The following is a 113,519-nucleotide window of genomic DNA, read 5'->3' as shown; positions in this document are numbered from 1 at the left end:
ACCTCGACATGCTCGACGACCGTCTCGAGAAGCTGCGCACGGCGCTCGCGGCGGACGACCCGGCCGCCACGCTCACCTCGGCGGTGAGCCTCCACACCGCCAGCTGGATGGTCGGTGCCGACGGCATGGCCGAGGCGGTCCGCGGGCTGGCCGATCTCGCCCGCCGCCAGGACCTGGCCGGTGCGCGTCACACGCTGCCTGCTCTGGAGGAGCTGGTGCCGGCGGTGGCGCTCGCCCTGCGACAGGCGATCAGCGATCTGACGTGAGCCGGTACCCCACACCGCGCACGGTCTCGATCAGGCGCGGTGCTGCGGCGTCGTCCCCGAGCTTGCGTCGCAGGTTGGCCAGGTGGACCTCGACGGTGCGGCGGTCGGCGTCGGTGACGGCAGCACCGGCGGTGTAGTCGTCGCCCCACAGCCGACGGACGAGCTCGGCCTTCGCCAGCACCCGGTGCGGCGCGGACAGCAGGGCGGCGAGCAGGTCGAACTCGCTCCGGGTCAGGTGCACGGGCGTGCCGTCGCGGTCCACGAGACGGGCGTCGACGTCCATCCGCAGCCCGCGGTGGGTCAGCACCCGCGCGGCCGTCGGCGGACTCGCCGCGGTCCCGCCGGTTCCCGGTGGGGCCGGCGCGGCACCCGCGGTGACGCGGTGGCGCGGCCGGCGCAGCATCGCCTCGATCCGGGCACGCAGCTCGCGCGGGCGGAACGGCTTCGTCACGTAGTCGTCGGCGCCCGCCTCCAGACCCAGGAGCGTGTCGATCTCCTCGGCGCGGCCGGTGAGCATGACGAGATACGTGCTGGAGAAGGTCCGCAGCCGCCGCGCCACCTCGAACCCGTCGATGTCCGGCAGGGATATGTCCAGCGTCGTCACCAACGGCTCGTGCGCACGAACCAGCTCCACCCCCTCGGCGCCGGTGGTGGCGGAGTGCACGGCGAAACCCGCCTGCCCGAGCGTCGCCTCGAGCAGGAAGCGGATGTCGGCGTCGTCCTCGACGACCACTGCCGCCCGCTCCCCGTCCGTCTCGCTCACGTGGTGAATCTAACAACTGCCGACGCCGGTCGCCGCCGTGGCGGCGTCGGACCGCGGCATCCGCGCGCGCAGGGGAGATGATGGTGCCCATCATGCCCGCGCCACCCGGTTCGCCCGACCCGTACGACGCCCCGATGTTCCCGGTCCGTACCGTGGTGCTCGGCGCCTTCGTGCCGTCGCTGGTCTTCGAGATCGGTGTCGGGGCGATGCTGCCGATCATCGCGCCGACGGCGGTGGGCCTGGGCGCGTCGCTGGCGGTCGCCGCCGTGGTGGCGGCGATGCTGCCGATCGGTCAGATCATCGCCGACCTGCCGGCCGGGGCGCTCGCGGCCAAGGTGGGCGACCGGCGCGCCATGGTCCTCGCCGGGCTCGTCGCCGTCCTCGCCTTCCTCGGTGCGGCGCTCGCCCCCGGGCTGGTCACCCTGAGCGTCGCGGTCCTGGCCACCGGGGCCGCCTCGGCGGTGTTCAACCTCGCCCGGCACTCCTACCTCACCGAGATCACCCCGCCGCTGCGGCGGGCACGGGTGCTCTCGACCCTGGCCGGGGTGCACCGCATCGGGCAGTTCCTCGGCCCCTTCGTCGGCGCCCTCGTCATCCACGGCGGGGACGTGCGCAACGCCTACCTCCTCGGGGTGGCGACCGCCGCGGCCGCGACGCTGACGGTGCTCCTGGTGCGCGAGACGGCGCCCGCCGAGCGGGTGCCGGCCGGCTCCCTGCGCGCCCGGGCCGCGGCCAGGCGCGCCGCGCGCGCCGCACGCCGCGAGGCACCTCTGGGCCCGCGGATGGGCAAGGTGCTGCGCGAGCACCGCAAGGTCTTCACCTCGCTCGGGGTCGCGGTCCTCCTCGTGGGTGCTGTGCGGGGCGCCCGGCAGACCGTCATCCCGCTGTGGGGCGAGCACGTCGGCCTCGACCCGGCGACCATCTCGCTGATCTTCGGCCTCGCCGGCGGGGTGGACATGCTGCTCTTCTACCCGGCGGGCAAGGTCATGGACCGGCTGGGCCGGCTGTGGATCGGTGTGCCGTCCATGCTCGTCCTGGGCGCGTCGATGGTGCTGCTGCCCCTCACGGACACGGTGGCCGCCGTCTCCGTCGTCGCCGCGCTGATGGGGCTGGGCAACGGGATGAGCTCAGGCATCCTGATGACGCTGGGGTCCGACGTCGCCCCCGCGTCCGGCCGTGCCCAGTTCCTCGGCATGTGGCGGGTGCTGCAGGACAGCGGCGGGGCGCTCGGCCCGCTCGTCGTCTCCGCGGGGGCCGCGCTCGGGTCCCTCGCCGCCGGGATCTGGGTGACCGGGGCCCTCGGCGCGGCAGCGGCCGGCGCGCTGGCGCGGTGGGTGCCGCGATGGTCGGTGCACGCGAACCGCAGCACCCGTCGCGAGGCCGGCCTGCTGCCCTGACGGTCCGTCGGCCGACCTGCAGGCACACGGCCGGTAACGTCCCGCCTCGCCCTCCGGGGGTGAGGCGGCGGGTGGGTGACATCACATCGACGGGCCGCAGCCGTCACCCTCGCCACCCCGCGCCGCGATCGAGGCCGGGGGCCTGATTCATCCGGGGTTCATCACTGAGCCCGCCTCGCTGAACTTTCCCGACTGGTGACCTTGCACCCTGACGGCTACTGCGAGGTTCTCAGATGCTCAAGCGCTCGACGGCTCGACGCCCCGGACACCCCCGGGCAGCGTCGTCGAGCGCGCGAGCGACGATGGACCGGATCCTCGAGGCGGCGGCGCTGACCGAGGACGGCGGTCGGCTCGCGACCGCCGGTACCGTCGGTGCGGCCGTCGCTGCAGGGGGGCGGCGGCAGCTCGCGTCCTCCGCCGACCCGGCGACGCGCACGAGCCGGCGCACGCCGCCACGGTTCTGGCCGGCGCTCGCGCCGGCGATCTCGAAGCCGTGGGACCGCAGCATCCGGGCCGGGATGGCACTCACCGACCTCGCCCTCATCGTGATCGCCCTCGTCGTCGCGCGGGTGGTCCGGTTCGGGGATCTCGGCGCGACCCAGCTGACGGTGGGGCCGCGGTCCGTGGACTACCAGGTCGTCGGTGTCGTGATCACGATCCTCTGGTTCCTCACGCTGACCGCAAACGACTCGCGCAAGCGACGGGTGCTCGGCGCCGGGCTGGAGGAGTACCGCCGCATCCTCACCGGCACCGTCGCCGCCTTCGGTGCGCTGGCGATGCTGTCCTATCTCGGTGAGGTCACCCTCTCCCGCCTCTACTTCGTCGTCGCCCTCCCGGTCGGCCTGGGGCTGCTGCTGGTGGGCCGGCTCGCCTGGCGCCTGCGTCTGCGCCAGGTCCGCAGCCGCGGGCACGCCCTGACCGGCACCGTCGTGGTGGGGGACGCCGACGACGTGGTCGCGACCGTGGCGGAGATGCGCCGGCACCGCGAGGCGGGGTACGTCCCGGTCGCCATCGCGCTCTCGAGGTCCGGGGAGGCCGATCCGCGTGACGAGGTGCTGCCCGAGCTCCCGCGCATCTCGCTGCCCGAGCTGAGCGCGGCGGCCGAGGACCCGCGCCTGGGGGCGGTGATGATCGCGGGCGGGATCTCGCGCGCCGAGGTGCGCCAGCTCGCCTGGGACCTCGAGGTCGGCAGCGCCGAGCTGCTGCTGGTCTCCCAGCTCACCGACGTCGCCGGCCCCCGGATCCACCAGGTCCCCGTCGACGGGCTGCCCATGGTGCAGGTGGACCTGCCCCGGTTCTCCGGGTGGGCGCACGTGCTCAAGCGGTCCATGGACGTCGTCTTCGCGGCGACGGCGCTGCTGCTGCTCGCCCCGGTCTACGGCGCGATCGCGCTCGCGATCAAGGCCGACGACGGTGGACCGGTCTTCTTCCGGCAGGAGCGGGTGGGCCAGAACGGCACGTCCTTCATGATGCACAAGTTCCGCACCATGGCCGTCGACGCCGAGGCCCGGCTGGCGGCACTGCAGGGACAGGGAGACGGCAACGGCGTCCTCTTCAAGCTCAAGGACGACCCGCGCGTGACCCGGGTGGGCAAGTTCCTGCGCCGGTACTCCCTGGACGAGTTCCCGCAGTTCTTCGACGTCCTGACGGGGCAGATGAGCGTCGTCGGGCCCCGACCCCCGCTGGCCAGCGAGGTCGAGTGCTACGAGCGGCACGTGCACCGCCGGCTGCTGACGAAGCCCGGCGTGACCGGCCTGTGGCAGGTCTCCGGCCGCTCGGACCTGAGCTGGGAGGAGAGCGTCCGGCTGGACCTCAGCTACGTGGAGAACTGGTCGGTCAGCGGGGACCTCATGCTCATCCTGCGCACAGTCCGGGCAGTGATTCGCCCGCGCGGGGCCTACTGACTCCGCACGCGTGAGCTCCCACCGGGATCGCCGAAGCAGGTCCGGCGCGGTTGTGGGAAGCAGGACCGGCGCGGGTTTGGGCGGCAGGACCGGCGCGGTTGTGGGCGGCAGGACCGGCGCGGTTGTGGGCGCCAGGACCGGCGCGGTTGTGGGCGGCAGGACCAGCGCGGTTGTGGGCGGCAGGACCGGCGCGGTTACGGAATGTCCGTCTGGATAGTCCGTACGGAAGTTCCGCGCGCCAGTGGGGCGGTCGCCGAACCTGGCTCGGACGTTCCTGCCGAAGCGCCCCCCGGCACCCGCGTCGCGCCCGCCGGGAACGACTCGGGGTCGCGGCCCGACGCGCTCGCCGTTGGGGCCTGCGACCCGTGCCGATCAATTCCTCCGTGACCGGATCGTTATCAGCGACATCTCCCACCGCCCTGCGTCTGTGTGCCATGCTCTGAGCAATCGCTCACGCGATGATCAGATGCTCACACAGTTGTGAAGGGTCGAGCCCGTGTTGCAGAACAGCACCAGCCACCATCGGCGCGAGCCGGTCGCCGTGGTGGACGGACTCTGGAAGTCCTACGGCGGTGTCCCCGTGCTCAAGGGCGTGGACATCGATGTCCAGCCCGGGGAGATCCACGCCCTCGTCGGCGGGAACGGGGCCGGCAAGTCGACACTGATGAAGGCCATCACCGGTGTGGTCGCACCGGACTCCGGTCGGATCGTGATCGGTGGTCGCGAGGTCAAGAAGCTGTCGCCGCGGGCCGCCCACGCCAACGCGGTGTACATGGTGCCGCAGGAGCCCCAGCTGTTCCCGAACCTCTCGGTGCTCGAGAACGTCACGCTCTCCCTCGGCGGACAGCGCGTCGGCCGGCGACGCGTCCAGGAGGTCATCGACTCCCTCGCCCACCCCATCGACCTCGACGCGAGGGCGGGCGAGCTCTCGATCTCCGACCAGCAGCTCATCGAGCTCGTCCGCGGCATCCTGCGCGAGGCGCGGCTGCTCATCGTGGACGAGCCGACGGCCGCGCTCACGGCCCGCGAGGTCGACCAGCTCTTCACCCAGCTGCGGTCGCTCGCCGCCACCGGCGTCGGGATCTTCTACGTCTCGCACCGCATGTCCGAGATCTTCGCCCTGTGCGACCGCGTCACAGTGCTGCGCGACGGCGCGATGGTGCTCCAGTCGCGGACCGACGAGGTGTCGGTCGACGACCTGGTCCGGGCCATGGTCCCGGACACCGTGCGGCACGAGGCGGCTCCGCGCGCGCGGGCGACGGCCCACGCGGGGGCGCGTCCGGCGCTCGAGGTCCGCGGACTGACCGGCCAGGGCTTCCTGGACGTCGACCTCGAGGTCTTCCCGGGCGAGGTCCTCGGCATCGCCGGTGTCGTCGGGACCGGACGCACCGAGCTCGCCGAGACCGTCTACGGGCTCCGGCCGGGAACGGGCACGGTGATCCTCGACGGCGAGGAGTACGCGGACCGGACGCCACGGCACTCCCTGGACCGTGGGCTGTCCTACGTGCCCGAGGACCGGCACGCCCACGGTGTCTTCCTGCTCGGCACGATCGTCGACAACTGCAGCTCGACGGTCATGGACCGGATCACCCGCGCCGGCCTGATCCGTGCGGAGCTCGACCACCAGGTCACGGACCGGTTCGCGCAGGGCCTCGCTCTCCAGGCAGGCAGCCGCAGCCGCAAGGTCGGCAACCTCTCGGGCGGGAACCAGCAGAAGGTCTCCCTCGCCAAGGCGCTCGCACCGGAGCCGAAGGTGATCATCCTCGACGAGCCGTCGCGTGGCGTCGACGTGGCCGCGCGGGCCGACCTCTACCGGCTCGTCGGGGACCTGGCCGAGCAGGGGCTCGCCGTCGTGCTCATCTCCTCGGACTTCGAGGAGATCGTCGAGCTCAGCACGCGGGTCCTCGTGATGCGCGACGGCCGGGTGACCGGTCACCTTCCCGCGGAGCAGATCACCCTTGCCGCCGTCCGGGACGGCGCCTTCGGGACCATCGAGGAGGTCGCCTGACATGAGGCAGCTGCTCAAGCACCGTGAGGCCGTCACCGTGCTCGGTGTCGTCCTTCTCGTCGCGGTCGTCGCGATCGTCCACCCGAGCTTTGTCACCGGCGGGAACCCGGCGCGTATCGCCAACTCCGCGGTGATCCTCGCCCTCCTCGCGGCCGGCAGCGCGATCGTCATCATGACCCGGAACATCGACGTCTCGGTCGGCTCGACGCTCGCCCTGTCGGGGATCGTGGGGGCGCTGATGCTGCGGGACGGTGTGCCGATCCCGCTCGCGGTCCTCACGGTGCTCGTCCTCGGCGCCGTGCTCGGTGCGGTCAACGGGCTGGGCGTCACGTACGGGCACGTGCCGTCGATCGTCATGACGCTCGGCACGCTGGCCGCGTACCGCGGCATCTCGTTCCTCATCACCGGCGGGTACTCGGTGGAGAACATCCCCTCCGCCTACCGCGGGATCGGCACGCTGGAGCTGCTCGGGCTGCCGGTGCTCGTGTGGGGTGCACTCCTCGTGCTCGTCGCCGTCGCCGTCCTGATGTCCCGCACCCGCGTCGGTCGGCACGTGTACGCGGTGGGGGACAACCTGGGGGGCGCCCACCTCATCGGGGTGCGCACCAACGCGGTGGTCATCTTCGCCTTCGCCGCGTCCGGCCTGCTCGCGGCGGCCGCCGCCCTGGTGTTCCTCGCCCAGATCGGATCGATCAGCAACCAGGCCGGCCAGGGCATCGAGATGCGCGCGATCGCAGCGGCCGTCATCGGGGGCGTCGCGCTCACCGGTGGGGTCGGGACGATCGCCGGTGCCGTCGTCGGTGCCGTCTTCATCACCACGGCGACGAGCTCGTTGAGCTTCCTCGGGATACCCGGGTTCTGGGCGGACACCGTGATCGGCGCGATCCTGCTGGTTGCCCTCTTCGCCGACGCGCGGGTGCGGGCGGCGCTCGACCGCCGGCGCCTCGTCGACCGCTACCGAGCACGGCACACAGCGCCTGCCCCGAGTCTCGAGAGCGAGGTCCGATGAACGCCGTCCTGAGCCGCGTGCGCGCGTTGCCGCGGTGGGAGTCCGCACTCGTCCTCGTCCTCGTCGCGGAGCTCGCCTTCTTCGGTGCCATGAACCCCCGGTTCATCGACCCCGACCGGCTGCTCTTCGCCATGTCCGACTTCGTCTACCTCGGCATCGTCGCCCTGCCCCTGGCGGTGGTGATGATGACGGGCGGGATCGACATCAGCTTCGGCTCGGTCGCCTCGCTCGCCGCGATCGTGACCGGCGTGACGTTCCAGACGGGGCTGAACATCTGGCTCGCCGTGCTGGTGGGGCTGCTCGCCGCCGCCCTCGCCGGCGTCGTCAACGGCTCCGCGATCCTCATCACCGGTGCGCAGCCCATGGTGATCACGCTCGGCTCCCAGTTCCTCTTCGCCGGGCTGGCGCTCGGCGCATCGGGGCTCGGCGGCGTGTCGTCCTTCGAGGGCATCTCCGGCCTTCCGGAGAGCTTCCTCGAGCTGGCCGGCGGGGAGACCCTGGGCCTGCCCAACATGCTGGTGATCTTCGCCGTCCTCGCGGTCGCGGCAGCCGTCCTGCTCGGGCGTACCGCCTTCGGCCGGCAGGCACGCCTGATCGGTGCGAACCCTCAGGCTGCCCGGTACGCGGGGTTCCGCTCGCAGCAGGTCCTGGTGAGCACGTACCTGCTCACCGCCCTTGCTGCCGGCCTCGTCGGGGTGCTCCTGACGTCCTACGTGGGGTCGGCCCGTGCGGACATCGGCGCAGGTCTGCTGATGCCGACGCTCACGCTGGTCGTCATCGGCGGCGTGTCGATGTACGGCGGCGAGGGCAGCATCGGCGGCGTCGTCATCGCGACGTTCGTCATCGGGTTCCTGCAGCAGGGCCTGCGGTTCATGGGGTTGTCCGAGAACCAGGTGGCGGTCGCCACCGGGGCGGCGCTGGTGCTGGTGGCCAGCCTCCGCTGGTGGACCGGCCACCTGTCGGAGTCGTGGAAGAACAGGCGCGCACGTCGGATCGGCGACGGCGCGGCCCGGCCGGCCACAGAAGGAGTCCCCGCCTCGGCCCCCTGAGGCCGGCGGGGAGAGAGACACGCACCGCGTAGGCGGTGCGTGCAGGCAGCAGCGGCCCGCCACAGCGGCGCCGCGCGACGATTGGAAGGTTCGATGAAGAATCGCTTGCAGTTCGCAGTGGCAGGAATCGCCGTCGCGGCGCTCGCCCTCTCGGCGTGCTCCTCGGCCGACGGCGAAGGAGACGAGGGCGCGACCGGCTCCGGCGACGGGGCCAAGGTGGCGTTCATCCCCAAGCTGACCGGTGTCGGCTTCTTCGAGGGGGGCGGCGCGGGTGCCGAGGCTGCCGGGCCGGACTACGGCCTGGACGTCCAGTACCTCGGATCGCCCGAGGCCTCGGTCGCGAAGCAGGTGGAGCTGATCAACTCCTACACCCAGCAGGGGTACGAGGCGCTGATCGTCTCGTCCGTCTCCCCGGACGGCCTGTGCCAGTCGCTCGAGACGGCGATGGAGCAGGACGCCGTGGTCCTGACCTGGGACTCGGACACCAACCCCGAGTGCCGGCAGTTCTACATCAGCCAGGGCACCCCTGACCAGCTGGGTTCCCTGCTGGTGGAGATGGTCACCGAGAACCTCCCGGCCGACGAGGAGGCCCAGGTCGCCTTCCACTACTCCAGCCCCACCGTCACCGACCAGAACCAGTGGGCCGAGGTCGCGAAGGGCATCATCGCCGACGACACGAGCTGGGAGATCGTCGACACCATCTTCTCGGAGAACCAGACCGAGCTCGCGGTGCAGCAGGCCGAGGCGCTCATCAACGCCAACCCTGACCTCAAGGCCATCATCGCGCCCGACGCGAACGCGCTGCCGGGCACCGCGCAGGCGCTCGAGAACCTCGGCCGCGAGGACATCATCCTCGTCGGCTTCTCAACGCCGAACGTGATGAAGGGGTACATCGAGAACGGCACCCTCGACCGCTTCGCGCTCTGGGACGTCGAGCAGCAGGGCGCCCTGTCCGTCGCCGTGGCCGCGCACCTGCTCGAGGGCAACGAGCTCAACGTCGGCGACACCTTCGAGGCGGAGGGCTTCGGCACGCTCGAGGTGCAGCCGAACTCGGTCCAGGGCTACGACTACGAGGCGGACGGCAACGGCATCATCGTCATGCCCGAGCGGACCGTCTTCACCGCGGAGAACATCGACGACTTCGACTTCTGACCGGCCCCGGGTGGGGCGCGCCGAGCGCGCCCCACCCCCGGCAGAACCGTGACCACCACGAGATACAGAACCTGTGGCCACCACGGGATGCAGAACCCGTGGCCACCACGGGATACGACAGGAAGGCTGGGGGCCGTGCTCAAGAGAGCGGGCGAGGACTGGGAGGCGGAGGAGCAGCTCCTCCGGGTCGCGTGGTACTACTACGTCGACCAGCTCACCCAGGACGAGATCGCACGGCGGCTCGCCGTGTCGCGGCCCTCCGCCGGGCGACTGCTCGAGCGGTGCCGGCAGAGCGGGATCGTCTCGTTCACGATCGGGTCGGACCACTTCGACGCGTTCAAGGTGGGACGCAAGCTCAAGGAGACGTTCGGCCTGCGCGAGGCGCTCGTCCCGCCCGCGCTCAACGGCACGAACCTCGACCAGAGTGCGATCAACCGGAGGCTCGCGCGCGGCGGTGCCCAGTACCTCCAGAACCACCTCAAGCCGGGCGAGATGCTCGCGATGGGCTGGGGCGAGACCGTCCAGGCGACGGTGGACCTCGTTGCCGTCGACCTCATGACGCGGGTCAGCACGGTGACCCTCACCGGCGGTGTCAACGCCTACGTCAGCACGCTCCGCCGGGTGCGTGGCGAAGCCGCCGAAGGGTGCACCGACGCTGTCATCCCGGCCCCCATCGTGGTGTCCTCGTCGACGCTCGCCGAGGCACTGCGGCGCGAGAACGGCGTGCGTGAGGTCATGGAGCTCTCGCACCGCAGCGACCACGCGCTCGTCGGGATCGGTGCGGTCACCGGCCAGGCCACCCTCGCGCAGCTCGGGTACGTCACCGACGAGGAGCTGGCGGTCATCGCAGGTGCCGGTGCCGTCGGCGACATCCTCGGCATCTTCTACGACGAGAACGGCGAGGTGGTCGACCTGCCGATCCACGACCGCCGCATCGGCATCGGGATCGACGAGCTCCGCGGCATCCGCAACGTCATCGGCGTGGCGGGCGGGTCGAACAAGATCGCCGCGGTGCGGGGAGCGCTCCGCGGCGGGTACCTCGACGTGCTCGTCACCAACGAGGAGGTCGCGCGGGAGCTGCTCGCCGCCGAGGGAGTCACCGTCGACTGACCGTGGAGAGGTCCGTCGGCACAACGGGAAGAGGAACGAGAGCATGAGTCATGTCGTAGCGATCGACGCCGGCACCGGATCGGTGCGCGCGGTGGTCTTCGACGCCGCGGGCGCCGTGGCCGCGACGGCCAGCCGGTCGTGGGAGCACGACCCGGAGCCGGGTGTGCCGGCGTCGATGGGATTCGCCGTCGAGCGCAACTGGTCGCTCGTCGTCGAGGTCGTGCGCGAGGCGCTCGGCTCCGCCGGCCTCGGGCCCACGGACGTCCGGGCCGTCAGCGCCACGTCGATGCGCGAGGGGCTCGTGGTCCTCGACGCCGCCGGCGACGAGATCTGGGCCTGCGCGAACGTCGACGCCCGGGCGGGTGCCGAGGTCGCCGAGCTCGCCGGGGACGCCACCGTGGAGGAGCTGGTCTACCACCGGTCCGGCCAGACCTTCGCCCTTGCCGCCCAGCCCCGGCTGCTGTGGCTGGCACGCCACCGGCCCGAGCTCTACGAACGCGCCAGCACGGTACTCATGCTCAGCGAGTGGGTCCTGTACCGGCTCTCCGGCGTCCGGGCGATGGAACCCTCGAACGGCTCCACGTCCGGCCTGCTGTCCCTCGCCACCCGGGACGCCGACGCCGAGCTCGCCGCCGTCTGCGGCCTGCGCAGCGACCTGCTGCCCCAGGTCGTCGAACCGGGGACCGTCCTCGGCCCCGTGACCTCCCGGGCGGCCGAGGAGACCGGCCTGTCGACGCGGACCCTCGTCGTTGTCGGTGGTGGGGACGCACAGCTCGCCGCCCTCGGGGTCGGCCTGGTCGAGCCCGGGCAGGCACTCGTCGTCGCCGGCACCTTCTGGCAGCAGATGGTCAACCTGGCCGAGCCGGTCACGGATCCGCAGATGCGGGTGCGGGTCAACGCCGCGGCGGTGCCCGGACTGTGGCAGGCCGAGGCCATCGCGTTCCACGCGGGCACCGCGGTGCGGTGGTTCCGCGACACCTTCGCCGGCCCCGAGGTCGCCGCCGCGACCGAGCAGAACCGCAACCCCCTCGACCTGCTCGCCGAGGCCGCCGCCGAGATCCCGATCGGGTCCGACGGCGTCATCCCGATCTTCTCCGACGTCATGAACTACCGGCGCTGGAAGCACGCGGCCCCGTCGTTCCTCAACCTGCCGCTCGACGGCGGCGCCCGGCTCCGTGCCGCGATGTTCCGCTCGCTGCTCGAGAACGCGGCGATCGTGGCCCGCGCCAACCTCGCCCTCGTCGAGGACTTCAGCGGCGCGCACCCCGAGCAGGTGGTCCTCGCGGGAGGATCCGCGAGGAGCGAGGTGTGGACCCAGATCGTCGCCGACGTCCTCGGTCGACCGCTGCGGATCCCGGTGGTGACGGAGGCGACCGCCCAGGGTGCCGCCGCCTGCGCCGCCAGCGCCGGTGGCGAGTACGCGGGCCCGGCGGAGGCCGCCGCGAGCTGGATCCGCTGGGACCGCGACGTCGAGCCGGTGGCGGACAACCACGAGGCGTACGCGCCGGTGATCGAGCGGTGGGCGCAGGCGTACACCGCCCAGCGCGAACTGATGACAGCGGGAGTCACCACCCCCATGTGGCAAGCCCCCGGAACCTGAGAGAAGAGGATCGAGAACATGGAGACCAGCAAGGTCGACGACGCGCCGTACCGGTTCGGCGAGTACGGCCCCGGGTACCTGCTGCGCGGCCCGCGCACCGACTTCGGGGTGGTGCGCCTGCGCCCCGGGGACGACGCGTCGAACCACTACCACGCCGCGATCGAGGAGACGTTCGTCGTCCTCGAGGGGGAGGCGACCATGTGGATCGACTGCACGGACAGCTACACGGTCCGCGCCGGCGACGTCTACCGGTGCGAACCCGGCGAGATGCACTACTTCGTCAACGAGTCGGACGCCGACTTCCGTGCGCTGTTCGTCAAGGCGCCGTACGACCCGGACGACGGCGTGCAGGTGCCGTGGACCCCGGGTGAGCCGGTCCCGGACGTCGTGAAGAGCGCGCGCTAGCGCCCCGCCCTACCCCCCGTACCGCACTGAGAGAAACGGAAACCTGACAGATGGCTGACCTCGAAGGCAACCTCGCCGCGAAGCACTACCACGTCGACACCCCGCAGGAGTCAGGAGGGTTCCACGTCAAGGGCGCGGCCAGCCTCGACTTCGGCATGAAGCACCGGCTCGGGCGCATCTTCGACGCCGACTCGGCCAAGACGGTCATGCTGGCCTTCGACCACGGGTACTTCCAGGGCCCGACCAGCGGCCTCGAGCGGGTGGACCTGAACATCGTGCCGCTCGCCCCGGAGGCAGACGCCCTCATGGCCACCCGCGGGATCATCCGCACCGTCATCCCGCCGAGCAGCACCAACGCCCTGGTCGTGCGCGCGTCCGGCGGCCCCTCGATCCTCAAGGAGCTCTCAGACGAGCGCATCGCGATGGACATCTCCGACGCGGTCCGGATCGACGCCAGCGCCGTGGCGGTCCAGGTCTTCGTCGGTGGCGAGAACGAGACGCAGTCCGTGCACAACATGACCCGGCTCGTGGACGCGGGGCTGCAGCACGGCATCCCGGTGCTCGGCGTGACCGCGGTGGGCAAGGAGCTCGTCCGCGACGCCCGGTACCTCGGTCTCGCCACCCGCATCATCGCCGAGCTCGGTGCGCAGATGGTCAAGACCTACTACTGCGACGAGGGCTTCGACCAGGTCACCTCGGCCTGCCCGGTGCCGGTGATCATGGCCGGGGGCAAGAAGCTGCCCGTGCGTGACGCGCTGACCATGGCCCGGCGCGCCATCGACCAGGGCGCGGCGGGGGTGGACATGGGGAGGAACATCTTCCAGCGGCAGAACCCGAAGGCGATGATCCAGGCCGTTCGCGCCGTCGTCCACACGGGGATGAGCGCCGACGACGCGTCAGCCATGTACGCCAACCTCTCCGGCGGCGCGCAGGACTGACCGACCGGTGTGCCCGTCCGCGCGGCGGGCACACCGCCGCGTCCTCGACGGGGACGACGGTTGCCTATGGTGGACGCAGTGTGCCGTCCCGTGGAAGGAGAACAGGTGCGCCGGCTGATGCGGTGGGGGACGCCGACCGGGATCGATCTGACCGCACAGGCGGAACAGTCGGCCGGACGGGGCCGGGCCGAGACGCTGCACGCCTCCCGGCTGCTCGGACGCGACCCCTTCCTCGTGCTGCACGGGGGCGGCAACACCTCGGTCAAGACCGCGGACGACCTCTGGGCGAAGGCCTCGGGCTTCGACCTCGGCAGCCTGGACGCGGAGGGGCTGGTCCAGCTCGACCGGGCACGGCTGGCGGCGATGCTCGCAGGCCCCCGGCTCGGCGATCTGGAGATGATGGCCGGGTACGAGGACGCGAGCCGGGAGGGTTCACCGGCGCCGACGATCGAGAGTCTCCTGCACCACGCACTGCCGTTCCGCTCCGTGCTCCACACCCACGCGGACGCGATCGTGGCGCTCACGGACACGGTGCACGGGCTCGACCTCGTGACGGACGTGCTCGGCGACGACGTCATCGTCGTGCCGTACGTGATGCCCGGTTTCGACCTGGCGGTGCAGGCGTCCGCCGCCTGGCACGAGCGCCGGGACGAGCGCCCCACGGCCATCGTCCTCGCGCACCACGGGCTCTTTACGATGGGTGAGAACGTCTCCGACGCGTACGACCGCCACGTCGAGCTGGTCGAGCGGGCCGAGGACTTCCTCGCCCGAGAGGCGGCACCCCTGACGCGTCCGTTCGCGGAGCTCGACGCCCCGGCGCTGGTCCCGGCGGACCTGCGCGAGGAGCTGGACCGCCACGCCGGGCGAGGGCTGTCGGTGGCGGTGTGCACCGACGCCGCGGTCCGCCACTTCGTCGCCCGCGAGGACCTCCCGGTGGTGTCGCAGCAGGGGCCCACCACGCTCGAGCACGTCATCCGCACGAAGCGGGTACCGATGCTCGGCCGGGACGTGGCCCGCTACGTCAGCGACTACGTCGACTACTTCGAGCGCCACGCACAGCGCTCACCGGGGGTCGTCATGCTCGACCCGACCCCGCGCGTCATCCTCGATCCCGAGCTCGGTCTGGTCACGACCGGCCCTGACGCGAAGACCGCGCACGCCGTGATGGACATCTACCGGCACACGATCCGCATCATCGCCGCCGCCGAGCGGCTCGGCGGGTACCGGACGGTGACCGAGGGGCAGGCCTTCGACATCGAGTACTGGGAGCTCGAGCAGCGCCGGCTGCGGGGCGCGACGGCGCCAGGAGCCTCGTAGCCCAGCCGGGTGCGCCGAGCTCTCCTGCCACGTCAGACCGCTGTCGGTGGCGGTCTGCCCGCCCTCGTTCACGAGATGAGTGACGACGGCGCGCAGCTAGGGTCGTTCGGTGATGGACGATCGGCGCGACCGGCTGCGGCGCAAGTACCTCAGCCTGGGCGCCGGCGAGCTCGTGGCTGCCGCCCTGTTCGCCGGTGGCGCCGCGTGGGCCGTCGCGCCACGGCTCGGCATCGACGGCACGACCGCCCTGTGGTGCGCGCTCGTCCCGCTGCTCGTCGTGCTCGTGCAGGCCGGCGCCTACTGGCTGCTCGCGCGCACCTGGGTGGGGCGGCGGCCGATGCCTGCCCGGCTCGCGCGGCTCTACCGCGGGTTCAGAGTCATCGACCCCCTGATTCTGGCGGCCGGTCTGGTCGGCATCCTCGTGCGGCTGCCCGACCGAGCCGACGTGACCGTGCTCGTCCTCGCGGTCTGGGCGTTCGGGGTCGTGGAGTACCTCAACTACTTCGTGGTGCGGCTCTCGTACCCCGCTTCCGAGTGGTTCCGCCTGGTCGGGGAGCGGCGCACGCCCCGACTGGTCCAGGACGTCGACACCGCCGGCAGCACGTAGATCGGGCTCCCGCGACAGCTCGCACAGTGACATCGCACGATGCGGCACAGTACCCGCCGGTGCGTCGAGGACGAGGTGCAGAGGGGGCACGATCGGCGGCGCTGGGTTGCTCAGCTGTGGTGGGCGGCTGGGCTGGGGGCGGGCGCTGAGCTCGGGGCCATGCGTCAGCTCGCGACGGCCCGCCGGGTCCGCGCGCGCGGGCTGTCGTCGCGCAGGTCCTCCACGAGCGCCGTGGGATGGGCTGAGAAGGCCTGGTCGAGCACGAGGCTGGCGGCACCGACGGCACCGAAGTGCTCCCCGAAGCTCGTCCCGACGACCTCGACGTCGTGGATCTGGTGCGCGGCCGCGCCGGACCGGAAGCCGGCCACCGCCCCGGCGTAGTAGGGCTCCAGCCGGCTCCAGAAGGGCCCGCCCAGCACGAGGCGGTCCAGGTCGAGCAAGTTCGTGACGACGAGCGCGAGACGCGCCATGCCCGCCGCGGCGTCCTCGACGATCCCGCGTGCGACGACGTCGCCGGCGTCGGCCCGGTCGAACAGGGCGACGACGGCTCCCGCCGTGTCCGACGGCGTCCGGGCGTCGAGCACGCCGGCTCGCCGGCCCTGCTCGACCAGCGCCACCGGTGCCACCGTGACCGCGACGCACCCCCGCTGGCCGCAGGCGCAGTACGGTCCGTCCGGGTCGACGACGACGTGCCCGATCTCGCCGGCGTTCCCGGAGGAGCCGCGCACGACCTTGCCGTCCACGACGAGGCCGACGCCGATGCCGGTACCGATGTAGAGCACCGCCATGGTGCCGCCGCGGCCGGGGCTGCCCCACCAGGTCTCCGCCACGGCGGCGGCTGTCACGTCCTTGTCCAGCAGCACTGGCAGACCGGTGGTGGCAGCCAGGTCCTTGCGCAGCGGCACGTGGTGCCACTGCGGCAGGTTGGGCGGGTTCGCGACGACGCCGCGCCTGAGGTCGACCGGCCCGGGCGCGGCGACACCGACACCGAGGATCCGGCCGCGGTCGGCCTGTCCGGCAGCGATGGCGGCGTCGACCGCGTCGGTGATGGTGGCGATGGCGCGGGGCGGGTCGAGCGCCGACGGGGTCGCGACCCGTTCCTCGGCCAGCAGGGCACCCTCGAGGTTCAGCAGCCCCACCGAGACGACCGCCGGGTCCACGTGCACCCCGACGGCGAGACGGGCGTCGGCGTCCAGCCGCAGCAGGGTGCGCGGCTTGCCGCGCCCGACGTTCGTGGTGCCCGCCTCCTGCACGAAGCCGGCGGCGAGGAGGCGGCGGCAGATGTTCGTGACCGCCTGCGCGGACAGGCCCGTGGCCGCTGCGAGCTCGACGCGGCTCAGGCCGCCGGACCGGCGGATCGCGTCGAGCACCACCGTCTGGTTGTACGAGCCGATCCGTACCGGGTTGGTTCCTCTGCGCACCACGGCGTGCACCTCCTCTCGGGCCGACGCCTCTCGGTCGACGAGTTCCGGTCGCGTGTGTGGTCGTTCCTGGCCGTCGACGTCGGGACAACCAGAGATCGTGACCGATCGGTGACCACCAGGGCATTGTGACGCAGCTCGCACCCGTGATTAAATCAACACGATGTAGTAAACCACGCACCGCGGACCGGTGAACCGGGGGGTCGTGCCGCGGCCGGAGCGAAGGAGCACCATGCGTCACGTCATCAGGAACACCTCCGTGCTCGCTCTGGCGAGCACGCTCGCACTCGCCGGCTGCAGCTCGAGCGGCGACGACGAGGGCGACGGCGGTGAGACGGGCGGCAGCGAGGCCGAGACCATCACCGTCATGTACCAGCGCACCGAGGGCATCACCGCGCTGGACGAGCTGTTCAACCAGATCAAGCCCGAGTTCGAGGCCGCGCACGAGGGTGTGACCGTCGAGCTGACACCCATCGAGGCGGCCGAGGACGACTACGCCACGCAGCTGGCGCTCTCGCACCAGTCGGCGGACACCGCCCCGGACGTGTTCTACGAGGACACCTTCCGCGTGCGCTCCGACGTCGAGGCGGGCTACCTGCTCAACCTCGACGACTACGTCGCCGAGTGGGAGGACTGGGAGCAGTTCAACGAGGGCGCCCGCGGCGCCGGCCGGGGCGACGACGGCAGCATCTACGCCATCCCGCTCGGCACCGACACCCGCGGCATCTTCTACTCCGAGCCGCTGCTGGAGGCCGTCGGCGTCGAGCTGCCCTGGCAGCCCGAGTCGTGGCAGGACATCCTCGACACCGCCGAGCAGATCAAGACCCACGACCCCGACGTCGTGCCCTTCCACATGTACGCCGGCAAGCCGGCCGGCGAGGGCACCCTCATGCAGAGCTTCCTGCCGCTGATGTACGGCACCGAGGACCGCCTCTACGACGAGGAGAGCCAGACCTGGAACACCGGGACGCAGGGCTTCGAGGACGCACTGACCTTCCTCGACACCCTCTACGACGACGGCTACGCCGTGCCGGTCGAGGAGGCGCTCGACGCCAACCTCTGGCAGACGATCTTCGACACCCGCCTGCCGGACGCCCAGCTCGGCGGCGTGGTCGAGGGCAGCTACGGCTCGTCGTTCTGGGAGGAGAGCGGCCCGTTCCCGTGGCCCGAGTACGCCGACGACATCGGCGTCGCGGCCTTCCCGACGCAGAACGGCCAGGCACCGGGGAAGGTCAGCATGTCCGGCGGCTGGACCCTCGCCGTCGGTGCCCAGAGCGAGGCACCTGACCTGGCGTTCGAGTTCCTGGCCATGGCGATGAACTTCGAGAACTCCCTCGCCTACACGATCCAGAACTCCCAGATCGCGGTGCGCGACGACGTCGCCGCCGACGCGTCCTACCTCGAGGCCAACCCGTACGTCGAGTTCTTCACGGATCTGGTCGAGGTGACCCACTTCCGTCCGGCCACCGCCGACTACCCGCGCATCTCCGCCGCGATCCAGGAGGCCACCGAGCAGGTCGTCACGGGCGCCGCCGAGCCGGCCGAGGCGGCGGCCGCCTACGACGACGCCCTCGTCGGCATCGTCGGCGACGACGGCGTCAGCGGGTCCTAGGCGCGATGTCGACCACGAGCACGAGCGTCGCGCCGGGGCGGGAGTCCGTCTCCCGCCCCGGCGGGACCGCCCAGCGGCGGCCCCGCAAGGTGGCGCGCACGGTGGTGCGGATCCTGCCGCTGGCTCCCGCCGTCGTGCTGCTCCTGCTCTTCATGGCGGGGCCGGTGCTGTGGTCGCTGTACGGCTCGTTCACCAACGCGGCGCTGACCGGTCCGAACGCGAAGGACCCGCAGTGGATCGGCGCCGACAACTACGTCCGCCTCCTGCAGGACCCGGACTTCCCGCGGTCGGTCGTGCTCACCGTCGTGTTCGTCCTGTTCTCCGCCGTCATCGGGCAGAACGTCCTCGGGATGGCGCTCGCGCTGCTCATGACCCGGGCGAGCGGCGGGGTCTCGGCGCTCATCGGCGGCGTCGTCGTCGCGGCGTGGGTGCTGCCGGAGATCGTGGCGGCGTTCGTGATGTACGCGTTCTTCACCGGTGAGGGCACGCTCAACCAGCTGCTGGGCCTCGTCGGCGTCGACGGGCCGAACTGGCTGTTCGTCGCGCCGATGTTCGCCGTCATCCTCGCCAACATCTGGCGCGGGACGGCCTTCTCGATGATGGTCTACCGGGCCGCGCTCGACGACGTCCCGCCGGAGATCGTCGAGGCGGCCCAGATCGACGGGGCCGGGCCGGCGCAGCGGCTGTTCCGGATCACCCTGCCGGTCATCAAGGGCACCATCGCGACGAACCTCATGCTCATCACGCTGCAGACCCTGTCGGTCTTCACGCTCATCTTCGTCATGACCGCCGGCGGGCCGTCGAACCGGTCCATGACGCTCCCGCTGCTCGCCTACGAGGAGGCCTTCAACTTCCTCGACGTCGGGTACGGCACGGCCATCGCCACGGTGATGCTCCTCGTCGGTGTCCTGTTCTCCGTGGTCTACATCCGCATGCTGCGCCCGGGGAGGGACTGAGCCATGGCCGTCACCACCACGCCGGACCTCCCGGGCTCGTCCGCGACGCCGGCCGCCCCGGGAAGGGCCGCGCTGGCGTCCCCCGGCCGCCGCCCGAGCCGGACCGCGGCCAACGCCGTCCTGCTGCTGGTCGGCGTCGCGTTCGTCGTGCCCCTCGCCTGGCTGTTCCTCTCCGCGGTCGACCCGGCAGCCACGGCCCGCACCGGCCTGCCCGAGACGGTCTCGACCGAGAACTTCAGCGCAGTCCTCACCGCGGACATCGCGCTGCGGCCGCTGCTCGTCAGCTTCGTGCTGTCCTTCGGCGCGGCGGCGGTCACCGTGCTCGCCTCGGTCCTGGCGTCCTACCCGCTCTCGCGCTACCAGATGCGCTTCTCCAAGCCGTTCATGTACACGGTGCTGTTCGGCACCTGTCTGCCCGTGACGGCGATCATGGTCCCGGTGTTCTCGCTCGCGGTGCGCACCAACCTGCTCGACTCCCTCTGGGCGACGGCGCTCTTCATGGCGGCGACGTCGCTGCCGATGGCGATCTGGATGACCAAGAACTTCATGGACTCGGTGCCGGTCTCCCTCGAGGAGGCCGCGTGGATGGACGGCGCGTCGGCCATGTCCGCGCTGCGCCGCATCGTCGTCCCGCTCATGCGTCCCGGCCTGGCCGTGGTCTTCATCTACGTGTTCATGCAGGCGTGGGGCAACTTCTTCGTGCCGTTCCTCCTGCTGCGCAGTCCCGAGAAGCAGCCGGCGGCGGTGACGATCTACCAGTTCTTCGGCCAGTTCGGGGCCATCCACTACGGCCAGCTCGCCGCGTTCTCGCTGCTCTACTCGTTACCCGTCATCGTCCTGTACGTCATCGTCTCGCGCGGCATCGGCGGATCGTTCGCCATGTCCGGAGCCGTCAAGGGCTGAGCCGCAGCCCCCGAGGAGCTCATCCATGCACGACAACTCCGTCCTCGTCACCACCCGTATCGAGCGGTTCCTGCGCGAGCGGCTCGTCCCGGCGCAGTACCGCGAGCTGGCGCCCGTCGAGGTCACCGCCTGGACGGTGCCCGACGAGCACGACGGCGCACCCGGGGCGGGTGACGGCGGCGCTCGTGTCGTGGGTGGCTCGGTGGGCGGCGGCGCGCCCCCTGTCGGCAGGGGCGACGGCGCACCGGTGGGTCGGCACGACGGTGCACCGCTGGCCGGGGAGCCGGTGCCTTTCGCCGAGGCGGTCCGGGCCGAGTACGCGCCGTTCGCCGTCGGGTCGGCGTGGGGTCGGCCGTGGTCCACCACCTGGTTCCACGTCACCGGCACCGTCCCGGCCGACTGGTCCGAGCCGGGCACCCGGCCCGAGCTCGTCGTCGACCTCGGTTTCACCGACGCCCAGTCCGGGTTCCAGGCCGAGGGCACCGCCTACACGCCCGACGGCGTCATCATCAAGGCGGTCGAGCCGCGCAACCGGTACGTGCCGCTGCCAGACGGGCCGGGCTCCGCCGTCGACCTCTACCTCGAGGCGGCCGCGAACCCCGACCTCTCCGGGGGCTGGCGGTTCGCACCCACCCCGCTCGGCGACAGGGCGACGGCGGGCGCGGAGCCGGTCTACCGCCTCGAGCAGCTCGCGATCGGCCTCCTCGACGAGACGGTCTGGCAGCTGGTCCAGGACGTCGTCGCCCTCCACGGGCTCATGGAGGTGCTGCCCGCGGACTCCACCCGTCGCGCGGTGATCCTCCGGGCCCTCGAGCGCGCGGTCGACGCCGTCGACCCGGACGACGTCGCCGGCACGGCGGCCGCGGGCCGGGCGGCCCTCGAGCCGGCCCTGGCGAGCCCCGCGCACGCCAGCGCGCACCAGGTGGTCGCCGTCGGCCACGCGCACATCGACTCCGCCTGGCTGTGGCCCACCCGCGAGACCCGCCGGAAGGTCGCCCGGACCTTCTCCAACGTCCTCGCACTCATGGAGGACTCCGACGACCTCGTCTTCGCCGCCTCCTCCGCCCAGCAGTACGCCTGGCTCAAGGAGGACCAGCCGGAGCTGTTCGCCCGGCTGAAGGAGCAGGTAGCCCGGGGCCGGTTCGTGCCGGTCGGCGGGATGTGGGTCGAGTCCGACACCAACCTGCCCGGCGGCGAGGCCATGGCCCGCCAGCTCGTGGCCGGCACCCGCTTCTTCCGCGACGAGCTCGGCGTCGACCAGCCCGAGGTGTGGCTGCCCGACTCCTTCGGATACTCCGCCGCGCTCCCGCAGATCATGCGGGCTGCCGGCGCCCGCTGGTTCCTCACCCAGAAGATCTCCTGGAACGAGACCAACAAGCACCCCCACCACACGTTCTGGTGGGAGGGCATCGACGGCACGCGGATCTTCACGCACTTCCCGCCGGTGGACACCTACGGTGCCGAGCTCTCCGCCGTCGAGCTTGCCCGCGCCGAGCGCCAGTACGCCGAGAAGGGCGCGGGCACCACCTCCCTCGTGCCCTTCGGGTGGGGCGACGGCGGCGGCGGGCCCACGCGCGAGATGCTCGCCGCCGCGGCCCGGACCAAGGACCTCGAGGGCTCCCCGGCGGTGACCCTGGGCAGCCCGCGCGAGTTCTTCGAGCGCGCCCAGGCCGAGTACCAGAACCCGCCGGTGTGGTCCGGCGAGCTCTACCTGGAGTTCCACCGCGGCACCTACACCTCCCAGGCGCGCACCAAGGCCGGCAACCGCCGCAGCGAGCACCTGCTGCGCGAGGCCGAGCTGTGGGCGAGCGCCGCGGCGGTCCGTACGGGCGCCGCCTACCCGTACGAGCAGCTGGAGCGGGCCTGGCACACGGTGCTGCTCAACCAGTTTCACGACATCCTCCCCGGCAGCTCGATCGCCTGGGTGCACCAGGAGGCCGAGCGACGCTACGCCGAGGTCGCCGCCGACCTCGAGACCGTCATCGCCGAGTCTCTGACGGCGTTGGTCGGCGACGGTGAGACACCCCTGCTCCTCAACGCCGGCCCGCGCCCGGTCGCGGGCGTCCCAGCGCTCGCCGGTGCGACAGCCGCCCGGACCGCCGGCGGAGCCGAGCCGGGCGGCGTGACCCCGGACGGCGGGGTGGCACCGGACGGCGGCCATGTCCTCGCCAACGCGCACGTCCGCGTCACGGTCGACGCCCGCGGCCTGATCACCTCGATCCACGACCTCGCCGCCGACCGCGAGGTGGTCCCCCCGGGACAGGCCGCGAACCTGCTCCAGATCTTCCGAGACACCCCCAACCAGTGGGACGCCTGGGACATCGACGAGCACTACCGCCGCCACGGCCGCGACCTCGACTCCGCGGACACCGTCGAGGTCGTGGAGTCGGACCACGGCCCGACGATCCGGGTGGTGCGCACCGTCGGCGCCTCGACGATCACCCAGCAGATCGGGCTCCGCCCGGACCAGCCCACCGTGGACCTCCGGACGACCGTGGACTGGCACGAGCGACAGAAGCTGCTGAAGCTCGCCTTCCCTCTCGACGTCCACGCCGAACGGGCCGCCTCGGAGATCCAGTTCGGCCACGTCCACCGGCCCACCCACGCCAACACGTCCTGGGACGCCGCCCGGTTCGAGACCGTCGCGCACCGCTGGGTGCACGTGGGCGAGCCCGGCTACGGCGTCGCCGTCGCCAACGACTCGGTCTACGGCCACGACATCACCCGCGCCACCCGCGACGGCGGCGGCACCACCACCCTGGTGCGCCTCTCGCTGCTGCGGGCACCGTTGTTCCCGGACCCGTCCGCGGACCAGGGCGAGCACACCTTCAGCGTCTCGCTGCGGGTGGGGGCGGGCATCGAGGACGCGATCAGCGAGGGGTACCGGCTCAACGTGCCGCTTCGCGCGACCACCGGTGCCCACGCCGTCGAGCCGCTGCTGTCCGTGGACAACCCCGCCGTGGTGGTCGAGGCGGTGAAGCTGGCCGAGGACCGCAGCGGCGACGTCGTCGTCCGGCTCTACGAGGCGCACGGTGGCCGCGCCACCGCGACGCTGACGGCCGGCTTCCCGGTGGGCGCGGTGATCGAGACGGACCTGCACGAGCAGCCGGTCGAAGCCACGTCGCTGGCGACGACCGCCGACGGCGGGATCCGGCTGCGCCTGCGCCCCTTCCAGCTCATCACTCTGCGCCTGACCCCGCAGCACGGCTAGAAGTCACGCCCGCGGACCGCACCGAGACGGACGGATAACCTCAGCAGGTGCGCCTTCTTCGAGCCTGGGCACCCGCTCTCCTCGCCGCCGCGCTCTGGCTGGGCAGCGCCGGCCTGGAGTACGCCGGCCGGCGGACCCTGTCCGGACCGGTCCGTCACATGCTGTCCCTCGTGGCCCCGGAGACGATCCCGGTCGGGGAGCTGACCGCCCCGGCGCCTTGGGGCGTGGTCATGGCCGGACTGTCCTGCGTCGCGGTCGCTGCCGCGTACGCCGTGATCCTGAGTCTGGTCCGTCGCCGCAGCCCGCAGCCGGGCACCGGGCCGACGGCGCTCGCGGCCTACTGGTTCTGCGCCGTGGCTGCCGGCAGCGTCGTGGCAGCGATCCCAGTGCTCGCCGAGCTGGTCGTCGCCCTTCGGGAGCGATCAGTCCCGTTCGGCCTGGCGAGCGAGCACCTGGTCGGTGTCGCGCACTGGGGCCTGGTCTGGGGCTGGGCACCGGCGTTGCTGGCTCTCGCCCTGGACATGCGTCAAGACGGCTCCCGACCCGCACACAGACGCAGAGCATCTGCGGTGCCCGCCGCCGCCGTCCTCGTGGTCGCCGCGGTCGGCCTGCTCATCGCCGCCCCGCAGGCCGACGCCGCCCGCCAGGCCGCGATCCCGACCGGGACAGCGGAGCCCGAACCGGCTCCGACCGGCACCCCGGTCCCACCGGTCGCGCTGGGTGAGTGGCAGATCGACCCGCTGTGGTGCACCACGGGCCAGCTGGAGTTCGCGGCCTCGCCGGTGGAGCCGGCCCTGGGCAGCCGGGCCATGACGGTCACCGCCACCAACGTCTCCGACGCCGCCTGCGTCCTCGAGAGCTACCCGGACATCGCCTTCAGCGACCCGGTGACGAGCGCCCTCGACGTCCGCATCGACCACGGCGGCACCATGCTCAATGATGACGCCGGTCCCGTCAGGATCGAGATCGCGCCCGGCAGCCACGCGCGGACCACTCTCGGTTGGGGCGCAATGTCGACCGCCGGTCGGGAGGGTGCCGGCTGGCTGCACATCGCCGCCTACCACGGCGCCGAGCGGCAGATGGTCCAGGTCGACACCGACATCACCGGCGGCGCCGTCACGGTCACTGCCTGGCAGCTGCGGGCCGGCTGACCCGGATCGATACGCTGACCCGGGTGGCCGGGGCAGGCGCCCACCACGATCGACGGCCGATCAACGACAAGGACGGGTCCCGATGACGACGGCGACATGGCTGGGCAATCCCGCGCACTCCCGCTGGCTCGAGCAGGAGACCGACGCGCTCCTCGAGTTCGCGCGTGGCTCCCGCACCGATCAGGGCTTCGGCTACCTCGACGCCGACGGCCGGGTCGACCCTGCCCGTGGCTCGGAGCTCTGGCTCACCTGCCGGATGACCCACGTCTTCGCCCTGGGCGCACTGCTCGGCCGTCCCGGCTGCGCCCCGCTCGTCGACCACGGGCTGCAGGCCCTGACCGAGGTCTTCGCCGACCCCGAGCACGGCGGCTGGTTCGCCGCCGTCGGGCCCCACGGCGCGACGGCGGAACGCAAGGAGGCCTACCCGCACGCCTTCGTCCTGCTGGCCACCTCCTCGGCGACGGCGGCCGGCCGTCCCGGCGCGGACCGGCTCCTCGCCCGCGCCCAGGCGGTCTCGCTCGAGCACTTCTGGCGCGAGGACGAGGGCATGGTCGTCGAGGGCTGGGACCGGACCTTCACCGAGTGCGAGGACTACCGCGGCGTCAACGCCAACATGCACACCGTCGAGGCGTACCTGGCCACCGCCGACGTGACCGGTGACGACGCCTGGCTCGACATGGCGGTACGGATCGTCGAGCGGGTCGTCGACGGTTTCGCCCGTGGCTCGTCCTGGCGCATCCCCGAGCACTTCACCCCGGACTGGGCGCCGCTGCCGGAGTACAACAAGGACGAGCCGGCGCACCCCTTCCGGCCCTTCGGCGCCACGGTGGGCCACTGGTTCGAGTGGGCGCGGCTGACCCTGCAGGCCCGGGACGCTCTCACCAGGCGGGGCCGCGCGGCGGGGGAGTGGATGCTCGACGGCGCGCGGCAGCTCTTCGCCGCGGGCGCGGCCGAGGGCTGGGCCGTCGACGGCGCCGACGGGTTCGTCTACACCGTCGACTTCGACGGCATCCCGGTGGTGCGCGAGCGCATGCACTGGGTGGTCACCGAGGCCGTCGCCGCTGCCGCCGCCCTGCACCGCGCCACCGGCGAGACCGAGTACGACGACTGGTACCGCACCTGGTGGGACCACGCCGCCGTCCACCACATCGAGCGTCCCGGTGCGTGGATCCACGAGCTCAGTCCCACCAACGGTCCCAGTGCCAAGACCTGGTCCGGCAAGCCGGACGTCTACCACGCCCTCCAGGCGACGCTCATCCCGCGACTGCCGCTCAGCCCGGCACTGTCGGCCGCGCTGGTCCGAGGACTGGTTGATCTGTGACGTGCTGGTCGTGACTCCGACAAAGTAGCCGCAGCAAGCTGCCCATTCAGACGCCCCGTCAGGGGCGTCCTTACCCGTGCGTGCCGATGGAGGCAACCGATGAAGCTCACCACCATTCGCCTGACCGGCGGAAAGACCGTTGCCGCCCGAGTTGACGGTGACACCGCCGTCGAGCTGGAGGGTTTCGCCGACGTCGGTGATCTCCTGCGCCGTGGCGACCTGACTGCGGTCGCCGGTGCGACCGGTGCGGCGCACGACCTGGACTCGGCCGACCTCGCCCCGGTGGTCGTCGCCCCGGGAAAGATCGTGTGCGTCGGCCTGAACTACCGCAACCACATCCTGGAGATGGGTCGTGAGCTGCCCGAGCATCCGACGCTCTTCGCGAAGTACCCGGAGGCGCTGATCGGACCGCGCGACGAGATCCAGCTCCCGCCGGAGTCGGACAAGATCGACTGGGAGGGAGAGCTCGCGGTGATCATCGGCCAGACCGTCCGCCGGGCGGATGCCGAGCAGGCGGCCGCGGCCATCGCCGGGTACTCGGTGCTCAACGACGTCACTGCGCGCGACTACCAGTACCGCAGCACGCAGTGGTTCCAGGGCAAGACCTGGGAGAACAGCACGCCGCTCGGCCCGGTGATGGTCACCGGTGACGAGATTCCCGACGGCGCCCAGCTCGTCACCCGCCTGGACGGCGAGGAGGTGCAGCGCACCGGGATCGACGACCTCGTCTTCGGCACCGTCGCGCTGGTGCAGTACATCTCCACGATCGTCACCCTCAAGCCGGGCGACGTGATCGCGACCGGAACCCCGGGCGGGGTCGGGCACGCGCGCGAGCCCGGCCGTTATCTCCAGGCCGGTCAGACACTCACGACGGCGATCGACGGGATCGGCGAGCTCGTCAACGTCGCCGTCACCGAGCAGGTCACCGCCCCCGCAGCGCGCGACGCCTGACAGACGAGGTGCGGGGCATCTGACGACGTGCCGCGCCGCGGCCGTCACCAGGCAGTGTTCGCGCGAAGCCTACGGAAACGACAAGCGCGACGAACATGGAGTCGCGAACGGGGCTGTCCGAACGCTCGCCGATACGTCGTGGCTGACCCGCACCGCGGGACAACTTCTCGGGGCGTATGGCCGTCGTACCGGGCAGCGGGACGTGGACCGCGCGCCCATTGGCGTCGGCACGGGCATGCCGCATCCTCCTGGGAGATCCCGGACAGCTGTCGGGATCTCGGGACAGCACCTGGCGACGGGGGCGGAGTCAACACAGGAGGACGCATGATCAAGACCGAGCTCAAGCAGCTGAAGGTCAACCGCAAGGACGCACTCGAGGCGGCACCCGGCCAGACGCTCAACGCGCTGCGTCTCTCGGGTGTGGCCAAGGAGAACTCCGAGGTGGAAGGCCTGTGGTACGGACGGGTCGTCACGAAGGTGGGCGAGGTGTCCGACGCCCACCACCACGGTGAGGCCGAGACGGGCGGATACGTCCTGCAGGGCCGCGGTTTCATCCGCTACGGGGAGCGGTACGAGACGGTCGAGTACCTGGAAGAGGGCGACTTCGTCTACGTGCCGCCCTTCGTGCCGCACATCGAGGGCAACGCGAGCGCGACGGAGGACCTGATCTGGCTGACGACCCGTACGCCGGACAACATCGTCGTCAATCTCGAGGACCAGGACATCGCCGACATCGAGCTCGACATCCGCTGACCCAGAGCGCGTGCCGGCACAGCCGCACGCCGATCGCCCGAAGCCCCTCCGGTGTTTCCGGAGGGGCTTCGCCATGCTCGCTCTCACTCCGCCGCCGACGTGTGCCTAGCACGCGGCCGGCGCCGGCGCGCGGGACCAACGGCCTACCCAGGTAGCGGAACTGTCCCGCACAGCGGGACACACTCCTGGTGTGCGTGGCTCTTCGTACCGCCGTGCAGGACGGGCAAGGAGAGATTCTTGGCACCCCGCACAGGGGTGGTCATTCTCTTCGGAGTCGTCTTGAACTCGGCAAGGGAGCTGACGGATGAAGTTCTGGAACGCAGAAGAGCAGGACACCTACGACGTCGTCGTCGTGGGGTCCGGGGCGGCCGGTCTGCTCGCCGCCATCGCGGCCGCGAAGAACGGTAGCGATGTCGTCGTCCTCGAGCGCTCTGCGCTGCTCGGCGGCACGTCGGCCATCTCCGGTGGCACCCTCTGGGTCCCTGCGAACCACTACATGCTCGAGCGTGGACTGGGCGACGACCGCGAAGACGCGCTCCGCTACCTGCGGACCATCACCAAGGGGCACACCAGCGAAGAGGTGCTGGCGTCGTTCGTCGACCACGGCCCCGAGATGATCCACTTCCTCCAGGACGAGTGCGAGCTCGAGTTCAGCTCCGTCGACGACTACCCGGACTACCGGCCGGACCTCGCCGGCTCGGTGCCCGGCGGGCGATCGCTCGACCCGAAGTTCTTCGACCTGAACGAGCTCGGCCCGCTGCGCGAAGCCGTCCGCCCCGACACCAGACTGCCCTTCTCGATGCAGGAGTACGAGCAGTGGGTTGCTTTCACCCGTTTCCCGTGGGACGAGCTTGAGCGCCGGCAGGAGGCCGGCCTCGCCTCCCGCGGTCAGGCCGTGGTGGCACCCCTGGTGAAGACGGCCGCGGACCTCGGTGTCACGCTCGTGACCGAGGCCCGCGCCACACGACTCGAGGTCCACGACGGCCGCATCGCCGGCGTCTCCACCGCCGACGGTGCGAGGATCTCCGCCAGGCAGGGCGTCGTGCTCGCGTGCGGCGGCTTCGAGTGGGACGAGAACCTCGTCAAGCAGACCCTGGCCGGGCCCATCCACGCCCGGTGCAGCCCGCCCAACAACACCGGCGACGGACTGCGCATGGGACAGCGGGTCGGAGCGAAGCTCGGCAACCTGCGTGAGGCGTTCTGGTCGCCGATGGCAGTAGTTCCGGGGGACCAGCACGACGGGCGTCAGGCGGGAACGCTCCTTCGCTTCGAGCGCCAGGGGCCGGGCAGCATCATCGTCGACAAGAACGGCCGCCGGTTCGTCAACGAGTCGCAGAACTACAACGACCTCACCCGCGCCTTCTTCGGCCACGACCCGGTCACCCATGAGCCCGAGCACCTGCCCGCCTACATCGTCTTCGACGAGGACTACCTGGAGCGGTACGGCTTCCTCAGTCACCGGTCCGGCCAGGACCTCCCCGGGTGGATCCAGTCGGCCGGGACGCTCACCGGGCTGGCCGACCGGCTGGGCATCCCGTCAGCGGAGCTCCAGGCGACGGTCGAACGGTTCAACGGTTACGCGCGAAGCGGGGAGGACCTCGAGCGGCGTCGCGGCGACAACGCCTACGACCGCTACTGGGGCGACGACGAGCGCGGGCTGCCGAACCCGTGCCTGGCACCGCTGGAACGTGGCCCGTACTACGCCGTCGAGATCGTTCCCGGGGCCTTCGGGACCTGCGGTGGCATCGTCACCGACGGCCGGGCCCGCGCCCTCGACGTCGACGACAACGTCATCCCCGGTCTGTACGCCGCCGGCAACACGACCGCCCACCCGATGGGCGGCGGGTATGCCGGAGCCGGGGCGACGCTCGGGCCCGGGATGACCATGGGCTACCTCGCCGGCCGGACAGTCACCGAGGACGCGCAGCAGCCCCTCCCCGCCGCCGTCATGGGCGCCTGACCCCGGTCCAGGGGTGCCCGCGTGCCCGCTGAATACAGACGAGCAATCCCACTTGCCACCAGCCGGCGCGCGTGAACCTCGGTTCCGCGCCAAACCAACCACGCGTTGCAACTACGAAGCAGAGGAGCCTTTCGATGGCGTATGACGACGTCCCCGTCGTGACCCGACGAGGAGAGGAGCACGACCGCACGGGGCAGTCCGGCGGTGCTGTGCGTGTCTCCGGGGTCAGCATCCAGCACACCCCGGCCACCAAGATCTGGTTCGGCAGGGTCTCGAACGAGCCCGGGTTCCGGTCGCTGCCCCACCACCATGGCGAGGCCGAGACGGGAGGCTACGTGCTGAGCGGCCACGGCCGGATCTACTTCGGTGAGGCCTACGCGGAGTACATCGACCTCTACGAGGGTGACTGGGTCTTCGTCCCGCCGCACATGCCCCACGTCGAGGCGAACATGAGCGTCACTGAAGACCTTCACTGGCTCACCACCCGGACTCCCGACAACCTCGTCGTCAACCTGCCGGACGTGGACGACGCGACGCTGGCCGGCTTCCGACGAGCAGAATCCGAGCCTTCAGGCGAGCTCACCGACGCCACTGCCCACCACTGAACCGACAACCCCCTACGGGCCACGTGCCACCAGCACATCCCGACCCGCCATACCAGCACCACCCCCGACAGGCGCACCCTCCGCGCCGCGACAAAGGAGTCAGCATGCGAAAGTTCACGAACAGCCGCCGCAACCTCGCTATCGGTGCCGTCACGCTCACGGGCGCGCTCGCGCTCGGGGCGTGCTCGGGCGTCGAGGGGGCACAGGGTGGCTCCGGTGCCGGTGGGACGGCGGACCTGCAGTTCGCCTCCTTCCTCGGGCCGACGACGCCGCAGGGCGCGGCCATGAAGTCCATGTTCGAGGAGATCAGCGAGGACGAGGAGAGCGGCCTCAGCGTCGAGACGTTCTGGGAGGGCGCACTGCTGGGTGCCGACGAGATGCTGTCGGGCGTCGCCCAGGGCAGGTCCGACATCGGCTACATGACTGTCCAGTACACGCCGGGCGAGCTCCCGCTCAGCCAGGCCGCCACAGTGCCGTTCCAGACCGAGGACTGGGAGGCCGTCGAGACGGCCCTCAACACGATGTACGAGGACGACGAGGCCTTCAACGGGGAGTGGCAGGGCAACGGCGTCCACGTCCTGACGTTCACAGGTACGCCGGCATCGATCTATGCCACGGCCGAGCCGCTGCCGGACTTCGAGTCGCTCGCCGGCCAGCAGGTCCGAGCGACCGGGTACACCGCCAACGCGGTCGACGCGGCCGGCGGGAACGCCGTGGCGCTCCAGATCGGCGAGGTCTACGAGGCCATCCAGCGAGGCCTCGTCGAGGGATACACCACCATGCTCCTCGACACGGCTCCCTCGCTCAGCCTCCACGAGGTCGCACCACACATCACCGACACCGGCATCGGCGTCTACACGATGAACGTCATCTTCATGAACCAGGACGCGTGGGAGTCCCTGTCCGACGAGCAGCGCCAGGTCCTCGAGGACGGGATCGAGGCCTACCACGCCGAGTACCGCGAGCGACTCACCGAGGTCGAGGACGAGTCGTGCCAGGCGCACATCGACGCCGGCGGCGGAGTCACGATCTGGTCCGACGAGGACAAGCAGCAGTGGCGCGACGTCGTGGGCGAGAGCCTCATCGACATGTGGAAGTCCGACGTCGAGCAGGCGGGCGGCGATGCTGAGGCGTTCTACTCCACCTACTCAAAGCTCGTCGAGGAGAACCCGGGTGAGCTCGAGACCGGCATGAAGCGGTGCGCGAACCGATGACCCGCGAGTCGCACGTTCGTCCGCTTTCCATCCTGAGAGGTGTGTCGTGAAGATCGTCGACCGAATCACGCACGGGCTCGGAGCTCTCGGTGGCGTCGGTGTCATCGCACTGATGCTCATGACCGTCATCGACGTGACCCTGCGCAAGCTCACCGGCCGAGGGCTCGGCGGCACGATCGAGTACAGCGAGGTCGTACTGGTCGCCTGTGTCTTCCTCGGGATCGCCGGGGCACAGGTCGCCGGCGCCCACGTCAGCACGTCGGTGCTGACGTCGCACCTCCACGGCCGGGTCAACCGGACCGTGCGCGTCGCGGCCGGATCTGTCGCCGTCCTCATCGTCGTCGCCATGGTCTACGCCTCGGCGATCATGGCCATCGACTCCGTCCAGGCCAACGAGTTCCGTTTCGGCCTGGTCCGAGTGCCGGTCTGGCCGGCTCGCATCCTCGTGCCCATCGGGCTGTTCCTCTTCCTCCTGCAGTTCATCCGCGGACTCGTTGCTGTCGCGCGCGACGAGGAAGAGCAGGACTCCGAGCGGACGGAGGACATCGATGTCCACCTGTGACCAGAACTTCTCCCTGAAGGGGGCGCGCTCATGAGCGTTGCAGTCATCGCCGTCGTGATCATCGCGGTCGTCATCCTGCTGGCGTTCGTCCTGTTCGAGCAGCCCATCTGGCTGGCGCTCGGGGCATCCGGGGGCATCGGCCTGATCATGCTGAGCGGCACCGGGATCGCGACCGACACGCTAGGGTCCGTCCCGTTCACGACGGTGGCGTCCTACAGCTTGGTCATCATCCCGATGTTCATCCTCATGGGCATCGTCGCCGCCAAGGCGGGAGTGGCCGAAGACGTCTTCGCAGTGGCCGAGAAGCTCGTCGGCCGGCTGCCCGGCGGCCTCGGGATCGCCACCATCCTTGCTTGCGGCGGTTTCGCAGCCGTCACCGGATCCTCCGTCGCGACGGTCGCCACCGTGGGGCGCATCGCCATCAAGCAGATGACCCGGCACGGCTACCGTGCGAACGCCGCAGGCGCGCTGGTCGCCGCCGGCGGCACGCTCGGAGTGCTGATCCCGCCGAGCGTCATCCTCGTGGTGTACGCCGCGCTCACCGGCGAGTCCATCGGACGGCTCCTCATGGGCGGCTTCATCCCCGGTGCCGTGACGATGCTGGCCTACTCGACCGCAACGGTCATCCTGTACAAGCGCGGGTTCTTCGCCGAGCCGGCCCTTGCCCGTACGAACGAGAAGGCCCTCGTGGGTGCGGGAGCGCCGACGACGGGGACGGCCGGTGGCACCGCCACCGGAGGCTCGGACGACGGCGGCCCCCGCATCCCGGCACGCCAGCCGGTGACCAAGCGAAACATGATCGGCGCGGTCTACACCGCCGGCCTCATGATCATCGTGATGGGCGGCATGTACTCCGGTCTCTTCACGGCGACGGAGTCCGGTGCGGTGGCTGCCTTCATCGCGGTCGTGATGCTGTTCATCCGGTACCGCGACCGCTGGCGCGAGCTGCCGGGTGCGTTCAAGGAGTCGCTGTTCGACACCACGTCGCTCAACTCGATGATCTTCGCGTTGCTCATCGGCGGAGGCGTCTTCGCGTACTTCCTCGTACGGACCGGTCTGCCCTCGGAGATGGCACGTGCCATCGTCGACGCCAACCTCTCACCCACGCTGATCATCTGCGTGACGTTGGCAGTGATGGTCGTCCTCGGGTGCTTCCTGGACTCCTTCTCGATCCTGGTCATCACGATCCCGCTCGTCTATCCCGTCATCGACGCGATGGGAGTGGACGGAGTCTGGTTCGGCATCCTCGTCGTGAAGGCCATCGAGATCGGTCTGATCACCCCGCCCGTCGGCCTGAACGTCTTCGTGGTGGCGGGCAGCATGAAGGGGATGACGCCGGAAGGAGTCTTCCGGGCGGTGGTGCCGTTCATCGTCGCCGAGTTCGCCACGATCATCGTGCTGATGGCAGTGCCCGACCTTGTCACCTGGCTACCGGATCTGGCTTTCGGACCGGAGTAGTCACCCCCGGGCCGGCTCTTCGGCAGGGAAGAGCCGGCCCTGAGATCGCACGAGTGAGGGAACGACATGGGACGAGTAGCAGGAAAGGTCGCCGTCGTCACCGGCGCGACCGGCGGCATCGGCCGATCGGTGTGCGAGCTGCTGGCCGAGGAAGGAGCGACGGTCTACGCGCTCGACCTCGCGGACCAGCTACCGGACGACCTGGCGGACTGGCCCGATCGGGGCATCACCTATCTACCCGTGGATGTCACCGAGGAGGCACAGGTCGAGCAGGCCGTCGACTCGATCGTCCGCGAGGCCGGACGCCTCGACGTCGTGGTGAACAACGCCGGTATCACCGGTCCGCGCGGGCCCGCCCACCAGGCGACGCAGGACGAGTTCGACAGGGTCTTCGCGGTGAACGTGCGCGGGACCTGGCTCTGCACCAAGCACGCCGTGACGGCCATGCTCGCCCGGGGCGAGGGCGGCAGCGTCGTCAACGTCTCCTCGATCAACGGCATCGTCGGAGGAGCGGGCGTCCCGCTCTACCACGCGACCAAGGGTGCCGTCCGACTCATGGCCAAGGCAGACGCCGTCACCTATGCCAAGGACGGCATCCGGGTCAACTCGCTCCACCCGGGGTCGATTGCCACCCCGCTCAGCGACGAGGTGGCCGCGGGCCAGCCCGGTGGCGCGGAGCAGTACCTCGAGAACCTCATCGCCGCGCACCCGCTGGGCCGACGCGGAGACCCCGAGGACATCGCCTACGGCGTGCTCTACCTCGCCTCGGACGAGTCGAAGTTCGTCACCGGTACGGAACTTGTGATCGACGGCGGGTACACCGCCCGATGACCGCCATGAAAGGACAAGCGATGACACAACCCACCGCCGACGATCTCGAGACGATCAAGCGGCTGAAGGCCCGCTACTTCCGGTTCATCGACACCAAGCAGTGGGACGCCCTCCGTGGCCTGTTCACCGACGACGCCACGTTCGACGGTCTCTGGGCCGCCGCGCCGACGCCCGAGGACTTCATCGACAACATCTCGCGCAACCTCGGCGGCTCCGACATCACCTCGGTCCACTACGGGTTCATGCCCGAGCTCGAGCCCATCGACGGTGACCGGGTGCGTGGGGTCTGGGCCATGTACGACTACCTCACGTGGCCACCCGGCGAGCGCGCCTATCTCGGCGTCAGCCTCCCGGGCCAGTGGGGGATCCGCGGCTACGGGCACTACGAGGAGGAGTACCGGCGGGTCGGTGACACCTGGCTGATCAGTCACCTGAGGCTCACCCGACTGAGGATCGACCCGCTCGTCGGCGAGCCGCTGCCCGGCCCCGACTACCCGTTCGTGCGCGCCACGACCGACTGGCTCCCCTCGTCCTCGGCACAGCCCACCGCCGCTCGCGGAGGTGTCCGATGACTGTCCGCGCACTCACCCTGCTCACTCGCAAGACCGGGACGACGGTCGAGGAGTTCACCGACTACTGGCGCAACGTGCACGCACCGATCGCCGTGCGCTTCCCGAACCTCGTCTCCTACGAGCAGCACCTGACCGTCGGCACCGTGACGCGTGGTGACGTACCTGCCCCGGAGGCTGACGTGGACGGCATCTCAGAGCTCACCTTCGACAGCCGCGAGGACCTTGAGGCCGCGCTCGCCAGCGACGTCGCACGCGAGGCGGCCGATGATGCAGGCAACTTCATGGACCGGATGCGTATGTACATCGTCGACACCTCGGTCGTCGTGGTCGACGGTCAGGTCCACCTCCCGGCTGGGTCACGCCGTGGCTGAGGCAGTCGCGACGGACACCGCCCTGCGCTACCTGCACGGACAGGGAGCGACCGCCGGTGTCGCGGTGTTCGCGGCCGGTGAGACGTTCCGGGCGCACTATCACCGTGAGGTCACGGAGGTGTTCGTGTGCACTCTCGGCACGATCACCATCTCGATCGGCGGCACGGTGCACGAGCTCCGGCCCGGTGAGGTCGCGGTCGCACCGCCGGGGGTGGTTCATCAGACGTCGAACCGGTCCGGGAGCCCGGCCGAGTTCTTCTACATCAAGACCCCGGGAGACATGGACGACTTCGTGTGGGTCGACCACGAAACACAGACGAAGGGAACAGACGGCATGAGCGATGGAGCAGTGGTGAGCGAGGCACTCGTGACGGACCAGGACGTGCCGGGGCGCTTCTTCCCGGAGCAGCAGGACGGGCGCCGTGTCGTGGTCCTCGACTCCGCCACCCACTCGCACCGCCACGCCGCCGCCGGTGGCGGCGTGCCCGGGCAGGACGTGGTCGTCAACGCCTCCTACGCCGGGGTCTACTGCGCGCGCCTGCTCCAGGAGACGAACCCGCTCGGGACGATCGGCATCGACTGCGGCATCGGCAAGGACGGGGCCGGCATCGCGGGACTCTGGTACTTCGAGGCCCTCGGCGTCCCCGCCGCGGCGGCCGACATCATGACCGTCGAGCTCGGCAACGGCCGCGAGCTCTGGGAGGAGGGCGTCATCTCCCGCGTCAACGGGGCCGCATCGGTGCTCGGGATCGAGCCGGGCCAGAGCGTTCAGGAGGCAGCGGCGAGGATGCTCGCCGTGGACGGCGAGCTGCCGCCCCCTGACCCATACAACCGTCAGGTCGTCGAGGAGGGGCCGGGCGGGCACAACGTCGTGGTCACCAACTCCATCGCAGACGCCCTGCCCGAGGACAAGGACACCAACGTGCTCTGCACTGCCGGGCACACCGGTCGCAGCGTCGTCGAGTACATCGTCGGGTTCCGCCCGTACGGCTTCATCTGCTCCGACGGCGGGGTCGGCAAGAACGACTCCGGGCTGACCGCGCTGGAGCCCGCGAACGACGCCGGAATCGCCGGCGCCGCGGTCTCGGCGCAGACGGCGCGCATGGGTGACGGCAAGAGCACGTGGGCGGACGGCGTGATCAGCGCGATGAACGACCTTGCTCGCGACGCCGGCGTCACAGTCGGGATGAGCGCCCGGGAGGCTGCGCACCTCCTGGTCGCGAGAGAGACCGGTGGTGCTTGATGGAGCACGAGCTGCGAACCTACGTCGCCGCACCGGGCAGGATGGACGACCTGCTCGCCCGGTTCCGGGAGCACACCATCGGGCTGTTCGAACGCCACGGCATCCGCAGCGTCGCATACTGGACCGATCGCGACCGACCCGACCGGCTGGTCTACCTCGTCGCTCACGAGGGCGACCCCGAGCAGAGCTGGGCCGCCTTCCGGGCGGACCCCGAGTGGCAGGAGGTACGGGAGCGCTCGCTCGCCGAGGGACCACTCACCCTCAGCATCGAGTCGGTGTACCTGGCGCCCGCAGGAATCGGACCGGTGCCGTGAGGTTCGTGACCTTCGAGCACCGTGGCGGCCGTTCGTGGGGCACCCTCTCCCGTGAGGGGGAGATCGTGGACCACGGGGCCGCGAGCACCTTCGACAGCCTCCGAAGTGCGATCGCCGGGGCCCGGCCCGACGAGCTCGCAGAGCTCGAGCGTGGAGCGCCCCGGATCGATGCCGGTGGAGTGAGGCTGCTGCCGCCGGTACCCGACCCGAGCAAGGTCCTGTGCGTCGGGTACAACTACCCCGACAACCGCAGTCTCCGGTACGACGCGCCGGCCGGTGACGCGCACGTCCTGCCGGACCACCCCGTCGTCTTCTCACGGTTCAACGACACCCTTGTCGGCGACGGCGAAGGACTGCGCGTCCCGCGACGCAGCTCGAACTTCGACTTCGAGGGTGAGCTGGCGATCGTCGTCGGGGCGGGAGGCAGCGACATCCCGGTGGACGACGCCCTCGACCACGTCTTCGGCTACTCGGTCTTCAACGACGCCACGGTGCGCGACTACGGGAGCTCCGCCAACCACTTCACCGCCGGCAAGACCTTCCCCAGCAGCGCTGCTTTCGGCCCCGCCGTGGTCACACCGGACGAGGTCGGCGATATCAGTGACCTCGTCCTCCGCACCAGGCTGAACGGGGCTGTGGTCCAGGAGGCGCGCCTCGGAGATCTGATCTTCGGCGTGGCCGAGGTGATCGCCTACTGCTCGCAATGGGCACGGTTGCAGCCCGGCGACGTCATCGCCACCGGCACGCCCGGCGGCGTAGGAGCATCGCGCCGGCCACCGGTCTGGATGCTGCCCGGTGACGTGTGCGAGGTCGAGATCGACCAGATCGGTCTCCTGACGAACCCGGTCACCGACGAGATGGCTCACGAGCACGAGTTCCTGGTCGGCTGACAGCGGTGCTGGGGGCAGTCGAGGGATTCCTGATCGTCGGGGTGGTCATCGGCATCGGGTACGCGCTCGGCGGATCGAGGATCGTCGGCGAGCACGGGTCGGAGGTGCTCGCCAAGATCACGTTCAACGTGTCGACCCCAGCACTGTTCTTCGTGCTCGTCGCCGGCTCCGAACCCGCCGACATCTTCTCGACCGTCGGGTACGTCACCGTGCTCTACGTGGTCGGCGGGGGCCTTCTCTTCCTGCTCGTGCACCGACTGTTCGTCAGGGTCCGATCGGCGGAGCTCCCCCTCGTCGTGCAGGGCGCCGTGTTCGCGAACGCGGGCAACATCGGCATACCGCTCTCGCTGGCGACCGTCGGCGACCTCTCCTACACGACCGTGCTGCTCCTGGTGCAGGCCTTCATCCTCACGCCGGTCGGGCTCATCTCGCTCGATCTCACCGCTGCGCGCCTTGTCCGCCGGCCTTCCGACGCACTCAAGCTCGCGATCAACCCGGTCCTCCTCGGCGCTTTCGCCGGCATGTTGGTCCTCGTCACCGGCGTGGAGCTGCCCCATCTGGTGCTCGAGCCCATCGATCTTGTGGCGGCGACCTCCGTCCCGCTCACCTTGCTTCTCTTCGGAATGTCGTTTCGGGGAAAGGGCCGCAGCAAGAGTCAGGACTCGAGAGCAGCCGGGCTGGTGGTCGTCTGGAAGTGCTTCGTCATGCCGGCGCTCGCCGTTGCCCTGGGCCTGGCCTTCGGGCTCCGCGGGGCCGACCTCTTCGGGGTGGTCGTCCTGGCGGCGCTGCCCTCGGCGCAGAACCTGTTCGTCCTGGCGATGCAGTACCGGACGGCGATCACGCTGACCCACTCGTTCATCCTCGTCTCGACCCTCGTGTCGGTCCCGGTCGTCCTCGTTCTGGCCGCCCTCGTTCCCCACTGATGCCCGTCCCCACCGAAGCACTCGTTCCCCGGATGAAACGGAGACAGCCATGAGCACCCCGAGCCGGCACGATCGCCGTGCCCTGATCGTCGGCACGAGCGGTATCGCGGGCGCAGCGCTCGCGGAGCACCTCGATGACCAGGGATGGGAGGTGTGGGGCCTCTCCCGCGGACCGAAGCGGTTCGGCGCACCGGTCCAGCACGTGCGCGCCGACCTCGAGGATCCGACAGAGCTCGCCGCGCGGCTGTCGGGAGTCAGGCCCACCCACGTCTTCTACGCCGCCTGGAAGCGGCACAGCACCGAGGCCGAGAACATCGCCGTCAACGGGACGATGGTCGACAACGTCCTGACGGCACTGGGCGTGCAGGACAGCGTCCAGCACGTCGCCCTGGTCACCGGTCTGAAGCACTACATCGGATCGCCGGACGTCCAGGGCCGGATCGAGGTCCCGGAGACCCCCTTCCGCGAGGACGTGCCCCGCCGGTCGGTCCCGAACTTCTACTACGCACAGGAGGACGCGCTCTTCGCGGCGGCGCAGCGATTCGGCTTCACCTGGAGCGTCCACCGTGCCCACACGATCGTCGGCCACGCCGTCGGCAACGCGATGAACATGGGCCTCACGCTCGCCGTGCAGGCCGCCCTCTGCCGGCAGCGGGGGGAGCCGTTCGTGTTCCCCGGTTCCGGGATCCGGTGGAACGGCCTGGGTGACATGACGGATGCGGGACTCCTGGCCAGACACATGACCTGGGCGGCCACGACGCCGACAGCGGCCGACGAGGCGTACAACGTCGTCAACGGCGACGTCTTCCGCTGGCGTGCCATGTGGCCGCGCCTCGCCGAGATGCTGGACGTCGAGCCAGAAGGGTTCGACGGCGGACCGCGCCCGCTCGCCGTCCAGATGGCTGGTGCCGAGGACGCCTGGCGGCAGATCGCGCTCGAGCACGGTCTCGTCGAGCCCGACCTGCACAAGGTTGCCTCGTGGTGGCACACGGACGGCGACCTCGGCCGCGGGATCGAGATGCTGGCCGACATGAGCAAGAGCAGGCTTGCCGGCTTCACGGACTACGTCCGGACCGAGGACTCGTTCCGCCGGCTCTTCGGACGCTACGTCGCCGACCGTGTCCTGCCTGCCCCCGGCGAACCCCGCCGTGCGCCGGCAGTCCAGACTGAGCCCGTCAGTGTGGACGCCGAATAAGCAGCCGGCGCGACTCCAGCAGCTGGTCCTTCGTCCCCTTCAGCGACCCGCGATCACTGCGGTCTGAGGGGACGGAGGCCACCAGCGCGATGCGGTCACGCCATGTCCGCCCTTCGAGGATCACCGAGACGCCGTTCACGCCGGGCTCGATCTCCTGCAGGTTGACGGCGTGGTCTTGCTCCTTGAGGTCGGCCAGCTCCTGCAGAAGCTGCGTGCGGGTGGCAGTGGTCGTCGGGGTGAACCGCAAGAGCTGCTCCTCCGGGTAGAGCGTGAGGATCTGCTCGGGGATCAGCCGCGACAGCAGGAGCTTTCCCGCCGAGACGCTGTGGGCAGGACGCAGGTATCCGACGCGCAGGCTCGCGCGCAGCGGGTTGTCGGACTCCCTCCCGTCGAACAGCAGGACCTGGGAGCCGAGCAGCGCGGCGACGTGGACCGTCTCACCGGTGCGGTACATCGCGTCGTCGAGGACCGGCCTCAGCCGTGCCCGGGCCTCGATGTCCATCCCGAGGGGCCGGGCCATGTCGACCAGCGCTGGTCCGGTGTAGTACCCGCGCCCCTTCGGCCCGAGAGCCACCATGCCGCAGTTCTTGAGCGTGTTGAGGATCCGGTAGGCGGTCGATCGAGACAGGCCGAGCTCACGTGCGACCGCAGTCACCGTGACGATCTCCCGCGAGGAGAAGAGCAGCAGAGCGCGGACGCCGGCGTCCAAAGACTCGAGGTGCGGCCCGGTCGAGGTATCGGTCGGTGACATCACAGTCTCCATCTTGATTCGGCAAGCGAAACAATATCGTACACATTGCGCGGGTGGGCCAGAAAATGTGCCGACAGACGGAACAACATGACGGATGTGGTTGTCTCCCGCAAGGACGGGTGACGTACTGGAAGCACGAACCGGAGCAGAGGAGCTTCCCGTGACCACTACCAGCGAGCGCGCCGCAGTCGTCGCCGCCGAGAGCCGCTTCACCGAGCAGAACATCGTCGTCGTCGGCGGTGCGTCCGGGATCGGGGGGGAGGTCGCCTCCGCCCTCGCGCAGGCCGGCGCGACCGTCGACGTCCTCGACCGCGTCGAGCGGCCGCAGGAGGAGAAGATCACCACCTCCGTCGTCGACGTGCGTGACCGCGACGCCGTCGCCGCCGCGCTCGCCGCCGTCGTCGAACGGCGCACGTCAGTCGACGGCGTCGTGTACGCGGCCGGAGTCCTCGACGGCTACGCCACCCTGGAGGAGATCTCTCCCGAGCTCATGGACGTCGTCCTCGACGTCAACTGCGTGGGAGCCGTGAACGTGCTCCAGCAGGTCGTCCCGACGATGAAGACGGCGGGCTACGGACGCATCGTGCTCTTCGGGTCGATCGCCGGCATCGTGGCAGGAGCCGGCGGTATCGCCTACACGATGTCAAAGCACGCGGTCGCGGGCCTGGTCAAGCATCTCGCGGTCGAGCTGGGGCCGTACGGCATCACGACCAACAGCGTGGCCCCCGGCTCGATCCAGGGCACCAAGATCCGGACCAGCATCACGGCCATCACCTCGCCGGGTTCCGTGGCGACCGACCGTGGGCTCGGTGTGATGAGCGCTGAGGACGCGGCGAAGACCTACCCGGTCGGACGGCTCGGCACGATCGACGCTGTCGTTCCCACCGTCCTGCACCTGCTGGACCGGTCGTCCTGGTTCATCAACGGGGCCGAGGTCGCCATCGACGGCGGCTTCACGAGCAAGTGAGCAGAGAGGCGACAACGATGAGCACCCTGACCACCGCGGTCCCCTACACCGACGAGCTGGCATGGCCGGAGGGGATGAGGCCGTTCCAGACGGTCGACCTCGAGACCCAGAAGGACCCCTTCGCGCACTACGCCTGGATGCGTGAGCACGCCCCCGTGCTCCGGACGCGCGCCAACGGCAAGGACGTCTGGTTCATCTCGCGGTACGACGACGTCCGCGCCGCGCTGCGTGCGCCAAAGGTCTTCTCCTCGACCGTCGTGGACCCGATCCCGCTGGTGTTCCTGACGCTGTTCGACCCGCCCGAGCACAACAGGCTCCGGCAGGTCGTGGCGTCCTCGTTCACCCCCAAGGCCGTCGCGGTCTTCGAGGACTCGGTCCGCGCGTACGCGGCGGAGTACCTCGACGAGCTGCTCGCCGCGGGCGGGGGCGACGTCGTCGACGGCTTCGCCCTGCGCATCACGATGGCGACGATCAGCAGCCTGCTCGGTGTGCCGGCTACCGACTTCGACCAGATGAAGTACTGGTCGGACGACGTCTCGAGCTACTTCGGGCAGGTGGCGCGCCAGGCCCCTCCGACCGAGGGTGCCGAGGAAGGGGCAGAGGAGTTCTTCGCCTACCTGCTCGGCAACATCGAGCGAGCCCGGCGGGACGACAACGGCTCCGTCGGCGCCCACATCGGCCGGCTCCTCCAGGACGGTGTGCTGACCGAGCGAGAGGCGAAGCACTTCTGCGCGTTCCTGTTCGTCGCCGGCCACGAGACGACGACCGTGCTGCTCGCCAACGCCTTCCGCGAGTTCTCCGAGAACCCCGGCCTCCTCGAGCGGATCCGGAACACCCCGACCGACGCCAAGGCGTTCGTGGAAGAGATGGCCCGCTACCGCGGCACCGTCCAGCGACTCTCCCGGAAGACCGTCCAGGACGCCGAGGTCGCGGGCGTGACCATCCCCGCGGGCGACGTGGTCATCCTTCTGCCCGGGTCGGCGAACCGCGACCACAACAAGTTCGACAACGGTGACGTCTTCGACATCGACCGGGACACCTCCGGCCACCTGGGATTCGGGCACGGCATCCACAGCTGCCTCGGCCAGCACCTGGCGCGCCTGGAAGGTGCCGTCGGCGTTGAGCTCATCGCCAAGAAGGTCGCCGCCGTCACCGCCCGGCCGGACAACCCGATCCAGTTCGTCACCGGAGGCAACCTGGCCAACACCGGCCCGAGCTACTTTCCGGTGGACCTGGTGCCCGTCGGTGATGCGTCGTGAGCACCGATCACGCAGGCGGGGTGGTCGTCGTCGGCGCCGGGCACGCGGGCGTGCAGGTCGCGTTCGGGCTGCGCGCCGGCGGCTGGGACGGCGCAGTCACCCTGCTCGACACCGATCGGCGGGTTCCGTACGAGCGGCCGCCGCTGTCCAAGGAGCTCCTTGCCGACGGAGGCCCCGAGCTCGCACCGCCGCTCCGCAAGGCGGAGCTGTACCCCGCCAAGCAGATCGTCCGCGTGCCTGGCGTCGAAGTTGCACGGCTCGATCGCGACAGGCGCGTGGCGGTCGACGCCGAGGGAGCCGAGTACGGCTACCAGCACCTGGTCCTGTGCAACGGGTCCAGGGTCCGCCGCCTAGACGTGCCCGGCGGAAACCTCCCGGGCGTGCACTACCTGAAGTCCCACGTGGACGCGACGAGACTGCGGACAGCGCTCCAGCCAGGCCGGCGCGTCGTCGTCGTCGGTGCGGGCTACATCGGCCTCGAGGTGGCGGCGGCCGCGGCCAAGCGTGGCTGCGAGGTGACCGTCCTCGAGTTCAACGACCGGGTCATGGCCCGCGTCACCGGCGAGACCGTCTCGCGCTACTTCGAGCACCTGCACCAGCTGCACGGTGCCGACGTCAGGCTCGGCGTGTCCGTCACCGGTGTCGAGGGTGACGACATCGCCACCGGTGTCGTCCTGTCCACCGGCGAGACAGTCCCGGCCGACGTGGTGGTCGTCGGTGTGGGTGTCGTCCCCAACGACGAGCTCGCCAGGGCATCCGGTATCGACTGCCACGACGGCGTCCTGGTCGACGAACGCGCGCTGACGAGCGACCCCGCCGTCTCCGCTGCCGGTGATGTGGCGCGATGGTGGTCGCACGGTGAGCTGCCCAGCCGTCGGCTGGAATGCATCCAGAACGCCACCCACGGCGCGAAGCGCGTCGTCGCACACCTGCTGGGCAGGCCGGCCGGAGAGCCGGAGGTCCCGTGGTTCTGGACCGTCCAGCACGGCGTCCGGCTCCAGACCGCCGGCCTGTGGGACCCGGCCGACGAGGTCGTCTTGCGCGGGAGCGCAGCGACGGGCTCCTTCAGCGTCCTCTACCTGCGACACGGCGTGCTCGCCGCCATCGACACCATCAACGCGGTCCAGGACTTCCTGCCGGGCAAGAAGCTCATCGCCGCAGGCCTACCCATCGATCCCGCCCGTGCGGCGGACCCGACCATCAAGCTCAGCGCGAGCGTGCGCGAGCTGGCACACGCCTGAGAAGGAGAACGACATGATCAAGGTGACAGACCGCGACGGCGAGACGCACGAGCTCGACTGGGAGCCCGACCAGTCCCTCATGGAGGCGCTGCGCGACAACGACATGCCGGTCCTCGCCTCGTGCGGTGGCTGCTGCTCCTGCGCGACGTGCCACGTCTTCGTCGAGTCCGACCACATCGAGCAGCTGGGGCGGAGCGAGGGCGAAGAGCGTGAGCTGCTCGAGGAGACGGAGGCATTCCGGCCGGACCGATCCCGCCTCGCCTGCCAGATCGCGCACTCCGGCTCCCTCGCCGGGATCGCCGTGACTCTCGCACCGGAGGAGTAGCCCGCAGGCCGGGCCGGTGGACCTCCCGTGCTCGACATGTGGACGCCGCGTCTCGGGCAACGCGGATGGAGAATGGTGTCTCGGAGGGGAGATCGGCGTCACTGGAGGTGAGGGAGCGTGTCCGGCAACGCGGTGACGACGCCCATCTCTGCGCGGGAGCGAGGCGGATCATGAGTCAGACTCCGAGTGACGACAAGTACATCATCGGCTCTCTCGACACCGGGCTGCAGATGCTCGAGCTGATGCTCAACTACGACACGGTGACGATCACGGAGATCGCCAAGGGGCTCGGGGTCGGCAGGTCGACTGCGCACCGGGCCCTGAAGACCCTTGAGAACAGAGGGTTCGTCGCTCTCTCCTCCGCCGGGCGTGGCTACGTGGCGGGACCCAAGCTGGTGGAGATCGGCAGCCCGCGATGCCTGGACCCGCAGTCGCGCATCCGCAACCGTCCCATCCTCAACCGAGTGCTCGACGAGACCGGTGAGTCGGTCCACAGCTCGCTCCTGCTGGGTGCGCAGCTGCTCGTCGTCGACGGCCGCAAGTCGCGACACGAGGTGGACATCGGACGCCGCGTAGGAATGGTGGCGCCCGCGCACGCCATGGCGGGTGGGAAGATGCTGCTCTCCCTCCTCAGCGACGACCAGATCATGGCGCTGTTCCCGAACGAGGAGCTGCTGCGGCTGGGGCCGCGGACGCTGTCGACCCGGTCGGCGCTGATGGAGGATCTTCGTGACATCAGGAAGCGTGGCTACTCCGTCGCTGTCCAGGAGTCCGAGCGTGGGGTCAACTCTGTGGGTGTCCTGCTGTCCGGCGACTCGTGGCGGGACAGGATGGCGATCGTGATCTCCGTGCCGGTGGAGCGCGGAAGCTGGGAGGAGCTCATGTCCCTTCGGGAGCAGCTCCAGGCGATCGTCGACGAGGAGAACCGGCGACTCGAGGCGGCGCCCGCGTAGCCCAGGGCCTCGACGTGGCGCGTCCACGGCGCACGGTTGGAGCTGCCGGGGTGGAGAGGTGGCTGGCGGCCCCGGGCGCGGCGACCCGCCTTGACGGAGTTACTTCGTTCGCTATATAAAACAACATGTGAGTCAGGTCACCGAGACGCCTTCGAGCCCCGTGGGGCGTGAGCGGTCGCGCGAGGTCAAGCGCGCCGCGGTGCTCTCGGCCGCCCGCTCGGCGCGGACCCTGTCGCGCGTGGAGCTCTCCGAGATGACGGGGCTGAGCCCCGCCACTCTCACCCCGCTCGTGCGCGACCTCATCGCCGAGGGGTATCTGGTCGAGAGGGGGGTCGCCGCCACCCGGACCGGACGGCCGCGCACCCTCCTGGAGTTCGACCCGCGTGTCGAGCTGGTCGCCGCCGTCTCGCTCGCGCCCGACGGCGTGAGCTGCCAGATCGCGGACGGGCACGGCGAGCTCGTCGCCAGCGGCCACCGCAACCTCGACGGCGACGCCGTCGACATCATCGCCGACGTGGTCGAGGACGTCGCGGCCGAGCACCTCACCCACCTGCGCGGTGTCGCGGTCGCCGTACCGGGCATCTCCTACAAGGGCAAGGTGCGCCTCGCTCCGTACGTCGGCGTCGTCGAGAAGCGCTCGGTCGGCAAGCAGCTGGGCAAGCGTCTCGGCGTGCCCGTCGTCGTCGACAACGACGTGAACCTCATGGTCGTCGGCGAGCACACCGCCGGCGCCGCGAGGGGGTCCGACGACGTCATGCTCTTCCACTTCGCCGAGGGCGTCGGTGCCGGCCTGGTCCTGGACGGGCACGTCCGACGCGGCTCCTCCGGGGGAGCCGGCGAGGTCGGCTTCTTCCCGACCGACGGCGCCATGGGCGACGCCGGTGTCGGCAGCTTCGAGGCCCGCTGGTCGGCTCGGGCCATCGCCGACGTCCTCGCCGCCGCCGGCCACGAGCCCGCGGCGCAGTCCCCGGTGGCCACCCTGGTCGCCGCAGCCAGGAAGGACGAAGAGCTCGCCCGCTACCGCGACGAGGTCCTGGCCGCCTGGGGCCGGCTCGTCGTCTCGTGCATCTGCGTGGTGGACCCGGGGCTGGTGCTGCTGAGCGGGTCGGTCGCCGACCTGGACGAGCACTCCTTCGCCACGCTCGAGGCCATCGTCACCCAGGGGGCGCCGTCGCCCACGAAGATCAGGCGGGCCGAGCTTGGGGGAGAGGCGGTCCTGCACGGGGCCGTCAGCTCGGCCCTGTCCGCCGCCGGGCTCCTTGCCCGGACCGCCGGCTGAACGTCACACCCACAACAACGGAGGATCCATGCGTAGGAAGAGTGCACTGATCGGGGCGTCCGCAGCGATGATGCTGGTGCTGGCCGCGTGCGGCGGCGGGGCCGAGGAGACGCCGGAGACCGGGAACACCGGCGCGGCCGGCGGCGAGACCGGCGGCGCAGGCGTGGAGGACACCAGCCTCACCATCTACACCGCTCGCGACACCAACATCACCGACTTCGTCATCGCCGAGTTCGAAGCCGCCTACCCCGAGTTCGAGGGCAACGTCGAGGTGCTCAACATGGGCGCCCAGGAGGTCCTGGAGCGTGTCCGCGCCGAGAGCGCCAACCCGCAGGCGGACGTGTGGTGGGGCGGCACCCAGCAGGGCCTGGCCACCGGCGCCGAGGAGGACCTCCTCGCCGCCTGGGAGCCGGAGTTCGCCGCCGACATGGACGAGGCGTACAAGGACTCCGAGGGCCGCTGGTTCGGCGAGATCCTCCTGCCCGAGGTCATCATGTACAACGATGCCGCGCTCAGCGAGGACGAGGCCCCACAGGACTGGGACGACCTCCTCGACCCCAAGTGGGAGGGCGAGATCATCATCCGGGACGTCGCCGCCTCGGGCACCATGCGCTCGATCTACTCCGCGATGATCCAGCAGCAGTCGCCGGACGGCTCCGACCCCGAGCCGGGCTACGAGTGGCTGCGCCAGCTCGACGCCAACACGGGTGAGTACGCCGCCAACCCGGCCGACCTCTACCTCAAGCTCTCACGCGAGCAGGGAACCGTCAGCGCCTGGAACCTGCAGGACATCCTCATCCAGTCCGAGACCCAGAACATGCCGTTCGGGTACGTCATGCCGGAGTCGGGCGCCCCGGTTCTCGTCGACGGGCTCGGCGTCGTCAACGGCGGCAACACCGAGGCCGCCGAGCTGTTCGTGGAGTTCCTCTACGAGGACGACCTGCGCGCGCAGCTCGCCGAGGACTTCTTCCAGATCCCGGCGGTCGAGATCGAGTCCGAGCCGGAGTGGCTGGCCAACCTCGACCTCAACCCGATGGACGTCGACTGGGACGTCATCGGTGAGCACGAGACCGAGTGGATCGACTACTGGAACGCGAACATCAAGGGCCAGAACTGACCGAGCTCCCGGCCGCCGCCGAGGCGGCGGCCGGGACGGCAGGCCCTGAACAACGAGCACCGAGGAAGTGAACATGGTCGACGTCCGGCTCGAGTCCATCGTCAAGAGGTTCCCGCGCGGTGGCGACACCCCGGCCGTGGACGACGTGAACATCACCGTCAACGACGGCGAGTTCTTCACCCTGCTCGGCCCCAGCGGCTGCGGCAAGACCACCACCCTGCGGATGGTCGCGGGGTTCTACTTCCCGACGTCGGGCACCATCAGCTTCGGCGACGACGACGTCACGCGCCGCCCGCCGAACAAGCGCGACACCGGGATGGTGTTCCAGAACTACGCGCTGTTCCCGCACCTGACGGTCGAGCAGAACGTCGCCTACGGGCTCAAGACCCGCAAGGTCGCGCGGGGCAGGATCGCCCCACGGGTGAGCGAGGCGCTCGAGCAGGTGCACCTGAGCGGGTACAGCAAGCGTCGCATCGACCAGCTCTCCGGCGGCCAGCAGCAGCGGGTCGCCCTGGCCCGCGCCCTGGTGATCCGCCCGCAGACGCTGCTGCTGGACGAGCCGCTGTCCAACCTCGACGCCAAGCTCCGCGAGGAGACCCGCACCGAGATCCGGCGCATCCAGCGCGAGGCCGGCACCACCTCCTTGTACGTCACGCACGACCAGGACGAGGCCATGGCGATGTCGGACCGGATCGCCGTCATGGAGGCCGGCCGCGTCCAGCAGCTCGGCACCCCGACCGAGATCTACCACCGGCCCGCCAACCGGTTCGTCGCCACCTTCATCGGGCGCAGCAACGTGCTGGCGCTGCCGGTCGAGCACGCCGCCGAGACCGAGATCGAGGTCCGCCTGCCGGGCGGCGCCACCGCGCGGGCTGCCGCGCCGCAGGGGCACGGTCTCGGCGTCGGTGACACCGCCTACGTCTCGATCCGCCCCGAGTACGTCCAGCTAGCCCCGCCGAGGACGCCCGGCGCGGCGTCCGGAGTCGTCAAGGAGGTCGAGTTCACCGGCATGACGTCGACCGTCACCCTGGAGGTCGGCGACCTGACGCTGATGGCGAAGACGATCGACATGCCCGGCACCGTCTTCGTCGGCGACGCCGTCGGCGTGGTGCTGCCCGCCGAGCGGCTGTGGGTGGTGCAGCCGTGAGTGTGGTGACCGCCCGGCCGGAGGTCGCGCCGGCCGCCACCCCGCCGGGCCGCTCGCGGCGCGTGCGCCAGGCGCTGGCGGGCGGGGCGAGCTCGACCTGGTTCCCGTACGTCATCGTCCTGCCCCTCGTGCTGGTGCTGTGGGGCTACGTCGTGCAGCCGATGCTGGCGACCTTCGTGGAGAGCTACTCCGGCGAGACCGGAGCCGCCCGCTACCTCGCGTTCCTGGAGTCCGGCTCCATCGCCCAGCGCTCGCTCTTCACCAGCCTGGGGATCGGCGTCGCCTCCGTGCTGCTCTGCGGCGTGGTCGGCGTGACGATGGCTTTCCTGCTGAAGAGGTTCAGCTTCCCCGGGCAGAGGCTCATCGAGGCCATCGTCCTCATCCCGGCGGCGCTGCCCCCGCTGATCGGCGCGATCTCCTTCCAGCTGCTGTACTCACAGACCGGCATCCTGCCCCGCGCGCTGCAGGCCTTGCTCGGCACCGAGGACCCGGTTCTCGCCTTCGACGGAATCGCCGGCGTGCTGGTGGTGCACACCTTCACGATGTACCCGTTCTTCTACCTCGCCGCCTCTGCTGCCTTCGCCGGGATGGACCCGTCGCTCGAGGAGGCTGCGTACAACCTCGGCGCCTCCAAGGCGCGGGTCTGGCGCACGGTCCTGCTGCCGATGCTCACCCCGGCGCTCGTATCCGGCTCGCTCATCGTGTTCATGACCTCGCTCGCCTCCTACACGGCGCCGCTGCTGTTCGGCGTCAGCGACACCATGACGATGCAGATCTACATCAACCGCACCAACGGCGACCTGCCGATGGCGTCCAGCTACGCCTCGGCCCTGGCCGTGGTGTCGATCATCTTCCTGCTCACCATGCGCTGGTACGAGGGGCGGCGCAGCTACCGCTCCCAGTCCAAGGGCATCGCGAGCCACCGCCGCGAGGTCACCAACCCGGCTGCTCGCTGGCTCGCGCTGACCGGCTCGCTGCTCGCCATGGTCGTGCTGCTGGCGCCGGTCGCGACGATCGCGCTGGTCGCGTTCTCCGAGGACGGCTCCTGGACCACCCAGATCATCCCGTCCGTCTACACCGTGCAGAACTTCGTGACCATCTTCTCCGAGCCGTCCGCGTTCGAGCCGATCCTCAACTCGCTGCGCATGGCGGGCCTGGCCACGATCGGCTGCGTCGTCATCGGCGTGCTCATCGCCTACGCGGTGAACCGGCTGAAGTTCTACGGCCGCACCCTGCTGGACATCGGTGTCATGCTCGCCTGGGCGCTGCCCGGCACCGTCGTCGCGATCAACCTCATCGCCGCCTTCTCCACGCCGAGCGCCTTCAGCCTCGGCCAGGTGCTCGTCGGGACGTTCTGGATCCTGCCGCTCGCCTACTTCGTGCGTTTCCTGCCACTGGTGTTCCGCTCCGCGTCTGCCTCGCTGGCGCAGAACGACCCCGGCCTGGAGGAGGCTGCGCGCAACCTCGGCGCCTCCTGGCTGCGGGCGTTCCTCACGATCACGGTGCGGCTGATCCTGCCCGGCGTGATCGCGGGCGGTCTGCTGGCGTTCGTCAACGGCGTCGGCGAGTTCGTCGCGTCGGTGCTGATCTACACCTCGAGCACCGAGCCGATCTCCGTGGCGATCAACAACCGCATGTACACCTTCGAGATGGGGACCGCTGCCGCCTACGGCATGCTGCAGGTGGTGCTGATATTCGTGGTGATGCTCATCTCCGGCCGTCTCGAGGGCGGTCGACGGGCGACGAAGGACGTGGCGCAGTGGACGCAGTGATCACCGAGGCGATCCGGGTCCCGGGCGAGGAGTGGGAGGGAGTCGTCGCGGCCGCCGACCTCGCGATCCTGCCCGTGGGCGCCGTCGAGTGGCACGGCCCGCACCTGCCTCTGGGCACCGATCTCATCCTTGCCGAGGGCTTCGCCCGGGCCTGGGCGGACGACGGACGCGGCAGCAGCGGCGGCGCAAGCCACGACGACGACGGCGGCGGCCGCCCGGCCGTGCGCGCCGTGCTCTACCCGCCGGTCGCCTACACCGCCTGCCCCGGTCAGACGCGCGGCTGGCCCGGCACCGTGGCGGTCCGTCCCGAGACGACCGTGGCCTACCTGGGCGACGTCCTCGAGGGCATCCTCGCGGCCGGCTTCACCCGGGTGCTCGTGGTCAACGGCCACGACGCCAACATGTCCACCGTCCGGGCCGCCATGGAATGGGCCTCCGGTCGGCGCCGGGCGAGCCTGATGCTGGCGAACTGGTTCCAGCTCGTCGCGCCGGAGGAGACCACGGAGACCTTCGGCCCGCTGCCCTCACGGGGCCACGGCGGCGCGTACGAGACCGCCGGCGTCATGGCCTTCGCGCCCGACGCCGTCCGCCCGGACGTCGTCCCGGACCTCCCGCCCCGCCCAAAGCTCGGGGTGGCCCATCCGTACGTGCTCGTCGAGTCCGCGCCCACCCCGTGGGAGGGCTGGTCCGGCCACATCTCCCTCGTCTCCACCGAGCGTGCCGCGCACGTGCGCGAGCTGGCAGCGGTGCGGCTCGGCGAGCTGATCACCGCGTGGGTCGCAGCCCCGCTGCCCGACGCACCCAGGTCCGCCGGGACCGAGAACCACAGGAGCTCCTGATGTCCGCCCACCACCTGACCACCTACCAGCAGTTCCACCTGGCGCCCGTCTTCGAGCACCACAAGGGCCGGTTCTACCCGGCCATGCTGCGGGCCAGCCAGGCCCACGTGGTCATGCTCACCGAGCAGGGCCTGCTCAGCCCCGAGCGCGGCGCCCAGCTCCAGCGCGGCCTCGTCGAGCTGACCGATCACCCGCGTGAGCTTGTGTACGACGGCACCGTCGAGGACGTGTACTTCACCCTCGAGAAGCAGCTGGCCGACGCGTGCGACATCCCCACCTCCGAGCTCGACCTGCAGATGGCCCGCAGCCGGAACGACCTCGACCAGGGCATCTTCCGGATGCTGCTGCGTGTCGATCTCCTCGGCGTCGTCGACCGGATGCTCGAGACCGGGACCACCGCCCTCGAGCGTGCGGAGAAGTACGCCGACGTCGTCATCACCGGCTACACGCACCGCCGTCCCGCCCAGCCCACGACGATCGGTCACGTGCTCGCCGGGTATGCCGAGGCGCTGACCGCCGAGCTGGAGCAGTACACGCAGCTCCTCGACCAGGTGAACCTCTCCCCGCTCGGGGCGTGCGCCTTCGCCGGCACAGACCTCGACATCTCCAGCCCTCGACTCGCCGAGCTGCTCGGCTTCGACGGCGTGCTCGTCAACTCCTACGAGGCTGTCGCAGGCGCCGACCACCTGGTGCGCGTGGCGACGACGAACGCCCAGGCGCTGGCGACCGGCGCGAGGCTGGCCCGAACCCTGATGAACTGGCTCAGCGACGGCTGGGTGGTCACGCCGCCAGACTTCACCCAGGGCAGCAGCATCATGCCGCAGAAGCGGAACCCGGTGGTCCTCGAGCACCTGGTGTCGATGGCCGGCGCCGCCGCCGCCGACGCCGCCTCCGTGCTGAACAACGTCGGCGCCGCGTGGTGGGAGGACTCCAACAACGCGACCACCGACGTCCAGGCCCGGCTGTGGGACTCGGACGACCGCACCGAGCGGTTCTTCGCCCTGCTCGGCGGCTTCCTCGCCGAGCTCGAGCCCCACGAGCCGCCGACCGACGCCGAGATCGTGCGCTCAGGCGCCACCACCACCGCTGCCGCCGACGCCCTCACGCGGCACGGCGTCCCCTTCCGAGCGGCGCACACACTCGCCGGACGGCTCTTCCGCGCGGACGACCCGGCGGGCTGGACCGAGGACGCCGTCCGCGCGGCGGCCGACGAGCTGGGGCTCGACGAGCTCGCCCCCGACGCCGTCACCGACCTCATGACCGCCGCCCGCCGGCCCTCGACGGTGCTCGACCGCACCCAGCCGGACGGGCCCGGCACCGAGGCGGTGCGTGTCCAGGTGTGCGTGCTACGACAGCGGCTGGCCGGGGTGCGGGAGCGTGTTGACGCACTCGGCGAGCGGCTGACCGCGGCCGAGGAGCTCCTCGACCGCGAGGTGGCGGAGCAGCTCGCCCGATGACCGGGACGAACCGGGTCTCGGGACAGTGCCTTCTCGGAATCGACTTCGGCGGGACCAAGATGGCCGTGGCGGTCGCGGACCTCGACGGCCGCGTGCTGGCCCGGCGGGTGCTGCCGACCCTGGCGGAGCAGGGCGCCCTGCGCGCACTCGACCGGGCGCTCGACTGCGCCACCGAGCTGACCACCGGCGCCGGTGAACTCGTCGCCGCCGGCATCGCCACCCCCGGCGCCGTCGACGGCGACCGGATCGCTCTCGCCCCCAACGTGCCGGGCTGGGACGATCTGCGGCTCGGCCGGAGCGTACGCGAGCGCCTGAGGGTCGAGCGGGTGGGTGTCATGAACGACCTCGACGCCGCCGCTCTGGCCGAGCTCCGGCACGGTCAGCTGCGTGGCGCCGACCCCGGTCTCGTGGTCGGGCTCGGCACAGGCGTCGCCATCGGCGTCACCGTCCGCGGCGCTGTCGTCGGCGGTGCGCACCATGCCGCCGGGGAGATCGGGTACGCGCCGGTCGGGTCCGGCCCGCTGGACGGCACGGAGGACATCCTCGAGCACGTCTTCTCCGGCATGGCCCTGGACCGGCTCGGCCGCGAGCTCGGGCTCGACGGTGCACCAGGCCTCACGGCGAGTGCCTCGCCGGTCGCCCGAGAGGCGTTCTCGGCCCGGCTCGGCGCGCTCTCCCGCCAGCTCGCCGCCGCCTGCCTCCTCCTGGACCCCCAACGAGTCGTCCTGGTCGGCGGCATGACCGCGGCGGGAGCGGTCGTCGACGGCATCCGTGACCACCTTCGCGCACACGTGCCCCTGCCGCCAGAGGTCGTCGTATCGGGGTTCCCGAACGACGCCGCTCTCTACGGGGCGTTGACGCTCGCCGCTGACCTCGTGCCGGTCGCATCATCGCACTCACCCGCAGATGACCACCGCGCCGAGGGGGCACCGGCCGCAGCGCCACCGTTCGCCGAGTGACAGAGACGTTCGCAACCTCACCCTCAGGGTGTCCGGACGGTCGCGCGCGCCTTCACCCGCCTATCACCGGCCGACGCGCCGTGCGTCGGCGCGCCGGCTGGTGTGCTGCCGCGTGTGGACCGCCCGCACGGCGGTACGGCCACGCGAGGCACGAGGGGAGTGACGAGCACTGTCTGCGACGGTCGACGACCTGCTGCCCGGCCTGGACGAGCAGCGCGCCGCCACGCCGGCGCGGCCGCGACGGCGCGCCCGCCTGGCGCTGGTCGTCGCCCTGCTGCTCCTCGCGCCGATCGTCGGCGGGCTCGTCGGCGGCGTCCTGTACCTGCAGCACCGGCTCGGCGCGAGCATCGAGGAGTTCGCGGACCCGTTCGCCGGGCTGCTCGACCGCCCCGACCCGGCCGGCGGCGCGGCCGCCGGGCAGAGCCGCGCCCCGGTGACGATCCTCGCGCTCGGGTCGGACAGCCGGACCAGTGCCGGCGACCCAGAGGAGTGGTCCTTCGGCGCCCAGCGGACCGACGCCATCATGCTGGCGCAGGTGTCGGGCGACCGACGGCACGTGTCGGTGATGTCCATCCCCCGCGACTCGTGGGTGCCGATCCCAGGCTGGGGCACGCACAAGATCAACGCCGCGTTCTCCTGGGGCGGCCCGTCGCTGATGGTCCAGACCGTCGAGGACCTCGTCGGCGTGCGTATCGACCACGTGGTCATCGTCGACTTCAGTTCCTTCGTCGCACTCACGGACGCGCTCGGCGGGGTGGACATCTTCCTCCCCGACGGCCTGCAGCACGGGAAGGCGCAGCTCGTGCCGGGGACTCACCGCCTCGACGGTGCCCAGGCGCTCGCGTACACCCGGGACCGCACGGACGTTCCCGGCGGCGACTTCGGTCGGATGCAGCGTCAGCAGAACTGGATACGGGCGATGTTCAAGGCAGCCTCGTCCGAGCGGCTCGCGCAGAACCCGGCCGGCGTCCTGGGACTGCTCGAGACTGTCGCCGCCAACGTCGCGGTCGACGAGACCTTCACGATGACGAAGATGCGCGGGCTCGCCTGGTCGATGATCGCCACCGATCTCGACGACGGCGTCTTCTTCACCGCGCCGGTCGCCGAGCTGGGACGCAGCCCCGACGGACGGCAGGCGATCGTCCTCCTCGACGAGACACGGCTCGATGCGATCGGTGCCGCGTTCGCCGAGGACCGCGTGCCGGAGTTCCTCGAGACCCACCCCGACGGTCTGCGGCAGCTGGACGGCGCCGTCCACTGAAGCGGCGCCAGTCCGGCACGTGTGAAACGTCGGGGAGCGGTTCGGCACCTGCATCCCGCTCCTGCGCCGAGGTCGGGGAGCGCGTCCTCGGCCGGCGCCCGAGCGGCGTGCCACGCCGCACGTCGGCACGCCGTACAGATCCCGTCCGAATCCGTCTAGAGTTGATCCGGCCCTGCGCGGCGCACACGACTGCAGGGCCGCGCAGGATCCCTGTGATGGGACCTAAGGACGGATGACCCGTGAGTGAAGAACAGCGACGCGAGCGACCGCGTCGGCGCAGCAAGGCCCGTATCGCCCTGATCGTGGCGCTGGGCCTCGTCCTCGTGCTCGCGGGCGGCGCCTTCGCCACGGTGACCTACCTCCAGGGTCGGCTCAACGCCGGGATCGAACGGATCGAGGACCCCTTCGCCGAGCTCACCGACCGGCCCACGAACGAGCCGCGGGAGAACGAGGATGGCGACGAGTTCCCGCCGCCCGTCAACATCCTCGTCCTGGGCTCGGACAGCCGGATCTCCGCAGGCGACCCGAACCAGTGGCGGGCCGGCGCCCAGCGCACCGACGCCATCATGCTCGCCCAGGTCTCGGGCAACCGGAAGAACGCCACCTTGATGTCCATCCCGCGGGACTCCTGGGTCGACGTGCCGGGGTACGGGATGAACAAGATCAACGCGGCCTTCTCCTACGGCGGCCCGACGCTGATGATCGACACCGTCGAGCAGCTCACCGGCGTGCGGATCCATCACTTCGCCGTCGCCGACTTCGAGTCGTTCTCGGCACTGACCGACGAGCTCGGCGGGGTGGAGATCGCCCTGACCCAGCCGTTGGCGACCGACAGCGGGACGTTGCAGCCCGGCACGCACCTGCTCGACGGCGACCAGGCCCTGCAGTACGCCCGCGAGCGGTACAACGTGGCCGGTGGCGACTTCGGGCGCGTGCAGCGCCAGCAGAACTGGATGCGCGCGATCATGGCCGCCGCCTTCGACCGCGAGGTGCTGACCAACCCTGGGCGGCTCATGAGCTTCCTGGAGACGGTGACGCAGTCGGTCGCCGTGGACGAGGGCTTCACGATCGGGGAGATGCGCGACCTGGCGCTGGGCTCGCGCGAGCTGCGCCCGGGCAGCGTCACCTTCATCACCGCGCCCTACTCGGGAACCGGTCGGAGCCCGGACGGCCGCCAGTCGATCGTGCTGCTCAACGAGCCGCTGTTCAACGAGGTCTCGCTGGCCTTCGCCGAGGACCGCATCGCTCAGTACCTCGCCGCCAACCCCGGAGTCGCGCCGCAGCTCGGGGACGCGGTCAGCTGACCAGGGAGAGCCGTGCCGGCCGCAAGTCGATGAACCTGAACGGCACGGTGGGCGCGCACTGACCGGGCCGCCCGGTGAGGGGCCGAATGGCCCACGCCGCCGCAGGTGGTGCCGTCGCTCCCGGACAGAGAAGCGGCGTGGACCCGGAGGTCCACGCCGCTGCGTCGGTCGGCCGCCGTACGGCTGGCCAAGTCGGTGGTCACGGTGGTCGGTCGATGACAGGCCCCCTGCGCGTCATCATCAGGATCGACTCACCACGACTGTGCGGGTGCCGTGGCACCCGAGGTGTGCGCCGTCGATCACGACGCCGTGCTCAGCCCTGCGTCGGTGGGGCCCTGAGGGAGAAGGACGACGGCATGAGACCGGTCGGGTGCGCGCTCGACTCTGCGTCGTCGTGGTGCGTGCGCACGATCACCGGCTGGGTGGCGAAGGACCGGCCGACCTGGCCGGCGAGGTCGTCGTTGAACCCGGTGCGGGTGGGCGACGGCATGTCGCGCACGGTGCTGTGGCCGGTGGGTGGTGGCGGCAGCGGAGCGTTGTCCTGCTGCGGCCCGTTCTTCTGGAACGGACCCGGGCCGTAGTCCGTGCCGCTGTCGGCGTGCATGGCCGTTCGCCCCGGTACCGCTCGCCAGGAGACGGTCGAGCCCGACGCCCCGTCGACCGTCGACGGTGCCACCGTGATGGCGATCATGGTGCCCGCCGGCTCCTTTGCCAGCAGCCTGCCCATGTCCGCGGCGCCGGGGAGGGTCCGTGGGTCGACGGTGATTCTGCTCTCGGCGTCCTCCGGCGACGCCTCGGCGTCCGCGGACGGTGCTGGGCCGCTCGTCGGAGCGGGAGCGTCGGCCTGCTCCTCGTCGGCGACGGGGACGGGCTTCGAGAGCGGGGCGGGCCCTGCCGGCGCGGTGGTTCCCGTCTCGGGACTCGTCGGGGCGGATCCGGCCGGTGGTGCGGGTGCGGGCGCTGGAGTCTCGACGGGTTCGGGCAACGGAGCAGGTGCTGGCGACGGGGCGGGCTCGGGTGCGGGCGACGGCTCGGGTGCCGGAGCCGGCGACGGCTGGGGCTCGGGCACCGGAGCCGGCGACGGCTCGGGTGCCGGTAGCGGTGTCGGCTCAGGTTCTGGTGTCGGTTCCGGCTCGGGCGTCGGGACCGGCTCGGGCGTCGGGGTGGGTCCGGGTTCCGGCGTCGGCTCCGGTGTCGGCTCAGGTTCTGGTGCAGGGAGCGGGTCTGGCGTCGGAGTGGGGTCGGGAGTGGGATTGGGGTCGGGCGTGGGCTGAGGATCGGGGGTGGGCAGCGGGTCTGGTGCCGGGGTGGGGTCGGGCGTCGGTTCGGGGTCCGGGGTCGGCTCCGTGGCATCAGCTGTCGGCGCGGGCTCGACCGACGGTTCGGGGTCCGGCGCGGTCGCGAGCATCGCCTCGGCGTCCGGCTCCGGGGTCGGCGTCACCAGAGCTTCCGGCGACGGCTCGACGATCACCCCCGTCGATGCTGCGGAGAGAACCGCGGTATCGAACGGAAGCCCACCGGTCTCGTCCGGACCTGGCTGCTCGTTCGCCAGCGCGACGCTCGTGAAGAGGAACGCTCCGACGACCAGAGCGGCGACCGTACCGAGGGCGCAGGCCAACCAGCGGAGGAGGACCTGTGTCGTCCCCACCCGTCCCGTAGGCCCGCGTGCTGAGCGCATGTAGCTCCACATCTCTGTGAAGACCCACGGTACGGGCACAACGTCATACGCGATAGGGCTTGGCGACGATGAGTGCCTGCGGAACGTCTCGGTAGCTCATGTCGGAGCGACCATGCGCAAACTATGGCTGTTGAGTACCGTACTTATCTATACTAAGTGGCATGGAACACAGCCTGTCCTCCTCGACCGTGGCGGAACCCCGGCCGACTGTCGAGAAGCCTCAGTCAGTAACGGCGCAGCAGGTCGGGCGCGCGTTTGCCGAGATCGGCACGCGTGAGCCGGCACTTCTGGTGGGTGGCGACTGGGTCGCCCCCCGCTCGACGGTGACACGAGCGAGCACAGACCCGTCGACCGGGCGGGTCTGGGCCTCCTACGCCGTCGCCGGGGCCGAGGACGTGGACGCCGCGGTGGTCGCAGCGGCCGAGGCGCAACGAGCCTGGGCGCGCACGAGCGTCATGGAGCGCGCGGCGTGCCTCGACGCGCTCCGCCGCCTCGTCGACGAGCACGCGACCGAGCTGGCGATCGCCGACGCGATCGACGCAGGTCTTCCGGTCCAGCGCATGTTCGGCGACGTCGCAGGCGCGACCAACGCGATCCGAGGCTGGTCCGGGCTGGCGCTGTCGCTGCGCGGGGAGGTGCTGCCGGACGACCGCGTGCTGCACTACACCCGCACCGCGCCGTACGGCGTCGTCGCGAAGATCGTCGCCTACAACCACCCCCTGCTGTTCGCGGTCAAGGGCAGCCTCGCCGCGCTCATCGCCGGCAACGCCGTCGTGCTCAAGCCGGCCGAGCAGACCCCGATGTCCGCCGTCCTCCTCGGGGACCTCGTCCGGCAGGCCTTCCCGCCCGGGGTGTTCAGCATCGTCACCGGCGACGGAGCGACCGGGGACGCGCTGGTGACGCACCCGCTCGTCCGGCGCATCGCCTTCACCGGGAGCGTGGCCACCGGCCGGCTCATCCAGCAGCGCGCAGCGTCGAACGCCGTCCGGTCGGTCTCGCTCGAGCTCGGTGGCAAGAACCCGATGATCGTGTGCGACGACGTCGACCTCGACCGCGCGGCGCAGGAGGTCGTCAAGGCGATGAACCTGCGCGCCAACCAGGGGCAGTCGTGCGGCTCCACGTCGCGGCTGTTCGTGCACACGAGCATCCACGACGAGCTCCTCGAGCGCGTGGCCGACCGTTTCGCCGCGCTGCGGCTGGGCCCGGCCTACGACCCCGAGGTCGACATGGGGCCGCTTATCAGCGCACAGCACGCGCAGCGGGTCCGCGGCTTCATCGGTGACGCCGAGTCCGCGGGGGCGCGTCTCGTCACCGGCGGGCTGGACGACGCGCGCGTGCCCGAGGACGGCTACTTCGTGGCGCCGACCCTCTTCGCCGACGTCGCCCCTGGCTCGCCATTGGCCCGGGACGAGGTGTTCGGCCCTTTGGTCGCCGCATTCCGGTGGGAGAACGAGGAGGCGCTGCTCGAGCAGGTGAACGCCGTCGACTACGGCCTCACCGCAAGCATCTGGACCGATGACGTCAACCGCGCCCTACGGCTGGCCGACGAGGTGGAGGCGGGCTACGTCTGGGTCAACGACAGCACGACGCACTACTGGGGCACCCCGTTCGGCGGCTGGAAGGACAGCGGCGTCGGGCGCGAGGAGAGCATCGACGAGCTCCGCAGCTACCTGCAGACCAAGAGCGTGCACATCAAGTTCCGGGCGTAGCGCTTCAGCCCTCGCGGATGGCGCGCGCGACCGGCGAGCTCGAGTCGAGGCCCACGTAGAACGCGAAGATCGACAGCGCCGCCATCTTCTGCTCCTCGTCGAACTGCCGGTGGAAGTACGAGATGTGGTGGTAGACGGACTGGTCGATCTGCTCCAGCATCGCGACCCCGTCGTCCGTGGCCGAGACGTGCTTGACCCGCTTGTCGGTCGGCGAGCTCTCCCGGCGCACGTACCCGAGGTTCTCCAGCTCCCGCACGAGCCGGGAGGCGAACGCCGGCGCGATGTCCAGACGCTTGGCGAGGACGTTCACGGCCAGCGCGGTGCCGTCGCTGCCGTAGATCTGCAGCAGCGCCTGGTGCACCAGCGGGTCGAGCCCGTGCTCCTGCGCCTGGTCGTTGACGATCCGCAGCACCTTGCGGGTGACGTACCTGGCCTCGGCGATCTTGCGGATGTAGGTCTGGAAGTCGGTCTTGCGGACGGTGTCGCGGATGTCGGCCCAGTCGACATAGGCGTTCATCGTGCCGTTGCTGCGCGCTGTCTCCGGCAGGTTCGCCATCGCCGTGCTCCGTCCGGTCGGTGTTGCTGGTCGTGCGGGGAGAACTGGCCGGTCCGGCCGCGCCTCGTGGACGAAACATCCCCCAGGTGCCGCACATGCATTATGGACCCCGGCGTCTACCGGTAGCGCACCTCGAACGTCAGGCAGCCGTCCTCGCTGACCCAGGGGCCGTGCTCCATGCCCGGCGGGCGGCAGGCGTAGTCGCCGGCGACGAACGTCTGGCCCAGCCGCTGGTCCGTCATGCTGCCCTCGAGGATGTACACCTCTTCCCAGAAGTCGTGCTTCTGCACCCCGTTGGGGGTGGTGTCCGTCCCCGGCTCGAACTTGAGGATCCGGGTGGCGACGCCGCTGCCGCCGTCGCTGGCCAGCACCCGCTCGGTGAGCTCGGGCACCACGCCCGTGCACGGGGTGAAGGGCGTCCGGGCGACGGCGGTGAACTCGATCTCCGGCTTGGTCATGGTCATACCTCTCGATCGGCGACGGCGGGGGAGGGCTGGGTCCGCGGAGCGCGGTCCGCGGTGTAGGAGTGGCGCAGCGTGACGCCGTCGGGCAGGCGCAGCTCGAGCTCCCAGGCGGACCCGGCGACGAACGTGCCCGTCAGCAGCGGGAGGGTGCCGCCGAACATCACGAGGTCGCCACCCGGTGCCGACGAGTCGGCGTCGAGCAGGGCGAGGACGTCGGTGGGGACGCGCAACGTGCGCAGGGTCCCGGACTGGTAGCGCTCGCCGTCGACTGCGCTCGCCATCTCGACGGCGTCCCAGTCGAGGTCGGCGGGGACCCGCACCACCTGGCGCGAGACCGGCTTGGGGCAGGCGGCCTTCGAACCGGCGACGCTCTCCCGCTCGAGGTCCCGGTCGGTGTGGTCCGACCCGACGCCGAGGTACAGCTCCCCGCCGGCGCGCACGAGCACCGGCTCCACCTCGCCGGAGGTGTAGGAGCCCGCGACCGTGACGGCCGGATCCTGGGTGACCAGGGCCGCGTCCATCGGGTAGAACGCCGGGACCGAGTCCGGGGCCGGGATGCCGATGGCCGCGAGCTCGTCGATGTGGTGCTGGACCGCCGCGGCGTCGCGCCCGGTGTAGCCGGCGACGACGACGGTGTAGTCCGTCAGGGCGAGCCGGTCCGGGCCGGCCGAGCCTGCGTCGTCGAGAACCTCGAAGGTCAGCGGGGTGCTCATGTCAGCGTTCGCCTCCCTGGCGCGCGAGGGCGCCGTAGTCGGACAGTCGGTCCTTGAGGACCGGGAACTCGTCGCGGACCTGGCCCACGAGCGCGGGGTCGAGGTCGCAGAAGGTGACGCCCTCGTCGGTGCCCGCCTCGGCGAGCACCGTGCCCCACGGGTCCACCACGCGGCTGTGCCCGCCGAGCTCGGTGCCGGCCTGGGTGCCGACGGCGTTGCAGGCGATCACGTAGACCTGCTGCTCGACGGCGCGCGCGGTGGTGAGCAGCCGCCAGTGCTCGCGCCGGGCGGCCGGCCAGGCGGCGGGGACGACCACCAGCTCGGCACCGGTGTCGACGAGGCGGCGCCAGAGCTCGGGGAAGCGCAGGTCGTAGCAGGTGGTGGAGCCGACGGCGCCGAACGGGGTGTCGCTCACCGCCACCTGGGTGCCGGGCTGCAGCAGCTCGGCCTCCTTCGACTTGTAACCGAAGACGTGGATCTTGGAGTAGTCGTGCGCGACCGTGCCGTCGGGCGCCACCAGCACCGCCGTGTTGCGGTAGCGACCGTTGCCGACGTCCTCGACGAGGCTGCCGAGGTGGAGGTGGGCGCCGAGCTCCCGGGCGAGGTCCGCGGCCCAGGCGACGGTCGGGCCGTCGAGCGTCTCGGCGGCCGCGGCATAGCTGTCGAAGGCGAAGTACCCGACGCCCCACAGCTCGGGCAGCACGATCAGGTCCGCGCCGGCGGCCGAGCGCACGAGCTGCCCGACCCGGGCACGCCGGTCCTCGACCGACTCCTCGGGCGGGCTCGCGACCTGGACGAGCGCGACGCGCATCAGGCGCTCCGTCCGTCGGTGGTGGCCAGCGCGCCGGAGGTCCACAGCGGGGCGAACCGGGTGGCGACGACGTCGGTGTAGGCGGCGTCGGCGGCGAGCAGCCCGGCGCTCGTGGCGAAGTCGTTCATGCCGGCGACGTCCTGCTCGGTGATCGTGGCGTCGTAGAAGGGCAGGTCCCGGCGCACGAGATCCGCGATGAGACCCGCCTCCATGGGCGGGAAGAGCGACTCACCGACCGCGCGGGCCCGCTCGGGGTCCTCTCGCAGCACCTGCTGCGCGCGGACCACGGCGCGTACCGCGGCGGCGACCACGTCGGGCTGCTCCTCGACCGTGCGGCTCGTGGTCATGAGCGCCGGGAACGTGAAGTGGGTCGCGGGGCCGCCGGCGCGGCGTGCGTCGTAGACGACCCGGCCGGCCCCCTCGCGGACGGCGACCTCGCTGCCCATCCCGTTGGCCCAGAACGCGTCGATGCGCCCGTCCGCCAGGGCGCGGGCCGAGGTGACGCCGAACGAGACGCTGTCCGCGTCCGCACCCGGGACCGGCGCGATGGTGATGCCGGCGGCGTCGACGTCGACGCCGGAGGCGATCAGCAGCTGCTCGAGACCGACGTCCACGCCCGGGGCGGCGCCGATCCGGAGGTCCCGCAGGCCGGCGAGGTCGACGACGTCCGAGTCCGCGCGCACGACCAGGTGCCAGTAGGTGTTGTGCGACAGCGCCGCGACGAGCTTGATGCCGCCCCAGGTGTCGGCGGCGTACAGCGGTGCGTGGGCGGCGCCCGCCAGGAGATCGATCGAGCCGTCACGCAGGGCCCGCGCGGCGTCGGTGACCGGGAAGAGCAGGTCCAGCTCGACGTCGAGCCCCTCCTCCCGCATCAGCCCGAGCTCCACGGCCGCGATCGCGGGGAAGTACGAGTTGGAGATGAGATCGGGTACGGCGATGCGCATGAGGTTCCCCTCGAAAGGTCGGGACACGAGTACGTAATGTAAGTACCGTACTTGACGTAGCATGCTGGATGAAGACAGTGTTGGCAACCACCCGCTCGACCGGCGTGATCAGACTGTGATCGCGGTGTGTTGTGCATCACCGTCAACCCGGGGTACGTTACCTCTAACGCGACTCAACTCAGGTACTTGAGTACCGCAAAATCCTCGACGAGGAGGAATCATGAAGCTGAGCAGGTTCCGCACCATCACCACCGCACTCACCGTCACGATGCTCGCCACCGTGGCCGCCGCCTGCAGCGCCGGCGGCGGCAACGCCGGCGCCGAGGATCCCCCGGAGACCTCGGCCGCCACCGAGGAAGGGAGTGAGGCGGCGCCGGAGGAGATGCTCACCTGGACGGTCGGCGTCATGCCGTGCTCCACCGACTGCGGGTTCCTCCGCATGGCGCAGGAGCAGGGCTTCTACGAGAAGCACGGCGTCGACGTCGAGTTCGTCGAGCTGCAGAGCGCCTCGCAGATCTACCCGGCGCTCGCGGCGGGCGAGGTCGACGCGATCGAGCAGAGCCCGGGTGGGCTGTTCATCGCCCAGGTCACGGGCGGGCTCGATGCGAGCGTCATCGGCTCCTCGATGGACGGCATGCCCTACGCCATCTACGCCAAGTCCGAGCTCGAGAGCATGGAGGACCTCGAGGGCAAGACCATGGCGATCTCCTCACCGACCGGGCTGCCCGCGCTGGTGGCGCAGCTGATGGTCGAGGACGCCGGGGTCGACTGGGCGAGCATGAGCCCCGTCAACGCGGGCGGGAACGCCGACCGGTACCGCGCCGTCGTGGCCGGGACCGCAGACGCGGCCTCCTCGCCGGCCGACTACGTGCCCCAGGCGGAGACCGACGGCGTGAACGTCCTGGCGCTGTCCACGGACGTCATCCCGGACTACCCGCGGTACATGATCATCGCCCGCAACGACAGCCTGGCCGAGAACGGCGAGGCCGCCACGCGCTACCTCGCCGGCCTGATCGAGGGGCTGCGGTACGCCTACGACAACCCGGACGAGGCCAAGCAGCTCGCCGCCGACGCGATGAGCACCACCCCGGACGACGAGATCGTCACCTATATGCACGACCTGATCGTGGAGAAGGAGCTGGTCGACCCCGACGCCGGGATCGACATGGCGAAGCTGGAGTTCCAGGAGGAGGTCCTGCGCGACGCAGGCGAGCTCACCGCGGACATCGACCTCGACGCGCTGGTCGACGACTCCTACCAGCAGGCAGCGCTGGAGATGGTGGAGCAATGACATCGACCCTCACGACCGACCGGACCGGAGCGGGCAGGATCATGAACGCCACGAACGAGCACACCGACCGCGTCGTCATCGACAACGTCTCCAAGGAGTTCGAGATCGACGTCGGCAAGGAGAGGCAGCACGTCCAGGCGCTCCAGGACGTCTCGTTCTCGGTGCGTGAGGGCGAGATCGTGGCGCTGACCGGGCTGAGCGGCTGCGGCAAGACGACGCTGCTGCGGATAATCATGGGGCTGGAGAAGGCCACCAGCGGGCAGATCGCGGTGGGCGGCAACGTCGTCACCGGCTGCGGCTACGACCGCGGGCTCGTCTTCCAGCACGCCGAGCTCTTCCCGTGGCGCACCGCGCTGCAGAACGTCGAGTTCGGCCTCGAGGTCAAGGGCGTCGCCAAGAAGGAGCGCCGAGCCATCGCCCGGGAGAAGCTCGAGCTGGTCGGGCTCGGCAACGCGATGGACCGGCGCCCCAACCAGCTCTCCGGCGGCATGAAGCAGCGCGTCGGGCTGGCCCGGGCGCTGAGCATCGACCCGCAGGTGCTGCTCATGGACGAGCCGTTCGGGGCGCTCGACGCGCAGACCCGGGAGGGCCTGCAGGCCGAGGTGCTCCGCATCCACCAGGAGACCAACAAGACCATCATGTTCGTCACGCACGACCTCGACGAGGCCGTGCTGCTGGCGGACCGCGTGATCCTCATGGCCTCGCACCCGGGCCGGGTGGACCGCGTCTTCGACATCCCGATCGCCCGGCCGCGCACCGACGTGCTCGCCGTGCGGGGCTCGAAGGAGTTCGCCGACCTCAGGTACGAGATCTGGCACGCGCTGATGGCCGACGTCCACGCCGGCGGCGGGGCCGCCGCGACGGCCGGAGCAGGAGGACAGCGATGACCACCATGACGCAGGGCCGCGCGAGCTCGACGCCGGCCGATCGGCACATCCGGCAGGGCGCCGCCCGTGCCCGGCTCGGCCGGCAGAAGTACCGCCTGATCACCGTCGCCTCCGTGGTGACGCTGCTGGTCGTCTGGGAGCTCTTCGGCCGGCAGATGAACCCCATCTTCGCGTCCTACCCGACGGCGATCGCCCAGTCGGCCGCCACCCAGATCTCCGACGGGACGCTGACGGCGGCGCTGGCGGACAGCCTCCAGCCGCTCTTCCTCGGGTTCTTCATCGCCGCGGTGATCGGCATCCCGGTGGGCCTGCTGATCGGGCGCTACCGCGTCATCGACGCGGCGCTGGGCATCTTCGTCACCGGCGGCTACTCGATGCCGATGGTGGCCTTCATCCCGCTGTTCATCCTGTGGTTCGGGCTCGGGTTCACCGTCAAGGTCGCCGTCGTCGTCGTGATGACGGTCTTCCCGATCATCATCAGCACCTGGGCCGGCGTCAGCGCCGTGCCGAAGCCGATGATCGAGGTGGGCAAGTCGTTCGTCGCGAACGAGGACGCGCTGATGCGCAAGATCATCCTGCCCGCGACCATCCCGCACATCATGACCGGGCTGCGCCTCGGCATCGGCCGTGCGGTCATCGGGATCGTGATCGCCGAGTTCTTCACCGCGATCGGCGGTCTCGGCGGGCTCATCATCACCGCGGGCCAGCGCTTCGACACCGCCGCCCTGTTCGTCCCGATCGTCGTCCTGATGATCCTCGGCATCGGCCTGACGAAGCTCGTCGGCTGGCTGGAGGGCAAGGTCGCGCCCTGGTACTCGAGCGTCAGCGGCGGGAGGGACCAGTGACGACGGTTCTTCCCGACGGGAGGGTCGACTTCAGCGCCATCCTCGACGAGCGTGATGCCGCGGTGTTCGCCGCCGCCGGCTACGGGGAGCGGGCCGGCTTCGGCAGGAAGCCGGTGCTGGTCGTGATCGACGTCAACCACAACTTCTGCGGCGACCGGCCCGAGCCGATCCTCGACTCGATCCGGCGCTGGCGGAACAGCTGTGGCGAGGCGGCCTGGGAGGCGCTGCCGCACGTCGCCGCGCTCATCGACTCCGCCCGGGCCAACGGCATCCCGGTCATCTACAGCACGGGTGAGGACCCGCGCCCCGACGGGCTCAACTCCGGCCGGTGGGCGGACAAGAACCGGCGCCGGGCGGAGGACTCCGAGGCACATCCGGCGGGCGTCAACGAGATCATGCCGCAGATCGCCCCGGAGGCCGGCGACGTCGTCATCCGCAAGCCCAAGCCCAGCGTCTTCTACGCCTCCCCGCTGCAGAGCTACCTGGTCGAGCTCGGCGCCGACAGCCTCGTGCTGTGCGGGACGACCACGAGCGGCTGCGTCCGCGCGACGGTGCTCGACGGCTTCTCGAACAACTACCGCATGAGCGTGGTGGCCGAGGCGACGTTCGACCGCGGCCGGGTCTCGCACCTGGTGAACCTGTTCGACATGGACCAGAAGTACGCCGACGTCGTCGGGGTCGAGGCGACGACCGCCTTCTTCGACGGCCTGCCCGCCGACCTCTACCGCGTCCCTGCCACGAAGGAGTCTTGATGAGCGACCATGGACGGGTGATCGTCGTCGGCGCCGGACCCGTCGGCGTCGTGGCGGCGATGGCCGCCGCCCGGCGCGGGTTCGCCGTCACGATCATCGAAGAGGCCACCGAGGTGATGGAGGACCCGCGCGCGTCGACCTTCCACCCCTCGACCCTGGAGATGCTCGACGAGCTCGGCATCATCGACGAGTTCATCAGCCGCGGCCTGGTGGCCCGGTACTTCGACTACTGGGACAAGCCGGCGCACGAGCTGGTCGCCCGGTTCGACCACGAGGTCCTGGCCGAGGAGACGAAGTTCCCGTTCGTCGTGCAGACCGAGCAGCACAAGCTCTCCCGCATGGGGCTGCGCCGGCTGGGCGAGATGCCCGACGTGGACGTGCGGCTGGGCACGAGCTTCGAGACCGTCGAGCAGACGGCGACCGGCGTCGTCGCCCACGTGCGCGGACCGGACGGCCCCGAGCGCGTCGAGGGCGCGTGGCTGATCGGGTGCGACGGCGGACGCAGCACGGTGCGCAAGTCCCAGGGCATCGAGTTCGAGGGCTACACCTGGCCCGAGCGGTTCGTCGTCCTCACGACGCTCTTCGACTTCGCCGATGCCATGGGCTGCAGCCCGCGCGCCTACCTCGCGGACCCGCACGAGTGGACCAACCTGTTCAAGGTGGCCGGCGACGACATGCAGGGGCGGTGGCGGGTGGTGTTCCCGACGGCGGTCGACGAGACCGACGAGGAGGCGCTGAGCGACGCCTCCGCCGCGCGTCGCCTCGCCGGGGTGTGGCCCGACGCCGGTGCCGGAGAGCTCGTGCACCGGAAGATCTACCGGGTCCACCAGCGGGTGGCGGCGAGCTTCCGGCAGGGTCGGGTGTTCCTCGCCGGCGACGCCGCGCACGTCAACAACCCGATCGGCGGGCTGGGCCTGAACTGCGGCATCCACGACGTGATGGACCTCCTCGACACGCTGGACGAGGTCACCCGCGGTGCCGAGCCGGACCTGCTGGACCGGTACGAGCGGCGCCGGCGCGAGCTGAACATCCGGTTCGTGCAGGACCAGACGGTGAACAACAAGAAGCGGCTGGAGGAGCGGGACCCGGCGGTGCGCCGGGCGAACCTCGACAACCTGCGCGCGACGGCGGAGGACCCCGCCCGGGCGAGGGCGTTCCTGCGCCGCACCTCGCTGCTCGACAGCGTGCGGGACTCGCAAGCCATCGCATGAGCGCGCCCGTGAGCAGCTCCTCGCTTCTCGACGGAGCGCCGGAATCCCACGTCGCATGAGCACGAGCACCCCCGTGAGCAGCCCCTCGCCGATGCGCGAGGGGCTGCTTGCCGGTTACCTGGCGCTCGCGATGGCGGTGGGTCCGCTGGCGCACTACGCGATCAGCGCGCTAGGGCCCTACGTCGTCTCGGAGCTCTCGCTCTCGGCGGGCGAGTTCGGGTGGCTGTGGTTCGTCACGTTCGGCATCGCCGCGGCGCTGACGATCGCCGGCGGGCGGCTGACGGACCGGTGGGGTCCGCGGCGGCTGCTGCTGGTCGGTTTCGCGTGCGGGGCGGTGGCGCTGCTGGTGATCGGCTCGGCGCCGTCGTTCGTCTGGCTGATGGCGGGGATCGGCGTCGCCGGCGTCGTGCAGGCGATCGCCAACCCAGCCACGAACCACGTGATCTCGACCGACATCGGCAGCGGCCGGTACGGGCTGGTCGTCGGGGTCAAGCAGTCGGGCGTGCAGATCGGACAGCTGCTCGCCGGGCTGGTGCTGCCGTTGGTGGCGGCGTGGACCTCGTGGCGGCACGCGATCCTGTACTGCACCGGTCTCGCCCTTGCCGGGCTGTGGCTGACGTGGCGGATGCGGTTCTCTGCCGGTGGCAGCCGACCGGACCAGGCGGGTCGGCCGAGCCGGGTGCCCGCGCGGATCTGGTGGCTCAGCGGCTACGCGCTGCTCATGGGGGTGCTGATCCAGGCGAGCAACGTGTACCTGCCGCTGTACGCGCACCAGGAGCTGGGCGCGACGTTCACCCGGGCGGGCATGGTGGCCGCGGTCCTCGGCGGGGTGGGCGTGGCGGCGCGGATGGCCTGGGGGCGGCTGGTGGACCGGTTCGCGGACGAGCGGGCCGTGCTGCTGTGGCTGGCGGTGCTGGCCGCCGTCGCCGTCGCGATGTTCGCGCTGTCCGCCTCGGTGGGGGAGCTCCTCATGTGGCTCGGGGCGGCGCTGTTCAGCTTCAGCGCGCTCTCGGCGAACGTGGTGATCATGGCCGCCGTCGTGCGGTCCTCCCCGCCGGGCACGGTCGGCCGGAACACGGGGTGGCCCTCGCTGGGCCTGTATGTCGGGTTCATGCTCGGACCGCCGCTGTTCGGGATCGTCGTCGACCACCTCGGCGGCTACCTGACCGCGTGGTTCGGGCTCCTGGTCACTGCTGTGCTGCTCGCCGTACTTACCTGGCAGTGGCGGACCGCGCGTCCCCAGTGACGAAGCAGTCACTGTCTTCTCACACCGAGCGGCTTAGTACCGCCGCCGTCTGGAAGGCGCGTTGCGGCACTGAAGGTGTCAGTCGCGGCAGTACCCACCCGACTTCAGCGCCGACCATCGAGCGTCGAGCGTGCGAAGGAACTGGCAGTCGAGCGTCCGCCGTCGAGCGCTCTGCCGCCCAACGACGCGTGCCGCCTCCGGAGCCCGAAGTCGGAGCGATCGTCGCCTGATCGTCGGTGCACCCGCAAGGTGGATACATGGTCTGGCAGCAATATGCCCTAGGTAGCTATTTGGCTCGCACACCTGCCGACATAGATTCGGAAGCACTCAAGCAGCAGATCGTCAGCGACGAAGCACGACGATCACGTCCACCCCGGCTCACCAGCTCGTTACGACCGAAACCTCTCGGCAACCAACACGAGAAGCCCAACCTCAGCGTTCCCCGTCGGGTGCAACGCGATTTGGGTGCACCCTCCGACAGTTCTAGTCGTTCACTCCGTTCCCAAGATCAATGATGACGAAGGGGCTCACATGGATGCGCAAACAATCATCCTTGTCGTAGCGATCGCGTACCTAGGGCTGATGCTCGCTATCGGCTTCTGGGCGAATACGAAGATGAAATCCTCGAAGGAATTCTTGGTGGCGGGTCAGTCGCTCGGATTCTTTGTGATGGCGATGGCGTCATTCTCCTCCATCCAGAGCGGATGGGGCATGGTCGGCGCCACCGGCACGACCTCTGCGTGGGGTCTCGCAGCGCTGGTGGGGACGGCCCTGCTGGCTCCCCTGGGGTTCGCCCTGGCCTGGTTCCTGCTCGGTGGTCGTCTGCGGCTTATCGCCCACCGTCACGAGGTGTACAGCATCCCCGACATCGTGCGGGTGAGGTATGAGTCCAAGTCGGCCCACCTGTGGATGTCCATCGCCATGATCCTCGGCGCGATCGGGTACATGACGGCGCAGATCGTCGCTGCGGGCGTGATCACGAGTCTCCTGCTCGGAATTCCGTTCGCAGCTGCCACGTGGGTCGGTGCCGTCGTCGTCGCGATCTACACCATGGCCGGTGGGATGCTGGCGGCGGTCTGGACCGACCTCGTCCAGGGAATCATCATGATCGCGATGTCGATCGTGATATTCGGAATTGCGATGGCAAGCGGCGGCGGGTGGACCGGAATCATGGGCACCCTCGCCGGCGAGGACATGGCGTTCTTGTCGCTCGACGGAGTCAAGCCCGTCGTCTGGATCATCGCCAACACGATCATGATCGTTCTCGGGATGGTCGCTCAGCCGCAGCTCATCCATAAGTTCTTGATGCTCAAGTCTCCGAAAGAACTCAAATGGGGCGCCACCGTGGCAGGGCTGGGCTATGCCACGACGACCCTGTTCTCGCTCGGAGTCGGTGTGGCTATGCGTGCGGCCATCATTGACGGCCGGTTGGCCGAGCCGGACCTGGACTCGACCGCGACCAGCTTCCTCTCCAACTTCACCAACCCGATCGTTGCCGGTCTGGCCCTGACAGCGCTGCTGGCCGCGATCATGTCGAGCGCCAGCAGCTTCATCACCATCGGTGCCTCCGCGCTCATGCGTGACTTGACGAGCGCCCTGCGGATCGCTGTGCGACGCGACCTGCTGTGGAACCGTCTCGCGAGCCTCGTCATCGTCGGCGCTTCGCTCTTCATCGGCCTGTATCTCGACCAGATCATCTACTTGTTAGGCGCCATCGGCTGGGCAGCGTTCGGTGCAGCCATCTTCGGCCCCATCATCCTGGGCATCTACTGGCGACGTGGCACCGGCGTCGCCGCGACGATCTCCATCATCAGCGGTCTTGTGCTGAACGTCGGGTTCACGCTTCTGACCAGCCAGGCCGGCTGGGTGCCTCCGGAAAACTTCTTCTCCGGTGCCGTGGTCATCGTGGCAGGAATCCTCGTGTACATCGCCTTGTCGTACGCGACGTCGTCCGAGGCCGACAAGCGCCGGTTCGACGAGCTTTACCCCCTGGTGCTCGCACAGAACACCACTGGCGCTCCGGACGACCGCAACGTGGCGGTCCTCGCCGAAGAGGTCCCGCGACCTCCCAGTTCGCGCGCCAACAAGTTCGCAAGCGAAGGAGCTGAGTGATGTATTCGTCGAAGTCTGGCCAGAGTCGGATCGACCGGTTCGTGCTGACGTTCGCTGGGCTGCTGGTGCTCACCTTGATCGGCATGTTTGCCGGCTCGCCGGCGCTCATCATCATCCCGGTGCCGCTCCTCATCGCGCTGCTGACGTTCATGTCCGTCCTCGACCGTGAGAACGGATGGCCTGATCGGGCCACCATCACGGCACTCATTGCTTTCCACACTGTCTCGACCGCCCTCTGGGTCGTTGCCCTCGTGGCGCTCTACGACGAACGGATCGCCATCGCCGGCATGCCCATCAGCACCGGGGTGCTCACGCTCGTCGCGTGGCCGTTCTACGCGCTCTTCAGCGGCCCCCTGTACGCGTTCTGCGCCGAACGGCTCGGGCTGACGACGATCCACGCGTCATTGGCGCCGTCGCCCGACGCCGCACCCGAGACCGCCTGACCAGTCGACGTAGGAGTGAATCAGATGGAGAACCGCAAGCGCCCGCTGACGGGTGTCCGAGTCCTCGACTTCAGCTGGAGCGTGGCAGGGCCCACGATGACGCGGTACCTCGCGTCCCTCGGAGCCGAGGTCATCAAGGTTGAGTGGCCGACGAACCCCGACCCGATGCGCAGCGCCATGTACCTGCGCGACGAGAAGAACAAGACGCTCAACAACGGTCCCTTCTTCGCCAACCTCAACGTGGGGAAGAAGAGCCTCACCATCAACGTCCGGACCGAAGAGGGACTCGCGGTCATCCGCGACCTGATTCGAGAGTGCGACGTCGTCGCTGAGTCGTTCTCGGCCTCGGTGCTGGAGCGCTGGGGGCTGGGCTATGACGAGCTCAAGAAGCTGAACCCCTCAGTCGTGTACGTGAGTGTCAGCGGATTCGGCCACACCGGCCCACACAAGAACAAGAACACGTGGGGGCCGACCGCCCAGGCGATGAGCGGCACGACCTTCATGTCCGGTAAGCCGGGTGCTCCGCCGGCCGGCTGGGGCTGGTCCTACCTCGACGTCGCGAGCGGATATATGGGCGCCGTCGGCGTGCTGACCGCACTGTCCCGTCGCCAGCGGACCGGCGAGGGCGCCCGGGTCGACATGTCGCAGGTCGAGGTCGGCATCTCCCTGGTCGGCACCGCGCTGCTCGAGGCCGCCATGACCGACCGCTCGCTCCGGAGCGAGAGCATCCCCGGCGGCAACCGGTCGGTCTCCCCGGACGGAGAGGTCGTCGGCTTCCGCGGGGACACCGCCAGCCCCAGCAACGTCTACCGGACCCGGGGTGACGGACCGAACGACTACTGCGCGCTGTCGGTACTGGACGACAAGCAGTGGAGCTCCCTCAAGAAGGCACTCGGCAACCCGGAGTGGGCGCAACGTGCCGACTTCGACAACGCCGAGAACCGCGCAGCGCATCAGGACGACATCGACACGCACATCGGCAACTGGATGCGCAGCCACGACAAGTACGAGGCGATGTATCACCTCCAGCAGCACGGGGTGCCGGCCGGAGCCGTCCAGACGGGCCGTGACCGCGTCGAGCACGACCCGCAGCTACGTCACCGCAATATCTTCACCTCGCTGGAGCATCCTCACCTCGGAACTCAACTGTTCGAAGGGGTGCCGTTCCGATCGCCGTCCAGCGACTACACCCTCCAATCGCGGTGGCCCGTCCTCGGGAACGACACCGAGTACGTCCTGGCCGATGTCCTGGGCTACTCCGACGACCAGATCTCACAGCTCCGCGACTCTCACGTCCTATGGCCGGAAGGCATGCCGGCCAACCCCGCAGTCGAAAGGTCACTCTGGTGAACACCAACGACATGATCACCCCAATGCTGGACGGACTGACCGTCCTCGAGCTCGACAGCGGCGGCCTCGCCGAGTTCGCCGGCAAGCTGCTGGCCGACTCCGGCGCCGACGTGATCAAGATCGAGCCGCCGACCGGTGCCTCTAGCCGTCGAGTCGGCCCGTTTCTCGGCCAGGACGGCGACCGCGAATCCGGCCTGCAGTTCGAGCATTACAACACCTCGAAGCGCTCGGTGGTCCTGGACCTCGAGAGTGAGGCGGACCGCGCTGCCCTCAAGGCTCTAGCGGCACAGGCCGACATCGTCCTGGACGGCCTCGGTGCCGGTGTCGCCGACAGGCTCGGCATCGGCTGGCAGGCGCTGCAAGCGAGCAACCCAGGCCTCATCTACTGCTCCATCACGCCCTTCGGGGTAGACGGGCCCTGGAGCGGCTACGCCGCCAGCGACCTCACGCAGCTGGCGCTCGGCGGGGTGATGGCGTCCTGCGGGTACGACGACCTGCCCGACGACGACCCGATCGCCCCGATCGGCGGCCACGCCAAACACCTCGTCGGCATGATGGCCACGATGGCTACGCTGGCGGCCGCCTTCGAAAAGGGCGTCTCCGGCAACGGTCAGTTCATCGACGTCTCGGCCCACGAGTCCATCGCCACGTCCACCGAGATGGCGGTGCCGTTCTGGATCTACCAGCAGCGAGACGTCGAGCGCCACACCGCGCGGCACGCGATGCCGGCCGACACACCCCGGTGGCAGCACCTGTGCGCCGACGGCAAGTATCTCCTCGCGCTACCGCTATACATCGACGACGCGCGGTTCGCCGCCCTCGTCGAGTGGTTCGACGCAGAGGGGATGGCGGAGGACCTCGGCGATGAGAAGTACCGCCACTCCGACACCCGGGAGAACGAGATGTTCCACGTCGTGGACGTCATCGGGCGGTTCTGCGCGCAGCACGACTCGGATTACATGTTCCGAGAGGCTCAGGCCCGCCGACTGCCGTGGGCCCCGGTCAACTCTCCCGATGAGCTGCTCCGGGACGAGCACTTCACACAGCAGAGGGACACGTTTGTCGAGGTCGGGTCGAGCAGGGGTACGCACCGGTATGCCAAGCCGCCGTTCCTTGTGGGTAACCCCGCACAGCTGAGGCCGGCACCGACGCTCGGTGCCCACACCAACGAGGTCCTCAACGCCCTGCTCGAGAGCGAGTACGACGAGGACGCGCTCGCCCCGCAGCGGGCGTGAACCGAGAACCGACACCAACGCAAGGAGCCACAGTGGTCAGCACAATCACGGACAAGGCCTACATCGCCGGCGTCGGCGAGACGGAGTACGTGCGGGGCACGCCGAAGGGGGAGCGTCAGCTCATCCTGGAGGCCTCCGTCGCCGCATGCCGCGACGCGGGGGTGGACCCGTCGACGGTCGACGGGGTGGTGATGGCGTGGAAGGACGTCCCCACCAACGAGGACTTCATCGCCGCCCTGGGGATAAAGGATCTGCGCTTCCACTCGCACGTACACATTGGCGGCGCGTCACCGGTGGCAGCCGTCGTCCAGGCAGCTGCAGCCGTTGCGGCAGGACTCGCCAAGCGCGTCATCGTGGCGACCGGTCACAACTTCTACTCCACCACCAACCGTCTGAGCTCGGTCGAGCAGTCCCCGGGCGGTGTCGGGAACGTCCCCGGCTACGAGATCCGGAACAACCTGGAGAATCCGGCCGGACTGCTCGCCCCGATGCAGTGGTACAGCCTGCACGCTAATCGGTGGTTCCACGAGACGAAGGCCGATCCAGGCGGCATGGAGACCGTGGCGCTCACGACACGCAAGCACGCCCAGCTCAACAAGAAGGCCTACATGCGTGGCCGTGAGCTGACCAGCGAGCAGTACTGGGCGTCGCCGACATTCGTGAAGCCCTTCCACCTCTTCGATATCTGCCTCGAGACCGACGGGGCGGCCGCTGTGCTCGTCGTGTCGGCGGAGGAGGCACGCGACATGGGCAGGCGTGCCGTCGCCATCGCCGGCGGCGCAGAAGGACACGCGGATTCCCCGGACGACCTGTCCAGCCGCCCGGACATTCTCAACATGGGGATCACCAAGGCCGCGGACCGCGCTTTCGACATGGCCGGTATTCGCCGTGAGGAGGTCGACTTCGCCGAGATCTATGACTGCTTCACGTTCGTCGTGCTGCGGCAGATCGAGGAGATGGGCTTCTGCGGCAGAGGCGAGGCGCCCGACTTCGTCAGCGGCGGCCGGATCGCCCTCGGTGGCGAGATGCCGATCAACACCCACGGCGGGCTGCTCTCCCAGGCACATGTGGTCGGCATGAACCATGTGGTCGAAGCCGTCTCACAGCTTCGCGGTGAGGCTGGCGACGCCCAGGTGCGCGACGCCCACATCGGGCTCGTGACCGGATACGGAGATTTCAGCGACGGCTCCGTCGTCCTGCTGCACAACTGACCGGCCAGCCACACACGGATACCGCGACGACGAAGGAGAAGACAAGACATGGGCACGACGACAACCATCAGTGTGGCGCCTCCCGCGCCGCTTCTTCCCGAAAACCCGCTGTACGAGCAGTACTTCGACGGACTGCGCGCAGGGCGGATCACTGTGCGAGAGTGCACCGAGTGCGGCACTGGCCAATGGCCACCGCGCGAGCTCTGCGGACGGTGCCAAGGCTCCAGCTTCGCGCCCCGCGACGTACCGACCACCGGCGAGGTCTACACCTACACGGTGATGTACCGCGCCTTCCACCCCTGGTTCAAGGACCAGCTGCCGTACGGCGTCGCCGTCGTCGAGGTGGAGGAAGGCATCCGGATCATCGGCCGATACGTCGGCGACGACCCCGAAGAGCTTGCGTGCGGCCAACGCATGGAGGCCGTATTCGACGACCTGGGCGAGGACAGCGGCTCGATCGCCTGGCGACCGGCCTGACCACATGACCCACAGAGGTGCCCCGCGCGGTCGGTGCGAGCGCGGGGCACCTCTGCTACCGGCACAGTTGCCACACCGAAGGGGCTCACCTGAATGTCGATCCGCGGACTTTCCCACATCGCCGGGGTCTACGAGCATCCCGAGCGCCGTATCGTCGGCCGTACCGTTGCCGAGGTGATCGCCGACGTGGCGTACGGCGCGCTCGCCGACGCCGGACTCTCCGTCGCTGACGTCGACGGCTTCTTCTGCTCCTCCGAGGTCCCAGGGATCGGTTCGATCTCGATGGCGGACTACCTTGGGCTCGACGGCCTGCGCTACATCGACACAACGGAGGGTGGCGGCGCGTCGTACCCGATGCACATCGGTCACGCGGCGGCAGCGATCGCCGCGGGAAAGTGCCGGGTCGCTTTGGTGACGATGGCGGGCATCCCGTCGGTGTACCCGCCGGACTTCGGAACAGCGGGGCCGGAGTTCGATTACGAGAGCGACATCGGGCTGACGATCCCGCCGAGCTACGCACTGGTGGCTATGCGGCACATGTACGAGTACGGCACGACGGCCGAGGACCTTGCGCTCATCAAGGTCGCCGCCTCGCGGCACGCACAGCACAATCCCCGGGCGTTGCTGCAGAACGTCGTCTCGGTGGAGGAGGTTCTAGAATCACCGCTGATCGCGGACCCGCTCCACCGACTCGACTGCTGCGTAACCACCGACGGCGGAGCTGCCGTGGTGGTCGTGGCGGCTGATGTCGCGCGCGAGCTAGAACGGCGCACGGTGAAGGTCCTCGGGCACGGCGAGACGATCAAGCACAGCAGCCGAGGCGACATCGACCTCCTCCACACCGGCGCCGCCGTCTCCGGGCCGCGCGCCTTCGACGAGGCAGGGGTGCGGCCGGCTGACATCGACTACGCGTCGATCTACGACTCATTCACGATCACAGTGCTGACCAGCCTCGAGGACCTCGGGTTCTGCGCTAAGGGGCAGGGCGGGAGGTTTGTGCGCGACGGGACGCTCGAGGCACCGTTCGGAGCGCTGCCCATCAACACCGACGGCGGCGGACTGAGCAACAATCACCCGGACTTCCGTGGAGGGATGGTCCGCACGGTCGAAGCGGTGCGGCAGCTTCGTGAGGAAGCGGCTGCCGAGGTCCAGGTGCCCGAGTGCGAGCTGGCGCTGGTGCAGGGGCACGGCAACCAGCTCGGTACCCGATCCGCGGCCTCGACACTCATCCTTGGGAGGGAGGACTCGTGAGCATCGCCGACACCGTCGAGGTTGTTGATCTCGCACCTGCGGAGCGGTTCTCGGGCGCACTGGCCGAAGGCAGGCTCGAACTACCCTTCTGCACCCGTTGCCAGAGCCTCGTGTGGTATCCGCGTGCACGCTGCCCGGTCTGCATGACCGGCATCACGAGGTGGGTGGAGCTCTCCCGGCGAGGAACCGTCTACTCGTACACGGTGAACCGGCGACCACCGCGCAACCTCGGCCCCGGGCCGGTAGTGATCGCCTACGTCGAGCTCGACGAAGGACCGCGAATCCTGGCACAGGTCGTCGGAGTCTCCGCAGACGCCGTCCATATCGGCGCGGGGGTGGAGCTCGCTCCCGCAGGTTCAACTTCACCCCGACTCGCGTTCGCGCTCGACACGGCGGTCAACGGTCGAGACGGTGCAGGACAGCTCTGAGGTGCAACGCGATCTGCACCTGCAGCCGTGAGTCCGGGCTGTTCCAGTCGGGGCCGAGGAGGTGAGTCACGCGATCGAGCCGCTGAGAGACGGTCTTGGGGTGTAGGTGCAAGCTTTGTCCGGTCTGGTTGACGTTACCGGCGTTGCGGAAGTATGACTGGAGCGTTTCCTCGAGCGACGTGCCCCGCTCGGCGTCGTAGTCCAGCAGGGGGCCGAGCACCATGCGGACGTAGCCGTCGACGTCCTTGTTCTTGGACAGTAGCAGGCCGATGAAACCCAGATCCTCCGTGTCGGCGATCTGCCCACGTCTCCCCAGCGCAAGCAGGGTCTCCAAGCACGTCCGCGCCTCGGCGTACGCCGCCCGTACGCGCCTCGCGCCGCCGGCCGAACCGGAGACGCCGATCGTTAAGCTCTGTCCCGCGATCCGCGTGAGCTCGGCCGTGACCGCCTCGGCAGCCTCACGAGGTGCGCGGCTCGGGATGGCCACGACGAGACGGCCGCCGTGCATCGTCGAGAGGCCGTGCTGAGTGGCCGCGAGATGTGCGGCGGAGTCCGCAAGTCGATTCCGCTCGCCTCGGACCTCGATGGCCAGCAGAGCGAACGCTGCGTCAGGGTCGACGCCGAGGAGCCGGGCACGCTCGATCATTCCCTCTTCTGCCCTGCCGAGGAGTACGTCCTCGAGCAGCTCGCCCCGCACCCGCAGCTCTGACGCGGCGAGGGAGCGGCGGAAGAGTAGGAGAAGGCCGGTCACCTGAGCCGCGCGCTCCAGCACTCGCAGGTCGGCCTGGCCGGCCGCGTCCCGCAGAAGCGTGATGCTTCCGAGCGTGTCGGCTCCGGCCACTACCGGCGCCGCGGACGCGTTCATCTCCACTTGCGTCGTCATGGCATCGAGCGCCCGGGCGTGGAGTTCTGCGAGTCGCTCGACGCTCACGTCGTTGGCGGTGGCAGCTATCGGAGCGCCGCTCGTGTCCGCAATGACGACTTCTCCATCGAGGAGGCTCTTGACCTCGTCGGCCACATCGACAAGATCGCCGCCTTGCAGCACGAGCGCGGTGAGCCGGTCATGGGCCTCCGCGGCTCGCCTGATATCCGCGTTCTGCTTCCGCAGGAGTTCTCCCGCGACGCGAAGGTCATCCAGCCTTGTCTGGCTCTCGCTGCGCAGGCGAGCTTTGTCGATGGCGATTGCCGCATGTGCGCCGAGGGACGCCAACAAAGCTGTGTCGGCCGCCGAGAACGGACGCTGCGTCCGGTTAGCCGCAAAGAGCACCCCTATGACCCGGTGCTCGAGCATCAGCGGTACTCCGAGAAGCGAGACAAGACCCTCTTCTTGCACCGCCGCATCAGTAGAAGCGGTGTGCTTGATCCGGTCGTCCTCGAAGTAGTTAGGGGTGTTGTACGGGATCCCCGTCTGTGCCACGCGACCACCGACACCTTCCCCCATCGGAACCCGGACCTCGTTGAACAGAGCCGAAGCACCGCCGTCGGTCACAGTTGTGTAGCTGTCACCGGCTTCATGATCGACCAGAGTGAGATACGAGATATCCGAGCCGAGCAGCCGGCGAGACCGCGCGACGATCGCTTCAAGCACCGACTGGAGTTCCGTCCGTGAGGCCAGCTCGCCCGCGGTCTCGAACAGGGCGGACAGCTCCGCTTCGCGTTGGCGGCTGGTGTCGAGCAGATGACGGACCTTCAGGGCGAGCCGGTGTGCCTCCGCGAGCTCGTCGAGAGTCCGGGTACCGGATCCCGACTCGACGGCGCGGTCGACTGGGCCGTCGAAGGCGCTGGCCGGCGAGTCGGCGGCTAGAAGCCTCAAGAAAGACATCGTCGTCATGGTCGACATTGTTAACCACCTGCGCTGTCGAGTCCTTCTGGATCCGTTTCGGATGTTGGGCGTCGAGGGCCCGCTGTCCCTTGACGGGTAAGGGCCGACCGCTCTACTGTCACCTCTGACGTCAGACATCAGATGTCATCCGTCCCTTGGAGGTAGGTCTCAATGACGAGCTCGATCCGCGACCGCTCATGGCGGCGCAATGCCCAGGGCGCACTCGCAGTCGGGAGTGCGGCCGTCCTTCTGGCGGCCTGCAGTTCCGGCAGTGGTGACGCTGATGCCGCACCGCAGCCCGGGGACGGCGCCCTTGCCGGTGAGGTGGTCTTCTGGCACAGCTTCACCCAGGGGCCCCGCGCCGAGTACATGGAGGAGATGGCGGCGAAGTTCGAGGACGAGCACCCCGAGGTCGATATCACCATCGAGACCTTCGCGTGGCCCGAGTTCTACACGAAGTGGACGACCGGGCTCGCCGCCGGGCAGGTTCCCGATCTCAGTACCGCCCTGCCGAACCACGTCGTCGAGATGATCAACGCCGAGGCCCTCGCGCCCGTCGACGATGTCATCGACGACCTCGGACGGGATCGCTTCTCCCAGGCAGCTCTCTCCGAGGGGCAGTCCGACGGCGTCAGCTACTCCGTCCCGATCTACTCCCACGCCCAGGTGATGTGGTACCGCACCGACCTGCTCGCCGCGGCGGGCCTCGAGGTTCCGCAGACCTGGGACGAGCTCGCCGCTGCGGCCAAGGCGCTCACGGCCGACGGCGTGTACGGCATGTCCGTCCCGCTCGGGTCCAACGACATGATGGCCACCCGGTACCTCAACTTCTACGTCCAGTCGGCGGGGGAGACGCTCGTGGACGAGGACGGCCACGCCGACCTCACCTCCGACGCCGCGATCGACGGGATCAACTACTGGGTCGACGCCTACCGGGCCACCTCGCCCGAGGGCAGCATCAACTACGGCGTGCTCGACCAGGCCACGCTCTTCTACCAGGGCAAGACCGCCTTCGACTTCAACTCCGGGTTCCACATCTCCGGCGTGGAGTCGACGACCCCCGACCTGCTCGGCTCCATCGCCGCGGCCCCGCTGCCTCGCCTCGAGGCCGGCGACGAGATCTACGGCGGTGAGACCTCGAACATCCCGACGGTCGTGTGGAACGCCAGCGACGTCCAGGAGGAGGCCAAGGCCTTCCTCACGTTCCTCTACAACGACGAGGACTACGTCGACTTCATCCACTCCGTGCCCGGCGGAATGCTGCCGGCCCTGAAGGACGTCTCTCAGAGCGAGGCGTACCTCGACGACGAGACGCTCACGACGTTCGCCGACTCCGTCGCGGTCATCGAGGAGGCCGTGCCCATGGGCACCGCGATCGGCATGGAGGACGGGCCGGCGGTCCAGTCCGGCATCATCACCAGCCAGGGTGTCATCGAGCGGATGTTCCAGGACATCATCCTCAACGGCGTGCCCGTCGAGGAAGCGGCCGCCGACGCTCAGGAACAGCTCGACGAGCTGTTCGAGGCCGCGGGCGCGGAGCTCGGCTGACCGTGGCACTCACGACGGAGACGGCCCCGGCCGTCACGACAGGCAGGCCCGCCGCGGGCGGACGACCGCGGCGGACCCGACTGGCACGGATCGACGCCGTGGGGCTGGCGTTCGTCCTGCCCGGCGTGGTCGCCGTCGTGGGACTCCTGATCTACCCGCTGCTCTCGAGCGCGTACTTCGCCGTCACGAACAAGAACCTCCTGCGGCCCAGCCACGAGATCGTCTGGATGGAGAACTTCCGCGACCTGCTGACGTCCGAGGCGTTCTGGTCGGCGTTCCGCACCTCGATCTGGTGGACGGCCGGCTCGATCGTCGGGCAGCTCGTGCTCGGCTTCCTGCTCGCCCTCGCCCTCGACAGGGTGCGCCGGTTCTCCGGGCTGTACCGGGTGCTGCTCATCATCCCGTGGGCGTTCCCGGCGATCATCATCGCGTTCTCGTGGAAGTGGATCCTCAACGACGTCTACGGATTCCTGCCCAACCTGCTCACCGCCGTGGGCCTGACCGAGAGCAACGTCAGCGTCCTCGCCAACCCGAGCACGGTCGTGTGGGCGGTGCTCGGGATCAACATCTGGTTCGGCGCCCCGCTGTTCATGGTCAACATCCTCTCCGCGCTCAAGACGATCCCGCGGGAGCAGTACGAGGCAGCGACGATGGACGGGGCCAGCGAGCTGCAGAAGTTCCGGTTCATCACCTTCCGGAACATCCGTAACGTCATCGGCCTGCTCGTCATCCTGCGGACGATCTGGGTGTTCAACAACTTCGACCTGCTGTTCCTCATCACCGGCGGTGGACCCGGCGACATGACGACAACCCTGCCGATCTTCGCCTACCGCACCGGTTGGGGGCTGCACCAGCTCGGCATGGCCTCGGCGGTGACGATCCTCCTGCTCGTCTTCCTCCTGCTGCTCGCCCGGGTCGCCTTCACCGTGCTCAACCGGTGGGAGAGGGAGGACGACTGATGCGTACCCGTCGCCGGAGCCAGCTGCTGCTCCACGTCTTCCTCCTCGCCGTCGCGGCAGTGTTCGTCTTCCCCCTGCTCTGGATCACCGTCACCTCGTTCAAGACCGGGCCGGACCTGTCGAGCAACCCGCTGTCCGTCCTCCCGCAGGAGTTCACCCTCGCCAACTACGAGAAGGTGCTGGGCGAGCTCGGCTTCCTCACGAACCTGCGCAACAGCCTGCTCATCTCCCTCGCGGCGACGGCGATCACGATCGTGGCGGGCACGCTCGCGGCCTACGGGATCGTGCGGTTCTTCCCCCGTGTCGGCAAGCGTCTCACCCGCCTGCTCATCGCCACCTACATGTTCCCGCCGATCCTCCTCGCCGTCCCCTACGCGGCGATCATGGTCGCCCTCGGCCTCATCAACACGTACGTCGGTCTGGTCCTGGCGTACCTGTCGTTCTCGTTGCCCTACGCCATCTGGATGCTCGTCGGCTTCTACCAGACCGTCCCGCTCGAGATCGAGGAGGGTGCCGCCGTCGACGGGGCCGGCCGCTTCCGCGTGTTCCTCCAGATCTCGACGCCGATCGTGCTGCCCGGCATCGTCGCCACCGCCGTCTACACGTTCATCAACACGTTCAACGAGTTCCTCTACGCACTGCTGTTCATCAACGAGTCCGAGAAGATGCCGGTCGCCGTGGCGCTGTACTCCCTCACCGGCTCGGAGGTCCTCGACTGGGGCGCGATGATGGCCGCCTCCGTGGTCGTCGTCGTCCCCTCGGTCCTGTTCTTCATGTCCATCCAGAAGTACATCGCGGGCGGACTCGCCGAGGGATCGGTGAAGTGATGCCCACTCCCGAAGGGACGCCCATGGACCAGGTCCGCTACGGCATCGTCGGCACCGGCTACTTCGGCGCCGAGATCGGCCGATATCTCGCCTCCCGGCCCGACGCCGCAGTCACGGTCGTGCACGACCCCGACAACGGCGAGCGGTTCGCCGCAGAGGTCGGTGCCCGGGCCGCAACGAGCGCGGAAGAGCTGTGCGCGGCGGCGGACGTCGACGCCGTCGTCGTCGCCTCCCCGAACTGGGCGCACCGCGAGCCGGTGGTCCTTGCCGCACGGTCCGGCAAGGCGGTGTTCTGCGAGAAGCCCATCGCCCTGTCGTACGAGGACTGCGCCGCCATGGTCGAGGAGACGTCCCGCGCCGGGGTGCTCTTCATGGCCGGGCACGTCATGAACTTCATGGCGGGCGTGCGCCGCGCGAAGGCGCTCATCGCCGAGGGAGCCATCGGCGAGGTGCTCTTCTGCCGGGCGGTGCGCAACGGCTGGGAGGACCCCCAGGGGGCGGTGAGCTGGAAGAAGCGCCGTGAGCTCTCCGGCGGACACCTCTACCACCACATCCACGAGCTCGACCTCATCCAGTCGATCATGGGCCCCGCACAGGTGGCGACGATGGTCGGCGGCAACGTCGCACACCGCGGCGAGGGGTTCGGCGACGAGGACGACATGCTCCTGATCACGCTGGAGTTCGGGCCCGACCGGTTCGCAACGCTCGAGTACGGCTCGGCGTTCCGCTGGCCGGAGCACCACGTGCTCGTCCAGGGCACGCTCGGCGCCATCCGGATCGACCTGCAGGACCCGGGCTGCGAGCTGCGCGCCCCGGGGCGGGAAGAGACGTTCCTCCTCCATCGCACCCAGCAGGAGGACGACGACCGCCGAGCCATCTACCGGGGCAGCGAGACCGACGGGGCCGTCATGTACGGCAACCCGGAGCGGCGCCCGCCCCTGTGGCTGCGCGGGATTATCGAGGAGGAGCTGTCGTACTTCACCGGCGTGCTCCGCGGAGCCGCTCCGCTGGCGGAGTTCGCCGCCCTCACCGACGGCTCGGCCGCCACGGCCGCGATCGCGACGGCGGACGCACTCACGCTCTCCCTGCGCGAGTCCAGGAAGGTCCGGGTCGCCTCGGTCACCACGCCCCTGGACCCGGCAGCCGTCTGACAACCCCGCCGAGCCACCACCCTGCAACCCGAACGGAGCCCGCCGTGCGCCACAGCACCATCCGCGGTGTCGTACCACCAGTCGTCACCCCCTTCCATCCGGACGGGACGGTCGACACCGTCTCCCTGGCCCGGGTCGTCGACCACCTCGCCGACGCCGGGTGCGACGCTCTGTTCGCCCTCGGATCCACCGGCGAGGTCGCCTACCTCGACCGGGCGCAGCGCGCGCTCGTCGTCCGGACGGCGGTCGAGGCGGCCGCGGGGAGGGTGCCCGTGCTCGCCGGCGCCATCGACATGACCGCGGGGAGGGTGCTCGAGCAGGTGGCCGAGGCGGTCGCCGCCGGGGCGGACGGGATCGTCGCCACGGCCCCGATCTACGCCCGCAACGACGCCGCGGAGATCGAGGCGCACTTCCGCGCTATCGGTGCGGGCTGCCCCGTACCGTTGTTCGCCTACGACATCCCCGTGCGGGTCCACACGAAGCTGGACCACACGATGCTCGTCCGCCTCGGGCTCGACGGGGTGATCGCGGGCGTCAAGGACTCCTCCGGCGACGACGTCGGCCTCCGTCGGCTCGTAGCCGCCAACGCGGCGGCCGGGTCGCCGCTCACGGTGCTCACCGGCCACGAGGTCGTCGTCGACGCGATGATGCTCCTCGGTGCCGACGGGGTCGTCCCCGGCCTCGGCAACGTCGACCCGCACGGGTACGTGCGCCTCCTCGCGCACGCCCAAGCCGGACGCTGGGAGGAGGCCCGCGCGGAGCAGGACCGGCTCGCCGCCCTGTTCGAGATCGTCTTCCAGTCGCCCGGCCGTTCCGGCGACGCCGCCGGGGTGGGTGCGTTCAAGGCCGCTATGCACCATCTCGGCCTGATCGACTCGGCGACGATGGCACCGCCTGTGCAGGCGCCCGACCAGGCGGCGGTGGCGCAGATCGTCGCGATCCTCGACGCCACGGGGCTGCGGTCCCCGGCGGCCGCGGCCACCCGCCCCGCCTGATCGCCACGAGGTCTGATGTCTGAGTATGGTCGAGGTTCTGGACACCTGGGGGCAGCATGGAACTGCTGAACGACCGGCTGAGCACCGCGGCACGCAGTTCGGTGCCGGTGGCTGTGAGAGCGCGCAGCCGTAGCGCCGAGACCGCCGCCCAGATCAAGGAGCTCATCCTCGTCGAGGGGCTGCGGCCCGGTGACGCCATGCCCACCGAGTCGGAGCTGTGCGCGTCGCTCGGGGTGTCCCGATCGAGCCTGCGCGAGGCGATGAGAACGCTCTCGACGCTCGGGATCGTCGAGGTCCGGCACGGGCACGGGACATACGTCGGCGAGATGTCGCTCGACGCGCTCGTCGAGACCCTTGTGTTCCGTGGTGCGCTCCAGCCGGGGGACGACCTGCGGGCGCTGCGGGAGATCATCGAGATCCGGCAGGCTCTCGACGTCGCCATGGCCGACCGGGTCACGGCCGCCATCGCCAAGACCGAGAACCCGGAGCTCTGGGCCCTGGTCGGGGAGATGGTGGATCTCGCCGCCACCGGTTCGAGGTTTGCCCAGCAGGACCGGCTGTTCCACACGACCTTGCTCGCCCGCATCGACAACTCGATCATGGGGCCGCTCGTCGGGGCGTTCTGGGACGTTCACACCGCCGTCATGCCGCGACTCGGCGTGTCCCTGCCCGCCGACCTCGTCCAGACTGCGCGGGCCCACGAGGAGATGCTCCAGGCCGCCGAGGCCGGTGACGTGGAGAAGTACCGGGCCGCCGTCGAACGGCACTACCAGCCGCTCGTGCGCGCGCTGGACCAGCACCGGACGTAGACGCAGACGCCACGCCACTGTGCCGGTTGCGCAGAGAGCGCACTCTGCTGCCGACCAGCTCAGGCGCCTCGTGACCGAACGGGTGGCGGGTCAGCCGCGGGTGCCGGCGGCGAGGACCGGACGAGCGTCCGTGCCGTCCGTCCTGGTCCGGTGGACGTCCGCCAGCCAGTGGATCTGGCGGCCGAGCTGCCAGGCGGCTCCGCCCTCGTGCTGGTTGTAAGGGTAGACGGTGATGTCCTTCGGTGGGGCGCCGGTGCCGGTCCCGTAGTGGTTGAAGGCGGCGTAGACGGTCGACGGCGGGCAGGTCAGGTCCATCAGGGCCACGGAGAACAGCGCCGGGGCGTTGGCGCGGCGGGCGAAGCTGACCCCGTCGAGGTAGGACAGCGTGCGGAACGCGGTGTCGACGTGGTCACGGTGCACCGACAGGTACTGGGTGAGCTCGGCGTAGGGCGGGTTCGCGGTGATCTCGGTGGCACGGCGGTAGTGGCACAGGAACGGCACGTCGGGCATGACGGCGACGAGGTCGGGCACCAGGCCCGCGACGGCGAGGGCGATCCCGCCGCCCTGGCTGCCGCTGGTGACCGCGACCCGGCTCGCGTCGACCCCGTCGAGGGCTCGGACGGCGTCGACGGCGCGCACGGCGTCGGTGAACACGCGCCGGTAGTAGTGCTCGGCCGGGTCCAGGAGTCCGCGGGTGAGGAAGCCGGGTGCCGCGGGGGCGGAGCCGACCGGGTCCGGGGTGTCGCCGCCGGCGCCCCACGCGCTGCCCTGGCCGCGGGTGTCCATGACCAGGTGCGCGTACCCGGCCGCGGCCCAGGCGAGCCGCTCGTGCGGCAGGCCCCGCCCGCCGCCGTAGCCGACGAACTCCACCACCGCGGGCAGCGGCTCGGTGGTACCGGCGGGCTTGGTCAGCCACGCCCTGACGGGGTGCCCGCCGAACCCGGCGAAGGTGACGTCGTAGGTGTCGACCAGCGCCAGACCGGTGTCGACCGGGGCGGCGGTCAGAGCGAGCTCGAAGGTGCGCGCCTCGGCGAGGGTGGTCGCCCAGAAGCCGTCGAAGTCGGCCGGTTCGTCGATCTCGGGCAGGTAGCGCTCCAGGGACGCGCGATCGAGGTCGAACAGAGGCATGCCGGACTCTCCTTCGAAGCGGTCGGCCGCATGGACGACGTGCCCGCGGCAGCACCAGGGTAGTGGCGCGTGATGATGCCTTGGACCGCGCCCGACTCGCTCTGGTGCCGCGCCGACCCTCGGGGTCGCGAAGGAACCGCGCGCCGCCCGCTCACCTCACGCCGGCAGCACCACGATCCCGTCGTCGTCGCTGACCAGCCGGGCGCCCGGGGTGAAGGAGGCGCCGCCGAAGGTGACGACGACGTCGCGCTCGCCGGCACCGGTCTTGGCGCTCCTGCGGGGGTTCGACCCGAGGGCCTTGACGCCGAGGTCGAGCTCGCGCAGCGCCGCGACGTCGCGCACGGCCCCGTGGATCACCACGCCGGCCCAGCCGTTGGCCACGGCGGAGCCGGCGATGAGGTCGCCCATCAGCGCGGTGTGCACCGACCCGCCGCCGTCGACCACCAGCACCCGGCCGTCGCCGGGCGTGCCGAGCACCTGCTTGACCAGCGCGTTGTCCTGGAAGCAGCGCACCGTGGTGATCGGGCCGGCGAAACGGTGCCGACCGCCGTACTGGCGCAGCTGGAGGTCGCAGGACTGGAGCCGTTCCTCGTACTCGTCGTACAGGTCCGCGGTGCCGACGTCGTCGCTCACGCGGTCACCTCCGGCTTGACGGCGACCACCGGACAGGTGGCCTCGAGGAGGATCCGCTGGGCGTTCGAGCCGAGGATCAGCTTGCCCACCGGCGTGCGGCGGCGCAGCCCGATGACGATCTGGTCGGCGCGGTGCTCGTCCGCGGCGGCGAGGACCTCGTCGGCCGCCGAGCGCCCCCGCACGGGCTGGACGATGAGGTGCTCGACCCCGGACTCCCGCAGCCGGGCGTCCACCGACCCGACGTCGTCCGCCGAGAGGATGTGCGGGTCCGCCGTCGCGTCGCCGCGCGAGGAGTTGACGACGACGAGAAGCACGTCGTCCTTGTGGGCGGCCGCGACCGCGTGATCGAGCGCGGCCCGGCCCTCCGGGGTGGGGATGTACCCGACGACGATGGTCACTCCTGCTCCTTCCGTGTGGTGGCTCCGACGTCGGCCGGGCCGGTGCTGCTTGGCTCCGCCGGGCCGGCGGGTCCGGCCTCGTCCGGGCTGGTGGGCACGGTGCCCGTCGTGGCCCCGGCGAACAGGCCGGGGGAGGACGTCCCGCGCACCCGGGCGATGCCCTTGGCGATGAACGGCCAGATGAGGATGAGCGCGATGATGACGTAGATGACGACGGCGATCGGCTCGTTCCACAGCCCGGAGACGTCCCCCGAGGAGAGCTGCAGCGCCCGGCGCAGCTGGCGCTCGGCGAGCGGTCCGATGATGACCCCGACGATGAGTGGCAGCACGGGTAGCCCGAACCGGCGCATGAGCAGACCCAGCAGCCCGAAGACGAGCAGCAGCGCGAGGTCGAACCACTGGAGGTTGACCGAGTAGGCCCCGAGCGCGGCGAAGAAGATGATGCCCGAGTACAGGTACGGCCGCGGGATCTGCAGCAGCTTCGCCCACGCCGGCGCCAGCGGCAGGTTGAGGACGAGCAGCAGCGTGTTGCCGATGAACAGCGAGGCGATGAGGCCCCAGATGAGCTCCGGCTCGCGCTCGAACAGCAGCGGTCCGGGCTGGAAGCCGAACTGGATGAACGCGGCGAGCATGACGGCGGCCGTGGCGTTGACGGGCAGGCCGAGCGCCAGCATCGGCACCATGGTGCCGGCGGCGGAGGCGTTGTTCGCCGCCTCCGGCCCGGCGACGCCCTCGATGGCGCCGTGGCCGAACTCCTCCGGATGCTTCGTCAGCCGCTTCTCGGTGACGTAGGAGAGGAACGTCGGGATCTCGGCGCCGCCCGCGGGCAGGGCGCCGAACGGGAACCCGAAGGCGGTCCCGCGCAGCCACGGCTTCCAGGACCGGCCCCAGTCCTTCCGGCTCATCCACGGCCGACCCACGGGGATGACCGCGGCGGAGGACCGGCGCAGGTGCGCCGCCACCCACAGCGCCTCCCCGATGGCGAAGATCGCCACGGCGATGACGACGATGTCGATGCCGTCGGCCAGCTGGGGCTCGCCGCCCGTGAGTCGCCGCTGGCCGGTGACCGGGTCGAGCCCGATGAGGCCGATCGCCAGGCCGAGGGCCAGCGCTGCGAACCCGCGCACTCTCGAGGCGCCCAGCACGGCGGTGACGGCGATGAGCGCGAGCATCATGATCGCCAGGTAGCTCGGTGCGCCGAGCTCCACGGCGAAGCGCACGAGGGCCGGGGCGAAGAACGCCAGGAGCGTGGTGCCGATCGTGCCGGCGATGAACGACCCGATGGCCGCCGTCGCCAGCGCCTGGGCGGCCCGGCCCGCCTTGGCCATCTTGTGGCCCTCGATCGCGGTGACGACCGTCGAGGACTCGCCCGGGGTGTTGAGCAGGATCGACGTCGTCGAGCCGCCGTACATGCCGCCGTAGTAGATGCCGGCGAACATGATCAGCGCGCTGGTGGGCTCCAGGGCGAACGCGACCGGCAGCAGCAAGGCGATCGTCATGGCCGGGCCGAGCCCGGGCAGGACGCCGACGGCGGTGCCGAGGAGCACCCCGATGACGGCGTACATGAGGTTGATCGGCGTCGCGGCGGTGGCGAAACCCTCCGCGAGGGAGTTCAGGACGTCCAACTACAGCACCCCCTCGAGGAGACCGGCCGGCAGGAGGATGCCCAGGCCGAGGTAGAACCCGTAGAAGCTCGCGAGCGCGATGGCCACGGAGATGATCAGGTCGCGCACGTAGTGGCGCGAGCCCAGGGCGATGACCGAGCCGTAGAACAGCAGGGCGCCGGAGAGGACCCAGCCCAGGGTGTCGACCAGGACGATGTTGGCGGCGAAGACCGCGACGAGCGGCACGACCGTGCGCCAGTCGGTGGGCTGGGTGAGGTCGACGTCCTCGCCGCCCTCGGCCTCGCCGCGCCCGCCCCGCAGGACGTCGACGGCGAGGACCACCGCGCACACGAGCAGCAGCCCGGAGACGATGAACGGCATCGCGCGAGGGCCGAGCGGGTCGGCCTGGGAGTACGGGGCTTGCAGGCCGATCGCGTCGATGAGGATGAGCGCGCCGAGCGCCCCGAGCAGGGCGGCGACGCCCAGCTCGGAGCGCCCGGGGCGGGCGACGGTGGCCTGCGTGCTCATGCCAGCCCGAGCTCCTCGAGGACGTTCGCCACGCGCTCGTCCTGCTCGGTGAGGAACTCGGCGTACTCGTCGCCGGTGATGAAGGCGTCGGTCCAGCCGTTCGTCTCCAGCGCCTCCTGCCAGTCCTCGGTGGCGTGCATCGCCTCGAGCGCGGCGATCCAGGCGTCGCGGTCGGCGTCCTCGATGTCCGGCGGGGCGACGAGCCCGCGCCAGTTCGTGAAGACGAGGTCGATCCCGGACTCGGTGAGCGTGGGCGCGTCGACACCCTCGACCGGCTCCTCGGAGGAGACCGCGAGGACGCGGATCTCGCCGGTCTCGATCTGGTCCTTGAACTCGCCGGCGCCGGAGGTGGCGAAGTCGAGCTTGGAGCCGAGGATCGCCGGGAGCAGGTCGCCGCCGCCGTCGTAGGTGACGAAGTTGACGGTGGTGGGGTCGATGCCCACCGCCTGGGCGAGCTGCATGGGCAGCAGGTGGTCGGGCCCGCCCGGGTTCGACCCGCCGCCGACGCTGAGTCCGCCCGGGTCGGCCGTCCACGCCTCGACGAGGTCGTCGATGGTCTCGTACGGGGAGTCGGCCGGCACCATGATCGCGCCGGGCTCCTCGATGAGCTTCGCGAGCGGCGTCGTCTCGGTGAGCGTGGCCTCGGACTCGTTGGTGTACGAGGCGCCGACGACGCCGAGGCCCATGAGCATGGCGAGGTCGCCGTTGCCGGCCTCGGAGACGGTGCGGGCCAGGCCGACGGTGCCGCCGGCACCCTCGAGGTTGAACACCTCCAGGCCGGTGGAGAGCTCGTTGGCCTCCATCACCTGCGCCGCCGTGCGGGCGGTCTGGTCGTACCCGCCACCGGCGGAGTTGGGCACCATGATGCGCTTGTCGGCGAGCGGCTCGGCCTCGGCACTGGTGCCCGGGTCGGCCGCCGTGGCGTCCGTGCCGGCGTCGGAGCCGGTGACGCCGCAGGCGGTCAGCGCCAGGGCGACGCCGAAGAACGCGGCGGGGAGATGGAAACGGCGGGTGGGTCGCATCGTCTGACCTCTTCCTCGAGGGTTGGCGAACATGGTCGCGGAACCGGACGCGTCCATCCTGGCGGCGCTCGCGACGCCGAGATCCGTTGCGGTCGCAGCGGTCGTTGAGTTCGCTGCGGACGTTGCGGTCGTTGTGGTCACGCGGAGCCGGCCCCCATCAGCGGCCCGGCGGTGGGAGCATGACACCCGCGGTCCGACGACGGCCCGACGCCCGGGCGACGGATGCTCGGCGACGGCCCGACGCCCGATGGCAGACGAAGGCCGGCGAGAGGCTCGACGACGAAGGAGGCGGTGTGCGCAGGAGACGGATGACCGTTGCCGGCCAGCTGCTGCTCCTCCAGCTCCTCGTCGTCCTCCTCGTCGTGGTCGTCGTCGGCGGGCTCTCCTTCTCCGAGACCGGGGAGCGGCTGGCCCGCGCGGAGAGCCGCCGGTCGCTGTCCGCGGCGGAGACCCTGGCGGCCAACCCCACCGTGCGGGCGCTCCTGCCGACCGCCGTGCCCGGCGGGAGCTCGCCGCTGGCGGCCGTGGGCGAGACCGTCCGCACCGTCTCCGGTGCGACGACCGTGACCCTCATGCACCCCGACCGCACCGTCGTCACCTCCTCCGACCCGGCCGCGGTGGGCACCGAGCTGTCGGACGACGGCCCGGGTGACACCCAGGGGCGGTCCTGGGCGGGCTCGGTCCACGGTGCCGCCGTCGCCGAGGTCCCCGTGCTCGACGACGAGGGCCAGGTCATCGGAACGGCTCGGATCGGCCGGCTCCTGCCCTCGCTGAGCGAGCGGCTCGGCGCCGCGGGGCCGGGCCTGCTGGTCTACGTCGGGCTGGCGACGAGCGTCGGCGTCGTCGGCTCGACGATGCTCTCGCGCCGGATCAAGCGACAGACGCTCGGCCTGGAGCCCACCGAGATCGCCGGGCTCGTCGAGCACCGTGAGGCGCTGCTCCACGGGATCCGCGAGGGCGTCATCGCCCTCGACACCGCCGGTCGGGTCACCCTGCTCAACGACGCGGCGCGGCGCCTGCTCGGTCTGCCGCCGGACACCGTCGGCCGGCCGCTGCCCGAGGTGACCTGCGACCCGGAGCTGCTCGAGGCCCTCACCGAGGACGCCGCGGCGCCGGACCGTCTCGTCGTGGTCGGCGCGCGGCTGCTCGTCCTCAACAGGATGCCGGTCCGTTCCCACGGGTCGGTCATCGGCTCCGTGACGACCATGCGCGACCAGACCGAGATGCAGGCGATGGAGCGGGCGCTGGACAGCTCGCGCCGCACGACCGGCACGCTGCGCGCGCAGACGCACGAGTTCAGCAACCAGCTGCACACCATCTCCGGGCTGCTGCAGCTCGAGGAGTACGAGGAGGTCGTCCGGTTCGTCGAGGGCGTCAGCAACCACCGCGACAGCCTGTACCTGCAGGTCACCGAGCGGATCTCCGACCTCCCGGTCGCCGCGCTGCTCATCGCCAAGGACTCCCTGGCCGCCGAGCGCGGGGCGCGCCTCGTCGTCGACGAGGCCTCCAGCGTCTCCCGCGTGGACGACGAGCTCTCCCGCGACCTCGTGACCGTGGTCGGCAACCTGATCGACAACGCGCTGGACGCGGTCGCCGGCGGCGCGGACCCGCGGGTCGAGGTCACGCTCACGGAGGACGAGGAGGCCGTGACGGTGCAGGTGCACGACACCGGCCCGGGCGTCGACGTCCCCGCGGTCGAGCGGCTGTTCCGGAGCGGGTACACGACCAAGAGGTCCGCCCGCGCCGGTGGACGCGGATACGGTCTGGCGCTCGTCCGGCTCGTGTGCCGCAGGCGCGGTGGCGAGGTCACCGTGCGCAACGACGACGATGCCGGAGGTGCCGTGTTCACGGCCAAGCTGCCGAAGACGCCCGCGGAGGTGGCGAGGTGATCCGGGTGCTCGTCGTCGACGACGACTACATGGTGGCGAAGATCCACGAGGGGTTCGTGCGCCGGTGCGAGGGCTTCGAGGTCGTCGGGGTCGCGCACGACGCGTCCACGGCCGTCGACGAGGCCCGGCGGCTGCAGCCGGACCTCGTGCTCCTCGACGTCTTCCTGCCCGGGGCCTCCGGGCTCGAGATCCTCGCCGACATGCGCGCCGCGGCACCGGAGATGGACGTCATCGTCGTCACCGCCGCCCGGGAGGCGGAGACGGTGCGCCGGGCCGTGCGTGGGGGAGCGGTGCAGTACCTGATGAAGCCGTTCACGTTCGCCGACCTCAACGACCGGCTCCAGCACTACCGGCAGACCCTGCGCGCCGTGCCGCCGGGGGCGACGCCGGAGCAGACCGAGGTGGACCGGTTGTTCTCCGCGCCGAAGCTCGTCTCCGCCGCGCTCCCTAAGGGACTGAGTGCGGAGACCCTCCGCCTCGTCGGGCAGGTGCTCGACGATGCCGGGACCGACCTCTCGGCCGCCGAGGCCGCCGAGCTCGCCGGGTCTCCCGGGTCAGCGCCCGGCGCTACCTCGAGCACCTCACCGAGACCGGCCGGGCCGAGGTGCGGCTGAGGTACGGCGAGGTGGGACGGCCCGAGCGGAGGTACGCGAGCAGGCAGGCGCAGCTCTGACCTGCTGGTGCACGATGGTTGTCGTGAACCTTCCCGAATGGGTGGAATGGGTCAGGGCTTTGGCCCCTGCGGGCACCGCCGTGGTCGCCGTTTCGCAGCACTGGTCGCAATCTTCACCTTGCGGCAGAGGACGACAATGGAGACGAAGGAGGTGGACGGCATGTCCGTGGAGACAGGGCCTGAGCCCCGGCGGGAAGCCGGCGACGGCGTAGGCAACAACGTCCGCCAGGTCGTTGTCACACCTCGCGAGGTGTCGGCCGCTAAACTGCAGGTGACCGTCGACAAGCGGCTGCGCCGGAAGACTCCGGACTGGATCGTCAGGCTCTCCAAGGCGGAGCGTCACTCAGCCTGAGTACGGGCAGGGCCGTCCGGCCTGAGTACGGACAGGGCCGTCGCGATGGCCAGAGTGCCTCGCTCTGCCCTGAGGCTCGACGTCAGGCAACCCGCCGACGGCGCGCCCGGTACTCGTGCACGTAGCCCCAGCCGATGCCGACAAGGCCGAGACCGAGGCCGGCGAAGCACACCTCGAGCAGGTCGTCCGGCAGGTAGTTGATCAGCCCCAGGACAGCGACGACCACGGTGGCGACCATCCAGATCACGGTGCCCGTCACCATCAGGGTGATGGCATTGACCTTCGCCGGAGGCAGGTCCGGTTCGTGCTCGAAGAGATCGACGTCGGGCATGCCGGTGATGCTATCCGGACCGATGATTCACGTAGTGCTGAGTTACGTACCTGAAATCTGGGGGAGTTGTCAGTTTCCCAGCGTCATCGGCCTTGTAGAAGCATGGTGCGGGCGCCTGTAGAGGATGGCCACCGCAAGAACGAGGGCTGCCAGGACGCCGCCGATCGCCAGCGTCGGTCCGCCACCGATGTCGGCGTACAGGGTGCCCGCAAGTACAGGCCCGATCACCTGGCCGAGACGCGCAGAGCTTTGCCACCACCCGAGCCACCTGCCGCCCTCTGCACCAGAGAGCGACGAGACGAGTGTTGGATTGACCGCGCCGTAGAACGTCCCTGCAGCGATGAGGAGGGGGATCGTGAGTTCTGAAGGTCCGAGCGATGAACCAAGCAGTATCGAAGCGCCGATGGCCCAGCCACTGATGAGCAAGAGCCGGAACCGTCCTGCCTCTCGCCACCGTGCAACGGCCAAAGTCACCACCGTGGCCAGCCCGGACTGGAGCGCTAGGGTCCAGCCACGGGCACTGATGCCGACCCCGGCAGCGTCCAGCACGAGCGGTGTCAGCAGTAATAACCACCCGAAGAGCAAGATGTTGAGGACTACCGTCATGATCAGCACCCACATGACCTGTCCAGGAATCCGGGTGGAGCGCCGGTAATGCTGCACCGGCGGCGCTGTCTGAGCGGACGCAAGTCCGGGGACGACCATTGCGGCCACTATCGCCAGGCCGTAGAAGGCACAGGGTGCAACCGGGCTGATCGCTCCGAGGCTTGATCCGAGCAGAGGTTGCAGCAGCATCATCGTGCTAATGACAGCTGCGTTGCGACCCGTGGCGGCCAACCGTTGGCCCGGACCCGCCCTAGCGATGAGAAGGAAGGACATCGCGACCAGGCCACCGCCACCGACCCCTTGCACCAGACGGAGGAGAAGCGCGAGCGGGTAGCTATCCACCACGAGGAGGCTGATGCCGCCGAAGCCGTAGATGAGGAGTGCGGAACGGAGCACCGGGGCGAGGCCGACCCGCGGAGCCAATGCGCCGGCGAGAGCCGCTGTGAGGATTCCCGGAACCATGACGGCGGTCTGGAACAGCGCCATCGCCTCGACATCAACGCCATATCTGGCGGCTAGCTCAGGCAGTACGGGAGCGAGCAACGAGACGCCCGAGACACCGAGGGCAGTTGTCGCATATGCAGCCACAACGGCATTCTTGTGCCCCATCGTCGCTCCCTTCTCATCTCGTGCAATGGCCCCGGGTGCCGGTATGCACCCGGGGCCGCGCGACTCACTGAGTCAGTCCATCAGACCGGCCTCAGTGAAGTACTTCTCAGCGCCCGGGTGCAGCTCCACACCGCCCTTTGTCTGCCAGGCCGCCTCCGGGTCGAACGCACTCATGCTTGCGTTGGCGCTCTTGAGTTGGTCGGCGCTCTCCACGACAGCCTTGGTGATCGCATACGCCACATCCTCCGGCATGTCCTCGGACGCGATGAGTGTTGTCGTGAAACCGAGCAACTGAACGTCGTCGTCCTGACCCCGGAACGTGCCACCGGGCAGCGTCGCGGGCTCGAGCCCGAGTGACTCCAGCTCCGCCACTGCCTCATCGTCGATGTCAAGGATCCGGATGTCGGCCGTCTCGGCGAGCTCGGTGATATTGGGGTGGCCCGCTGTGATCGCCTGGATCCACAGATCGGCGTTGCCGTCGCGGATCGCATTCGTCGCGACGTCGGTGCTGGTGGGGTCGAAGCTCCCGCCCCACGACTCGATGTCCTCGACCGAGGTGCCGTAGGCACGCAGGACCAGCTGGGTTCCTGCGTCTCCCAGCGACGCGCGCGGCTGGCTGACCAGGTCGAGTCCCTTCTCGCCCTCGATAGCGTCGCGCAATGACTCGACGCCTGAACCCGCTGTCGTGATCGGCCCGAAGAAGTACTGGTCAAGACCGCTGACGAGCACCCGGATGTTGTCCATCTGCTTGCCCTCGAACGGCGTGCCCTCCTCGCCGTTGACCGCCCACGACGTGACTGCGCTGAAGGAGGTGGCGAGGTCCGCCTCACCGGTCGAGACCAGCTCGGGGTTTCCGATGGATCCCGCGTAGGTCAGAACCTCGACCACGGAGCCCTCGCCGAGTTCGGGCTCGATGGTCTGCCCCATGCTGACGGCGTAGTTGTACCAGGCAGAGCCCTGGTCCAGGGAGGCGAACGTCAGGTCCGTGGGTCCAGAGCCGGTGGCGTCCGTATCGCTGTCGCCGCCATCGGCGTTCGACCCGCTGCACGCTGCGAGTGCGAGGCTCATTGTCGCGATCGTCGCGACGGCCATCGACTTCATTGTCCTGGTCAAAGCCATGTCAGTTGTTCTCCTCTGGGTTGTGCGTACTGCCCGTCTGCGGTGCGGTCGGACTGTCGTAGCGGACCTCGAACGTGAGGCATCCCTCGTCGGTCGTCCAAGGGCCGTGTTCCATGCCGGGGGGCCGGCACGCGAAGTCGCCGGCGGTAAAGGTCTTCCCGAGACGGAGGTCAGTCATGGACCCCTCGAGGATGTAGACCTCCTCCCAGAAGTCGTGGCGCAGAGCGCCATTGGGACTGGTGTCCGTCCCGGGGGCGAACCTAAGGATCCGTGAGACCACGCCAGGCTTGCCGGTGGACGTGAGAACTCGCTCGGTGAGCTCTGGGACGGCTCCTTCGCAGGCTGTCCACTTCACCGTGTCGGTCGGAAAGAACTCCAGTTCTTCCTTAGCCATGCGTCGCTCCTTCGGTCGCACGCACGCGGGTGCGGTAGTCGAGGGTGAGGCGGTGCTCCGCCACGGTGAGTGAGAAGTTCCAAGCGTCGCCGTAGCGGAAGTCACCGCCGATGAGCGGAACCGTGCCGCCATAAAGCACAAGGTCTTCGCCTGCCGTACCGTCTCGGTCGTCGAGCGCCGCGAGGATCTGGGTCAGGGGACGGAGGGCCGCGGCTACGCCCTCTTGGTAGGGATCCCCGTCGATCAGACCAGACAGCTCGATACCGTCCCAGACGGCGTCGAGCTCCGCTGCGTCGCATGCGAGTGCGTATCGGGCGAGCGGTTTGGGGCAGCAGGCCTTCGACACAGCCACGCCTTCCGCCGCCTCACGGGCACGATCGGTGTGGTCCGACCCGAGCGCGAGATGGAGCTTGCCGCCAAGCCGGACGAGAACCGGTTCAACCTCGCCCGAAGTTCGGTCGCCGTCTACGTCGACGTCAGTACCGAAGGTGAGCGCTCCATCGGGCATGGGATAGAACTCAGGAACGTTCGCCGGCGGCGCGACCCCGATGCGGGCGAGTTCCTCGATGTGGTGGCGCACCTGCGCCTCATCCCGACCGGTGTAGCCAGCGACCACAACGCGGGTGCGTCGCACCGTATCGAGGTCGAGTTCGACGAGCTTCATACGTTCTCCTTCTGCTGTGACATCTGGTACGACGGCAGTCGGTCGGCGAGAACGGGGAACTCGCGCCTGACGACGGAAACCTGACCGGGATCGATCTCGCAGATTCCGACCTCCTCGTCGGCGCCGAGCTCGAGGACGACCTCACCCCAGGGATCGACGACCCGGCTGTGACCGCCGAGCAACGTGCCGTGCTGAGTCCCAGCCGCGTTGCATGCGATGACGAACATCTGGTGCTCGACGGCGCGCGCGGATGTGAAGAGCTTCCAGTGCGCCAGGCGTGCGGCCGGCCACGCCGCCGGCACGACGGCGATCTCGGTGCCGAGCTCGGACAGGAGCTGCCAGAGCCCCGGGAACCGCAGGTCGTAGCACGTCGTCGATGCCACTGTGCCGTATTCGGTCGGTGTGACCTCGACCTTGTCACCGGGCTCGAGCAGCTGCGACTCGGCGGATTGGTATCCGAAGACGTGGATCTTGGAGTACTTGGACACCGGTGTGCCGCTACGGTCGAGGAGGACGGCCGTGTTCCTCACGCGCCCCTGGTCTCGGTCCTCGAGGAGGCTCCCGACGTGGAGAAAGGCATCCCGCTCGGCAGCAACACCGGCGAGCGTTCTGACGGTCGGTCCATCCAGTGGCTCCGCCCGGGCGATGTATTCGTCGAACGAGAAGTAGCCGGCGGCCCACAGCTCCGGCAAGACATAGAGGTCGCACGGCTCGGCTGAGCGGATCATGTCGGCGACCCGGGCACGGCGGTCCTTTGGGGACTCACCGTCCGGGCTGGCGACCTGTACCAGCCCGATCCGCATTGGGCCTGAGTCTTGTGGTTGCGTCATCGGAGCATCGCCTCCAGCGTGTTGAGCAGGTGTTCTGTTGTCGCTTTCCGCGCGGCCGCGACGTCGCGGGCTCGGATCGCATCGACAATCCTTCGGTGTTCCTCGACCACCTTGGTGGCTCGGTGCTCGGCACCGGTGACGGCGTAGACGCCCATCCGGAGTTGTCGGTCTCGCAGCTCGGAGTAGAACTGGTTGACGACGGCGTTGCCGGATGCTGCGACGAGATGCGAGTGGAAGTCACGGTCGAGTTCGATGAAGGTAACCGGGTCAGACCAGTTCTCAGTCTGTCGGACCAGGAGGCTCTCGACCTCCGCGAGGTCGAAGTCCGCTCCACGGCTGAGCAGCTGTTCGACCGTCCAGACCTCGATCATCTGACGGGCCTCCATCACAGCCCGGATCTCGGAGTCGGGCAGGGGTGGCACGTACGCACCCCGGCGCGGGATGCGCTCGATGAGCCCCTCAGACTCGAGCCGCATGAGTGCCTCGCGGACCGGCGTGCGTGAGGCACCGGCGGCTTGCGCAACCTCGGTCTCGGTGAGGAAGGTCCCCTTGTCTCGCGGCAGTGTGGCGATATGGCCCTTGAGCCACTCGTAGGTATCGCTCCTAACACCCATGGCCAGATCCCCCTCCATGGTTCGGTGACGTCACCGCGCACCTGCCAGCTCGGCGACCATGCACGTCTTGCGGACGTGTTCGTGGTGCGTAATCGGGTCGGCCGCGATCTCCCGCAGTTCCGCGAAGTGATGCTGACGCTGCGCCTCGTCCCGCTCGCGGATCCGGCGCCAGTTCTTGTCCGTCTCGACCGCGACGTATCGCCTGCTCACGTCGCGACGCCGTGAGTCGTACTCGTCAAGGCCGGCGTCATCGATCCGTCCCTGGATGTGGCGTACCAGAAGGTCAGCAAGGAGGTAGGCATCGTGAATGCCGCTGTTCATACCCAGCCCGCCGAGCGGGTTGTTGATGTGTGCGGCATCCCCCGCGAGGAAGACCCGGCCCACGCGGTAGGAGTCGGCGACCCGTTGATGGACGCGGTAGAGGGTCGTGTGGAGGATCGGCCAACCTCCGGGTCGCTCACCGATGGTGCGCATGAGCCGCTGGACGTTGTCAGGGCGAAGCGCGTCGTCGTCACTCATCCCCTCGCGGACGGGGAACATGGCCCGCCAGTGCTGCGGGGTGCGAAGGAGCACGACCCACTCGCTCGGGTCGGAGATGTAGTTGACGTAGGAGATGTCAGGCATCCATGCCTTGATGTCCTCGGTCGTCGAGATGACCAGGTAGCGCTCGGGATAGGTCTCACCTTCGAACCCGACACCCAGCGAACGTCGGACGGCGCTGCTGGCGCCGTCGGCACCGACGAGGTAGGTACTCGTGACGGTGCGTCCGTCGGCGAGAGAGACGGTCACGGAATCCGCATCTTGGCGCACGTCGGACACCGTTGCGTCGAAGCGCACATCGACGTTGTCGAGGTCGCGCAACTTCTCGAGGATGATCCGGGTCAGCTTGCTCTGCTCGCATTGCACTCGAAACGGGAACCGAGTCTCCTCGGCCAGTGTGCCGAGATCGAACTCGGCGATCAGTCCCTCCTTGCGGTCGCGGTGCTGGAATGCCGGAACGTCTATGCCCTGTGCCCGCAGGTCGTCAGCCAGCCCGAGCTCGTCGAGCATCTCGAGAGTCGGCGGGTGGAACGTCGAGGCTCGCGACTCAGTGCTCAGGTCAGGTCCCGCCTCCAGCACGGTGACGCTCACTCCACTGCGTGCGAGCATGAGGGCCGTCGTCATGCCGACGGGTCCAGCTCCGGCTACAACCACTTCTGGCTTCGAGAAATCGATAGTCATGTTCACAGCTCCTTGCTGCCCGAGGTCGCGTTGAGCGGTTGGGCGACTGGTGGTGGGGTCTGGCTGGTCAGGTCTGGGCCGCCGGTCCGCCCGCTGTCCCCGCGGACTTTGGCTGTAAGGACAAGGGCGGCGAGTGCGGCAACACCAACTGCGCTGACGACCCCCGGATAGACGAGAAGCAATGCCACGGCGAAGTACGACGTGCGCTCCCAAAGTTTCAGCGAGCGGCTTTGGAAGCCGATGACGGCTGCGGCCAAAGCGTATGTACCGAGCAGGGCCGTCGTGCCTGTCCACAGTGCCGCTAGCAGCCCCTCCTGTAGAAGGAGAGCGGGGGAGAGCACGAAGGCGAACGGGATGAGGTAAGCAGCGAGACTGATCCTGAACGCCGTGAGTCCCGTCTGGTGCAGGGGACTGCCGGCGATCCCCGCTGCGGCGAAAGCAGCAAGAGCGACCGGTGGCGTCAGCATGGACATGCAGGCGAAGTAGAAGATGAACAGGTGTGCGGCGATCGCTGGGACGCCGAGCTCGATGAGCGGGGGAGTGAGTAGGACGGCCCCCATGATGTAGGCCGACGTCGTCGGCATGCCCAGTCCGAGCACGATTGCACCGATCATCGTGATGACCAGGGCCGGAACCAGGAGCCCGCCGGACAAGGCGAGGACGAGCTCGGTGAACCGCAGACCCAGATTGGTCTGGATGACGACGCCGACGATGACCCCGGCGACTGCCGTCGGCAGAGCGACATTTACCGAACGCTGTGCGCCGACCTGCAGCGCCTTCAGGATGGCTGCCGGCGTCAGCCACGTGGCGCGCCGGAGGAAGCTGACCACCACAGCGACAACGAGAGCCTGGAAGGCCGCAGTCATGAGGGACCGGCCGGCAAGGATCATGTAGACGAGGTAGGCGAGAGGGATGAGCAGGTGCAGGCGGCCGACGACCTCGCGCATGCTCGTTCGCTCTTCGGGCGCGACGGGCCTGAGGTCGGCGCGCTGCGCCTCCTTGTGCACCATGAAGTACCCGGCGACAAAGTAGAGCAGGGCAGGCACAAGGGCGGCCAGCGCGACAGCTCGGTAGTCCCACCCGATCATCTGCGCCATGATGAATGCGCCAGCGCCCATCACTGGCGGGAGGACTTGGCCGCCGGTGGAGGCCATCGCCTCGACCGCGGCAGCGAACCGCGGTCGGTAGCCGGTGCGCTTCATGAGCGGGATCGTGAATACGCCGGTGCCGACGACGTTTGCGACCGCGGAGCCGTTGATTGATCCCATGAGCGCCGACGCGACCATCGCTGCCTTGGCCGGGCCACCTCGTGCACGCCCGGTGACGGCCAGTGCGAGATCAATGAACAGCTTGCCGCCGCCAGATGCCTCGAGGAAGGCCGCGAACAGGATGAAGTAGAAGACGTACTCGGCGGAGACACCGACCGGGACACCGAAGAGCCCCTGCGGAGAAAGGGCCTGCAAGTCAATGAACCGGTCGAAGCTCAGTCCACGGTGGCGCAGCAGGCCGCCGAGCTGGTCGCCCCAGAGCTGGTAGGCGAGGAAGACGACGGCCACGATCGAGAGGCTGAGTCCGACGATACGGCGGCACGCCTCGAGGACGAGGACGATGAGCAAGAGCCCGACAATCTGGTCCGTCACCGTCACCTCGTCCAGGAAGGTGACTCGTTCGGAGATGCGAGTTGAGTTCAGTACGTAGTACGCGCCGATAGCGAGCGAGAGCGCCACGAGAACTACGTCCATGCCGGTGAGCCACCGGGGGGCAGGGCTTCCGACGGGGGCGTCCTCAAGCTCTTCCTCCGAGGCGGAGTCGACGCGTCTGCGGTAGCTCTTCCGCGCAGGATAGATCGCGAATACAAGAGCCATCCCGAGCACCACGTGGAGCGGACGGAAGAGCATCGCGTGCGGAGCGCCCTGGGCGGCGGCGTAGAGCTGGAACAGGGACCAGCCGATGGCTATCACGGCAATCGGCGTAAGGAACTGGCGGTATTCGGCTAGTCGAGCCATAGGATCACCGATCTCATCTTCGAGGGATACGGGATGTATACCGGGAGTATGTCGTTGGTGTACGCCGCTGTCAACGGGCTTCATCGCGGATGCGGCCGTCTGACAAGGCGAGAGGTGCCATCCCCACCACGCACGGCGCTCATGCCACAGGTCGGTCAAATGCGCCACCGGGACCGGGCAATCTGCAATCATCCGCCCTTGTGAGTACTCATGCGCCGAGTGCGCCCCCCAGAGCCCAGCAGACGGGTTGGCTGGACAGGACGTTCCACATCACCGAGCGTGGCTCGACCGTCGGCCGTGAGGTCCGCGGCGGCATCGTCACGTTCTTCGCGATGTCGTACATCCTGGTGGTCAACCCCCTGATCCTCTCGACCCCGGACTCCACCGGCGCCTTCCTCGGCGGCGGCACCGACGGTGCGAACCTGCCGGCCATCGCGGCCGCGACCGCCCTGGTCGCCGGGCTGATGTCCATCCTCATGGGAGCCGCGGCGAACTTCCCGCTCGCGCTCGCCGCCGGCATGGGCATCAACGCGCTGCTCGCGTTCACCATCGTCGGCCTGCCGGGCATGACGTGGGCCGACGCCATGGGGCTCATCGTCCTCGAGGGCATCGTGATCCTCGTGCTGGTCCTCACCGGTCTGCGCGAGGCCGTCTTCAAGGCCGTGCCCTACGCGCTGAAGGTCGCCATCTCGGTCGGCATCGGTCTGTTCATCGCGCTCGTCGGCCTTGTCAACGCCGGCATCGTGCGTCCCGGCGGCACCCCGCTCCAGCTGGGTATCGACGGCTCTCTGGCCGGCTGGCCGGCACTGGTGTTCATCATCGGGCTGTTCACGATCGCGTTCCTCATGGTCAAGAAGGTCCGCGGCGCCATCCTCATCGGGATCGTCGTCGCCGCCGTCCTGGCGGCGATCGTCGAGCTCGTCGCCGGCCTGGGACTGGCAGGCGAGGACAACCCCGGCGGCTGGCAGCTCACCATCCCGGCCCTCGACGGCTCCCCGGTCAACCTGCCGGACTTCGGCACCATCGGGCAGATCTCGCTCTTCGGCGCCTTCGAGAAGATCGGCTGGATCGCCGCGGTCCTGCTCATCTTCTCGGTCATGCTCGCCGACTTCTTCGACACGATGGGGACGATGGTCGCCATCGGCGCCGAGGCGAAGCTGCTCGACGACGAGGGCAACCCGCCCCACACCCGCCGCATCCTGGCGGTCGACTCCATCGCCGCCGCGGCCGGTGGCGCCGCCGGCGTCTCGTCCAACACGAGCTACATCGAGTCCGCCACCGGCGTCGGCGACGGCGCCCGCACCGGTCTGGCCTCGGTGGTCACCGGCATCGCCTTCCTGCTGGCGATGTTCCTCTCGCCGCTCGCCGCCTTCGTGCCCTACGAGGCGGCGACGCCGGCCCTGGTCATCGTCGGCTTCCTGATGATGATGCAGGTCACGGAGATCCCGTGGCGCGACGCCGTCATCGCCATCCCGGCGTTCCTGACGATCATCCTCATGCCGTTCGCCTACTCCATCACCGTGGGGATCGGTGCCGGCTTCATCGCCTACGTCATCCTCTCCGCAGCCCGCAAGGGCGGGGCCAAGCAGGTGCACTGGCTCATGTGGGTGGTGGCGGCGCTGTTCGTCGTCTACTTCGCCCTCGGGCCGATCCAGGCGGCGCTCGGTATCTGAGCCGGCCGACCCGTGTGACGGAAGGGTCCTCACCCGCTGTGGCGGGTGGGGACCCTTCCTGGTCCTCGTCTCGCGCAGGCGATCCCCGTGCCCGAAGTCACAGAAGACCAAGGTGTGATCGAGGGGGTGCAAGGTCGTCCGGAGAGCCGCGGTGGTGACGTGCTCCTGTGGATCGCCGCGGCCCACTCCGGTCCTGGGGATGGGCGCGGCGGCGTTGCCGGCTCCGCTCCTACGGTTGCCGTCACGTCGCGACAGCGGGTCGGGGCGAGCGAGGAGGCCCGACGGTGTCGTCAGCGCGGACCGTGCCGACCCCGGCGCTTGGTGACGCCGACCTCGCCGCCGCCGGCTTCTTCGCCCAGTACCGCGAGCCGTCGGAGGTTGCAGAGCAGTGAGGACCCAGCAGATTCCGCCTGATGAAGCCGTGGACGACCTGATAGCACGAGGAGCCGCGGCGCGGCTGAGCGGCAGCGCGATCATCAGCGCCATGGGGCTCGGGGACGTTGGGTATAACCAAGTTATACTCGCTGGCATGAAGACGGCCATCTCCCTGCCGGACGAGACTTTCGAGCGTGCCGAGCGTGCCGCGAAGCGGTTGGGGATCACGCGCTCGGAGCTGTACGCCCGTGCCGTGGATGCGTTCGTGGAGTCGCTCGACCGCACCTCCGTCACGAGCATGCTCGATGCGGCGATCGAACGCACCGGACACGACGACGAGTTGACCGAGCTTGTGGTGTCGCGGTCCCGCGCTGCGCTCGAGAGCGACGGCGAAGAAGACTGGTGATCACCCGCGGGGAGCTCTACTGGGCAGATCTCGGGCCGGTGCAGGGAAGTCGCCCGGCCAAGCGTAGGCCTGTGCTCGTGATCCAGTCCGACGACTATTCGCGGTCGCGCATCGGCACAGTCGTCGTTGCGGTGGTGACGTCCAACGTTGCACTGGCCGACTGGCCCGGCAATGTCTTCCTCCCATCCACGAGCTCGGGGCTGCCAAGAGACTCCGTCGTGAACGTCACGCAGATCGTCACCCTGGACAAAGCCGATCTGCTCGGCTTTGTCGCGGTTCTTCCGTTCGACCGCATGCGTCTTGTCGACGAGGGGCTGATGCGCGTGCTGTTGCCAGGTCCAGAGCCACGGCGCTCGGGCGGCCGGACAGCTGGTCGAACTAGAGGCGAGCGCCCCGGCCCACCAGCTGGCTGAGGTGTTTTCGCCCAGGCTGGAGCGGGCCGGTCCGCAGCGGGGGAGGGTGGACAGTCCGATTCGGATGGTTAGATGGGGCCCGCTGTCCGCTCACCGAGGAGGTCCTATGAACGTCTCGCCCGTCACCGGTCCCACGCTGCTCGCCCTGCCGGGTGGTCTCGAACCCCGGCTCCCGGCGGGTACTTTCGTGGCGCAGGGGGCGACCGTAGTGGGGAACGTGCACGCTGGGGAGCGCGTCAGCGTCTGGTACGGCGCCACCCTCCGGGCCGACTGCGGCGGCCACGAGATCGTCATCGGGGAGCGCAGCAACGTCCAGGACAACGCCAGCGTCCACGTCGGGCTGGAGCACCCGGTGCGCGTCGGCGCGGGAGTCTCGATCGGCCACAACGCGGTCCTGCACGGCTGCGAGATCGAAGACGACGTCCTCGTCGGCATGGGCGCCGTCGTGCTCAACGGTGCACGGATCGGCCGCGGCAGCCTGATCGCCGCGGGTGCCGTGGTGCTGGAGGGCACGGAGATTCCCGAGCGGTCGCTCGTGGCGGGTGTGCCGGGCAAGGTGCGCCGTCAGACCACCGACGACGAGGTGGCGGCGATCCGGCGCAACGCCGACGTCTACCTCGAGCTCTCCCGAGCCCACTCCGCCGCTCGTCCGGTCTGACCTGACCGGTCCTCGGCCCGCCGCCAGAACGCCTCCACCAGCTCGTTGAAGGGCGCCCCGACCTGCGGAACCATGTGCCGCTGACCCGGGACGACGGCGCGCTCGGCCTCGGCTCGGCGGGCGATCGTGTCGCACACCGTCTCGAACGCCGCCTTGTGGCCGCCCGAGACGACGAGCACGGGGAACGGTGCGGCGGCCAGTGCCTCGAGGTCGGGGCGGGCCTCCCACGGCACGTGCTCGCCCATCAGTGCGCGGACCCCGCGCTCCAGGCTCGCAGGCAGCGGCGGGCGCGGCCACGGCCGCTCGCCGATCGACCGGCTGAAGCGGTCGTAGAAGACGAACGGGTCGTCCAGCCCCTCGTCCCAGAGCTCCTGGAGCTCCGCACGCGTGGCCGCCACCTCGGGCGCGTCCGACAGTCCGAACGCGGGCGGCTCGACGACGGTGAGCGAGCGGATCAGCTGCGGGGCCGCCGTCGCGAGGAGCAGTGCGACCACGCCGCCGTAGGAGTGCCCGACCAGGTGCGCACCGTCCTCGAGCAGGGGCCGGTGGGCGGCCGGCTCGGTGTCGAAGTCGACGCGTGTCGCCGGGCTCGCACCGTAGCCGGGGCGATCGGGGGCGACGAGGGTCCAGCGCTCGGCGAGCTCGCGCTGCCGTCGCCACCCGGAGCGGGCGGTCGCGGCGTCGCAGTGCAGCAGCAGCACACGCGGGCCGGTGCCCTCGACGGAGACGTGCAGGTCCCCGGTCACGAGGCCTCTTCGGCCCGTTCGGAGTCGCCGAGCTCGTCGACGAGCTCGGTCCAGAAGTCCAGGGCGGCGTGCTCCAGCCGGAGCCCGAGCCGGAGCGGCACGAGCCGCGGGGCAAGCCTGTCGACCCCGGCGAACCGCTCGTCCATGTCCTCGTAGACCCGGATGCGCTCGGTGTGCTGGCGCACCTGCTCGCGAGCCAGCGTGAGCATGTCGTCGCCGGAGGCGAGCTCGCCGAAGAAGAGCTTCAGCTCGGCGATGTCACGCACCTGCATCGGCTCGGTCACCGGCTCGGCGAGCCACCGCCGCAGCGCCTGGCTGCCCCGCTCGGTCAGCGAGAAGGTCTGCCGGCGCCGTCCCTCGTCCTCGGTGGTGACGTCGAGCAGGCCCATGCCCGCGAGCCGGCGCGGCTCGGAGTAGAGCTGCGCGTGCGGGAAGGACCAGAAGAAGCCGACCGACCGTCCCACAGCGCGCTTGAGGTCGTAGGAGGTGGACGGTCCGCGCAGACCGATGAGTCCGAGGACGACGTAGGACGTCGTCGTCAGTCGTGCCGTTGACATGACCACGACGCTACCGTACGGTCACCATCCGTACCAGAACGTCTGATTCAGACGGTGCGTGTCGTACGTCAAGGGGGAGGGTCGCATGGACGCGAGCACGAACGAGAAGCGGTTCGTCGGGCAGTCGCTCGCACGGATCGAGGACGCCCCGCTGCTGACCGGTCGCGGCCGCTTCCTCGACGACCTCGACCCGCTGCCGGGCACCCTCGTCGCGGCCGTCGTCCGCAGCCCGCACCCGCACGCCCGGATCCGCGGCGTGGACCTCGAGCGGGCCCGTGCCCATCCCGGCGTCGCGGCCGTGATCGGGCCGGAGGAGGTCCTTGAGACCCTGAAGCCCTTCCCTCTCTCGCTGCGTGCGCCGATGCCCTACTACCCGACGGGCACCGACAAGGTGCGGTTCGTCGGCGAGCCGGTGGCCGTCGTCGTGGCCACCGACCGCTACACCGCGGAGGACGCGGCCGAGCTCGTCCAGGTGGACTACGAGCTGCTGCCCGCCGTCGTCGACACGAAGCTGGCCATGGAGCCCGACGCGCCGCGCCTGCACGACACCGCCGAGAGCAACATCGCCAGCGACCGGCTCTTCGACTTCGGCGAGGTCGACGCCGCGTTCGAGCAGGCCGCGCACGTCGTGACCGGCGAGTACAGCTTCCCGCGCTACTCCTCCACGCCGATGGAGTGCTTCTCCGTGGTCGCCGAGTGGCGCGACGAGGCCGACGGGCCGCACGTGACCGCGTACTCGAACTTCCACGGCCCGTTCTCGATGGTGCCGGTGCTCACCGGCGCGCTGGGGATCACCCCGGCACAGCTCCGGCTGATCGTGCCGCAGGACATCGGCGGCAGCTTCGGCATCAAGGCCGGGATCTACCCCTACATCGCCCTTCTCGCGCTCGCCTCCAAGCACGCCGGCCGTCCCGTGCGATGGACCGAGGACCGGATCGAGCACCTGCTCGCCAGCTCGGCCGGCTCGGACCGCATCATGCGCTTCACCGCCGCGGTGGACGGCGAGGGCATCGTGCAGGCGCTCGACGTCGACTTCATGGAGAACGTCGGCGCCTACCTGCGTCCGCCGGAGCCCGCGACCCTCTACCGCTGCTTCGGCAACATCACCGGCGCGTACCGGATCGACGCCGTGCGCCTGCGCTCGCGCGCCGTCGTCACGAACAAGGCACCCACGGGGCTCAACCGAGGCTTCGGCGGGCAGCAGCTCTACTTCGGCCTCGAACGCCTCATGGACAAGGTCGCCCGCACCGTCGACGTCGACCCCGTCGAGCTGCGCCGGCGCAACCTCGTCCCCTCGGGCTCCTTCCCCTACGCGACCCCCACCGGCGGGATCTACGACTCGGGCGACTACGAGAAGGCCGTCGCCATGCTCGTCGAGTCCAGCGGCTACCAGGCCCTTCGGGCGGAGCAGGCGGCCGCCCGGGCGCGCGGCGAGCTCGTCGGCTCCGGCATCGCCGTCATCGTCGAGCCGTCGGCCACGAACATCGGCTACGTCGGCCTCGCCACCCCCAAGGAGCAGCGCCCCCCGGGGCGGGACAAGTCCGGCTCGACCGAGCACGTGCGCGTCACCGTCGACCCGTACGGGATCGTCTCCGTCCTCCTCGGCACGGTGCCGCAGGGGCAGGGGCACGCGACGGTCGCCCGGCAGGTCGTCGCGGACCAGCTCGGGCTCCCGCTGGAGATGGTCTCGCCCAAGGTCGACATGGACACCTCCACCACCCCGTGGACCGTGACCTCCGGCAGCTACTCCTCCCGGTTCTCCCCGCTGCTCACCTCCGCCATCGTCGAGGCGACCGACCGCATCGCCCGGACCATCAAGATCGCCGCGGGCGTGCTGCTCTCCGCCGACCCGGCCGAGCTCGAGCTGGCCGACGGCACCGTCCGCGTGGCGGCCGAGCCGGAGCGGTCCGTGAAGTTCCGGCACGCCGCCGGTCTCGTGCACTGGGACCCGGGCTCGCTGCCCGACGGCGTCGACGCCGCCCTGTACGCCGAGGCCGCCTTCACCCCGCCCCAGGCGACCGCGCCCTCGCGGACCGACCAGGTCAACTCCTCCCTGTGCTACGGCTTCGTGGCCGAGCTCGTCCAGGTGCGGATCGACCCCGACACCTACGAGATCGCCATCGAGAAGGTCAACGCTGTCCACGACGCCGGCACCGTCCTCAACCCGCTGCTCATCGAGGGCCAGGTCCACGGCGCCATGGTGCACGGCCTCGGCGGTGCGCTCTACGAGGAGATGGCCTACACGGACGCCGGCCAGCCGACGTCGACGTTCATGGACTACCTCGTGCCGACGTCGGCCGAGTCCGACTTCCCCCTGGCCGGCGAGCGCCTGGTCACGCCGTCCCCGCTCACGCGGCTCGGCGCCAAGGGCTCGGGCGAGGGCAGCAGCATGAGCTTCCCCGTCGCCGTCGCCAACGCCGTCGCCGACGCCCTGTCCGCCCACGACGTCGAGATCACCTCCCTGCCGCTGCACGGCAACGTCATCCACGACCTGCTGTCGACCAGCAGCCGATAACGAGAGAAACGAGCAACCATGCCCCTGACCGGTGGAGACATCCGGCTCGAGCGCAGCCACGACGGTCGCGTCGCCAACCTGACCCTCGACCACGGCCGCTTCAACATCATCACGATGGAGACGCGCGCGCTCATGGCCGAGCGGTTCGCCGAGATCGACGCGGACAAGAAGGTCGCCGTCGTCGTCATCCGCGGCGAGGGCGAGCACTTCACCTCCGGCGGCGACATCGCCGGGTTCATGGAGGTCGAGCCCTACGACCTCACCGACCTCGGCCAGGACGTCACCGCCGCGGCGCGCTCGCCCAAGCCCGTCATCACCGCGGTCGACGGCTACTGCTTCGGCGTCGGCTTCGAGCTCGCCCTCGCCACCGACATCCGGCTGGCCACCGCCCGCTCGGAGTTCGCGCTGCCGGAGATGCGGCTCGGCATGATGCCCGGCAGCGGCGGCACCCAGCGTCTGGCCCGCCTCATCGGTCTCTCCCGCGCCAAGTACCACGTGCTGACCGCCGAGCGCATCAAGGCGCAGCAGGCGCTCGACTGGGGCCTGCTCGCCTCGGTGTCCGAGGACGGCGAGGGCCTCGAGCGCGAGGTCGAGCGCGTCGTGAGCGCCCTGCTCGGCTACTCGCCCGTCGCGCTGCGCACCGCCAAGGAGGTGCTCGACCGCGGCGTCGACGCCCCGCTCGCCTCCGGCGTCGAGCTCGAGCGCAAGTCCTACGCCATGCTCCGGGCCACCCACGACTTCGCCGAGGGCGTCGCCGCGTTCGGCGAGAAGCGCGCCCCGAAGTTCACGGGACGCTGACATGAAGGCCGCTCCCTTCTCGTACGTCCGCCCGACGAGGCTCGGGGACGTCGTCGCCGAGCTCGTCCGCGCGGACGAGGACGGCGGCGGCAAGGTCATCGCCGGCGGGCAGTCGCTGGTGCCCGTCCTCGCCATGCGGCTCGGGCGTCCCGCCACCCTGGTGGACATCACGCAGGTGGACGAGCTCAAGCAGGTCGGCGTCGTCGACGGCCACCTGCGGGTCGGCGCCGCCGTGCGCCAGCGCCGCGTCGAGCGCGACCACCGCGGGGCCGTCCCGCTGCTCAGCCAGGCGCTGCCGTGGATCGGGCACCGCGAGATCCGCAGCCGCGGCACCGTGTGCGGCTCCCTCGCCCACGCCGACCCCTCCGCCGAGCTGCCCGCCGTCGCCCGCTGCCTCGGCGCGACGCTCGACGTCGCCGGGCCGCAGGGACGCCGCCAGATCAGCGCCGAGGAGTTCTTCTCCGGCGCCATGACGACCACCCTCGGGCCTACCGAGGTCGTCACCTCCGTGCGCATGCCGCTGCCCCGGGAGGGGGAGGGGTTCGGCTTCGCCGAGATCGCCCGGCGGCACGGCGACTTCGCCCTCGCCGGCGTCGCGGTGCGGGTCCGCTCGCGCGGCGGGGCCGTCGAGGAGGCCGCCGTCGCGACGTTCGGCGTCTCCGACCGGCCACGGCGCCGGGACCTGCGCGAGGAGCTGCAGGGCGCGGTCGACCGCGCCGGGCACGACCCCGACGCGCTGGCCCGCGAGCTCGGCGACGCCGTCGCCGCGATGGCCGAGGACGTCGTCACCACCGGCGGCGACAGCCACGCCTCACCCGCCTACCGCCGTCGCCTCGTCCGGGCCCTCGGCACCCGCGAGCTGGCCCGCGCCTACCGATCGAGCCTGGGGAGAACCGCACGATGACCGCACTGCGCACCCTGACCACCGGCCTCGGGCGCCTGACCGGGCGCGACGCCGCCCCGGCCGAGGACACCACCGTCCGCGTCGGCGCCGAGGAGACCGTCACGGTCTCGTTCACCGTCAACGGACGCCCCGCCAGCGTGGACGTCGCCCCCCGCGTCACCCTCTCCGACGCGCTGCGCGACCACCTGGGCCTCACCGGCACCCACATCGGGTGCGAGCACGGCGTGTGCGGCATGTGCACCGTGATGGTCGACGGCGACGCCGCCCGGGCCTGCCTCCTGCTCGCGTGCCAGCTCGAGGGATCCGAGATCATGACGGTCGAGGGCCTCGGCAAGGCCGACGACCTGCACCCGCTGCAGGAGTCGTTCGGCCGCCACCACGCCCTCCAGTGCGGCTTCTGCACCCCGGGCATGCTCATGAGCGCCTACGACCTGCTCGACCACGAGCCCGGGGTGGCCGCCGAGGAGCTCCCCGAGAAGATGTCGGGCGTCCTGTGCCGGTGCACCGGGTACCGCAACATCATGGACGCCGTCGCCGAGGTCGCCGAGGCCAACCCGGACGGCGTCCCGCCACCGCGCAACTGCGCCAGCGCGGCACTGCTCCCGCGCGCGAGCGTCGGGGGCCGGGCCAGCGCCGGCGGCGAGACGGTCGCGGACGCGGAGCAGGGGGTCGCCGAGATCCGGATGCCGCAGACCGAGCCGACCGTCGCCATCGAGGTCGACGACGACGTGGCCGCCGGTGCCGACGCCGTCTGGGACGTCATGGACGACACGGAGCGTCTCGCCCGGTGCCTGCCCGGCGCGGAGCTCATGGCGGACTTCGGCGACGACCGGTACAAGGGCCGGATCAGGGTCGCCCTCGGTCCGGTCAAGCTCGCCTTCGTCGGCGACATCCACGTGGTCGAGCGCGACCCGGCCACGCGCACCATCCGTGCGCTGGCGCAGGCCCAGGACGCCGGTGGCGGCAGCGTGCAGGCCGACGTGCTCCTGAGCGTCGAGCCGCAGGGGTCCGGCAGCGTCATCCACGCGCAGGCCGGCCTGCACATGACCGGCCGCATCGCCCAGTTCGGGCGGTCGCTCGCCGGTGACGTCAGCCGGGACATGTTCAAGCAGTTCACGACGGCGCTCGACGCCACCGCCCGCGGCGAGGAGCCCACCTCGGTCGCGCCACCGAGCGCCATCGCCATGGCGACCCAGCTCGCCGCCTCCCGCGCCCGCGCCACCCTGCAACGCCTCACGAGGAGGAACTGATCGATGGAGATCGGACGCACGCTCGCCTGGACGGCCGAGCGGTTCCCGGAGCGGCCCGCGTTCGCGGGCTCACGCCGGATGACGTACGCGCAGTGGGACGAGCGCACCAACCGCATCGCCAACGCGATGCTGGCGCTGGGCGTGCGCCCCGGCGACCGGGTGGCGACGTTCCTGTCCAACTCCGAGGTGATGGCCTCGACGCACCTGGCCCTGCAGAAGCTCGGGGTCATGTCGACCCCGCTGAACATCCGCCTGTCGGGGCCGGAGCTCGCCTACTGCCTCGACAACGCCGAGCCGACAGTGGT

General features: G+C 70.1%; 106 protein-coding genes and 2 pseudogenes (2 of these 108 cut by a window edge). 81 read left to right on the top strand and 27 right to left on the bottom strand.

Translation table 11 applies throughout. The features are described from left to right. Positions 1-266: the 3' portion of an Hpt domain-containing protein gene (locus GD748_RS01810; protein WP_152193492.1), read on the top strand. Its footprint begins 76 nt before the window's first position; only the last 266 of its 342 coding nucleotides appear in the window; the start codon falls outside the window, past its left edge; its stop codon occupies positions 264-266. Here GD748_RS01810 and GD748_RS01805 read toward each other — a convergent pair. After that, positions 250-1,029, bottom strand: a complete 780-nt coding sequence (locus GD748_RS01805; RefSeq protein ID WP_152193491.1) for a response regulator transcription factor — start codon at positions 1,027-1,029, stop codon at positions 250-252. The two genes, GD748_RS01810 and GD748_RS01805, sit on opposite strands and share 17 nt — an antisense overlap. A gap of 92 nt (positions 1,030-1,121) precedes the next feature. On the opposite strand from GD748_RS01805, the gene GD748_RS01800 reads away from it, so the two are divergent. The 12 genes from GD748_RS01800 (at position 1,122) to GD748_RS01745 (ending at position 15,525) form a co-directional block, all read left to right on the top strand. Beyond that, on the top strand, positions 1,122-2,426 hold the full coding sequence (locus GD748_RS01800; RefSeq protein ID WP_152193490.1) for an MFS transporter: 1,305 nt from the start codon (positions 1,122-1,124) through the stop codon (positions 2,424-2,426). A 233-nt stretch (positions 2,427-2,659) separates the two neighbouring features. Beyond that, on the top strand, positions 2,660-4,330 hold the full coding sequence (locus tag GD748_RS01795) for a sugar transferase (protein WP_152193489.1): 1,671 nt from the start codon (positions 2,660-2,662) through the stop codon (positions 4,328-4,330). A 496-nt stretch (positions 4,331-4,826) separates the two neighbouring features. Continuing rightward, entirely contained in the window at positions 4,827-6,338 is a 1,512-nt protein-coding gene (locus tag GD748_RS01790) for a sugar ABC transporter ATP-binding protein (protein WP_152193488.1), read from the top strand. A 1-nt stretch (position 6,339) separates the two neighbouring features. Next, positions 6,340-7,347: an ABC transporter permease gene (locus tag GD748_RS01785; RefSeq protein WP_152193487.1), complete on the top strand. Its 1,008-nt coding sequence runs from the start codon at positions 6,340-6,342 to the stop codon at positions 7,345-7,347. After that, positions 7,344-8,396, top strand: a complete 1,053-nt coding sequence (locus tag GD748_RS01780) for an ABC transporter permease subunit (RefSeq protein ID WP_152193486.1) — start codon at positions 7,344-7,346, stop codon at positions 8,394-8,396. The genes GD748_RS01785 and GD748_RS01780 overlap by 4 nt, the downstream gene beginning before the upstream one ends. Before the next feature lie 93 nt (positions 8,397-8,489). Beyond that, positions 8,490-9,548, top strand: a complete 1,059-nt coding sequence (gene lsrB / locus GD748_RS01775; RefSeq protein ID WP_152193485.1) for an autoinducer 2 ABC transporter substrate-binding protein LsrB — start codon at positions 8,490-8,492, stop codon at positions 9,546-9,548. A gap of 135 nt (positions 9,549-9,683) precedes the next feature. Then, entirely contained in the window at positions 9,684-10,658 is a 975-nt protein-coding gene (locus GD748_RS01770) for a sugar-binding transcriptional regulator (protein ID WP_193312773.1), read from the top strand. Positions 10,659-10,701: 43 nt separating this feature from the next. Next, complete coding sequence (lsrK, locus tag GD748_RS01765; protein ID WP_152193483.1) at positions 10,702-12,258, top strand: autoinducer-2 kinase; 1,557 nt, start codon at positions 10,702-10,704, stop codon at positions 12,256-12,258. A gap of 18 nt (positions 12,259-12,276) precedes the next feature. Beyond that, a complete protein-coding gene (locus GD748_RS01760) occupies positions 12,277-12,663 on the top strand; it encodes a cupin domain-containing protein (protein ID WP_152193482.1) in 387 nt (128 codons plus the stop codon). A 50-nt stretch (positions 12,664-12,713) separates the two neighbouring features. After that, positions 12,714-13,601: a 3-hydroxy-5-phosphonooxypentane-2,4-dione thiolase gene (lsrF, locus tag GD748_RS01755; protein ID WP_152193481.1), complete on the top strand. Its 888-nt coding sequence runs from the start codon at positions 12,714-12,716 to the stop codon at positions 13,599-13,601. A 105-nt stretch (positions 13,602-13,706) separates the two neighbouring features. Next, on the top strand, positions 13,707-14,918 hold the full coding sequence (locus GD748_RS01750) for a class II aldolase/adducin family protein (RefSeq protein ID WP_193312772.1): 1,212 nt from the start codon (positions 13,707-13,709) through the stop codon (positions 14,916-14,918). A 112-nt stretch (positions 14,919-15,030) separates the two neighbouring features. Then, positions 15,031-15,525 (top strand): hypothetical protein, encoded by a 495-nt coding sequence (locus GD748_RS01745; protein ID WP_152194327.1) that lies wholly within the window; start codon positions 15,031-15,033, stop codon positions 15,523-15,525. Positions 15,526-15,689: 164 nt separating this feature from the next. Here the strand turns inward: GD748_RS01745 and GD748_RS01740 are convergent, their stop codons facing one another. Beyond that, complete coding sequence (locus GD748_RS01740) at positions 15,690-16,949, bottom strand: ROK family transcriptional regulator (protein ID WP_226920646.1); 1,260 nt, start codon at positions 16,947-16,949, stop codon at positions 15,690-15,692. Positions 16,950-17,178: 229 nt separating this feature from the next. On the opposite strand from GD748_RS01740, the gene GD748_RS01735 reads away from it, so the two are divergent. The 21 genes from GD748_RS01735 to GD748_RS01635 all read left to right on the top strand — a co-directional run bounded on the left by GD748_RS01735 (position 17,179) and on the right by GD748_RS01635 (position 39,942). Beyond that, positions 17,179-18,558 carry an extracellular solute-binding protein gene (locus tag GD748_RS01735; RefSeq protein WP_152193479.1) on the top strand — a complete coding sequence of 460 codons (1,380 nt, stop codon included), beginning with the start codon at positions 17,179-17,181 and terminating at the stop codon, positions 18,556-18,558. A 5-nt stretch (positions 18,559-18,563) separates the two neighbouring features. Continuing rightward, positions 18,564-19,514, top strand: coding sequence for a carbohydrate ABC transporter permease (locus GD748_RS01730; RefSeq protein ID WP_152193478.1), 951 nt, complete (start codon positions 18,564-18,566; stop codon positions 19,512-19,514). Between the two features lie 3 nt (positions 19,515-19,517). Further along, entirely contained in the window at positions 19,518-20,417 is a 900-nt protein-coding gene (locus tag GD748_RS01725) for a carbohydrate ABC transporter permease (RefSeq protein WP_152193477.1), read from the top strand. A 25-nt stretch (positions 20,418-20,442) separates the two neighbouring features. After that, entirely contained in the window at positions 20,443-23,628 is a 3,186-nt protein-coding gene (locus GD748_RS01720) for an alpha-mannosidase (protein WP_226920644.1), read from the top strand. A gap of 47 nt (positions 23,629-23,675) precedes the next feature. After that, complete coding sequence (locus GD748_RS01715) at positions 23,676-24,779, top strand: DUF4232 domain-containing protein (protein ID WP_152193476.1); 1,104 nt, start codon at positions 23,676-23,678, stop codon at positions 24,777-24,779. Between the two features lie 82 nt (positions 24,780-24,861). Next, positions 24,862-26,100 carry an AGE family epimerase/isomerase gene (locus GD748_RS01710; protein ID WP_152193475.1) on the top strand — a complete coding sequence of 413 codons (1,239 nt, stop codon included), beginning with the start codon at positions 24,862-24,864 and terminating at the stop codon, positions 26,098-26,100. A 99-nt stretch (positions 26,101-26,199) separates the two neighbouring features. After that, complete coding sequence (locus GD748_RS01705; protein WP_152193474.1) at positions 26,200-27,051, top strand: fumarylacetoacetate hydrolase family protein; 852 nt, start codon at positions 26,200-26,202, stop codon at positions 27,049-27,051. A 324-nt stretch (positions 27,052-27,375) separates the two neighbouring features. Next, a complete protein-coding gene (locus tag GD748_RS01700; RefSeq protein WP_152193473.1) occupies positions 27,376-27,804 on the top strand; it encodes a cupin domain-containing protein in 429 nt (142 codons plus the stop codon). 304 nt (positions 27,805-28,108) lie between these two features. After that, entirely contained in the window at positions 28,109-29,764 is a 1,656-nt protein-coding gene (locus GD748_RS01695) for an FAD-dependent oxidoreductase (RefSeq protein ID WP_152193472.1), read from the top strand. Positions 29,765-29,898: 134 nt separating this feature from the next. Continuing rightward, a complete protein-coding gene (locus GD748_RS01690; RefSeq protein WP_152193471.1) occupies positions 29,899-30,369 on the top strand; it encodes a cupin domain-containing protein in 471 nt (156 codons plus the stop codon). A 104-nt stretch (positions 30,370-30,473) separates the two neighbouring features. Then, positions 30,474-31,583 carry a TRAP transporter substrate-binding protein DctP gene (gene dctP, locus GD748_RS01685; RefSeq protein WP_152193470.1) on the top strand — a complete coding sequence of 370 codons (1,110 nt, stop codon included), beginning with the start codon at positions 30,474-30,476 and terminating at the stop codon, positions 31,581-31,583. Positions 31,584-31,629: 46 nt separating this feature from the next. Beyond that, entirely contained in the window at positions 31,630-32,145 is a 516-nt protein-coding gene (locus tag GD748_RS01680; RefSeq protein WP_152193469.1) for a TRAP transporter small permease subunit, read from the top strand. 30 nt (positions 32,146-32,175) lie between these two features. Continuing rightward, positions 32,176-33,603, top strand: coding sequence for a TRAP transporter large permease (locus GD748_RS01675; protein ID WP_152193468.1), 1,428 nt, complete (start codon positions 32,176-32,178; stop codon positions 33,601-33,603). Positions 33,604-33,669: 66 nt separating this feature from the next. Further along, complete coding sequence (locus GD748_RS01670) at positions 33,670-34,434, top strand: SDR family NAD(P)-dependent oxidoreductase (RefSeq protein ID WP_152193467.1); 765 nt, start codon at positions 33,670-33,672, stop codon at positions 34,432-34,434. A 20-nt stretch (positions 34,435-34,454) separates the two neighbouring features. Further along, positions 34,455-35,006, top strand: a complete 552-nt coding sequence (locus tag GD748_RS01665; RefSeq protein ID WP_193312771.1) for a nuclear transport factor 2 family protein — start codon at positions 34,455-34,457, stop codon at positions 35,004-35,006. Next, entirely contained in the window at positions 35,003-35,377 is a 375-nt protein-coding gene (locus GD748_RS01660) for an EthD domain-containing protein (RefSeq protein WP_152193465.1), read from the top strand. Before GD748_RS01665 ends, GD748_RS01660 begins: the two co-directional genes overlap by 4 nt. Next, positions 35,370-36,620: a cupin domain-containing protein gene (locus GD748_RS01655; protein WP_193312770.1), complete on the top strand. Its 1,251-nt coding sequence runs from the start codon at positions 35,370-35,372 to the stop codon at positions 36,618-36,620. Before GD748_RS01660 ends, GD748_RS01655 begins: the two co-directional genes overlap by 8 nt. Continuing rightward, complete coding sequence (locus GD748_RS01650; protein ID WP_152193463.1) at positions 36,620-36,934, top strand: NIPSNAP family protein; 315 nt, start codon at positions 36,620-36,622, stop codon at positions 36,932-36,934. Before GD748_RS01655 ends, GD748_RS01650 begins: the two co-directional genes overlap by 1 nt. Then, a complete protein-coding gene (locus tag GD748_RS01645) occupies positions 36,931-37,824 on the top strand; it encodes a fumarylacetoacetate hydrolase family protein (protein WP_152193462.1) in 894 nt (297 codons plus the stop codon). Before GD748_RS01650 ends, GD748_RS01645 begins: the two co-directional genes overlap by 4 nt. A 5-nt stretch (positions 37,825-37,829) precedes the next feature. After that, a complete protein-coding gene (locus tag GD748_RS01640; RefSeq protein WP_193312769.1) occupies positions 37,830-38,747 on the top strand; it encodes an AEC family transporter in 918 nt (305 codons plus the stop codon). 49 nt (positions 38,748-38,796) lie between these two features. Next, a complete protein-coding gene (locus GD748_RS01635; protein WP_152193460.1) occupies positions 38,797-39,942 on the top strand; it encodes an SDR family oxidoreductase in 1,146 nt (381 codons plus the stop codon). Here the strand turns inward: GD748_RS01635 and GD748_RS01630 are convergent. Next, a complete protein-coding gene (locus tag GD748_RS01630; RefSeq protein ID WP_193312768.1) occupies positions 39,923-40,693 on the bottom strand; it encodes an IclR family transcriptional regulator in 771 nt (256 codons plus the stop codon). The two genes, GD748_RS01635 and GD748_RS01630, sit on opposite strands and share 20 nt — an antisense overlap. Positions 40,694-40,853: 160 nt before the next feature. On the opposite strand from GD748_RS01630, the gene GD748_RS01625 reads away from it, so the two are divergent. The 14 genes from GD748_RS01625 to GD748_RS01560 all read left to right on the top strand — a co-directional run bounded on the left by GD748_RS01625 (position 40,854) and on the right by GD748_RS01560 (position 56,573). Beyond that, entirely contained in the window at positions 40,854-41,660 is an 807-nt protein-coding gene (locus GD748_RS01625) for an SDR family NAD(P)-dependent oxidoreductase (RefSeq protein WP_193312767.1), read from the top strand. Positions 41,661-41,677: 17 nt separating this feature from the next. Then, positions 41,678-42,919: a cytochrome P450 gene (locus GD748_RS01620; protein WP_152193457.1), complete on the top strand. Its 1,242-nt coding sequence runs from the start codon at positions 41,678-41,680 to the stop codon at positions 42,917-42,919. Continuing rightward, positions 42,916-44,160, top strand: coding sequence for an NAD(P)/FAD-dependent oxidoreductase (locus GD748_RS01615; RefSeq protein WP_152193456.1), 1,245 nt, complete (start codon positions 42,916-42,918; stop codon positions 44,158-44,160). The genes GD748_RS01620 and GD748_RS01615 overlap by 4 nt, the downstream gene beginning before the upstream one ends. Positions 44,161-44,173: 13 nt before the next feature. Further along, the gene (locus tag GD748_RS01610) at positions 44,174-44,485 is read left to right on the top strand and encodes a 2Fe-2S iron-sulfur cluster-binding protein (protein WP_152193455.1); all 312 of its coding nucleotides are present in this window, start codon (positions 44,174-44,176) and stop codon (positions 44,483-44,485) included. A gap of 170 nt (positions 44,486-44,655) precedes the next feature. Further along, positions 44,656-45,438, top strand: a complete 783-nt coding sequence (locus tag GD748_RS01605) for an IclR family transcriptional regulator (protein WP_193312766.1) — start codon at positions 44,656-44,658, stop codon at positions 45,436-45,438. Between the two features lie 127 nt (positions 45,439-45,565). After that, positions 45,566-46,717: an ROK family protein gene (locus tag GD748_RS01600; RefSeq protein WP_152193453.1), complete on the top strand. Its 1,152-nt coding sequence runs from the start codon at positions 45,566-45,568 to the stop codon at positions 46,715-46,717. A gap of 28 nt (positions 46,718-46,745) precedes the next feature. Next, positions 46,746-47,834 carry an extracellular solute-binding protein gene (locus tag GD748_RS01595; protein WP_152193452.1) on the top strand — a complete coding sequence of 363 codons (1,089 nt, stop codon included), beginning with the start codon at positions 46,746-46,748 and terminating at the stop codon, positions 47,832-47,834. Between the two features lie 73 nt (positions 47,835-47,907). Further along, complete coding sequence (locus GD748_RS01590) at positions 47,908-48,981, top strand: ABC transporter ATP-binding protein (protein ID WP_152193451.1); 1,074 nt, start codon at positions 47,908-47,910, stop codon at positions 48,979-48,981. A gap of 62 nt (positions 48,982-49,043) precedes the next feature. After that, positions 49,044-50,753, top strand: coding sequence for an ABC transporter permease (locus GD748_RS01585; RefSeq protein WP_452176673.1), 1,710 nt, complete (start codon positions 49,044-49,046; stop codon positions 50,751-50,753). Next, positions 50,741-51,592 carry a creatininase family protein gene (locus GD748_RS01580; RefSeq protein ID WP_152193450.1) on the top strand — a complete coding sequence of 284 codons (852 nt, stop codon included), beginning with the start codon at positions 50,741-50,743 and terminating at the stop codon, positions 51,590-51,592. The genes GD748_RS01585 and GD748_RS01580 overlap by 13 nt, the downstream gene beginning before the upstream one ends. Then, positions 51,592-53,049, top strand: a complete 1,458-nt coding sequence (locus GD748_RS01575) for an argininosuccinate lyase (RefSeq protein ID WP_152193449.1) — start codon at positions 51,592-51,594, stop codon at positions 53,047-53,049. Before GD748_RS01580 ends, GD748_RS01575 begins: the two co-directional genes overlap by 1 nt. After that, positions 53,046-54,008 carry an ROK family protein gene (locus tag GD748_RS01570; protein ID WP_152193448.1) on the top strand — a complete coding sequence of 321 codons (963 nt, stop codon included), beginning with the start codon at positions 53,046-53,048 and terminating at the stop codon, positions 54,006-54,008. The genes GD748_RS01575 and GD748_RS01570 overlap by 4 nt, the downstream gene beginning before the upstream one ends. A gap of 433 nt (positions 54,009-54,441) precedes the next feature. Continuing rightward, positions 54,442-55,269, top strand: a complete 828-nt coding sequence (locus tag GD748_RS01565) for an LCP family protein (RefSeq protein ID WP_226920640.1) — start codon at positions 54,442-54,444, stop codon at positions 55,267-55,269. Between the two features lie 239 nt (positions 55,270-55,508). Further along, positions 55,509-56,573, top strand: a complete 1,065-nt coding sequence (locus GD748_RS01560) for an LCP family protein (protein ID WP_226920638.1) — start codon at positions 55,509-55,511, stop codon at positions 56,571-56,573. A 313-nt stretch (positions 56,574-56,886) separates the two neighbouring features. Here GD748_RS01560 and GD748_RS01555 read toward each other — a convergent pair whose 3' ends face one another. Further along, positions 56,887-57,558 carry a hypothetical protein gene (locus GD748_RS01555; RefSeq protein WP_152193446.1) on the bottom strand — a complete coding sequence of 224 codons (672 nt, stop codon included), beginning with the start codon at positions 57,556-57,558 and terminating at the stop codon, positions 56,887-56,889. 854 nt (positions 57,559-58,412) lie between these two features. Here GD748_RS01555 and GD748_RS01550 point away from each other — a divergent pair. Continuing rightward, the gene (locus tag GD748_RS01550; protein ID WP_152193445.1) at positions 58,413-59,960 is read left to right on the top strand and encodes an aldehyde dehydrogenase family protein; all 1,548 of its coding nucleotides are present in this window, start codon (positions 58,413-58,415) and stop codon (positions 59,958-59,960) included. A 4-nt stretch (positions 59,961-59,964) separates the two neighbouring features. Here the strand turns inward: GD748_RS01550 and GD748_RS01545 are convergent, their stop codons facing one another. From GD748_RS01545 to GD748_RS01525, 5 genes are all read right to left on the bottom strand, one after another. After that, a complete protein-coding gene (locus GD748_RS01545) occupies positions 59,965-60,516 on the bottom strand; it encodes a MarR family winged helix-turn-helix transcriptional regulator (protein WP_152193444.1) in 552 nt (183 codons plus the stop codon). A gap of 116 nt (positions 60,517-60,632) precedes the next feature. Beyond that, complete coding sequence (locus GD748_RS01540) at positions 60,633-60,974, bottom strand: cupin domain-containing protein (protein WP_152193443.1); 342 nt, start codon at positions 60,972-60,974, stop codon at positions 60,633-60,635. A 2-nt stretch (positions 60,975-60,976) separates the two neighbouring features. Next, positions 60,977-61,693, bottom strand: coding sequence for a DUF2848 family protein (locus tag GD748_RS01535; RefSeq protein ID WP_152193442.1), 717 nt, complete (start codon positions 61,691-61,693; stop codon positions 60,977-60,979). Between the two features lies 1 nt (position 61,694). Continuing rightward, complete coding sequence (locus tag GD748_RS01530; protein WP_152193441.1) at positions 61,695-62,504, bottom strand: carbon-nitrogen family hydrolase; 810 nt, start codon at positions 62,502-62,504, stop codon at positions 61,695-61,697. Continuing rightward, positions 62,504-63,475, bottom strand: coding sequence for an ABC transporter substrate-binding protein (locus GD748_RS01525; RefSeq protein WP_226920636.1), 972 nt, complete (start codon positions 63,473-63,475; stop codon positions 62,504-62,506). Before GD748_RS01525 ends, GD748_RS01530 begins: the two co-directional genes overlap by 1 nt. Positions 63,476-63,668: 193 nt before the next feature. Here GD748_RS01525 and GD748_RS01520 point away from each other — a divergent pair, with 193 nt between their 5' ends. From GD748_RS01520 to GD748_RS01455, 14 genes are all read left to right on the top strand, one after another. Continuing rightward, complete coding sequence (locus GD748_RS01520; protein WP_152193440.1) at positions 63,669-64,739, top strand: ABC transporter substrate-binding protein; 1,071 nt, start codon at positions 63,669-63,671, stop codon at positions 64,737-64,739. Beyond that, positions 64,736-65,626 carry an ABC transporter ATP-binding protein gene (locus GD748_RS01515; RefSeq protein WP_226920634.1) on the top strand — a complete coding sequence of 297 codons (891 nt, stop codon included), beginning with the start codon at positions 64,736-64,738 and terminating at the stop codon, positions 65,624-65,626. Before GD748_RS01520 ends, GD748_RS01515 begins: the two co-directional genes overlap by 4 nt. Beyond that, complete coding sequence (locus tag GD748_RS01510) at positions 65,623-66,471, top strand: ABC transporter permease (protein ID WP_152193439.1); 849 nt, start codon at positions 65,623-65,625, stop codon at positions 66,469-66,471. Before GD748_RS01515 ends, GD748_RS01510 begins: the two co-directional genes overlap by 4 nt. After that, complete coding sequence (locus GD748_RS19360) at positions 66,468-67,223, top strand: isochorismatase family protein (RefSeq protein WP_193312765.1); 756 nt, start codon at positions 66,468-66,470, stop codon at positions 67,221-67,223. Before GD748_RS01510 ends, GD748_RS19360 begins: the two co-directional genes overlap by 4 nt. Next, a complete protein-coding gene (locus GD748_RS01500; protein ID WP_152193437.1) occupies positions 67,223-68,434 on the top strand; it encodes an FAD-dependent oxidoreductase in 1,212 nt (403 codons plus the stop codon). The genes GD748_RS19360 and GD748_RS01500 overlap by 1 nt, the downstream gene beginning before the upstream one ends. A gap of 55 nt (positions 68,435-68,489) precedes the next feature. After that, entirely contained in the window at positions 68,490-69,680 is a 1,191-nt protein-coding gene (locus tag GD748_RS01495) for an MFS transporter (protein WP_152193436.1), read from the top strand. Between the two features lie 531 nt (positions 69,681-70,211). Beyond that, complete coding sequence (locus GD748_RS01490) at positions 70,212-71,792, top strand: sodium:solute symporter family protein (RefSeq protein WP_152193435.1); 1,581 nt, start codon at positions 70,212-70,214, stop codon at positions 71,790-71,792. Next, a complete protein-coding gene (locus GD748_RS01485; RefSeq protein WP_152193434.1) occupies positions 71,792-72,235 on the top strand; it encodes a hypothetical protein in 444 nt (147 codons plus the stop codon). Before GD748_RS01490 ends, GD748_RS01485 begins: the two co-directional genes overlap by 1 nt. 24 nt (positions 72,236-72,259) lie before the next feature. Then, entirely contained in the window at positions 72,260-73,585 is a 1,326-nt protein-coding gene (locus GD748_RS01480) for a CaiB/BaiF CoA transferase family protein (protein ID WP_152193433.1), read from the top strand. Further along, entirely contained in the window at positions 73,582-74,820 is a 1,239-nt protein-coding gene (locus GD748_RS01475; RefSeq protein ID WP_193312764.1) for a CoA transferase, read from the top strand. Before GD748_RS01480 ends, GD748_RS01475 begins: the two co-directional genes overlap by 4 nt. Before the next feature lie 32 nt (positions 74,821-74,852). Beyond that, on the top strand, positions 74,853-76,031 hold the full coding sequence (locus GD748_RS01470; RefSeq protein ID WP_152193431.1) for a thiolase C-terminal domain-containing protein: 1,179 nt from the start codon (positions 74,853-74,855) through the stop codon (positions 76,029-76,031). 48 nt (positions 76,032-76,079) lie between these two features. Further along, the gene (locus GD748_RS01465) at positions 76,080-76,508 is read left to right on the top strand and encodes a Zn-ribbon domain-containing OB-fold protein (protein WP_152193430.1); all 429 of its coding nucleotides are present in this window, start codon (positions 76,080-76,082) and stop codon (positions 76,506-76,508) included. Positions 76,509-76,601: 93 nt separating this feature from the next. Further along, on the top strand, positions 76,602-77,759 hold the full coding sequence (locus tag GD748_RS01460; RefSeq protein WP_152193429.1) for a thiolase domain-containing protein: 1,158 nt from the start codon (positions 76,602-76,604) through the stop codon (positions 77,757-77,759). Further along, positions 77,756-78,187, top strand: a complete 432-nt coding sequence (locus GD748_RS01455; RefSeq protein WP_152814753.1) for a Zn-ribbon domain-containing OB-fold protein — start codon at positions 77,756-77,758, stop codon at positions 78,185-78,187. Before GD748_RS01460 ends, GD748_RS01455 begins: the two co-directional genes overlap by 4 nt. On the opposite strand, the gene GD748_RS01450 is transcribed toward GD748_RS01455, so the two are convergent. After that, positions 78,156-80,018 carry a helix-turn-helix domain-containing protein gene (locus tag GD748_RS01450; protein ID WP_193312763.1) on the bottom strand — a complete coding sequence of 621 codons (1,863 nt, stop codon included), beginning with the start codon at positions 80,016-80,018 and terminating at the stop codon, positions 78,156-78,158. The two genes, GD748_RS01455 and GD748_RS01450, sit on opposite strands and share 32 nt — an antisense overlap. A 162-nt stretch (positions 80,019-80,180) precedes the next feature. Here GD748_RS01450 and GD748_RS01445 point away from each other — a divergent pair, with 162 nt between their 5' ends. From GD748_RS01445 to GD748_RS01420, 6 genes are all read left to right on the top strand, one after another. Then, positions 80,181-81,557 carry an ABC transporter substrate-binding protein gene (locus tag GD748_RS01445; RefSeq protein WP_152193426.1) on the top strand — a complete coding sequence of 459 codons (1,377 nt, stop codon included), beginning with the start codon at positions 80,181-80,183 and terminating at the stop codon, positions 81,555-81,557. 80 nt (positions 81,558-81,637) lie between these two features. Beyond that, positions 81,638-82,516, top strand: a complete 879-nt coding sequence (locus GD748_RS01440) for a carbohydrate ABC transporter permease (RefSeq protein WP_193721587.1) — start codon at positions 81,638-81,640, stop codon at positions 82,514-82,516. Continuing rightward, complete coding sequence (locus tag GD748_RS01435; protein WP_152193425.1) at positions 82,516-83,343, top strand: carbohydrate ABC transporter permease; 828 nt, start codon at positions 82,516-82,518, stop codon at positions 83,341-83,343. Before GD748_RS01440 ends, GD748_RS01435 begins: the two co-directional genes overlap by 1 nt. Before the next feature lie 23 nt (positions 83,344-83,366). Continuing rightward, positions 83,367-84,494, top strand: a complete 1,128-nt coding sequence (locus GD748_RS01430; protein ID WP_152194319.1) for a Gfo/Idh/MocA family protein — start codon at positions 83,367-83,369, stop codon at positions 84,492-84,494. Between the two features lie 44 nt (positions 84,495-84,538). Beyond that, positions 84,539-85,489, top strand: a complete 951-nt coding sequence (locus GD748_RS01425; protein ID WP_152193424.1) for a dihydrodipicolinate synthase family protein — start codon at positions 84,539-84,541, stop codon at positions 85,487-85,489. 56 nt (positions 85,490-85,545) lie between these two features. Then, positions 85,546-86,298, top strand: coding sequence for a FadR/GntR family transcriptional regulator (locus tag GD748_RS01420; protein WP_152193423.1), 753 nt, complete (start codon positions 85,546-85,548; stop codon positions 86,296-86,298). Between the two features lie 90 nt (positions 86,299-86,388). Here GD748_RS01420 and GD748_RS01415 read toward each other — a convergent pair whose 3' ends face one another. From GD748_RS01415 to GD748_RS01390, 6 genes are all read right to left on the bottom strand, one after another. After that, a complete protein-coding gene (locus tag GD748_RS01415) occupies positions 86,389-87,426 on the bottom strand; it encodes an acetylxylan esterase (protein WP_152193422.1) in 1,038 nt (345 codons plus the stop codon). A gap of 156 nt (positions 87,427-87,582) precedes the next feature. Then, positions 87,583-88,059 (bottom strand): ribonuclease E activity regulator RraA, encoded by a 477-nt coding sequence (rraA, locus tag GD748_RS01410; RefSeq protein ID WP_152193421.1) that lies wholly within the window; start codon positions 88,057-88,059, stop codon positions 87,583-87,585. Next, on the bottom strand, positions 88,056-88,457 hold the full coding sequence (locus GD748_RS01405; protein WP_152193420.1) for a universal stress protein: 402 nt from the start codon (positions 88,455-88,457) through the stop codon (positions 88,056-88,058). Before GD748_RS01405 ends, rraA begins: the two co-directional genes overlap by 4 nt. Then, complete coding sequence (locus GD748_RS01400; protein WP_152193419.1) at positions 88,454-90,082, bottom strand: tripartite tricarboxylate transporter permease; 1,629 nt, start codon at positions 90,080-90,082, stop codon at positions 88,454-88,456. Before GD748_RS01400 ends, GD748_RS01405 begins: the two co-directional genes overlap by 4 nt. Next, positions 90,083-90,589: a tripartite tricarboxylate transporter TctB family protein gene (locus GD748_RS01395; protein ID WP_152193418.1), complete on the bottom strand. Its 507-nt coding sequence runs from the start codon at positions 90,587-90,589 to the stop codon at positions 90,083-90,085. It abuts the gene before it with no gap. Further along, positions 90,586-91,611 carry a Bug family tripartite tricarboxylate transporter substrate binding protein gene (locus GD748_RS01390; protein ID WP_152193417.1) on the bottom strand — a complete coding sequence of 342 codons (1,026 nt, stop codon included), beginning with the start codon at positions 91,609-91,611 and terminating at the stop codon, positions 90,586-90,588. Before GD748_RS01390 ends, GD748_RS01395 begins: the two co-directional genes overlap by 4 nt. Positions 91,612-91,919: 308 nt before the next feature. Here GD748_RS01390 and GD748_RS01385 point away from each other — a divergent pair, with 308 nt between their 5' ends. The 3 genes and pseudogenes from GD748_RS01385 to GD748_RS01375 all read left to right on the top strand — a co-directional run bounded on the left by GD748_RS01385 (position 91,920) and on the right by GD748_RS01375 (position 94,525). Beyond that, positions 91,920-93,500, top strand: coding sequence for a sensor histidine kinase (locus GD748_RS01385; protein ID WP_152193416.1), 1,581 nt, complete (start codon positions 91,920-91,922; stop codon positions 93,498-93,500). Further along, a pseudogene (locus GD748_RS01380) lies at positions 93,497-94,173 on the top strand (response regulator). Before GD748_RS01385 ends, GD748_RS01380 begins: the two are co-directional and overlap by 4 nt. A gap of 136 nt (positions 94,174-94,309) precedes the next feature. Then, positions 94,310-94,525 carry a hypothetical protein gene (locus GD748_RS01375; RefSeq protein WP_152193415.1) on the top strand — a complete coding sequence of 72 codons (216 nt, stop codon included), beginning with the start codon at positions 94,310-94,312 and terminating at the stop codon, positions 94,523-94,525. 82 nt (positions 94,526-94,607) lie between these two features. On the opposite strand, the gene GD748_RS01370 is transcribed toward GD748_RS01375, so the two are convergent. The 9 genes from GD748_RS01370 to GD748_RS01330 all read right to left on the bottom strand — a co-directional run bounded on the left by GD748_RS01370 (position 94,608) and on the right by GD748_RS01330 (position 103,003). After that, entirely contained in the window at positions 94,608-94,856 is a 249-nt protein-coding gene (locus GD748_RS01370) for a DUF2530 domain-containing protein (protein ID WP_152193414.1), read from the bottom strand. A gap of 69 nt (positions 94,857-94,925) precedes the next feature. Beyond that, complete coding sequence (locus GD748_RS01365) at positions 94,926-96,071, bottom strand: MFS transporter (protein WP_152193413.1); 1,146 nt, start codon at positions 96,069-96,071, stop codon at positions 94,926-94,928. Between the two features lie 72 nt (positions 96,072-96,143). After that, on the bottom strand, positions 96,144-97,163 hold the full coding sequence (locus GD748_RS01360) for a TAXI family TRAP transporter solute-binding subunit (RefSeq protein ID WP_193312762.1): 1,020 nt from the start codon (positions 97,161-97,163) through the stop codon (positions 96,144-96,146). Between the two features lie 28 nt (positions 97,164-97,191). Further along, positions 97,192-97,584: a cupin domain-containing protein gene (locus GD748_RS01355; protein WP_152193411.1), complete on the bottom strand. Its 393-nt coding sequence runs from the start codon at positions 97,582-97,584 to the stop codon at positions 97,192-97,194. Beyond that, positions 97,577-98,248, bottom strand: a complete 672-nt coding sequence (locus GD748_RS01350) for a DUF2848 family protein (RefSeq protein WP_152193410.1) — start codon at positions 98,246-98,248, stop codon at positions 97,577-97,579. The genes GD748_RS01355 and GD748_RS01350 overlap by 8 nt, the downstream gene beginning before the upstream one ends. Continuing rightward, a complete protein-coding gene (locus tag GD748_RS01345; protein WP_152193409.1) occupies positions 98,245-99,051 on the bottom strand; it encodes a nitrilase-related carbon-nitrogen hydrolase in 807 nt (268 codons plus the stop codon). Before GD748_RS01345 ends, GD748_RS01350 begins: the two co-directional genes overlap by 4 nt. Before the next feature lie 23 nt (positions 99,052-99,074). After that, the gene (locus tag GD748_RS01340) at positions 99,075-99,710 is read right to left on the bottom strand and encodes a GntR family transcriptional regulator (protein ID WP_152193408.1); all 636 of its coding nucleotides are present in this window, start codon (positions 99,708-99,710) and stop codon (positions 99,075-99,077) included. Between the two features lie 12 nt (positions 99,711-99,722). After that, on the bottom strand, positions 99,723-100,913 hold the full coding sequence (locus GD748_RS01335) for an FAD-dependent oxidoreductase (RefSeq protein WP_152194318.1): 1,191 nt from the start codon (positions 100,911-100,913) through the stop codon (positions 99,723-99,725). Between the two features lie 2 nt (positions 100,914-100,915). Then, the gene (locus tag GD748_RS01330; RefSeq protein WP_193312761.1) at positions 100,916-103,003 is read right to left on the bottom strand and encodes a TRAP transporter permease; all 2,088 of its coding nucleotides are present in this window, start codon (positions 103,001-103,003) and stop codon (positions 100,916-100,918) included. A 5-nt stretch (positions 103,004-103,008) separates the two neighbouring features. Between GD748_RS01330 and GD748_RS01325 the strand changes: the two genes are divergently transcribed. The 4 genes and pseudogenes from GD748_RS01325 (at position 103,009) to GD748_RS01310 (ending at position 106,444) form a co-directional block, all read left to right on the top strand. Next, positions 103,009-104,592, top strand: coding sequence for an NCS2 family permease (locus GD748_RS01325; RefSeq protein ID WP_152193406.1), 1,584 nt, complete (start codon positions 103,009-103,011; stop codon positions 104,590-104,592). Between the two features lie 529 nt (positions 104,593-105,121). Then, the gene (locus GD748_RS01320) at positions 105,122-105,373 is read left to right on the top strand and encodes a hypothetical protein (protein WP_152193405.1); all 252 of its coding nucleotides are present in this window, start codon (positions 105,122-105,124) and stop codon (positions 105,371-105,373) included. Beyond that, positions 105,367-105,702 (top strand): annotated as a pseudogene (locus tag GD748_RS01315) (type II toxin-antitoxin system PemK/MazF family toxin); the annotation flags it as partial. The gene GD748_RS01320 and the pseudogene GD748_RS01315, both read left to right, overlap by 7 nt. Positions 105,703-105,892: 190 nt before the next feature. Continuing rightward, positions 105,893-106,444 carry a gamma carbonic anhydrase family protein gene (locus GD748_RS01310; RefSeq protein ID WP_152193403.1) on the top strand — a complete coding sequence of 184 codons (552 nt, stop codon included), beginning with the start codon at positions 105,893-105,895 and terminating at the stop codon, positions 106,442-106,444. Here the strand turns inward: GD748_RS01310 and GD748_RS01305 are convergent. Then, entirely contained in the window at positions 106,399-107,190 is a 792-nt protein-coding gene (locus tag GD748_RS01305; RefSeq protein WP_193312760.1) for an alpha/beta fold hydrolase, read from the bottom strand. The genes GD748_RS01310 and GD748_RS01305 overlap by 46 nt on opposite strands. Then, entirely contained in the window at positions 107,187-107,747 is a 561-nt protein-coding gene (locus GD748_RS01300) for a PadR family transcriptional regulator (RefSeq protein ID WP_152193401.1), read from the bottom strand. Before GD748_RS01300 ends, GD748_RS01305 begins: the two co-directional genes overlap by 4 nt. Positions 107,748-107,832: 85 nt before the next feature. Here GD748_RS01300 and GD748_RS01295 point away from each other — a divergent pair, with 85 nt between their 5' ends. The 5 genes in view from GD748_RS01295 to GD748_RS01275 are tightly spaced (at most 18 nt apart) and all read left to right on the top strand, a layout consistent with a single transcriptional unit that may run on beyond the window. Beyond that, complete coding sequence (locus tag GD748_RS01295; protein ID WP_152193400.1) at positions 107,833-110,262, top strand: xanthine dehydrogenase family protein molybdopterin-binding subunit; 2,430 nt, start codon at positions 107,833-107,835, stop codon at positions 110,260-110,262. An 18-nt stretch (positions 110,263-110,280) separates the two neighbouring features. Further along, positions 110,281-111,060 (top strand): enoyl-CoA hydratase/isomerase family protein, encoded by a 780-nt coding sequence (locus tag GD748_RS01290; RefSeq protein WP_152193399.1) that lies wholly within the window; start codon positions 110,281-110,283, stop codon positions 111,058-111,060. A 1-nt stretch (position 111,061) separates the two neighbouring features. Then, complete coding sequence (locus GD748_RS01285; protein ID WP_152193398.1) at positions 111,062-111,964, top strand: FAD binding domain-containing protein; 903 nt, start codon at positions 111,062-111,064, stop codon at positions 111,962-111,964. Then, entirely contained in the window at positions 111,961-113,214 is a 1,254-nt protein-coding gene (locus GD748_RS01280) for a xanthine dehydrogenase family Fe-S subunit (protein ID WP_152193397.1), read from the top strand. The genes GD748_RS01285 and GD748_RS01280 overlap by 4 nt, the downstream gene beginning before the upstream one ends. A 3-nt stretch (positions 113,215-113,217) precedes the next feature. Continuing rightward, a protein-coding gene (locus GD748_RS01275) for a class I adenylate-forming enzyme family protein (RefSeq protein ID WP_152193396.1) crosses the window boundary here: on the top strand, positions 113,218-113,519 show its 5' end (the start). 1,309 nt of this gene lie beyond the right edge of the window; the window shows 302 of its 1,611 coding nt (coding positions 1-302); it begins with the start codon at positions 113,218-113,220; its stop codon lies off the right edge, out of view.

The sequence above is a fragment of the Georgenia subflava genome (assembly GCF_009193155.1).
Lineage (GTDB): Bacteria > Actinomycetota > Actinomycetes > Actinomycetales > Actinomycetaceae > Georgenia > Georgenia subflava.
Note: the sequence above shows the minus strand (reverse complement) of the source record. Positions and strands in the feature narration are given on the sequence as shown.

Excerpts from the sequence above, each read along its gene's own strand:
- GD748_RS01480 (WP_152193433.1), top strand. The coding sequence starts at position 72,260 with ATGGAGAACCGCAAGCGCCCGCTGACGGGTGTCCGAGTCCTCGACTTC.
- GD748_RS01665 (WP_193312771.1), top strand. The coding sequence starts at position 34,455 with ATGACACAACCCACCGCCGACGATCTCGAGACGATCAAGCGGCTGAAG.
- GD748_RS01720 (WP_226920644.1), top strand. The coding sequence starts at position 20,443 with ATGCACGACAACTCCGTCCTCGTCACCACCCGTATCGAGCGGTTCCTG.
- GD748_RS01510 (WP_152193439.1), top strand. The coding sequence starts at position 65,623 with ATGACCACCATGACGCAGGGCCGCGCGAGCTCGACGCCGGCCGATCGG.
- GD748_RS01535 (WP_152193442.1), bottom strand. The coding sequence starts at position 61,693 with ATGAGCACCCCGCTGACCTTCGAGGTTCTCGACGACGCAGGCTCGGCC.
- GD748_RS01375 (WP_152193415.1), top strand. The coding sequence starts at position 94,310 with ATGGAGACGAAGGAGGTGGACGGCATGTCCGTGGAGACAGGGCCTGAG.
- GD748_RS01595 (WP_152193452.1), top strand. The coding sequence starts at position 46,746 with ATGCGTAGGAAGAGTGCACTGATCGGGGCGTCCGCAGCGATGATGCTG.
- GD748_RS01285 (WP_152193398.1), top strand. The coding sequence starts at position 111,062 with ATGAAGGCCGCTCCCTTCTCGTACGTCCGCCCGACGAGGCTCGGGGAC.
- GD748_RS01705 (WP_152193474.1), top strand. The coding sequence starts at position 26,200 with ATGAAGCTCACCACCATTCGCCTGACCGGCGGAAAGACCGTTGCCGCC.
- GD748_RS01340 (WP_152193408.1), bottom strand. The coding sequence starts at position 99,710 with ATGGAGGGGGATCTGGCCATGGGTGTTAGGAGCGATACCTACGAGTGG.
- GD748_RS01660 (WP_152193465.1), top strand. The coding sequence starts at position 35,003 with ATGACTGTCCGCGCACTCACCCTGCTCACTCGCAAGACCGGGACGACG.
- GD748_RS01590 (WP_152193451.1), top strand. The coding sequence starts at position 47,908 with ATGGTCGACGTCCGGCTCGAGTCCATCGTCAAGAGGTTCCCGCGCGGT.
- GD748_RS01290 (WP_152193399.1), top strand. The coding sequence starts at position 110,281 with ATGCCCCTGACCGGTGGAGACATCCGGCTCGAGCGCAGCCACGACGGT.
- GD748_RS01310 (WP_152193403.1), top strand. The coding sequence starts at position 105,893 with ATGAACGTCTCGCCCGTCACCGGTCCCACGCTGCTCGCCCTGCCGGGT.
- GD748_RS01700 (WP_152193473.1), top strand. The coding sequence starts at position 27,376 with ATGATCAAGACCGAGCTCAAGCAGCTGAAGGTCAACCGCAAGGACGCA.
- GD748_RS01690 (WP_152193471.1), top strand. The coding sequence starts at position 29,899 with ATGGCGTATGACGACGTCCCCGTCGTGACCCGACGAGGAGAGGAGCAC.
- GD748_RS01300 (WP_152193401.1), bottom strand. The coding sequence starts at position 107,747 with ATGTCAACGGCACGACTGACGACGACGTCCTACGTCGTCCTCGGACTC.
- GD748_RS01430 (WP_152194319.1), top strand. The coding sequence starts at position 83,367 with ATGGACCAGGTCCGCTACGGCATCGTCGGCACCGGCTACTTCGGCGCC.
- GD748_RS01395 (WP_152193418.1), bottom strand. The coding sequence starts at position 90,589 with ATGAGCACGCAGGCCACCGTCGCCCGCCCCGGGCGCTCCGAGCTGGGC.
- GD748_RS01330 (WP_193312761.1), bottom strand. The coding sequence starts at position 103,003 with ATGAAGCCCGTTGACAGCGGCGTACACCAACGACATACTCCCGGTATA.
- GD748_RS01800 (WP_152193490.1), top strand. The coding sequence starts at position 1,122 with ATGCCCGCGCCACCCGGTTCGCCCGACCCGTACGACGCCCCGATGTTC.
- GD748_RS01610 (WP_152193455.1), top strand. The coding sequence starts at position 44,174 with ATGATCAAGGTGACAGACCGCGACGGCGAGACGCACGAGCTCGACTGG.
- GD748_RS01760 (WP_152193482.1), top strand. The coding sequence starts at position 12,277 with ATGGAGACCAGCAAGGTCGACGACGCGCCGTACCGGTTCGGCGAGTAC.
- GD748_RS01435 (WP_152193425.1), top strand. The coding sequence starts at position 82,516 with ATGCGTACCCGTCGCCGGAGCCAGCTGCTGCTCCACGTCTTCCTCCTC.
- GD748_RS01485 (WP_152193434.1), top strand. The coding sequence starts at position 71,792 with ATGTATTCGTCGAAGTCTGGCCAGAGTCGGATCGACCGGTTCGTGCTG.
- GD748_RS01325 (WP_152193406.1), top strand. The coding sequence starts at position 103,009 with ATGCGGCCGTCTGACAAGGCGAGAGGTGCCATCCCCACCACGCACGGC.
- GD748_RS01390 (WP_152193417.1), bottom strand. The coding sequence starts at position 91,611 with ATGCGACCCACCCGCCGTTTCCATCTCCCCGCCGCGTTCTTCGGCGTC.
- GD748_RS01345 (WP_152193409.1), bottom strand. The coding sequence starts at position 99,051 with ATGCGGATCGGGCTGGTACAGGTCGCCAGCCCGGACGGTGAGTCCCCA.
- GD748_RS01450 (WP_193312763.1), bottom strand. The coding sequence starts at position 80,018 with ATGACGACGATGTCTTTCTTGAGGCTTCTAGCCGCCGACTCGCCGGCC.
- GD748_RS01280 (WP_152193397.1), top strand. The coding sequence starts at position 111,961 with ATGACCGCACTGCGCACCCTGACCACCGGCCTCGGGCGCCTGACCGGG.
- GD748_RS01675 (WP_152193468.1), top strand. The coding sequence starts at position 32,176 with ATGAGCGTTGCAGTCATCGCCGTCGTGATCATCGCGGTCGTCATCCTG.
- GD748_RS01540 (WP_152193443.1), bottom strand. The coding sequence starts at position 60,974 with ATGACCAAGCCGGAGATCGAGTTCACCGCCGTCGCCCGGACGCCCTTC.
- GD748_RS01520 (WP_152193440.1), top strand. The coding sequence starts at position 63,669 with ATGAAGCTGAGCAGGTTCCGCACCATCACCACCGCACTCACCGTCACG.
- GD748_RS01360 (WP_193312762.1), bottom strand. The coding sequence starts at position 97,163 with ATGGCCGTCGCGACGATCGCGACAATGAGCCTCGCACTCGCAGCGTGC.
- GD748_RS01460 (WP_152193429.1), top strand. The coding sequence starts at position 76,602 with ATGTCGATCCGCGGACTTTCCCACATCGCCGGGGTCTACGAGCATCCC.
- GD748_RS01550 (WP_152193445.1), top strand. The coding sequence starts at position 58,413 with ATGGAACACAGCCTGTCCTCCTCGACCGTGGCGGAACCCCGGCCGACT.
- GD748_RS01620 (WP_152193457.1), top strand. The coding sequence starts at position 41,678 with ATGAGCACCCTGACCACCGCGGTCCCCTACACCGACGAGCTGGCATGG.
- GD748_RS01695 (WP_152193472.1), top strand. The coding sequence starts at position 28,109 with ATGAAGTTCTGGAACGCAGAAGAGCAGGACACCTACGACGTCGTCGTC.
- GD748_RS01785 (WP_152193487.1), top strand. The coding sequence starts at position 6,340 with ATGAGGCAGCTGCTCAAGCACCGTGAGGCCGTCACCGTGCTCGGTGTC.
- GD748_RS01465 (WP_152193430.1), top strand. The coding sequence starts at position 76,080 with ATGGGCACGACGACAACCATCAGTGTGGCGCCTCCCGCGCCGCTTCTT.
- GD748_RS01530 (WP_152193441.1), bottom strand. The coding sequence starts at position 62,504 with ATGCGCGTCGCGCTCGTCCAGGTCGCGAGCCCGCCCGAGGAGTCGGTC.
- lsrB (WP_152193485.1), top strand. The coding sequence starts at position 8,490 with ATGAAGAATCGCTTGCAGTTCGCAGTGGCAGGAATCGCCGTCGCGGCG.
- GD748_RS01795 (WP_152193489.1), top strand. The coding sequence starts at position 2,660 with ATGCTCAAGCGCTCGACGGCTCGACGCCCCGGACACCCCCGGGCAGCG.
- GD748_RS01670 (WP_152193467.1), top strand. The coding sequence starts at position 33,670 with ATGGGACGAGTAGCAGGAAAGGTCGCCGTCGTCACCGGCGCGACCGGC.
- GD748_RS01735 (WP_152193479.1), top strand. The coding sequence starts at position 17,179 with ATGCGTCACGTCATCAGGAACACCTCCGTGCTCGCTCTGGCGAGCACG.
- GD748_RS01650 (WP_152193463.1), top strand. The coding sequence starts at position 36,620 with ATGGAGCACGAGCTGCGAACCTACGTCGCCGCACCGGGCAGGATGGAC.
- GD748_RS01445 (WP_152193426.1), top strand. The coding sequence starts at position 80,181 with ATGACGAGCTCGATCCGCGACCGCTCATGGCGGCGCAATGCCCAGGGC.
- GD748_RS01710 (WP_152193475.1), top strand. The coding sequence starts at position 24,862 with ATGACGACGGCGACATGGCTGGGCAATCCCGCGCACTCCCGCTGGCTC.
- GD748_RS01385 (WP_152193416.1), top strand. The coding sequence starts at position 91,920 with ATGACCGTTGCCGGCCAGCTGCTGCTCCTCCAGCTCCTCGTCGTCCTC.
- GD748_RS01570 (WP_152193448.1), top strand. The coding sequence starts at position 53,046 with ATGACCGGGACGAACCGGGTCTCGGGACAGTGCCTTCTCGGAATCGAC.
- dctP (WP_152193470.1), top strand. The coding sequence starts at position 30,474 with ATGCGAAAGTTCACGAACAGCCGCCGCAACCTCGCTATCGGTGCCGTC.
- GD748_RS01630 (WP_193312768.1), bottom strand. The coding sequence starts at position 40,693 with ATGTCACCGACCGATACCTCGACCGGGCCGCACCTCGAGTCTTTGGAC.
- GD748_RS01295 (WP_152193400.1), top strand. The coding sequence starts at position 107,833 with ATGGACGCGAGCACGAACGAGAAGCGGTTCGTCGGGCAGTCGCTCGCA.
- lsrK (WP_152193483.1), top strand. The coding sequence starts at position 10,702 with ATGAGTCATGTCGTAGCGATCGACGCCGGCACCGGATCGGTGCGCGCG.
- GD748_RS01605 (WP_193312766.1), top strand. The coding sequence starts at position 44,656 with ATGAGTCAGACTCCGAGTGACGACAAGTACATCATCGGCTCTCTCGAC.
- GD748_RS01490 (WP_152193435.1), top strand. The coding sequence starts at position 70,212 with ATGGATGCGCAAACAATCATCCTTGTCGTAGCGATCGCGTACCTAGGG.
- GD748_RS01370 (WP_152193414.1), bottom strand. The coding sequence starts at position 94,856 with ATGCCCGACGTCGATCTCTTCGAGCACGAACCGGACCTGCCTCCGGCG.
- GD748_RS01725 (WP_152193477.1), top strand. The coding sequence starts at position 19,518 with ATGGCCGTCACCACCACGCCGGACCTCCCGGGCTCGTCCGCGACGCCG.
- GD748_RS01745 (WP_152194327.1), top strand. The coding sequence starts at position 15,031 with ATGGACGATCGGCGCGACCGGCTGCGGCGCAAGTACCTCAGCCTGGGC.
- GD748_RS01545 (WP_152193444.1), bottom strand. The coding sequence starts at position 60,516 with ATGGCGAACCTGCCGGAGACAGCGCGCAGCAACGGCACGATGAACGCC.
- GD748_RS01495 (WP_152193436.1), top strand. The coding sequence starts at position 68,490 with ATGAGCACGAGCACCCCCGTGAGCAGCCCCTCGCCGATGCGCGAGGGG.
- lsrF (WP_152193481.1), top strand. The coding sequence starts at position 12,714 with ATGGCTGACCTCGAAGGCAACCTCGCCGCGAAGCACTACCACGTCGAC.
- GD748_RS01415 (WP_152193422.1), bottom strand. The coding sequence starts at position 87,426 with ATGCCTCTGTTCGACCTCGATCGCGCGTCCCTGGAGCGCTACCTGCCC.
- GD748_RS01730 (WP_152193478.1), top strand. The coding sequence starts at position 18,564 with ATGTCGACCACGAGCACGAGCGTCGCGCCGGGGCGGGAGTCCGTCTCC.
- GD748_RS01365 (WP_152193413.1), bottom strand. The coding sequence starts at position 96,071 with ATGGGGCACAAGAATGCCGTTGTGGCTGCATATGCGACAACTGCCCTC.
- GD748_RS01575 (WP_152193449.1), top strand. The coding sequence starts at position 51,592 with ATGTCCGCCCACCACCTGACCACCTACCAGCAGTTCCACCTGGCGCCC.
- GD748_RS01350 (WP_152193410.1), bottom strand. The coding sequence starts at position 98,248 with ATGAAGCTCGTCGAACTCGACCTCGATACGGTGCGACGCACCCGCGTT.
- GD748_RS01635 (WP_152193460.1), top strand. The coding sequence starts at position 38,797 with ATGAGCACCCCGAGCCGGCACGATCGCCGTGCCCTGATCGTCGGCACG.
- GD748_RS01420 (WP_152193423.1), top strand. The coding sequence starts at position 85,546 with ATGGAACTGCTGAACGACCGGCTGAGCACCGCGGCACGCAGTTCGGTG.
- GD748_RS01500 (WP_152193437.1), top strand. The coding sequence starts at position 67,223 with ATGAGCGACCATGGACGGGTGATCGTCGTCGGCGCCGGACCCGTCGGC.
- GD748_RS01335 (WP_152194318.1), bottom strand. The coding sequence starts at position 100,913 with ATGACTATCGATTTCTCGAAGCCAGAAGTGGTTGTAGCCGGAGCTGGA.
- GD748_RS01515 (WP_226920634.1), top strand. The coding sequence starts at position 64,736 with ATGACATCGACCCTCACGACCGACCGGACCGGAGCGGGCAGGATCATG.
- GD748_RS01355 (WP_152193411.1), bottom strand. The coding sequence starts at position 97,584 with ATGGCTAAGGAAGAACTGGAGTTCTTTCCGACCGACACGGTGAAGTGG.
- GD748_RS01780 (WP_152193486.1), top strand. The coding sequence starts at position 7,344 with ATGAACGCCGTCCTGAGCCGCGTGCGCGCGTTGCCGCGGTGGGAGTCC.
- GD748_RS01320 (WP_152193405.1), top strand. The coding sequence starts at position 105,122 with ATGAAGACGGCCATCTCCCTGCCGGACGAGACTTTCGAGCGTGCCGAG.